Annotated in this window: 111 protein-coding genes, 3 tRNA genes and 3 pseudogenes (2 of these 117 cut by a window edge); 55 read left to right on the top strand and 62 right to left on the bottom strand. The window is 76.2% G+C overall.

Going from position 1 to position 111,110, the window contains the following annotated elements:
- The 3 genes from AC2TDM_RS02250 to AC2TDM_RS02260 all read left to right on the top strand — a co-directional run.
- A protein-coding gene (locus AC2TDM_RS02250; protein ID WP_484635701.1) for a dienelactone hydrolase family protein crosses the window boundary here: on the top strand, positions 1-362 show its 3' portion. It extends 778 nt beyond the left edge of the window; the window shows 362 of its 1,140 coding nt (coding positions 779-1,140); its start codon lies beyond the left edge, outside the window; its stop codon occupies positions 360-362.
- 251 nt (positions 363-613) lie between these two features.
- Complete coding sequence (locus AC2TDM_RS02255) at positions 614-1,600, top strand: acetylxylan esterase (RefSeq protein WP_090033073.1); 987 nt, start codon at positions 614-616, stop codon at positions 1,598-1,600.
- Between the two features lie 106 nt (positions 1,601-1,706).
- Positions 1,707-2,750: an NAD(P)-dependent alcohol dehydrogenase gene (locus AC2TDM_RS02260; protein WP_484635702.1), complete on the top strand. Its 1,044-nt coding sequence runs from the start codon at positions 1,707-1,709 to the stop codon at positions 2,748-2,750.
- A 39-nt stretch (positions 2,751-2,789) separates the two neighbouring features.
- On the opposite strand, the gene AC2TDM_RS02265 is transcribed toward AC2TDM_RS02260, so the two are convergent.
- The 6 genes from AC2TDM_RS02265 to AC2TDM_RS02290 all read right to left on the bottom strand — a co-directional run bounded on the left by AC2TDM_RS02265 (position 2,790) and on the right by AC2TDM_RS02290 (position 8,195).
- Positions 2,790-3,299, bottom strand: coding sequence for a DUF4190 domain-containing protein (locus tag AC2TDM_RS02265; protein ID WP_484635703.1), 510 nt, complete (start codon positions 3,297-3,299; stop codon positions 2,790-2,792).
- A 98-nt stretch (positions 3,300-3,397) separates the two neighbouring features.
- A complete protein-coding gene (locus AC2TDM_RS02270; RefSeq protein WP_484635704.1) occupies positions 3,398-4,417 on the bottom strand; it encodes a DUF4190 domain-containing protein in 1,020 nt (339 codons plus the stop codon).
- 238 nt (positions 4,418-4,655) lie between these two features.
- The gene (locus tag AC2TDM_RS02275; RefSeq protein WP_308439483.1) at positions 4,656-5,285 is read right to left on the bottom strand and encodes a fibronectin type III-like domain-contianing protein; all 630 of its coding nucleotides are present in this window, start codon (positions 5,283-5,285) and stop codon (positions 4,656-4,658) included.
- The gene (locus tag AC2TDM_RS02280; protein WP_484635705.1) at positions 5,258-6,193 is read right to left on the bottom strand and encodes a glycoside hydrolase family 3 protein; all 936 of its coding nucleotides are present in this window, start codon (positions 6,191-6,193) and stop codon (positions 5,258-5,260) included. Before AC2TDM_RS02280 ends, AC2TDM_RS02275 begins: the two co-directional genes overlap by 28 nt.
- On the bottom strand, positions 6,079-6,951 hold the full coding sequence (locus AC2TDM_RS02285; protein ID WP_484635706.1) for a glycoside hydrolase family 3 N-terminal domain-containing protein: 873 nt from the start codon (positions 6,949-6,951) through the stop codon (positions 6,079-6,081). Before AC2TDM_RS02285 ends, AC2TDM_RS02280 begins: the two co-directional genes overlap by 115 nt.
- Before the next feature lie 62 nt (positions 6,952-7,013).
- A complete protein-coding gene (locus AC2TDM_RS02290; protein WP_175499506.1) occupies positions 7,014-8,195 on the bottom strand; it encodes an MFS transporter in 1,182 nt (393 codons plus the stop codon).
- Between AC2TDM_RS02290 and AC2TDM_RS02295 the strand changes: the two genes are divergently transcribed.
- On the top strand, positions 8,194-8,880 hold the full coding sequence (locus tag AC2TDM_RS02295) for a TetR/AcrR family transcriptional regulator (protein ID WP_090033220.1): 687 nt from the start codon (positions 8,194-8,196) through the stop codon (positions 8,878-8,880). The two genes, AC2TDM_RS02290 and AC2TDM_RS02295, sit on opposite strands and share 2 nt — an antisense overlap.
- A gap of 4 nt (positions 8,881-8,884) precedes the next feature.
- Here the strand turns inward: AC2TDM_RS02295 and AC2TDM_RS02300 are convergent, their stop codons facing one another.
- Entirely contained in the window at positions 8,885-9,682 is a 798-nt protein-coding gene (locus AC2TDM_RS02300) for an exodeoxyribonuclease III (protein WP_090033222.1), read from the bottom strand.
- Positions 9,683-9,726: 44 nt separating this feature from the next.
- Between AC2TDM_RS02300 and AC2TDM_RS02305 the strand changes: the two genes are divergently transcribed.
- Positions 9,727-10,494, top strand: coding sequence for an SDR family NAD(P)-dependent oxidoreductase (locus tag AC2TDM_RS02305; RefSeq protein ID WP_090033223.1), 768 nt, complete (start codon positions 9,727-9,729; stop codon positions 10,492-10,494).
- Between the two features lie 9 nt (positions 10,495-10,503).
- The gene (pyrE, locus tag AC2TDM_RS02310) at positions 10,504-11,079 is read left to right on the top strand and encodes an orotate phosphoribosyltransferase (protein ID WP_090033081.1); all 576 of its coding nucleotides are present in this window, start codon (positions 10,504-10,506) and stop codon (positions 11,077-11,079) included.
- Between the two features lie 6 nt (positions 11,080-11,085).
- Here pyrE and AC2TDM_RS02315 read toward each other — a convergent pair whose 3' ends face one another.
- The gene (locus tag AC2TDM_RS02315) at positions 11,086-11,826 is read right to left on the bottom strand and encodes an HAD-IIA family hydrolase (RefSeq protein ID WP_484636373.1); all 741 of its coding nucleotides are present in this window, start codon (positions 11,824-11,826) and stop codon (positions 11,086-11,088) included.
- Positions 11,827-11,861: 35 nt separating this feature from the next.
- Positions 11,862-12,605: a VTT domain-containing protein gene (locus AC2TDM_RS02320; RefSeq protein WP_484635707.1), complete on the bottom strand. Its 744-nt coding sequence runs from the start codon at positions 12,603-12,605 to the stop codon at positions 11,862-11,864.
- Positions 12,606-12,688: 83 nt separating this feature from the next.
- On the opposite strand from AC2TDM_RS02320, the gene purT reads away from it, so the two are divergent.
- Both purT and AC2TDM_RS02330 read left to right on the top strand, forming a co-directional pair.
- On the top strand, positions 12,689-13,909 hold the full coding sequence (gene purT, locus AC2TDM_RS02325; protein WP_484635708.1) for a formate-dependent phosphoribosylglycinamide formyltransferase: 1,221 nt from the start codon (positions 12,689-12,691) through the stop codon (positions 13,907-13,909).
- A complete protein-coding gene (locus tag AC2TDM_RS02330; protein ID WP_484635709.1) occupies positions 13,906-14,580 on the top strand; it encodes a TrmH family RNA methyltransferase in 675 nt (224 codons plus the stop codon). The genes purT and AC2TDM_RS02330 overlap by 4 nt, the downstream gene beginning before the upstream one ends.
- A 25-nt stretch (positions 14,581-14,605) precedes the next feature.
- Here the strand turns inward: AC2TDM_RS02330 and AC2TDM_RS02335 are convergent, their stop codons facing one another.
- The gene (locus AC2TDM_RS02335; RefSeq protein ID WP_484635710.1) at positions 14,606-15,220 is read right to left on the bottom strand and encodes a PP2C family protein-serine/threonine phosphatase; all 615 of its coding nucleotides are present in this window, start codon (positions 15,218-15,220) and stop codon (positions 14,606-14,608) included.
- Positions 15,221-15,876: 656 nt separating this feature from the next.
- Positions 15,877-18,333: a glycosyl hydrolase family 95 catalytic domain-containing protein gene (locus tag AC2TDM_RS02340; RefSeq protein ID WP_484635711.1), complete on the bottom strand. Its 2,457-nt coding sequence runs from the start codon at positions 18,331-18,333 to the stop codon at positions 15,877-15,879.
- A gap of 143 nt (positions 18,334-18,476) precedes the next feature.
- On the opposite strand from AC2TDM_RS02340, the gene fbaA reads away from it, so the two are divergent.
- Positions 18,477-19,499, top strand: coding sequence for a class II fructose-bisphosphate aldolase (gene fbaA / locus AC2TDM_RS02345; protein WP_484635712.1), 1,023 nt, complete (start codon positions 18,477-18,479; stop codon positions 19,497-19,499).
- A gap of 73 nt (positions 19,500-19,572) precedes the next feature.
- Here fbaA and AC2TDM_RS02350 read toward each other — a convergent pair whose 3' ends face one another.
- Together AC2TDM_RS02350 and AC2TDM_RS02355 are read right to left on the bottom strand one after the other, a co-directional pair.
- Entirely contained in the window at positions 19,573-19,971 is a 399-nt protein-coding gene (locus tag AC2TDM_RS02350; protein WP_484635713.1) for an STAS domain-containing protein, read from the bottom strand.
- A gap of 125 nt (positions 19,972-20,096) precedes the next feature.
- Positions 20,097-20,519 carry an STAS domain-containing protein gene (locus tag AC2TDM_RS02355; RefSeq protein ID WP_090033231.1) on the bottom strand — a complete coding sequence of 141 codons (423 nt, stop codon included), beginning with the start codon at positions 20,517-20,519 and terminating at the stop codon, positions 20,097-20,099.
- Between the two features lie 185 nt (positions 20,520-20,704).
- Here AC2TDM_RS02355 and AC2TDM_RS02360 point away from each other — a divergent pair, with 185 nt between their 5' ends.
- From AC2TDM_RS02360 to AC2TDM_RS02400, 9 genes are all read left to right on the top strand, one after another.
- A complete protein-coding gene (locus AC2TDM_RS02360) occupies positions 20,705-21,130 on the top strand; it encodes a DUF3151 domain-containing protein (protein WP_484635714.1) in 426 nt (141 codons plus the stop codon).
- Between the two features lie 171 nt (positions 21,131-21,301).
- The gene (locus AC2TDM_RS02365; RefSeq protein ID WP_484635715.1) at positions 21,302-22,585 is read left to right on the top strand and encodes an adenylosuccinate synthase; all 1,284 of its coding nucleotides are present in this window, start codon (positions 21,302-21,304) and stop codon (positions 22,583-22,585) included.
- A 200-nt stretch (positions 22,586-22,785) separates the two neighbouring features.
- Positions 22,786-24,054 (top strand): phosphoribosylamine--glycine ligase, encoded by a 1,269-nt coding sequence (gene purD / locus AC2TDM_RS02370; RefSeq protein WP_484635716.1) that lies wholly within the window; start codon positions 22,786-22,788, stop codon positions 24,052-24,054.
- A 49-nt stretch (positions 24,055-24,103) separates the two neighbouring features.
- Complete coding sequence (locus AC2TDM_RS02375; protein ID WP_090033098.1) at positions 24,104-24,511, top strand: hypothetical protein; 408 nt, start codon at positions 24,104-24,106, stop codon at positions 24,509-24,511.
- A complete protein-coding gene (locus tag AC2TDM_RS02380) occupies positions 24,508-25,437 on the top strand; it encodes a phosphoribosylaminoimidazolesuccinocarboxamide synthase (RefSeq protein ID WP_203708732.1) in 930 nt (309 codons plus the stop codon). Before AC2TDM_RS02375 ends, AC2TDM_RS02380 begins: the two co-directional genes overlap by 4 nt.
- An 80-nt stretch (positions 25,438-25,517) precedes the next feature.
- On the top strand, positions 25,518-26,570 hold the full coding sequence (locus tag AC2TDM_RS02385) for an ABC transporter substrate-binding protein (protein WP_090033099.1): 1,053 nt from the start codon (positions 25,518-25,520) through the stop codon (positions 26,568-26,570).
- 19 nt (positions 26,571-26,589) lie between these two features.
- Entirely contained in the window at positions 26,590-27,660 is a 1,071-nt protein-coding gene (locus tag AC2TDM_RS02390; protein ID WP_484635717.1) for a FecCD family ABC transporter permease, read from the top strand.
- Positions 27,657-28,706 (top strand): FecCD family ABC transporter permease, encoded by a 1,050-nt coding sequence (locus AC2TDM_RS02395; RefSeq protein ID WP_484635718.1) that lies wholly within the window; start codon positions 27,657-27,659, stop codon positions 28,704-28,706. The genes AC2TDM_RS02390 and AC2TDM_RS02395 overlap by 4 nt, the downstream gene beginning before the upstream one ends.
- Positions 28,703-29,578 carry an ABC transporter ATP-binding protein gene (locus AC2TDM_RS02400; RefSeq protein ID WP_484635719.1) on the top strand — a complete coding sequence of 292 codons (876 nt, stop codon included), beginning with the start codon at positions 28,703-28,705 and terminating at the stop codon, positions 29,576-29,578. Before AC2TDM_RS02395 ends, AC2TDM_RS02400 begins: the two co-directional genes overlap by 4 nt.
- Before the next feature lie 94 nt (positions 29,579-29,672).
- Here AC2TDM_RS02400 and AC2TDM_RS02405 read toward each other — a convergent pair whose 3' ends face one another.
- From AC2TDM_RS02405 to AC2TDM_RS02425, 5 genes are all read right to left on the bottom strand, one after another.
- Complete coding sequence (locus AC2TDM_RS02405; RefSeq protein ID WP_484635720.1) at positions 29,673-30,707, bottom strand: asparaginase domain-containing protein; 1,035 nt, start codon at positions 30,705-30,707, stop codon at positions 29,673-29,675.
- Positions 30,704-31,507 carry a DNA/RNA non-specific endonuclease gene (locus AC2TDM_RS02410; RefSeq protein WP_484636374.1) on the bottom strand — a complete coding sequence of 268 codons (804 nt, stop codon included), beginning with the start codon at positions 31,505-31,507 and terminating at the stop codon, positions 30,704-30,706. Before AC2TDM_RS02410 ends, AC2TDM_RS02405 begins: the two co-directional genes overlap by 4 nt.
- 229 nt (positions 31,508-31,736) lie before the next feature.
- The gene (locus AC2TDM_RS02415; RefSeq protein ID WP_090033105.1) at positions 31,737-32,072 is read right to left on the bottom strand and encodes a YnfA family protein; all 336 of its coding nucleotides are present in this window, start codon (positions 32,070-32,072) and stop codon (positions 31,737-31,739) included.
- Positions 32,073-32,157: 85 nt separating this feature from the next.
- Positions 32,158-33,081, bottom strand: coding sequence for an NADP-dependent oxidoreductase (locus tag AC2TDM_RS02420; RefSeq protein WP_090033106.1), 924 nt, complete (start codon positions 33,079-33,081; stop codon positions 32,158-32,160).
- 82 nt (positions 33,082-33,163) lie between these two features.
- Positions 33,164-34,717, bottom strand: a complete 1,554-nt coding sequence (locus tag AC2TDM_RS02425) for a cryptochrome/photolyase family protein (RefSeq protein WP_484635721.1) — start codon at positions 34,715-34,717, stop codon at positions 33,164-33,166.
- Positions 34,718-34,783: 66 nt separating this feature from the next.
- Between AC2TDM_RS02425 and purS the strand changes: the two genes are divergently transcribed.
- From purS to AC2TDM_RS02445, 4 genes are all read left to right on the top strand, one after another.
- On the top strand, positions 34,784-35,071 hold the full coding sequence (gene purS, locus AC2TDM_RS02430; protein WP_090033108.1) for a phosphoribosylformylglycinamidine synthase subunit PurS: 288 nt from the start codon (positions 34,784-34,786) through the stop codon (positions 35,069-35,071).
- On the top strand, positions 35,071-35,769 hold the full coding sequence (gene purQ / locus AC2TDM_RS02435; protein WP_484635722.1) for a phosphoribosylformylglycinamidine synthase subunit PurQ: 699 nt from the start codon (positions 35,071-35,073) through the stop codon (positions 35,767-35,769). The genes purS and purQ overlap by 1 nt, the downstream gene beginning before the upstream one ends.
- A 1-nt stretch (position 35,770) precedes the next feature.
- Positions 35,771-36,304, top strand: coding sequence for a GNAT family N-acetyltransferase (locus AC2TDM_RS02440; protein WP_484635723.1), 534 nt, complete (start codon positions 35,771-35,773; stop codon positions 36,302-36,304).
- Between the two features lie 167 nt (positions 36,305-36,471).
- Entirely contained in the window at positions 36,472-36,897 is a 426-nt protein-coding gene (locus AC2TDM_RS02445) for a hypothetical protein (RefSeq protein ID WP_090033112.1), read from the top strand.
- A 26-nt stretch (positions 36,898-36,923) separates the two neighbouring features.
- Here the strand turns inward: AC2TDM_RS02445 and AC2TDM_RS02450 are convergent, their stop codons facing one another.
- A complete protein-coding gene (locus AC2TDM_RS02450) occupies positions 36,924-37,523 on the bottom strand; it encodes a pentapeptide repeat-containing protein (protein ID WP_090033114.1) in 600 nt (199 codons plus the stop codon).
- A 112-nt stretch (positions 37,524-37,635) separates the two neighbouring features.
- Here AC2TDM_RS02450 and AC2TDM_RS02455 point away from each other — a divergent pair, with 112 nt between their 5' ends.
- Positions 37,636-38,229, top strand: a complete 594-nt coding sequence (locus tag AC2TDM_RS02455; RefSeq protein WP_484635724.1) for a GNAT family N-acetyltransferase — start codon at positions 37,636-37,638, stop codon at positions 38,227-38,229.
- Here the strand turns inward: AC2TDM_RS02455 and AC2TDM_RS02460 are convergent.
- On the bottom strand, positions 38,214-40,544 hold the full coding sequence (locus AC2TDM_RS02460) for an ATP-binding cassette domain-containing protein (protein WP_484635725.1): 2,331 nt from the start codon (positions 40,542-40,544) through the stop codon (positions 38,214-38,216). The two genes, AC2TDM_RS02455 and AC2TDM_RS02460, sit on opposite strands and share 16 nt — an antisense overlap.
- A gap of 169 nt (positions 40,545-40,713) precedes the next feature.
- Positions 40,714-41,001, bottom strand: a complete 288-nt coding sequence (locus tag AC2TDM_RS02465; RefSeq protein WP_484635726.1) for a hypothetical protein — start codon at positions 40,999-41,001, stop codon at positions 40,714-40,716.
- 148 nt (positions 41,002-41,149) lie between these two features.
- On the opposite strand from AC2TDM_RS02465, the gene AC2TDM_RS02470 reads away from it, so the two are divergent.
- The 3 genes and pseudogenes from AC2TDM_RS02470 to AC2TDM_RS02480 all read left to right on the top strand — a co-directional run bounded on the left by AC2TDM_RS02470 (position 41,150) and on the right by AC2TDM_RS02480 (position 43,155).
- Positions 41,150-41,629, top strand: coding sequence for a pyridoxamine 5'-phosphate oxidase family protein (locus tag AC2TDM_RS02470; protein ID WP_090033120.1), 480 nt, complete (start codon positions 41,150-41,152; stop codon positions 41,627-41,629).
- A 2-nt stretch (positions 41,630-41,631) separates the two neighbouring features.
- Positions 41,632-42,294 carry a hypothetical protein gene (locus tag AC2TDM_RS02475; RefSeq protein ID WP_175499511.1) on the top strand — a complete coding sequence of 221 codons (663 nt, stop codon included), beginning with the start codon at positions 41,632-41,634 and terminating at the stop codon, positions 42,292-42,294.
- A gap of 46 nt (positions 42,295-42,340) precedes the next feature.
- Positions 42,341-43,155, top strand: a pseudogene (locus AC2TDM_RS02480) (formate/nitrite transporter family protein).
- A gap of 60 nt (positions 43,156-43,215) precedes the next feature.
- Here the strand turns inward: AC2TDM_RS02480 and AC2TDM_RS02485 are convergent.
- Genes AC2TDM_RS02485 through AC2TDM_RS02495 form a run of 3 tightly spaced genes read right to left on the bottom strand, consistent with a single transcriptional unit; the run spans position 43,216 to position 46,998 of the window.
- Positions 43,216-44,232: a MaoC/PaaZ C-terminal domain-containing protein gene (locus AC2TDM_RS02485; RefSeq protein WP_275407326.1), complete on the bottom strand. Its 1,017-nt coding sequence runs from the start codon at positions 44,230-44,232 to the stop codon at positions 43,216-43,218.
- Between the two features lie 14 nt (positions 44,233-44,246).
- On the bottom strand, positions 44,247-45,611 hold the full coding sequence (locus tag AC2TDM_RS02490; protein ID WP_484635727.1) for a 3-oxoacyl-ACP reductase: 1,365 nt from the start codon (positions 45,609-45,611) through the stop codon (positions 44,247-44,249).
- Between the two features lies 1 nt (position 45,612).
- The gene (locus AC2TDM_RS02495) at positions 45,613-46,998 is read right to left on the bottom strand and encodes an acetyl-CoA C-acetyltransferase (RefSeq protein ID WP_090033123.1); all 1,386 of its coding nucleotides are present in this window, start codon (positions 46,996-46,998) and stop codon (positions 45,613-45,615) included.
- A gap of 124 nt (positions 46,999-47,122) precedes the next feature.
- On the opposite strand from AC2TDM_RS02495, the gene AC2TDM_RS02500 reads away from it, so the two are divergent.
- The 4 genes from AC2TDM_RS02500 to AC2TDM_RS02515 all read left to right on the top strand — a co-directional run bounded on the left by AC2TDM_RS02500 (position 47,123) and on the right by AC2TDM_RS02515 (position 54,491).
- Positions 47,123-47,848, top strand: coding sequence for a TetR/AcrR family transcriptional regulator (locus tag AC2TDM_RS02500; RefSeq protein WP_239078672.1), 726 nt, complete (start codon positions 47,123-47,125; stop codon positions 47,846-47,848).
- 65 nt (positions 47,849-47,913) lie between these two features.
- Positions 47,914-50,085, top strand: coding sequence for an acyl-CoA dehydrogenase family protein (locus AC2TDM_RS02505; protein WP_373308394.1), 2,172 nt, complete (start codon positions 47,914-47,916; stop codon positions 50,083-50,085).
- A 536-nt stretch (positions 50,086-50,621) separates the two neighbouring features.
- The gene (locus AC2TDM_RS02510; RefSeq protein ID WP_484635728.1) at positions 50,622-52,112 is read left to right on the top strand and encodes a putative bifunctional diguanylate cyclase/phosphodiesterase; all 1,491 of its coding nucleotides are present in this window, start codon (positions 50,622-50,624) and stop codon (positions 52,110-52,112) included.
- 99 nt (positions 52,113-52,211) lie between these two features.
- Positions 52,212-54,491, top strand: a complete 2,280-nt coding sequence (locus AC2TDM_RS02515; protein WP_484635729.1) for a putative bifunctional diguanylate cyclase/phosphodiesterase — start codon at positions 52,212-52,214, stop codon at positions 54,489-54,491.
- Here the strand turns inward: AC2TDM_RS02515 and AC2TDM_RS02520 are convergent.
- The 5 genes from AC2TDM_RS02520 to AC2TDM_RS02540 form a co-directional block, all read right to left on the bottom strand.
- A complete protein-coding gene (locus tag AC2TDM_RS02520) occupies positions 54,401-54,982 on the bottom strand; it encodes a MarR family winged helix-turn-helix transcriptional regulator (RefSeq protein ID WP_090033128.1) in 582 nt (193 codons plus the stop codon). The two genes, AC2TDM_RS02515 and AC2TDM_RS02520, sit on opposite strands and share 91 nt — an antisense overlap.
- A gap of 9 nt (positions 54,983-54,991) precedes the next feature.
- The gene (locus AC2TDM_RS02525) at positions 54,992-55,519 is read right to left on the bottom strand and encodes a 2'-5' RNA ligase family protein (RefSeq protein WP_090033129.1); all 528 of its coding nucleotides are present in this window, start codon (positions 55,517-55,519) and stop codon (positions 54,992-54,994) included.
- Between the two features lies 1 nt (position 55,520).
- Positions 55,521-56,441: a DUF2599 domain-containing protein gene (locus tag AC2TDM_RS02530; protein ID WP_484635730.1), complete on the bottom strand. Its 921-nt coding sequence runs from the start codon at positions 56,439-56,441 to the stop codon at positions 55,521-55,523.
- Entirely contained in the window at positions 56,438-57,178 is a 741-nt protein-coding gene (locus AC2TDM_RS02535; RefSeq protein ID WP_090033133.1) for a rhomboid family intramembrane serine protease, read from the bottom strand. Before AC2TDM_RS02535 ends, AC2TDM_RS02530 begins: the two co-directional genes overlap by 4 nt.
- A gap of 91 nt (positions 57,179-57,269) precedes the next feature.
- Positions 57,270-57,989, bottom strand: a complete 720-nt coding sequence (locus AC2TDM_RS02540) for a FadR/GntR family transcriptional regulator (protein WP_090033134.1) — start codon at positions 57,987-57,989, stop codon at positions 57,270-57,272.
- 230 nt (positions 57,990-58,219) lie between these two features.
- Between AC2TDM_RS02540 and AC2TDM_RS02545 the strand changes: the two genes are divergently transcribed.
- The 7 genes from AC2TDM_RS02545 (at position 58,220) to AC2TDM_RS02575 (ending at position 64,817) form a co-directional block, all read left to right on the top strand.
- A complete protein-coding gene (locus tag AC2TDM_RS02545; RefSeq protein ID WP_090033135.1) occupies positions 58,220-59,608 on the top strand; it encodes a GntP family permease in 1,389 nt (462 codons plus the stop codon).
- Complete coding sequence (locus AC2TDM_RS02550; protein WP_373308395.1) at positions 59,608-60,396, top strand: SDR family oxidoreductase; 789 nt, start codon at positions 59,608-59,610, stop codon at positions 60,394-60,396. Before AC2TDM_RS02545 ends, AC2TDM_RS02550 begins: the two co-directional genes overlap by 1 nt.
- Positions 60,397-60,462: 66 nt before the next feature.
- Positions 60,463-61,521 carry an L-idonate 5-dehydrogenase gene (locus AC2TDM_RS02555; RefSeq protein ID WP_090033137.1) on the top strand — a complete coding sequence of 353 codons (1,059 nt, stop codon included), beginning with the start codon at positions 60,463-60,465 and terminating at the stop codon, positions 61,519-61,521.
- Positions 61,518-63,056 (top strand): gluconokinase, encoded by a 1,539-nt coding sequence (locus tag AC2TDM_RS02560; protein ID WP_090033244.1) that lies wholly within the window; start codon positions 61,518-61,520, stop codon positions 63,054-63,056. The genes AC2TDM_RS02555 and AC2TDM_RS02560 overlap by 4 nt, the downstream gene beginning before the upstream one ends.
- A gap of 66 nt (positions 63,057-63,122) precedes the next feature.
- Complete coding sequence (locus AC2TDM_RS02565; RefSeq protein ID WP_484635731.1) at positions 63,123-64,019, top strand: DMT family transporter; 897 nt, start codon at positions 63,123-63,125, stop codon at positions 64,017-64,019.
- Between the two features lie 10 nt (positions 64,020-64,029).
- Positions 64,030-64,353 (top strand): putative quinol monooxygenase, encoded by a 324-nt coding sequence (locus AC2TDM_RS02570; RefSeq protein ID WP_484635732.1) that lies wholly within the window; start codon positions 64,030-64,032, stop codon positions 64,351-64,353.
- On the top strand, positions 64,350-64,817 hold the full coding sequence (locus tag AC2TDM_RS02575) for a hypothetical protein (RefSeq protein WP_090033140.1): 468 nt from the start codon (positions 64,350-64,352) through the stop codon (positions 64,815-64,817). The genes AC2TDM_RS02570 and AC2TDM_RS02575 overlap by 4 nt, the downstream gene beginning before the upstream one ends.
- A gap of 15 nt (positions 64,818-64,832) precedes the next feature.
- Here AC2TDM_RS02575 and AC2TDM_RS02580 read toward each other — a convergent pair whose 3' ends face one another.
- The 4 genes from AC2TDM_RS02580 to AC2TDM_RS02595 all read right to left on the bottom strand — a co-directional run bounded on the left by AC2TDM_RS02580 (position 64,833) and on the right by AC2TDM_RS02595 (position 66,527).
- Entirely contained in the window at positions 64,833-65,147 is a 315-nt protein-coding gene (locus AC2TDM_RS02580; RefSeq protein WP_484635733.1) for a hypothetical protein, read from the bottom strand.
- Positions 65,144-65,722, bottom strand: coding sequence for a hypothetical protein (locus AC2TDM_RS02585; RefSeq protein WP_484635734.1), 579 nt, complete (start codon positions 65,720-65,722; stop codon positions 65,144-65,146). The genes AC2TDM_RS02580 and AC2TDM_RS02585 overlap by 4 nt, the downstream gene beginning before the upstream one ends.
- Entirely contained in the window at positions 65,719-66,066 is a 348-nt protein-coding gene (locus AC2TDM_RS02590; RefSeq protein ID WP_484635735.1) for a hypothetical protein, read from the bottom strand. The genes AC2TDM_RS02585 and AC2TDM_RS02590 overlap by 4 nt, the downstream gene beginning before the upstream one ends.
- Positions 66,067-66,341: 275 nt before the next feature.
- Complete coding sequence (locus AC2TDM_RS02595) at positions 66,342-66,527, bottom strand: hypothetical protein (protein WP_484635736.1); 186 nt, start codon at positions 66,525-66,527, stop codon at positions 66,342-66,344.
- A gap of 173 nt (positions 66,528-66,700) precedes the next feature.
- Here AC2TDM_RS02595 and AC2TDM_RS02600 point away from each other — a divergent pair.
- Both AC2TDM_RS02600 and AC2TDM_RS02605 read left to right on the top strand, forming a co-directional pair.
- Positions 66,701-67,015 (top strand): annotated as a pseudogene (locus AC2TDM_RS02600) (hypothetical protein); the annotation flags it as partial.
- Between the two features lie 50 nt (positions 67,016-67,065).
- On the top strand, positions 67,066-67,665 hold the full coding sequence (locus AC2TDM_RS02605) for a helix-turn-helix domain-containing protein (protein ID WP_484635737.1): 600 nt from the start codon (positions 67,066-67,068) through the stop codon (positions 67,663-67,665).
- Positions 67,666-67,724: 59 nt separating this feature from the next.
- On the opposite strand, the gene AC2TDM_RS02610 is transcribed toward AC2TDM_RS02605, so the two are convergent.
- From AC2TDM_RS02610 to AC2TDM_RS02640, 7 genes are all read right to left on the bottom strand, one after another.
- A complete protein-coding gene (locus tag AC2TDM_RS02610) occupies positions 67,725-68,198 on the bottom strand; it encodes a DUF4396 domain-containing protein (RefSeq protein ID WP_484635738.1) in 474 nt (157 codons plus the stop codon).
- Between the two features lie 3 nt (positions 68,199-68,201).
- On the bottom strand, positions 68,202-69,071 hold the full coding sequence (locus tag AC2TDM_RS02615) for an alpha/beta hydrolase (protein WP_484635739.1): 870 nt from the start codon (positions 69,069-69,071) through the stop codon (positions 68,202-68,204).
- A 157-nt stretch (positions 69,072-69,228) separates the two neighbouring features.
- Complete coding sequence (locus AC2TDM_RS02620; RefSeq protein WP_484635740.1) at positions 69,229-70,080, bottom strand: DUF4394 domain-containing protein; 852 nt, start codon at positions 70,078-70,080, stop codon at positions 69,229-69,231.
- Between the two features lie 137 nt (positions 70,081-70,217).
- Positions 70,218-70,559, bottom strand: coding sequence for a YciI family protein (locus AC2TDM_RS02625; protein WP_484635741.1), 342 nt, complete (start codon positions 70,557-70,559; stop codon positions 70,218-70,220).
- A gap of 68 nt (positions 70,560-70,627) precedes the next feature.
- Positions 70,628-71,158: a hypothetical protein gene (locus AC2TDM_RS02630; RefSeq protein WP_484635742.1), complete on the bottom strand. Its 531-nt coding sequence runs from the start codon at positions 71,156-71,158 to the stop codon at positions 70,628-70,630.
- Complete coding sequence (locus AC2TDM_RS02635; protein WP_484635743.1) at positions 71,155-72,300, bottom strand: geranylgeranyl reductase family protein; 1,146 nt, start codon at positions 72,298-72,300, stop codon at positions 71,155-71,157. The genes AC2TDM_RS02630 and AC2TDM_RS02635 overlap by 4 nt, the downstream gene beginning before the upstream one ends.
- 14 nt (positions 72,301-72,314) lie before the next feature.
- The gene (locus AC2TDM_RS02640; protein WP_090033247.1) at positions 72,315-73,238 is read right to left on the bottom strand and encodes an NHL repeat-containing protein; all 924 of its coding nucleotides are present in this window, start codon (positions 73,236-73,238) and stop codon (positions 72,315-72,317) included.
- Positions 73,239-73,378: 140 nt separating this feature from the next.
- Here AC2TDM_RS02640 and purL point away from each other — a divergent pair, with 140 nt between their 5' ends.
- From purL to AC2TDM_RS02655, 3 genes are all read left to right on the top strand, one after another.
- A complete protein-coding gene (purL, locus tag AC2TDM_RS02645) occupies positions 73,379-75,772 on the top strand; it encodes a phosphoribosylformylglycinamidine synthase subunit PurL (RefSeq protein ID WP_484635744.1) in 2,394 nt (797 codons plus the stop codon).
- 132 nt (positions 75,773-75,904) lie between these two features.
- Entirely contained in the window at positions 75,905-77,443 is a 1,539-nt protein-coding gene (locus AC2TDM_RS02650) for a ribonuclease catalytic domain-containing protein (protein ID WP_484635745.1), read from the top strand.
- Positions 77,444-77,498: 55 nt separating this feature from the next.
- A complete protein-coding gene (locus AC2TDM_RS02655; protein ID WP_484635746.1) occupies positions 77,499-78,602 on the top strand; it encodes a fatty acid desaturase family protein in 1,104 nt (367 codons plus the stop codon).
- On the opposite strand, the gene AC2TDM_RS02660 is transcribed toward AC2TDM_RS02655, so the two are convergent.
- The 6 genes and pseudogenes from AC2TDM_RS02660 to AC2TDM_RS02685 all read right to left on the bottom strand — a co-directional run bounded on the left by AC2TDM_RS02660 (position 78,574) and on the right by AC2TDM_RS02685 (position 84,078).
- On the bottom strand, positions 78,574-79,605 hold the full coding sequence (locus AC2TDM_RS02660) for a hypothetical protein (RefSeq protein WP_484635747.1): 1,032 nt from the start codon (positions 79,603-79,605) through the stop codon (positions 78,574-78,576). The genes AC2TDM_RS02655 and AC2TDM_RS02660 overlap by 29 nt on opposite strands.
- Positions 79,602-80,333, bottom strand: a pseudogene (locus AC2TDM_RS02665) (MerR family transcriptional regulator); the annotation flags it as partial. The pseudogene AC2TDM_RS02665 and the gene AC2TDM_RS02660, both read right to left, overlap by 4 nt.
- Before the next feature lie 28 nt (positions 80,334-80,361).
- On the bottom strand, positions 80,362-81,246 hold the full coding sequence (locus tag AC2TDM_RS02670; protein ID WP_484635748.1) for an ABC transporter permease: 885 nt from the start codon (positions 81,244-81,246) through the stop codon (positions 80,362-80,364).
- Positions 81,243-82,091: an ABC transporter permease gene (locus tag AC2TDM_RS02675; RefSeq protein ID WP_090033170.1), complete on the bottom strand. Its 849-nt coding sequence runs from the start codon at positions 82,089-82,091 to the stop codon at positions 81,243-81,245. The genes AC2TDM_RS02670 and AC2TDM_RS02675 overlap by 4 nt, the downstream gene beginning before the upstream one ends.
- Positions 82,088-82,852, bottom strand: a complete 765-nt coding sequence (locus AC2TDM_RS02680) for an ABC transporter ATP-binding protein (protein WP_484636375.1) — start codon at positions 82,850-82,852, stop codon at positions 82,088-82,090. The genes AC2TDM_RS02675 and AC2TDM_RS02680 overlap by 4 nt, the downstream gene beginning before the upstream one ends.
- A gap of 149 nt (positions 82,853-83,001) precedes the next feature.
- Entirely contained in the window at positions 83,002-84,078 is a 1,077-nt protein-coding gene (locus AC2TDM_RS02685; RefSeq protein ID WP_090033256.1) for an ABC transporter substrate-binding protein, read from the bottom strand.
- 225 nt (positions 84,079-84,303) lie between these two features.
- On the opposite strand from AC2TDM_RS02685, the gene AC2TDM_RS02690 reads away from it, so the two are divergent.
- Positions 84,304-85,728 (top strand): cytochrome P450, encoded by a 1,425-nt coding sequence (locus AC2TDM_RS02690; protein ID WP_484635749.1) that lies wholly within the window; start codon positions 84,304-84,306, stop codon positions 85,726-85,728.
- Here AC2TDM_RS02690 and AC2TDM_RS02695 read toward each other — a convergent pair.
- Both AC2TDM_RS02695 and AC2TDM_RS02700 read right to left on the bottom strand, forming a co-directional pair.
- Positions 85,718-87,964: an EAL domain-containing protein gene (locus AC2TDM_RS02695; protein WP_484635750.1), complete on the bottom strand. Its 2,247-nt coding sequence runs from the start codon at positions 87,962-87,964 to the stop codon at positions 85,718-85,720. The two genes, AC2TDM_RS02690 and AC2TDM_RS02695, sit on opposite strands and share 11 nt — an antisense overlap.
- Before the next feature lie 22 nt (positions 87,965-87,986).
- Complete coding sequence (locus AC2TDM_RS02700) at positions 87,987-88,832, bottom strand: alpha/beta fold hydrolase (protein WP_239078678.1); 846 nt, start codon at positions 88,830-88,832, stop codon at positions 87,987-87,989.
- Positions 88,833-88,995: 163 nt separating this feature from the next.
- Between AC2TDM_RS02700 and rsgA the strand changes: the two genes are divergently transcribed.
- From rsgA to purM, 5 genes are all read left to right on the top strand, one after another.
- Positions 88,996-90,162 carry a ribosome small subunit-dependent GTPase A gene (gene rsgA, locus AC2TDM_RS02705; RefSeq protein ID WP_484635751.1) on the top strand — a complete coding sequence of 389 codons (1,167 nt, stop codon included), beginning with the start codon at positions 88,996-88,998 and terminating at the stop codon, positions 90,160-90,162.
- A 71-nt stretch (positions 90,163-90,233) separates the two neighbouring features.
- Positions 90,234-90,617, top strand: a complete 384-nt coding sequence (locus AC2TDM_RS02710) for a sterol carrier family protein (RefSeq protein ID WP_090033259.1) — start codon at positions 90,234-90,236, stop codon at positions 90,615-90,617.
- 9 nt (positions 90,618-90,626) lie between these two features.
- Positions 90,627-91,115, top strand: a complete 489-nt coding sequence (locus AC2TDM_RS02715; RefSeq protein ID WP_239078679.1) for a histidine kinase — start codon at positions 90,627-90,629, stop codon at positions 91,113-91,115.
- A 111-nt stretch (positions 91,116-91,226) separates the two neighbouring features.
- Entirely contained in the window at positions 91,227-92,774 is a 1,548-nt protein-coding gene (gene purF / locus AC2TDM_RS02720; RefSeq protein WP_090033176.1) for an amidophosphoribosyltransferase, read from the top strand.
- The gene (purM, locus tag AC2TDM_RS02725) at positions 92,771-93,904 is read left to right on the top strand and encodes a phosphoribosylformylglycinamidine cyclo-ligase (RefSeq protein WP_484635752.1); all 1,134 of its coding nucleotides are present in this window, start codon (positions 92,771-92,773) and stop codon (positions 93,902-93,904) included. Before purF ends, purM begins: the two co-directional genes overlap by 4 nt.
- A gap of 142 nt (positions 93,905-94,046) precedes the next feature.
- Here purM and AC2TDM_RS02730 read toward each other — a convergent pair whose 3' ends face one another.
- Positions 94,047-94,256, bottom strand: coding sequence for a DUF3073 domain-containing protein (locus tag AC2TDM_RS02730; RefSeq protein ID WP_090033179.1), 210 nt, complete (start codon positions 94,254-94,256; stop codon positions 94,047-94,049).
- Between the two features lie 482 nt (positions 94,257-94,738).
- Between AC2TDM_RS02730 and AC2TDM_RS02735 the strand changes: the two genes are divergently transcribed.
- Complete coding sequence (locus AC2TDM_RS02735; RefSeq protein WP_090033180.1) at positions 94,739-94,945, top strand: BldC family transcriptional regulator; 207 nt, start codon at positions 94,739-94,741, stop codon at positions 94,943-94,945.
- A gap of 120 nt (positions 94,946-95,065) precedes the next feature.
- Here the strand turns inward: AC2TDM_RS02735 and AC2TDM_RS02740 are convergent, their stop codons facing one another.
- From AC2TDM_RS02740 to AC2TDM_RS02765, 6 genes are all read right to left on the bottom strand, one after another.
- Positions 95,066-95,350 (bottom strand): DUF3618 domain-containing protein, encoded by a 285-nt coding sequence (locus AC2TDM_RS02740; protein WP_090033181.1) that lies wholly within the window; start codon positions 95,348-95,350, stop codon positions 95,066-95,068.
- On the bottom strand, positions 95,350-95,781 hold the full coding sequence (locus tag AC2TDM_RS02745; RefSeq protein WP_090033183.1) for a phage holin family protein: 432 nt from the start codon (positions 95,779-95,781) through the stop codon (positions 95,350-95,352). Before AC2TDM_RS02745 ends, AC2TDM_RS02740 begins: the two co-directional genes overlap by 1 nt.
- Before the next feature lie 198 nt (positions 95,782-95,979).
- Positions 95,980-96,930 (bottom strand): aminotransferase class IV, encoded by a 951-nt coding sequence (locus tag AC2TDM_RS02750; protein WP_239078680.1) that lies wholly within the window; start codon positions 96,928-96,930, stop codon positions 95,980-95,982.
- Complete coding sequence (gene menC / locus AC2TDM_RS02755) at positions 96,927-98,093, bottom strand: o-succinylbenzoate synthase (RefSeq protein WP_090033185.1); 1,167 nt, start codon at positions 98,091-98,093, stop codon at positions 96,927-96,929. The genes AC2TDM_RS02750 and menC overlap by 4 nt, the downstream gene beginning before the upstream one ends.
- The gene (locus tag AC2TDM_RS02760) at positions 98,090-98,812 is read right to left on the bottom strand and encodes a MurR/RpiR family transcriptional regulator (RefSeq protein WP_090033186.1); all 723 of its coding nucleotides are present in this window, start codon (positions 98,810-98,812) and stop codon (positions 98,090-98,092) included. The genes menC and AC2TDM_RS02760 overlap by 4 nt, the downstream gene beginning before the upstream one ends.
- Positions 98,809-99,597 carry a GNAT family N-acetyltransferase gene (locus tag AC2TDM_RS02765; protein WP_484635753.1) on the bottom strand — a complete coding sequence of 263 codons (789 nt, stop codon included), beginning with the start codon at positions 99,595-99,597 and terminating at the stop codon, positions 98,809-98,811. The genes AC2TDM_RS02760 and AC2TDM_RS02765 overlap by 4 nt, the downstream gene beginning before the upstream one ends.
- Before the next feature lie 119 nt (positions 99,598-99,716).
- On the opposite strand from AC2TDM_RS02765, the gene AC2TDM_RS02770 reads away from it, so the two are divergent.
- Positions 99,717-101,021 carry a M20/M25/M40 family metallo-hydrolase gene (locus AC2TDM_RS02770; RefSeq protein ID WP_090033190.1) on the top strand — a complete coding sequence of 435 codons (1,305 nt, stop codon included), beginning with the start codon at positions 99,717-99,719 and terminating at the stop codon, positions 101,019-101,021.
- 40 nt (positions 101,022-101,061) lie between these two features.
- On the opposite strand, the gene AC2TDM_RS02775 is transcribed toward AC2TDM_RS02770, so the two are convergent.
- The 3 genes from AC2TDM_RS02775 to AC2TDM_RS02785 all read right to left on the bottom strand — a co-directional run bounded on the left by AC2TDM_RS02775 (position 101,062) and on the right by AC2TDM_RS02785 (position 101,371).
- Positions 101,062-101,134: transfer RNA gene (locus tag AC2TDM_RS02775), tRNA-Phe, on the bottom strand.
- 34 nt (positions 101,135-101,168) lie between these two features.
- A tRNA-Asp gene (locus AC2TDM_RS02780) sits at positions 101,169-101,242 on the bottom strand.
- Positions 101,243-101,298: 56 nt separating this feature from the next.
- A tRNA-Glu gene (locus AC2TDM_RS02785) sits at positions 101,299-101,371 on the bottom strand.
- A gap of 166 nt (positions 101,372-101,537) precedes the next feature.
- Here AC2TDM_RS02785 and AC2TDM_RS02790 point away from each other — a divergent pair.
- Both AC2TDM_RS02790 and AC2TDM_RS02795 read left to right on the top strand, forming a co-directional pair.
- Positions 101,538-101,888, top strand: a complete 351-nt coding sequence (locus tag AC2TDM_RS02790; RefSeq protein WP_175499515.1) for a metallopeptidase family protein — start codon at positions 101,538-101,540, stop codon at positions 101,886-101,888.
- 76 nt (positions 101,889-101,964) lie between these two features.
- Complete coding sequence (locus tag AC2TDM_RS02795) at positions 101,965-103,026, top strand: cation diffusion facilitator family transporter (protein WP_373308396.1); 1,062 nt, start codon at positions 101,965-101,967, stop codon at positions 103,024-103,026.
- 87 nt (positions 103,027-103,113) lie between these two features.
- Here the strand turns inward: AC2TDM_RS02795 and AC2TDM_RS02800 are convergent, their stop codons facing one another.
- Complete coding sequence (locus tag AC2TDM_RS02800; protein ID WP_484635754.1) at positions 103,114-104,628, bottom strand: AAA family ATPase; 1,515 nt, start codon at positions 104,626-104,628, stop codon at positions 103,114-103,116.
- 195 nt (positions 104,629-104,823) lie between these two features.
- Between AC2TDM_RS02800 and AC2TDM_RS02805 the strand changes: the two genes are divergently transcribed.
- Positions 104,824-106,416, top strand: a complete 1,593-nt coding sequence (locus AC2TDM_RS02805) for a phytoene desaturase family protein (protein WP_090033193.1) — start codon at positions 104,824-104,826, stop codon at positions 106,414-106,416.
- Positions 106,417-106,549: 133 nt separating this feature from the next.
- On the opposite strand, the gene AC2TDM_RS02810 is transcribed toward AC2TDM_RS02805, so the two are convergent.
- Positions 106,550-108,520: an FAD-dependent oxidoreductase gene (locus tag AC2TDM_RS02810; protein WP_484635755.1), complete on the bottom strand. Its 1,971-nt coding sequence runs from the start codon at positions 108,518-108,520 to the stop codon at positions 106,550-106,552.
- A gap of 48 nt (positions 108,521-108,568) precedes the next feature.
- On the opposite strand from AC2TDM_RS02810, the gene AC2TDM_RS02815 reads away from it, so the two are divergent.
- Positions 108,569-109,144, top strand: coding sequence for a helix-turn-helix domain-containing protein (locus AC2TDM_RS02815; RefSeq protein ID WP_484635756.1), 576 nt, complete (start codon positions 108,569-108,571; stop codon positions 109,142-109,144).
- Positions 109,145-109,188: 44 nt separating this feature from the next.
- Here the strand turns inward: AC2TDM_RS02815 and AC2TDM_RS02820 are convergent, their stop codons facing one another.
- Complete coding sequence (locus AC2TDM_RS02820; protein WP_090033196.1) at positions 109,189-109,659, bottom strand: SRPBCC family protein; 471 nt, start codon at positions 109,657-109,659, stop codon at positions 109,189-109,191.
- Between the two features lie 77 nt (positions 109,660-109,736).
- Here AC2TDM_RS02820 and AC2TDM_RS02825 point away from each other — a divergent pair, with 77 nt between their 5' ends.
- Positions 109,737-110,684 carry an LLM class flavin-dependent oxidoreductase gene (locus AC2TDM_RS02825; protein ID WP_090033197.1) on the top strand — a complete coding sequence of 316 codons (948 nt, stop codon included), beginning with the start codon at positions 109,737-109,739 and terminating at the stop codon, positions 110,682-110,684.
- Positions 110,685-110,736: 52 nt separating this feature from the next.
- Here AC2TDM_RS02825 and AC2TDM_RS02830 read toward each other — a convergent pair whose 3' ends face one another.
- On the bottom strand, positions 110,737-111,110 hold the 3' portion of the coding sequence (locus tag AC2TDM_RS02830) for a hypothetical protein (protein ID WP_090033199.1). It continues 154 nt past the right edge of the window; 374 of the gene's 528 nt are visible here — the last part of the coding sequence; the start codon falls outside the window, past its right edge; it ends in the stop codon at positions 110,737-110,739.

The raw sequence follows: 111,110 nt of genomic DNA on the forward strand, positions 1-111,110 counted from the left end.
ACGAGCGCGTCCGCGCGCACGTGGTCACCGGGATGATGGCGACCTTCGCGTCGCTGGTGCCGCGCTACCTCGACACCCACTCCTGGCTGCTCATGAGCCCGGGGCTGTGGGGCCTCTTCGAGTGGCCGGACCTGCTGCCGCCGCTCCCGGGCCGCTCCCTGCTGGTGCAGTACGGGCGGCAGGACGCGCTGTTCCCGCTCGATGGGCAGCGCGCCGCCGACGAGCGCCTCGCCGCCGCATGGGCCGGGACCGGCCGCTACACCGGCGCGTGGTGGGACCGCCCGCACGTCTTCGACGCACCGATGCAGGACGAGGCGTTCGCCTTCCTGGCCGGGGCGCTCGGCGCGGGGACGCCGGCATGAGCGGTGACGCCGGCGTGGGCGTGGACGCCCCTGCGGTGGAGGCCCTGGTCGTGGACGGCGTGCCCGTCGCGCGAGCGGCGGCTGTTCCGCGAGCTCGCCCTGCCGTCGGCGACCGCGGGCACGGACGACCAGCTCTCACCCCGGGGGGTGACACGCCGCCCGGGAGCCCCCGCGCGGGCGCCGGGCGGTGCAGGCTGTGCGCGGACCGGTCGACGCCCCGCGAGCGACGGCCCCGATAGGAGAGGACACGCGTGGCGCACTTCGACCTCCCGCTGGCGGAGCTCGAGCAGTACCGGCCCCGGATCGACGAGCCCGACGGGCTCGACGCCTTCTGGGAGCGGACCCTGGCCGAGACCCGGGAGTTCCCGCTCGACCTGCAGCTCACCGAGGTGGAGAACCACCTCGCGCTGGTGACGACGTACGACGTCACCTACAGCGGCTTCGGCGGCACCCGGGTCAAGGCCTGGTTGCACGTGCCGGCAGGCGCCGCGGGGCCGCTGCCGGCCGTCGTGGAGTTCCTCGGCTACAGCGGCGGGCGCGGGCTGCCGCACCAGCACATGAGCTACGCGCTGGCCGGCTACGCCCACCTCGTCATGGACACCCGCGGGCAGGGCTGGGGCTGGCGGGCCGGGGACACCCCCGACGACGTGCCGACGACGACCGCGGGCGCCGTCCCCGGGTCGATGACGCGCGGCATCGAGTCGCCGGAGACGTACTTCTACCGGCGCGTGTTCGCCGACGCCGTGCGGGCCGTGGACGCCGCGATGGCGGCACCGCTCGTCGACCCGGCACGCGTCGCCGTGGCCGGCGGGAGCCAGGGCGGCGGCATCGCCATCGCCGCCGCCGCGCTGCACCCGCAGGTCGCCGCCGCGCTCGTCGACGTGCCGTTCCTCTGCCACTTCCCGCGGGCCCTGACGCTCACCGACAACGACCCCTACCACGAGGTCGTGCGGTTCCTGGCCCGGTACCACGAGGCCGAGGAGGCCGTCATGCGGACGCTCGCGCACGTGGACGGCGCCGTCCTCGCCGCGCGCGCGACCGCACCGACGCTGTTCTCCGTGGCGCTGATGGACGCCACGTGCCCGCCGTCGACCGTCTTCGCCGCCTTCAACCGCTGGGGCGGGCAGGACAAGCGCATCGCCGTCTACCCCTTCAACCAGCACGAGGGCGGCGACGAGCACCACCAGGTGCGCAAGTACGCCTGGCTGGCCGAGCGGCTGCGGCCCACCGCCGTCTGAGGGGTCCCACCCGCCGCACCGCACGCCGCCCCGGCCCGGCTTACGGTGGGAGCGGGCGTCCGCCGTGCGGCCGCCCGCCCCCACCCGTCCTGCACCCAGGAGAGCTGTGCGTACCGTCAACGCCATCGCGGCCCCGTCCGCGACCGAGCCGCTCGCCCCGACGACCATCGAGCGTCGCGACGTCGGCCCGAAGGACGTCCTCATCGAGATCCGCTACGCGGGGATCTGCCACTCCGACATCCACACCGTGCGCGGCGAGTGGGGCCCGGTGCCCTACCCGCTGGTGGTCGGCCACGAGATCGTCGGCGTCGTCGCCGAGGTCGGGGCCGAGGTGACGCGTCACGCCGTCGGCGACCGGGTCGGCGTCGGCTGCATGGTGAACTCCTGCCGCGAGTGCGACAGCTGCCGCGCCGGCGAGGAGCAGTACTGCCTGAACGGCAACACGGGCACCTACGCCGCGACCGACCGCGACGGGACCGTCACCCAGGGCGGCTACTCCACGCACGTGGTCGTCGACGAGGACTTCGTCCTGCGCGTCCCCGAGGCGATCCCGTACGAGGGTGCCGCGCCCCTGCTCTGCGCGGGCATCACCACCTACTCGCCGCTCGCGCACTGGGGGGCCGGGCCCGGCAAGAAGGTCGCGGTGGTCGGGCTGGGCGGCCTGGGCCACATGGCCGTCAAGATCGCGCACGCCATGGGTGCCGAGGTGACCGTGCTGTCGCAGACGCTGTCGAAGAAGGACGACGGGCTCCGCCTCGGCGCCGACCACTACTTCGCGACCGGTGACCCGTCGACGTTCGAGGTGCTCGAGAACCGCTTCGACCTCATCGTCAACACGGCGAGCGCCGTCGTCGACCTCGACGCCTACCTGTCCCTGCTCACGCTGGACGGCACGATGGTGAACGTCGGCGCCCCGCCCGAGGCGCTGCCCGTGCACGTCTTCACGCTGTTCGGCAACCGGCGCTCGCTGGCCGGGTCGAGCATCGGTGGCATCCGGGAGACGCAGGAGATGCTCGACTTCTGCGCCGAGCACGGCCTGGCCGCCGACGTCGAGGTGATCGGGGCCGACGCCGTGAACGAGGCGTACGAGCGCGTCCTGCGGTCCGACGTGCGCTACCGGTTCGTCATCGACGTGCCGACGCTGGCCTGACCCGCCCGCGCGACAGCTCCCGACGAGGGCCGCGGCAGGTCAGCCCGTGAGCAGGCACAGGCCCGTGCGGTGGCCCAGCAGCCAGGCGGCCCTCGTCGGCGCCCAGGCCACCGCGGTGCGTCCCGCCGCGCGGTCGGCGTCGCCGAGCCGGCAGGACGCGGCCACGGCGCGGGCCGCCTCGGCCTGCCCCGGCCAGGCGGCCCCGGGGGCGAACGCGTAGGTCGAGACGGCCTCCGCCGCGTGCGGCTCGTCGCAGGGAACGAGCCGCACGCGGCGCACGGCCCCGTCGGGCGCGAGCCCGGCCAGGCAGTGCCCCGGGACGACCTGCGCGGGATGGGCGTCCCGCGGTCCGTCCAGGGCGGTCGGGAGGTCGCGCAGCCCGGCCAGCGTCACGGCCAGCACGACGACGGCGACCACGGCCAGCAGGGTCTCGACCGCCCCGACGACGAGGGCCGTCACCGCCAGCCGTCGGCCGCGGATGCCACGGTCCCGCACCCGTCGGAGCGCCAGCGCGCCCACCGCGACGGCGACGGGCCCGAGCAGCAGCACGGCGGCCACCGCCGCGGCGACGGCCAGGGGCTCGCGCCGCGGCCGCTCGGGCTCCCAGCCGGGTGCGCGGTAGGTCTCCGGCCAGGCGGGCGCGCCGCTCAGGTGGTGCTCCCGGGCAGGGTGCCGAGGTCGCCGGCCACGGCCGAGCCCTGCAGGTCCATGCCCTCGGCGAGCAGCAGGCAGTAGGCCTGCCGACCGCCGGACTCCCACTCGTCGGGGTGCGGGAAGTACACCTCCGCCCAGGCCCGGTGGCCCTGGACGCCGGGCGCTGCTCCGTCGATCTCGTCCTCGCAGGCGGTCAGCAGGTCCTCGTAGACCGGGTCGTAGTCCTCCAGCGAGAGTGCCACCGGGGCCTCCATGGGCATGAGGCTGACCACCTCCGCGTCGTGGGAGATGGCGCAGTCCACCGTGCGCACGTCGCCGAGGTCCCACTCGACGAAGTCGCCGTGGAGGCACGCGCCGGGCTGCAGGTCCGTCCGCAGGGTGTAGTCGGGCAGCGAGTCCTCGGCCGCCGCGCCGTCCCAGGGTGCGCCGGTGAAGCCGTCGTCCTGCGCCGGGCCGGAGGTCCGGGCGGCGAACACGACCGCGGCCACGATGCCGGCGGCGACGAGCAGCAGCACCACGAAGCCCGAGACGATGCCGGCGACCGCCAAGCCGCGCCCGCGGGTGCCGCGCCGCCGCGTCCGCCCGAGGGCGACGAACCCGAGCACGACGCCGACGACCGACGTGAGGCCGAACGTCACCAGCCCGACGAGGCTCGTGACGAGCGACCCGATGGCCAACCCGTCCACCGGTGGCGGGGATGCCCAGGGCTGCGCGGCGTAGGGCGGCGGGGCCCCGAAGGTCGATCCCCCGGAGGCGGGGGCGCCGTACGCGGGGGCGCCGTAGGTCGGGCCGCCGTGCGCCGGGCCGCCGGCGGCGGGAGCGCCGTACGCGGGACCGGACGGCTGGCCGGGGTACGGGGACCCGGCGGCGTAGCCGGGTCCGCCGCCGTACGTCGGGCCGCCGGCGTAGGTCGGGCCGCTGGCGTAGGTCGGGCCGCCGGCGTAGCTAGGGCCGCCCGCGTACCCGGGCCCGCCCCCGGGGGTGGCCTCGTAGCCGCTCGGCGGCGGCGGCACGGGCGCGCCTCCGGAGGCCGCACCGACCGGCTGCGGCCCACCGCCCGTGCCCGATCCCGTGCCCGCCCCGCCCTCGGGCGGCGGGGCGAAGGGATTGTCGCGTCCGACGCTTTCGTCCTGCTCCACACCGCGAACGTAGCGGGCGTCGTCGCACCGGCCCAGCGACCGGTGCGGACCTCACCCGCGGCCCGCGCCGACGTCACCCGGGTGGGCGCGTCGGCGCGGGCGGGGGGACCCGTCAGGACGCGACCGCGGCGGCCGCCTCCTCCAACCACTCCTCGGTCACCGGCGACCCGGGGAAGCGGGCCAGCCGACGCATCGGGATGGCGCGCATCATCTGCCCGGTCTCCGGGTGGTCCAGCATGGCGCCGTGACCCGTCCCGGCGAGGGCCGTCCGCAGACGGTCCCCGAGGACGGGGTGCGCCAGCCACTGCTCGGCGGTGGAGTCCGCCCCGACGGGCAGCACGACGGGCTCGGCGGCCAGCTCGACCGTGCCGCGCAGCCGGACGTCCCGCGACGACGCGCCCACGAGCACGGCGAACGTCCCCGGCTCGACGGTCCAGCGACGCAGCACGGGGTGCCAGAAGGCGAACGCGCGCGCGTCGAGCTCGAGCTCGACCCGGGCCGAGGCGCCCGGCTCGAGGGCCACCTTGGCGAACCCCTTGAGCTCCTGCTCCGGCCGGAACACGCTGGCCTGCTCGTCCGCGACGTACACCTGCACGACCTCCGCCCCGGCGCGCGCGCCGGTGTTGGTCACCGTGAGGGACACCCGGACCTGCGGCTGCGCGCCGTCGACCACGACCGTCGTCGTCAGGTCGGCGTACGCGAAGGTCGTGTAGCTCAGGCCGTGCCCGAAGGGGTAGGCCACCGGCAGCGCGTGCGCGTCGTACCAGCGGTAGCCGATGAGGAGGCCCTCGCCGTAGCGGACCGTCTCCCCGTCGCCGGGGAAGTTGCCGAGGGCGGGGTTGTCGACGAGGCCGACCGGCATGGTCTCGGCCAGCTTCCCCGACGGGTTGACCGCACCGTCAGCACGTCGGCGACGGCCCCGCCGCCGGCCTGGCCGAGCAGCCACGACTCGACGAGGGCGTGCGCGTGGTGCTGCCACGGCTCGACCTCGACGACGGACCCGTTGGTCAGGACGACGACCACGCGCTCGGCCACCGCGGCGACGGCCTCCAGCACGGCGACCTGCTGGGGCGGCAGGTGCATGTGGTCGCGGTCGTAGCCCTCCGACTCGTAGGCGTCGGGCAGGCCGAGGAAGACCACGGCGACCGCGGCGTCCCGGGCGGCGGCGACGGCCTCGTCGAGCAGGGCCCGCGCCTCGTCGGCGGGGGTCTCGTCGGAGAGCGTGAAGCCGGGCGCGAAGCGCACCTCCCGGCCCGTCACCTGCTCGCGCAGCGCGGAGAGGGCGTCGTCGAGCCGCGTGGGCGTCACCTGCGAGCTGCCGCCGCCGCCGAAGCGCGGGGAACGGGCGAACTCGCCGACGACGGCCACCGCGCCGCCCGCGGCCGGGTCGAGCGGCAGCGTGGCGTCGGTGTTCTTCAGCAGCACGACGGAGGCGGCCGCCGCCTCGCGGGCCAGGGTGTGGTGGGCGGCCTCGTCGTACGTCTGGCCGGGGGCCAGCGCGGCCTGCGAGCGCGAGACGAGCTCCAGCACGCGGGTCACCGCGCGGTCGACCTCGGCCTCCGTGAGGGTCCCGGCCTCCAGGGCCCGGTGCACCGCGGCGGCACCGACGCCGCCGGAGGACGGCATCTCGAGGTCGAGGCCCGCGGCCACGGCGCGGTCTCGGTCGTAGACGGCGCCCAGTCGGAGACGACGAGCCCCTCGAACCCCCACTCGTCGCGCAGCACCGTGGTCAGCAGCCAGGGGTCCTGCGAGGCGTAGACGCCGTTGATGCGGTTGTAGGAGCACATGACGGTCCACGGCTGCGAGCGTGTCACCACGGTCTCGAACGCCGGCAGGTAGATCTCGCGCAGGGTGCGCTCGTCGACCTCGGCGGAGACCGACATCCGGTCGGTCTCCTGGTTGTTGGCGGCGACGTGCTTGAGCGAGGTGCCCACGCCGTGCGCCTGCACGCCGTCGACGAGGGCGGCGGCGAGGTGCCCGGCGAGGAACGGGTCCTCCGAGAAGTACTCGAAGTTCCGCCCGCACAGCGGGGAGCGCTTCATGTTGACGCCCGGCCCGAGCACGACGGACACGCCGAGGGCGCGCGCCTCCTCCGCCAGCGCCCGCCCGACGCGGCCGAGCAGCGCCACGTCCCACGACGACGCGGTGGCGGCCGCCGGCGGGAAGGCGACGGCCGGCGCGGCCTCCAGCCCGCCGAGGTGGTCGCCCTTCTCGTGCTGGGCGCGCAGGCCGTGCGGGCCGTCCGCGACCATGACCGTCCCGATGCCCAGGCGCTCGACGGCCAGCGTGCGCCAGAAGTCGGAGCCGTCGAGCAGGGACACCTTCTCCTCGAGCGTCAGCCGGGCGAGCAGGTCGGGGACGTCGAGGGGGGCGCCCGTGGTCGTGGGGGGTGTGGTCGTGGTGGTCATGCGGGTCCTCCGGTGGTGCGTGCGGGTGCGAGGTGCGGGCTGGACGGACGGGGTCGCGGCGCTCAGCGGGCGCCGCGGATGAACATCGTGCTGAGGGCGCCGAGGGCCACGATGACGGCGCCGGCGACGAACAGCGCGGCGTAGTTGTCCGCCGCGCCGGCACCGATGCCCAGGAAGACGGGTGCGACGGCGGGCGCGATGGACTGCGGCAGGGCGTTGGCGATGTTGAACACGCCCATGTTCTTGGCGGCCTCCGTGTCCCGGTTCGGCAGGACGTCGGTGACGAGGGCCAGGTCGACGGCGAAGTACGCGCCGAGGCCGAGGCCGAACAGCGCGGCGCCGACGTAGAGCAGCTCCGGCGCCTGCGCCACGGCGAAGACGACGAGCCCGGCCGCGGCGAGGACGGTGGACACGACGACGAACACCTTGCGCCGGCCCGTGCGGTCCGAGGCGGCGCCGCCGGCGGCCGCGGCGACGAAGAGCAGGAGGGCCTGCACCACCATGAGGCGCAGCTGCCAGGACAGGGCCGTGGCGGTGTCGAAGCCGAAGCGCTCGAGCAGGTAGTAGACCTGGAAGGCGTTGTAGCTGGCGAACCCGAAGAGCAGCAGGAACCGGCCGGTGAACGCCCAGGCGAAGTCCGGGTGGCGCCGCGGGCTGATCCAGAAGCCCCGCAGGAACGCGCCGAGGCGGAAGGGCCCGACGGTCGACCGGTCGAGCACGCGGTCGCGCAGGGTCGCGGTCAGCCAGAGGACGCCCGCCAGCCCGATGACGGTGGGCAGCAGGAACATCCACGTGCTGGCCGCACCCGCGGACGTCAGCGCGAAGGCCAGCGCGATGCCGACGAGCGGCGCCACGTTCTGGGCGATGCCGAGCCACCCGGAGACGCGGGCGCGCTGGGCCTCGTCGACCTGGTCCGGCAGGAGCGCCTGGAGCGCGGCCTGCGTGCCGTTGAAGGCCGCCTGCGCGAGCGCCCACCCCACGACGACCACCGCGATGCTCGGCGCGAAGGCGATGACCGCGATGCCGACCGAGCCGAGCACGCCGCCCCACAGCAGCCAGGGGCGCCGCATGCCGAGGCGGGACGTGGTGCGGTCGGACAGCGCCCCGGCCAGCGGGTTGGCGACGAAGGCGAAGAAGGCGCCGACGCCGGTGACGAGCGCGAGGTCCGCGGCACGGGTCGCCTCGCCCGACAACCGGTAGCGGAGCCGCAGGTCACGACGGTGCCGCGCTAGGGTGACGCGCATGAGCCTGCCCGCCACGGACGACGGGGCCGCCGTGGCCGACGGGGCCGCCGGTCCCGCACCCGGCCCCGCACCCGGTCCCGCACCCCGCCGGCGTCGGACCGCCCCCGACGGCGCGAAGGGCCGCGCCCGTCGCCGGGACGTCATCGCGGCCGCCACCGAGCTCTACGGGGAGGTCGGCTACCGCAGCGCGTCGCTGCGCGAGGTGGCCGCCCGCGCGGGGCTGTCGCACCCGGGCCTGCTGCACCACTTCGGCACGAAGGAGGCGCTCCTCCTGGCCGTGCTGGAGCAGCGCGACGAGGACGACACGGTCGCCTTCGTCGAGGGGCGCCGGGGCGTGGCGGCCCTGGCCGGCATGGTCGACATCGTCGAGCGCAACACCCACCGGCCGGCGATCGTCGAGCTGTTCTGCGTCCTGTCCGCCGAGGCGACGGCGCCGGACCACCCGGCGCACGACTGGTTCCGCCGGCGGTACGAGACCGTGCTCGCCTTCGCCGCCGACGCCTACCGCGCGGCGGCCGAGGACGGCCACCTGCGGGCGGGCGTCGAGCCGGAGGACGCCGCGCGCCGCCTCGTCGCCCTCATGGACGGCCTGCAGGTGCAGTTCCTGTACGACCGCGCGGGCACCGACATGGTGGCGCGGCTGCGCGACGAGCTGCGTGCGGAGCTCACCGTCCCGCTGCCCTGACGGGTCACGCCGGGTCGGCCACCTCCAGCAGCACCGGCGCGTGGTCCGAGGCGCCCTTGCCCTTGCGCTCGTCGCGGTCGATCCGCACGCCGGTGACGCGTGCGGCCAGCGCGGGCGAGGCGTAGGCGAGGTCGATCCGCATGCCCTCGCGCCGCGCGAAGCGCAGGTGCTGGTAGTCCCAGTAGGTGAAGGTGTGCGGCTCCGGCAGGTGCACCCGCGTCTGCTCCTGCAGCCCCAGCGCGTCCAGCGCCGCGAGGGCCGCGCGCTCCGGCCCGGACACGTGCGTGCGCCCGACGAAGACCTCCGGGTCCCACACGTCGTCGTCGAGCGGCGCGATGTTCCAGTCCCCGACGAGGGCCAGCGGCAGGTCCGGGTCCGCCGCGAGCCAGCCCGCCGCCGCGTCCCGCAGCCGAGCCAGCCAGTCGAGCTTGTACGCGTAGTGCGGATCGGTCAGCTCGCGGCCGTTGGGGACGTACAGGCTCCAGACGCGCAGGCCGCCGCAGGTCGCGCCGAGCGCGCGCGCCTCCGCCGCGGGCGGCTCGCCCCACCCGGGCTGGCCGGGGAAGCCGTCGGCCACGTCGTCGAGCCCGACGCGGGACACCAGTGCGACGCCGTTCCACTGGCTCGTGCCCAGCGCGGCCACCCGGTAGCCGCGCTCCTCGAACGCCGCGGCCGGGAACTGCTCGGCCGTGCACTTCGTCTCCTGCAGGGCCAGCACGTCGAGGTCGTGCCGCTCGAGCAGCGCGAGCGCGCGGTCCAGCCGCGCGCGCACGGAGTTGATGTTCCACGTCGCCAGTCGCACGCCCGGCACCGTAGCCCTCAGCGCGGGTCCGTAGGGTGGGCGGCATGGGTACCGCACTCGTCACCGGCGCGAGCGCCGGCCTCGGGCTGGAGTTCGCCTGGCAGCTCGCCACGGCCCGGCACGACCTCGTCCTCGTCGCGCGCGACGCCGAGCGCCTGACCCGGCTCGCGCGGCAGCTCGAGGCGGCCGCCGGGGTGCACGCCGAGGTGCTCGTCGCGGACCTCGCGACGCGGGAGGGGGTCGACCGCGTCGCCGAGCGGCTGCGGTCCGACGAGCGACCGGTCGGCCTGCTGGTCAACAACGCCGGCCACGGGCTGGGCCAGCGGTTCGTCGGGGGCGACCTGGCGAAGGAGGAGCAGGCCCTGGACGTCATGGTGCGCGCCGTCCTCGTGCTGTCGCACGCGGCGGCGGGGGCCATGGTGGCGCGCGGGCGCGGCGCGGTCCTCAACGTCGCGTCCGTGGCGGCGCTGCTGGCCGGCGGCACGTACTCGGCGCACAAGGCCTGGGTCCGCACCTTCACGGAGGGGCTGGCGGTCGAGCTGGCGGGGACCGGCGTGACCGCCACCGCGCTGTGCCCGGGGCTGACGCACACCGAGTTCCACGCGCGGGAGGGGCTCGACGTCAGCTCCCTGCCCGAGGTGGCGTGGCTCGACGCGGAGGACGTGGTGGCGCGGGCGCTCGCGGACGTGCGACGCGGGCTCGTCGTGTCGACGCCGAGCCTGCGGTACCAGGCTCTGTCGGCGGCGCTGCGCGTGACGCCGCGCTGGGTGGTCCGGGCGGTCGGGCGGCGCCGGCTGGGGCTGCGCCGCTAGCCTGCGGGCGTGACGACCTCGACCGCCGCCTCCCCGCGCGAGCAGCTCCGCGCGCTCATCGCCGAGCTCGCCGTGGTGCGCGGCCGCGTGACGCTGTCCTCCGGCCGCGAGGCCGACTACTACGTGGACCTGCGGCGCGTGACGCTGCACCACCGCGCGGCGCCGCTCGTCGGGCACGTGCTGCTGGACCACCTCGAGGAGGTCGGGCTGGGCACCGCGGAGGTCGACGCCGTGGGCGGGCTGACGCTCGGCGCCGACCCCGTGGCCACGGCGCTGCTGCACGCCGCCGCCTCCCGCGGGCAGGACCTGGACGCGTTCGTCGTGCGCAAGGAGGCCAAGGCCCACGGGATGCAGCGCCGCATCGAGGGCCCGGACGTCGCCGGTCGGCGCGTCGTCGTCCTGGAGGACACCTCCACGACGGGCGCGTCCCCCATCGCCGCGGTCGAGGCGGCGCGGGAGGCGGGCGCCGAGGTGCTCGGCGTGGCGGTCGTGGTCGACCGGGCGACGGGTGCCAAGGAGAAGATCGAGGCGCTGGGCGTGCCCTACCACCACCTGTTCGACCTGGCGGACCTCGGCCTGGTGTAGTGCGCCTCAGACGTAGGCGGTGACCTCGGCGATCGACGGGAGGATCTCCGTCGGGCGGATGGGGTAGCGCTCGACGTCATCGCGCCGGGTGGAGCCGGTCAGGACGAGGAACGTCTGCAGCCCTGCCTCGAGGCCGGCCAGGACGTCGGTGTCCATGCGGTCGCCGACCATCGCGGCCGTCTCGGAGTGCGCGTCGATCCGGTTGAGCGCCGAGCGGATCATCATGGGGTTCGGCTTGCCCACGAAGTACGGCTTGCGGCCCGTGGCGGCGGTGATCATCGCGGCCACGGCGCCGGTCGCCGGCAGGTCGCCGTCGGCGGACGGGCCCGTCACGTCGGGGTTCGTCGCGATGAAGCGGGCGCCGTTCTGGATGAGCCGGATCGCCTGCGTGATGGCCTCGAAGGAGTACGTCCGCGTCTCGCCCAGGACGACGAACTCCGGACGCGCGGCCGTGAGCGTGTAGCCCGCGTCGTACATCGCGGTGGTCAGGCCGGCCTCGCCGACGACGTAGGCGCTGCCGCCGGGCACCTGGTCGGACAGGAACCGCGCGGTCGCCAGCGCCGAGGTCCACAGGGACTCCTCGGGCACGTCGAGGCCGGCCGCCGCGAGCCGCGCCGACAGGTCCCGCGGCGTGAAGATGGAGTTGTTCGTGAGGATGAGGAAGGGCCGTTCCTTCTCCCGCAGCGCCGCGATGAACTCCGCGGCGCCGGGCAGCGCGACGCCCTCGTGCATGAGGACGCCGTCCATGTCGGACAGCCAGGCCGCGACGGGTCGCACGGAGGTCACCGCAGCGTCCCGTCGACGGCCTCGGCGGCCGGGCCGAGCGGGGCCTCGGCCAGCGCGGCGGCCGCGGCGGCGGCCTCCCGGCGCCGGTCGCGGCGGGCGCGCAGGATCTCCACGGCCATCGGCACCAGCGAGGCGAGGACGACGAGGACCAGCAGCGCCTCGATGTTCTCCTTCACGAACGGGATGGTGCCCAGCGCGAAGCCCAGCAGCGTCACGCCCACGCCCCACAGGAGCGCGCCGAGCGCGTTCCACGTGACGAAGTGCCGGTAGGACATCCGCCCGACCCCGGCCGCGACCGGCGCGTAGGTCCGCACGAAGGGCACGAACCGCGCCACGACGATGGTCCGCCCGCCGTACTTCTCGAAGTAGGCGTACGTCTGGTCGATGTACGCGCGCTTGAAGAACCGCGAGTCCGGCCGGTCGAAGACCCTCGGGCCGAGCGTCCGCCCGATGAGGTAGGCGACCTGGTCCCCCGCGAAGGCGGCGACGAACAGCAGCACGCACAGCAGCCAGATGGGGAAGTCGAGCTGCTCCTGCGCCACCAGCGCGCCCGCGGTGAACAGCAGCGAGTCGCCCGGCAGGAACGGGAACAGCAGCCCGGTCTCGATGAAGACCACGGCGACGATGCCGATGATGGCGGCCGTCCCGAAGGAGGAGATGAGGTTGTCGGGGTCGAGGAAGCCGGGCCCGAGGGCGGGGACGGCGGCGCTCGTGAGGCCGGCCAGGGCGGTCGTCAGCATGGTCCCCGAGGGTACGGGCCGGACACGTGCGCGCGGTGTGGACGTGATGGGGATCGCGTGAGGACGTGGGCCACGATGGGCCCGTGACGACGATCGGGACGCCGGGGACGGCGGGGGCCACGCGGGTGCTGCTGCTGGGCGCGGGGGAGCTGGGCAAGGAGGTCGCCCTCGAGCTGCAGCGCCTCGGCGTGGAGGTCGTCGCCGTCGACCGCTACGCCGGGGCGCCGGCCATGCAGGTCGCGCACCGCGCCCGGGTGGTGGACATGCTGGACCCGGTCGCGCTGCGCGCCGTGCTCGACGAGGAGCGCCCCGACGTGGTCGTCCCCGAGATCGAGGCCATCGCCACGGCGGTGCTGGCCGAGGTCGAGGCCGCGGGCGTCCGCGTGGTGCCCACGGCCCGGGCGACGCGCCTGACGATGGACCGCGAGGGCATCCGGCGGCTGGCGGCCGAGACGCTGGGGCTGCCGACCTCGCCCTACCGGTTCGTGGACTCGCCGGAGGGGCTCGCCGACGCCGTGGCGGCCCTGGGGCTGCCGTGCGTGGTCAAGCCGGTCATGTCCTCGTCGGGCAAGGGGCAGTCCGTGGTCCGCACGCCCGACGACCTGGCCGGCGCGTGGGAGGCGGCGCAGTCCGGCGGTCGGGCCGGGGCGGGCGGCGGAGCGGCGGTGCGGGTGATCGTCGAGGGTTTCGTGGAGTTCGACTCCGAGATCACGCTGCTCACGGTGCGGCACGCCGGCGGCACGTCGTTCTGCGACCCCGTCGGGCACGTGCAGGTGGACGGGGACTACCGCGAGTCGTGGCAGCCGGCGGCCCTGCCCGCGGCGGCGCTGGCCGAGGCGCAGCGGGTGGCCGTCGCCGTGACCGACACGCTCGGGGGCTGGGGGCTCTTCGGCGTCGAGCTGTTCGTCGTGGGGGAGCGGGTGCTCTTCAGCGAGGTGTCACCGCGGCCGCACGACACGGGGCTGGTCACGCTCGTCTCGCAGGACCTGTCGGAGTTCGCGCTGCACGCGCGGGCGGTGCTGGGGCTGCCGGCGGGCGAGGTGCTGCGGCTGGGCGCCGGTGACGGCCAGGGGGCGGCGGCGTCGTGCGCGGTGCTGGCGGAGGGGCACGGGGTCCCGCGGTTCGAGGGGGTCGACGCGGCGCTCGCCGTGCCGACCGCGCAGGTGCGGCTGTTCGGCAAGCCGGTGGTGGCAGGGCACCGCCGCGTGGCGGTCACCCTCGCGCGCGGCGCGGACGTCGACGAGGCCCGGGCGCGGGCGCGCGAGGCGGCCGCGCGCCTCGTCGTGCACCTCGACCCGGCGTGAGCGGCACGGGCGGGGGGACGGACGAGCCTCGGGTCGGCGTCGAGGTCGGCGTCGGGCCCTGGCCCGGGGGCCCAGACGCCTGGCCCGACGACCCGCGCCTCGACCCGGTCCTGCTGGCCGAGGGGGACCGGCGCAACGTCGTCGACCGCTACCGGTACTGGACGGTGGAGGCGGTGGTGGCCGACCTCGACCGGAGCCGGCACCCCTTCCACGTCGCCGTGGAGAACTGGCAGCACGACCTCAACATCGGCTCGGTGGTCCGCACGGCCAACGAGTTCAACGCGGCCGGGGTGCACGTGGTGGGCCGGCGGCGGTGGAACCGCCGCGGCGCCATGGTGACCGACCGCTACCTGCACGTGCACCACCACGCGACGGTGGCCGACCTCCTGTCGTGGGCGCGCACGGGCGGGCCGGGGGGCGCGCCGCTGCCGGTGCTGGGCCTGGACAACGTGCCGGGGTCGGTGCCGCTGGAGGGCCGGGCGCTGCCGCGCGCGTGCGTCCTGCTGCTCGGGCAGGAGTCCGCGGGCCTGTCCGCGGAGGCCGTCGCGGGCGCGGACGCCGTGCTCCGGATCGCGCAGTACGGCTCCACGCGCTCGCTGAACGCGGGCGCGGCCGCCGCGATCGCGATGCACGCCTGGGTCGTGCAGCACGCGGGACCGCCGCCGGCCTAGGCGCCCGACCGCCGCGCATGCCGGCTCAGCGGGCGTGCATCTCCCGCTCCTCGCCCGACGACCACTGGGCGACGAGCAGCGTGGCGTCGTCCTGGAGCCGACCCTCCTGGTGGCGGAGCACGGCGTGCACCACCTGCCGGAGCGTCTCGGGGGCGGGCTCGCCGTTGGCCGCCGACCGCGCGAGCTGGTCGACGAGCCGGTCCACGCCGAAGAAGGTGCCGTCGGGTCCGCGCGCCTCGGTGATCCCGTCGGTGTGCAGGACCAGCCAGTCGTCCGGCTGCAGCCACTCCTCGGCCACCTCCAGCTCCCCGTGGCCCAGCCCGAGGACGATGCGGCGGCCGCCCTCCAGGCGCTTGACCACCTTGCGGTCGCGCATGAGCAGCGGGGCCGGGTGGCCGGCGTTGACGTACCGCAGGCGCCCGGTGGGCAGGTCGAGCTCGGCGAGGACGGCGGTCACGAACGTCTCGCCGTGCCACTGCTCCTGCAGGGCCTCCTCGATCCCCGTGACGGTCTCGTACAACGTCCGGCCCTCGCGGCGCGCGTTGCGCAGGGCGGCGACCGCGACCGAGACCGCCAGCGTCGCCTGCAGGTCGTGGCCGGCCGCGTCCAGCACCGCCAGGTAGGCCGTCCGGTCCTGCACGGCATAGTCGAGGCGTCCGCGGCGACCTCGTAGCAGGGCTCCAGCAGCCCGGACACGACGAGCCCTGGGCACCCGAAGGTCAGGGGTGGCAGGAGCCCCGACAGCAGCTCGGTGGCCACGGACCGGTGCCGGCGGCGCCCGACGACGTGCAGGGTGTCCCCGTAGGCGTCCTTCGCGGCGAGCAGGTGCCCGACGAGGTGCGCGAGCAGGGCGGCCCGGTCGCGGACGTCCGCGTCGTCGGGGGAGACGCCCGCCGCCAGCTCGTACTGGACCACCCCGAACCGGTGGACCCCGTCGAGCAGGGGGAGCCACAGCACGGGCGGCTCGCCGGGCACGGGTACGGGGGTGACCCGGCGGAAGGCCCGCCCGGCGAGCGTGCCGTCGATTCCCACCGGCTCCGCGGGCGGCAGCTCCGTGGTCGGCACGGGCACGAGCAGGCGCTGCTCGAAGTCGGTCACCCACAGCCGCGCCCGCCAGCCGAGCAGCCGCGCCGCGTCGTCGGCCACCCGCGCGACGTCGTCGGGGGTGGCGAGGTGGACCTCGTCGAGGAACGTGCGCAGCACCCGCAGGGTGAGGGTGTCGTCGCTCGTCATCCCGCCACCGTACGGAGGACGCGGTCGCGCCATCCGCCGGGGCGGCGGGACCTCCGGTGCGCGCTACCCGGCGGACGCGCCGCGCAGCGCGTCGACCTCGACCTCGACCCCGAGCGGCAGCACGACGACGGCGGCGCGGTGGCCGACGACGACCCGGTGCTCCCCCGCCGCCCGGGCGTGCTGCGCCCGCAGGGCGGCCCCCCGCACGCGCACCCGTCCCTCGTCGTCCCGGTCCCAGCTCACCCGGACCTCCACGCCCGGCCGGGCGACGAGGCCCCGCACCGTGCCGGCGCGCAGCGCGGCCGGCACCGCGGGCAGCAGCTCGACCTCCCCGCGGTGCGACTGCAGGAGCGCCTCGGCCAGGGCGGCGGTGACGCCGAGGTTGCCGTCGAGCTGGAACGGCGGGTGCGCCGCGAGCAGGTCCGGGTAGAGCCCGCCGCTCGTGCCGCCGCGGTCCGTCGTCATGTCGCGCAGCACGAGGCGCAGGAGACGGTCGACCGCCGCCGGCTGCCGCAGGCGGGCCCGCAGCGCCAGCTTCCACGCCAGCGACCAGCCCGTCGCCTCGTCGCCGCGCTCGTCGAGGAACCGCTCCGCCGCGGCCAGCCACGCCGGACCCGGGAGCTCCGTGGGGCTGCCGGGGAACAGGTCCACCAGCGGGGACAGGTGCCGGTGGTGCGGGTCGACCTGCTCGTGGTCGCCGGCCCACTCCGCGAGGGCCCCGGACCGGCCGGCGGCGGGCCGGCGCAGCGCGGGCAGGACCGCGCGCGCACGGCGCACGACGGGGTCGTCGTCGGACGTCCCGCGCCGGTCGGCCTCCCGCACGACGAGCTGCAGGTGGCCGCGCACGAGGTCGAGGTCGACCGCGGACGAGGCGGCGACGGAGGCGACCCGACCGTCGGCGGTGCGCAGGTCGTTCTCCGGCGAGGTGGACGGGTTGGTGCCCCACAGCCCGTCGGCGTCGCGCACCAGCAGGTCCAGGGCGAAGGCGGCGGCCCCGCGCAGCACGTCCGCCATGTCGTCGAGGAGGGCGTCGTCGGGAGCGAAGGAGGCGTGGTCCGCCACGTGCCGCACGAGCCACAACCCCGCCAGGGGCCACGCCGCCCACTTGGGGTCGTGGCGCCCGTGGCCGGTGGGCAGCGTGTACGCCCAGGCGTCGCTGTTGTGGTGGGCCGCCCAGCCGCCGGCGCCGTACAGGCGGCGGGCGGTGCGCGCTCCGGTGACCGCCATCGCCCGGACGAGGTCCAGCAGCGGCTCCTCCGTCTCGGCGAGGTTCGTCGGGCCCGCCGGCCAGTACGCCATCTGGACGTTGATGTTCGTCGTGTAGTTCGAGCTCCACGGCGGCTGCAGCTCCCGGTTCCAGATGCCCTGCAGGGTGGCGGGCAGCGTGCCGGGGCGCGAGGAGCAGATCAGCAGGTAGCGCCCGAGGTGGAAGAGGGTCGCGAGCAGCGTCGGGTCCTGCGCGGGGTCGGCCCCGTCGGGACCGTTCACGGCCAGCAGCCGCTCCGCGGTGTCGCCGCCGGTGACGGCGTCGTCGAGCGTGAGCTCGGCCCGGCCGTAGAGCGCGTCGTGGTCGTGGAGCTGGGAGCGGCGGACCGCGGGGACCCCGGCCGCCAGCGCGGCGTCGACCCGGTCGCGGGCTGTGGCCGCCGCGTCCCGGGCGTCGCCGCGCGGCGTCTGCAGGGGGCCGGCGGAGGTGGTGGCCGTGGCCAGGACGACGACGAGCCGCGTGGCGCCGGCGACGACGAGGCGGCCGTCGTCGTCGCGCCGCGCGGTGCCGTCGTGCTGCAGGCGGGCGACGAGGGCGCCGCGCAGGGAGGCGCCGGGGCGGTCGTCGTAGCGGACCGGGTCGGGCACGTCGTCGTGCGTCGGCGCCACGTCGGCGGGCAGCTGGAGGTGGAGCACGAGCCCGTCCGCGCCGTCCGTCGCCCCCAGCACGCGCAGCGGGCTGGACACGGACAGGCGCACGTCCTGCGGCGCGCGGGTGGCCACCTCGTGGACGAGCACGCGGTGGGGGGCGCTCACCCAGGTGCGGTGCGCGACGGCGGGGTCGTCGGCGGGTCCCTCGGCGGTCAGGTGCGTGGCGGTGCGCAGGTCGAGGGTCCGTCGCACGGCGGGACCCGGCGTCAGGCTCTCCGGCGCACCCAGCACCTCGACGACGAGGTCGGCGAACGGCAGGTAGGCCTGGCTGTGGCGGTGCTGCAGGGCGCGCAGCGCGTCCGTCGCGGCGACGAGGTCACCGGCGTCGACCAGCGCCCGCGTGCGCGCCAGGACCGCCGCGGCCTCGTCGGGCGTGGGCAGCCCGGGCTCGTCCTGGGACGCGGGGCTGCCGGACCACGCGGTGTCGTCGTTGAGCGCGAGCGTCAGGTGGCGCGCGTCGCCGAGCACCATGGCACCCAGGGACCCGTTGCCGAGGGGGAAGGCCTCCTCGAAGGCCCGCGCGGGGAAGGTGTGGACCAGCACGTGCGGCCCGGCCGGCAGCGGCGGCAGGTCCAGCGGGCTGACGTCGGCGTCGGCGGTCACGGGCAGCACGCTACGACGGCCCGACCGCTGGGCAGGACGTCCCGGTCATCTCCGCACGGGACGTGCCAGACTCGGGGGCAGACCGGTCGGCGGACCGCCGCGCCGGAGCCACCCCCACCACCGACACGCAGGAGATGCCCGCGATGCCCATCGCCACCCCCGAGGTCTACGCCGAGATGATCGACCGCGCCAAGGCCGGCTCGTTCGCCTACCCGGCGGTCAACATCACCTCGTCGCAGACCGTCACGGCCGCCATCCAGGGCTTCGCCGAGGCCGAGTCGGACGGCATCATCCAGGTCTCCGTGGGCGGTGCCGAGTACGCCTCCGGCTCGACGATCAAGAACCGCGTGTCCGGCTCCCTCGCGCTCGCGGCCTACGCGACCGAGGTGGCGAAGAACTACGGCGTCACGATCGCGCTGCACACCGACCACTGCGTGAAGAAGAACCTGGACTCGTGGGTGCGCCCGCTGCTGGCGCTCGAGGCCGAGCAGGTCAAGCGCGGCGAGAACCCGACGTTCCAGTCGCACATGTTCGACGGCTCGGACATCCCGCTGGACGAGAACCTCGTCATCGCCGCGGAGCTCCTCGAGCTGTCCCAGGCCGCCCGGACGATCCTCGAGATCGAGGTCGGCGTCGTCGGCGGCGAGGAGGACGGCCACGAGGCCGCGATCAACGACAAGCTGTACACGACGGCCGAGGACGGCCTGGCGACGGTCAAGGCCCTCGGCGCCGGTGAGAAGGGCCGCTACCTGACGGCGCTCACCTTCGGCAACGTGCACGGCGTGTACAAGCCGGGTGCGGTCAAGCTGCGCCCGTCGATCCTCGCGGACATCCAGAAGGCCGTCGGCGCCGAGATCGGCAAGGAGAACCCGTTCGACCTCGTCTTCCACGGCGGGTCCGGCTCCACTGCGGAGGAGATCGGCGAGGCCGTCGACAACGGCGTCATCAAGATGAACATCGACACCGACACGCAGTACGCGTTCACGCGTCCGGTCGTCACGCACATGTTCCAGAACTACGACGGCGTGCTGAAGATCGACGGCGAGGTCGGCAACAAGAAGGCCTACGACCCGCGCGCCTGGGGCAAGCTGGCCGAGGCCGGCATGGCGCAGCGCATCGTCGAGGCGTGCCAGCAGCTCCGCTCGGCGGGCCAGAAGATCGGCTGACCACCGCCGCTCGCTCGACGACGGAAGCCCGGTCCCCCGAGGGGGACCGGGCTTCCGGCGTGCGTGGCGTCGGTCAGCCGACGGGCGAGCTCTCCGCGCCGCTGGTCGGCTCGTCGACGACGTCGAGCAGCTCGCCGATCTTCGTGACGTCGAGGAGGAACCGCACCGTCGGCGGGACGCGCAGCAGGCGCACGCGGTGCTTGCTGCGCATGGAGAGGCGCGCGAGGAACGCGACGCCGGAGGAGTCCATGAAGGTGACGTGGTGGGCGTCCACCTCGACGGGGAGGCCGCGCTCCTCCGCCTCGGCCGTGGCCTCGCCCAGCTCGGGGCTGAGGTCCGCGTCGATCTCGCCCGACAGGACGATGACCGTCCGGTCCTGCTCGGTGATGACGTGCACCGACCCCGGCTCACCCACCGTGACGTCCGAGCCGTCCGGTGCGCCGTTCCCCGGCTGCGTGCTGCTGTCTGACATGACGTCCGTTCCGTGGGGCTCTGTGCGGGGCTCTGTGCGGGGCTCTGTGCCGGGCTCTGTGCCGGGCTCTGTGCCGGGCTCTGTGCGGGTGCGTGGCGGTGGTGCCTGCGTGGAAACCTACGGGATCACGGGTGGGGCCGGTCAACACCCGCGGGTGCGGCGTCGGCCTGCGGCGCGACGACGTCCTCCTCGACGGGCGTCCCCCCGGGCGGCGTCCCGTCGTCGGGCGTCTCGGGGCAGCGGTGCTGCGTGTCGAGCCGGAACATGTCGAGCACGCCGCAGATCTCGAGCACGAAGAGGTCCCGCGCCGCGGCGCCGCGCAGCACGGTGGCGGCCCCGCGCCGCCGGCCGCCGTCCGCCAGGGAGATGAGGAACGCGGCTCCGGTGGAGTCGAGGAACGTCACACCGCACATGTCGACGACGAGGAGCTGACGCCGCAGGGACCCGACGCGGGCCGTCACCTCGGGGAACTGGTCGCGCTGGCCGAGGTCGAGGTCTCCGGTGACCGTCAGCGTCGTCGTCGTCGGCGACGTCGAGATCTGGATCACGCGCACGTCCCGGGCTCGGCAGGGCCGGGACGTCAGGGAGGGCCCGGCGCCGGCGGTCGGGCCTCCGGCGCCCGTCAGCGTACGAGCGGCCCCCGGGGTCCGCACGTGCAGGGGCGCCGCCCGGGGCGGCGTCACCCCTGCGCGGTACGGGAGCGGCGTCTCCCGTCCGCAGTACCGTCGCACCCATGAGCCACGACAACCTCCTGGGCGGTCCCGCGCCCACGCTCCTGCCCGCCGAAGGACCTGACGCGACGGCCCGCGCGGCGCTGGCCGCGGGCGACGACGCCCGTGCCGCCGCCCGGACGGCGCCCTCGGCGAGCCTGCCGTGGGCGCTGCTGGCCGAGCAGGCCCTGGCCACGGACGCCGTGGCCGCCTACGCCTTCGCCCGCACCGGCTACCACCGCGGGCTGGACGCCCTGCGCCGCGCAGGCTGGCGCGGCCAGGGCCCCGTGCCCGCCGCCCACGAGCCCAACCAGGGTTTTCTGCGCGCCCTGCTGGCGCTCGCGCAGGCCGCCGAGGCCATCGGCGAGGACGACGAGGCGACCCGTTGCCGGACGTTCCTCGTCGACAGCGGCACGAGCGCGGACGAGGTGATGGCCCTGCGCGACTGACGGGCCGGGGCCCAGCCGGCGGAGGCCCAGGACGCCGACGGGCCGTTCGGTAGCATGGCTGGGCGCGGGGGCGAGCACGCCCCCGCTGCCCGGGACCAGCGGCGTGACGCCGCCCGCGAGGGCAGGACGCGCAGACGCGAGACCATCCGCAGACCCGGAAGTGGTGAGGACATGCCCGCCGTCGTGGTGCTCGGCGCCCAGTGGGGCGACGAGGGCAAGGGCAAGGCGACCGACCAGCTCGGCGATCGCACCGACTACGTCGTGAAGTTCAACGGCGGCAACAACGCCGGGCACACGGTCGTCATCGGCGGCGAGAAGTACGCCCTGCACCTGCTGCCGTCGGGGATCCTGTCGCCCGGGGTCGTGCCCGTCATCGGCAACGGCGTCGTCATCGACCTCGAGGTGCTGTTCTCCGAGGTCGACGCGCTGGAGGCCCGCGGGGTCGCCACCGACCGGCTCGTCGTGTCGTCGGCCGCGCACGTCATCGCGCCCTACCACCGCACGCTGGACAAGGTCACCGAGCGGTTCCTCGGCAAGCGCCGCATCGGCACGACGGGCCGCGGGATCGGCCCGGCCTACGCGGACAAGATCAACCGCGTCGGGGTGCGGATCCAGGACCTGTTCGACGAGAACATCCTGCGGCAGAAGGTCGAGGGCGCCCTCGACCAGAAGAACCACCTGCTGCTCAAGGTCTACAACCGCCGCGCCATCACCGTCGAGGAGACGGTCGAGGACCTGCTGCGGCACGCCGAGCGGCTGCGCCCGCACGTCGCCGACACCCCGCTCCTGCTCAACGGCGCGCTCGACGAGGGGAAGACGCTCGTCTTCGAGGCCGGGCAGGCGACGATGCTCGACATCGACCACGGGACCTACCCGTTCGTGACGTCCTCGTCGGCCACGGCCGGCGGTGCCTGCACGGGGTCGGGGATCGGCCCGACGCGGATCGACCGCGTCGTCGGCGTCGCCAAGGCGTACACCACGCGCGTCGGTGAGGGCCCGTACCCGACCGAGCTGTTCGACGACGACGGCGAGTGGCTGCGCAGCACCGGCGGCGAGTACGGCACGACGACCGGCCGCCCCCGGCGCACCGGCTGGTACGACGCGGTGGTCGCCCGGTACGCCAGCCGGATCAACGGCCTGACGGACCTCGTCGTCACGAAGCTCGACGTGCTCACGGGCCGCGACCGCATCCCCGTGGCGGTCGCGTACGACGTCGACGGCCGCCGCGTCGACGAGATGCCCGACGACCAGTCCGACTTCCACCACGCGAAGCCGGTCTACGAGCACCTCGACGGCTGGAGCGAGGACATCAGCGGCGCCCGCGAGTTCGACGACCTGCCGAAGGCGGCCCAGCGCTACCTCCTCGAGCTCGAGCAGATGTCCGGCACGCGCATCTCCTCGATCGGCGTCGGACCCGGGCGCGAGGCCACGATCGTCCGGCACGAGCTGCTCTAGCGATCAGCCGCGGGGGGCGCCCCGCTGCACGACGACCGCCGTCAGGTCGGTGTCCGCCCAGGTGGTGTGCTGCTCGCCGACGACCCACGTCCGGGACGTCGACACGCACCCTCTCGTCCTCGTCGCCCGCGGACGGAGCTCGTGGTCCTGCGCGGACGGCGGGACGGGGGTGTCGGGGGGCCCCGCTAGGCTCCGGCGGCGTGAGGATCCTCGTCGTCGGCACCGGCGCCCGCGAGCACGCGCTCGTCCGCGCGCTGCACCAGGACCCGGCCGTCAGGGCCCTGCACGCCGCCCCGGGCAACCCGGGGATCGGCGCGCTGGCCACGCTGCACGCGGTCGACCCGCTCGACGGGGAGGCCGTCGCGGCCCTGGCGGCGCGGCTCGGGGTGGACCTCGTCGTCGTGGGGCCCGAGGCGCCCCTGGTCGCCGGCGTCGCGGACGCGGTGCGCGCCGCCGGGATCGCCGCCTTCGGCCCCTCGGCCGCGGCCGCGCAGCTCGAGGGCTCCAAGGCGTTCGCCAAGGACGTCATGGCGGCCGCCGGCGTCCCCACGGCCGAGGCCCGCGTGGCGCTCGACGAGGCGGAGGTCGCCGCCGCGCTCGACGCGTTCGGCCCGCCCTACGTCGTCAAGGACGACGGGCTCGCGGCCGGCAAGGGCGTCGTCGTCACCGACGACCGCGACGGGGCCCTGGCGCATGCCGCCGCGTGCCTCGCCAAGCCCGGGGGCCGTGTCGTCGTCGAGGAGTACCTCGACGGCCCCGAGATCTCGCTGTTCGTCCTGTCCGACGGGACCGACGTCGTGCCCCTGGTCCCGGCGCAGGACTTCAAGCGCGCGCACGACCAGGACGCCGGCCCGAACACGGGCGGCATGGGCGCCTACTCGCCGCTGCCGTGGGCGCCGGCCACGCTCGTCGACGACGTCGTCCGCGAGGTCGCGCGCCCGACGGTCGCGGAGATGGCCCGCCGCGGCACCCCCTTCTCCGGGGTCCTGTACTGCGGCCTCGCCCTGACGTGGCGGGGGGTGCGCGTCATCGAGTTCAACGCCCGGTTCGGCGACCCCGAGACGCAGGTGGTGCTGGCCCGGCTCGCCACGCCGCTGGCCGGCGTCCTGCAGGCGTCCGCGACGGGCACGCTCGCCGCGCTCCCGCCCCTGGAGTGGCGCGACGAGGCGGCGGTCACCGTGGTCGTCGCCGCGCACGGGTACCCGGGCACGGTCCGGTCCGGGGACGCGATCACGGGGCTCGACGAGGCGGCGGCGGTGCCGGGCGTGCACGTCCTCCACGCCGGCACGGCACAGGCGGACGACGCGACCCTCGTCGCCGCGGGCGGGCGCGTCCTGTCCGTCGTCGGCGTCGGGGTGGACCTGGCCGGTGCGCGGGAGGCCGCCTACGCCGGGGTCGGGAGGGTCGGCCTGCCCGGGTCGCACCACCGGACGGACATCGCGCTGACGGCGGCGGCGTCGCAGGATTGACGGCGGTCGGGCCGCGACGGCGCCCGGCCACGGACGGAGGGGGAGGGTCGTGAGCGGCTCCGAGACGTTGACGTACGGCGGCGGCGAGTGGGGCGGGGACCCCGCGGACGAGCCGAGCCTGACCATCGAGGTGCACGAGAGCGACCTCGCGACCGTGACCTACCGGCCCGCGCCCGAGGGGCTGGGCCGCTTCTACCTCGGCTACCAGCCGCGCGACTACTACGACGACCCGGCGGAGAGCGAGCCGGTGGACCTCGCGGGCGAGGCCGAGGCCTTCGCCGCCTGGGCCGCCGAGGTCGGGCACGACGACGTGCAGCCAGGCGAGGTGCGCGCGCTCCTCGCCGAGGAGGGCGTCGAGGACCCGCAGGACGTCTTCGTCGAGGAGACCGTCGAGCGGCTGCTGCGCCTCGTCGGGCTGCCCGTGCCCGACGCGCTGCACGACGCGGACCTGGGGTGACGGGCGTCGGGGTGCCCGTCGTCGGCGCGCTGCCGGGCTGGCGGCACACCTACTCCGGCAAGGTCCGCGACCTGTACGAGCCGGACGAGGGGGAGGCGGGCCGCGCCCTCGTCGCCGCCCACGGCGACGTCGTGCTCGTCGTGGCCTCGGACCGGGTCTCCGCCTACGACCACGTGCTCAGCCCCGGCATCCCGGACAAGGGCGTCGTCCTGACCCAGCTCAGCCTGTGGTGGTTCGAGCAGCTCGCCGACCTCGTCCCGCACCACGTGCTCCCGGTCCCGGTGCCCGCGGCGGTGGCCGGGCGCGCGATGGTGTGCCGCCGCCTGGACATGGTGCCGGTGGAGTGCGTCGCGCGCGGCTACCTCACCGGGTCCGGGCTGGCGGAGTACCGCGCCTCCGGCTCCGTGACCGGCATCCCGCTGCCGCCGGGCCTGCTCGACGGCTCCCGGCTGCCCGAACCCGTGTTCACCCCGGCGACGAAGGCCGCCGTCGGCGAGCACGACGAGAACGTCCCGTTCGAGACCGTGGCCGCCACCGTCGGCGCGGACCTCGCGGCGCAGCTGCGGGACCTCACGCTCGCGGTCTACACCCGGGCCGAGGGCATCGCGCGGGAGCGCGGGCTCGTCCTGGCCGACACGAAGCTCGAGTTCGGCACGGACCCGGTCACCGGCGCCCTCACGCTGGGCGACGAGGTGCTCACCCCCGACTCCTCGCGGTTCTGGCCGGCAGCGACGTGGGAGCCGGGGCGGGCGCAGGAGAGCGTCGACAAGCAGGTGCTGCGGGACTGGCTGACCTCCCCGGCGTCGGGGTGGGACCGGGCGTCGGACGCGCCCCCGCCGCCCCTGCCGGACGACGTCGTCGCGCGGACCCGGGACAAGTACCTCGAGGCGTTCGAGCGGCTGACGGGTCGTGCGCTCGCGCTGTGACGGAGGCATGGTCGAAGGGGTGGTGGGAGAAGGTTAGGCTTCCCTCACTCTCCGCCCCCTTCGACCTCCCGGGAGCTCCCGTGCGCCACCTGCGCCGCAGCGCGTCCGCCGGCCTCGTCGCCGCCGTCGCCCTCGCCCTCGCCGCCTGCGGCGGCACCGACAACGCCGGCTCGAGCAGCGCCGGCTCCGCCGAGCCGGCCGCATCGTCGAGTGCCGGTGGCGACGCGGCGTTCCCCGTCACCATCGAGGGCGCGCTCGGCCCGACGACGATAGAGGCGAAGCCCGAGCGCGTCGTCACCCTGGGCTGGGGCGCCGACGACATCGCCCTCGGCCTCGGCACGGTGCCCGTCGGCATCGAGGAGGACACGTGGGGCGGCGACGAGGACGGCTACCACCCGTGGTTCCGCGACGCCGTCGAGGAGCAGGGCGCCGAGCTGCCCGAGACCATCGCCATGTACCCGGAGCTCGACGTCGACGCCGTGCTGGCCCTCGAGCCGGACCTCGTCCTGGCGCCGCAGTCGGGCCTCGAGCAGGACGTCTTCGACCAGCTCTCGCAGGTCGTCCCGGTCGTGGCGTACCCCGAGCAGCCGTGGCAGACCCCGATCGAGGAGCAGGTCGAGATCGCCGCGACCGCCCTCGGCGTCCCCGAGCGTGCCCAGGAGCTGCTCGACGAGCGCCAGGCCGCCATCGACGAGGCCGTCGCGGCGCACCCGGAGCTGCAGGGCGTGTCGTTCGCCTACGTCTACGCCGGCACCCAGCCCGGGGCCCTCACCGTGTACATGCCGGGCGACACGCGCGTGGAGTTCCTCACCCAGCTCGGCCTGACCGTCGCCCCGTCCGTGGCGGCGCTGCAGCCCGACGAGGGGACCTTCACCGCGTCGCTCGGCCTGGAGAACGCGGACCGGCTCGCCGACGCCCAGCTGCTCTTCACCTGGTTCAACGACGAGGCCGAGCAGCAGGCCACGGAGGGCCAGGAGCTCTTCGCGCAGATCCCGGCCGTGCAGTCCGGCGCGTACGTGCCCATGCTCGACCGCCAGCTCGGCATGGCCGTCTCCACCGCCACGCCGCTCGGCATCCCGTGGGCCGTCGACGCCTACGTGCCGATGATCACCGCCGCCGCCGAGAAGCTCTGACGCCCGGCACCGCGTGGTCGTGACGGCACCCTCCGCGGGGGCGGCCGGGGCACCCGCCCCGGCCGCCCCCGCGGTGCGCCGCCCGCGGGGGCGTACGGGCCTGCTCGCCGCCGGGCTGCTGGTGGCGGGGGCGGCCCTGGTCCTCGCTGCCGGGCTGAGCATCGCCGTCGGGGCGCGGGGCGTTCCGCTCGCCGCTGTCTGGACGGCGCTCGTCGCGCCCGACGGGTCCTTCCAGGCGACCGTGGTGGCCTCCCGGGTGCCGCGGACCCTGCTGGGTCTGCTCGTCGGCGCCGCGCTGGCCGTCTCCGGCGCGCTCATCCAGGGCCTGACCCGGAACCCGCTCGGCGACCCCGGGCTGCTCGGCGTCAACGCGGGGGCGGCGGCGTCGATCGTCGTCCTCACGGCGGTGGCGGGAGCGGGGGTCGGGCGCACGCCGTGGGCGGCGGTGCCCGGGGCCCTGCTCGCAGCGGTCGTCGTGCAGCTCGTCGGGTCCGGCGGGGCCCGGGCCGGCCGCAGCGGGGCGGGCCCGGTGCGGCTCGTGCTGGCCGGCGCCGCCGTCAGCGCCGTGCTGGGCGCCGTCATCCAGGCGGTCTCGCTCGCGGACCCCACCGTCTTCGACGCCTACCGCGCGTGGGTGCTCGGGTCCCTCGCCGGGCGGGATCCCGCGGTCGTCGGGCAGGTGCTGCCGTTCGTCGCCGCCGGGCTCGTGCTGGCCCTGGCCCTGGCGCGTCCGCTCGACGCCCTCGCGCTCGGCGACGAGGCCGCCACCGCGCTCGGCCTGCGACCCGGCGCCACACGCGTCCTCGGGCTGGTGGCCGCGACGCTGCTCGTCGCCGGCGCCGTCGCCGCGGCGGGTCCGATCGGGTTCGTCGGGCTCGCCGTGCCGCACGTCGTGCGGGGCTTCACCGGCCCCGACCACCGGTGGCTCCTGCCCTACTGCGCCCTGCTCGGGCCGGTGCTCGTCCTGGCCGCCGACGTCGTCGGCCGGGTGGTCGCGCGGCCGGGGGAGCTGGTCGTCGGGGCCGTGACGGCGTTCGTCGGCGCGCCGTTCCTCGTCGCCGCGGTGCGACGCGGTCGGGTGGCGGCATGAGCGCCCTCGCCACGCGCCCGGCCCCGGCCGACGGGCCCGTCCGCCGTCCCGGGCACGCGACGCGGCGCCGGTCCGTCGCGGTCGGGGTGGGTGCCCTGCTCGTCGCCGCCGCCGCGGGTCTCGCCGCGCTCACGCTGGGCCGCCTCGGCCTCGCGCTGCCGGAGGTCGCGCAGGTGCTCGGCGGCGGCGGGACGCGCATCCAGCGCTTCGTGGTGCTCTCCGACCGGCTGCCGCGCGTCGCGGTCGGGGCCCTGGCCGGGCTCGCCCTCGGCGTCGCCGGCGCCCTCCTGCAGTCCGTCACCCGCAACCCCCTCGGCAGCCCGGACGTCATCGGCCTCGGCTCGGGGGCGGCCGCCGGCGCCGCGGCGGCGGGACTCGTCTGGCCCGGTGCCGTGCCCGTGCCGGTCGGCGCGCTGATCGGGGCCGGCATCGCCATCACGGCGGTCTTCCTCGGGTCGGGTCGCGGGTTCGCCTCGCCCTTCCGGATGGTCGTCGTCGGGATCGCCGTCGGGGCGATGGCGCTGGCCTTCGTCGAGACCGCCCTGGCGCGCGCGACCCGCGAGGACGCGCTCGAGGTCGCAGCCTGGATCTACGGCTCGCTCGCGGCGCGCGGCTGGGACGACGTCCTGCTCGTCGGTGCGGCCGTGGTGCTGCTGCTGCCCGCCGCCCTGGCGCTCAGCCGCCCGCTCGGCCTGGTGGAGATGGGCGACGAGTCGGCCACCGCCCTCGGCGTCCCCCCGGCGCACGTCCGGACCGCCGGGGTCGTGCTCGCGGTGCTGCTCACCGCGGCGGCGGTGGCCGTCTGCGGGCCCGTGGCGTTCGTCGCGCTGACGGCGCCGCAGGTGGCGCGGCGGCTGACGCGGGCGGCGGGGCCCGGGCTGGCGGCGGCCGGGTGCACCGGCGCGGCGCTGCTCGTCGTCGCCGACCAGGTGGCGCAGCGGGCCGTGCCCGGCACGCCCTACCCGGTCGGCGTGGTGACCGGCGCCCTCGGCGGCGCGTACCTGGCGTACCTGCTGGTGCGGGAGTGGCGGAGGGCCTCGGCATGACGCGGTGGACGGGTGCGACGAACGGCACGACGAGAGGCACGACGACCGGCACGGCGACGGGTCCGGCGGGGCGAGCCGCACCCCTCGTCGCGGAGCGGCTGACGCTGGCCTACGACGACCGCGTCGTCGTCCACGACCTGACCCTCGAGGTGCCCGCCGGGTCCTTCACCGTCGTCATCGGCCCCAACGGCTGCGGCAAGTCCACGCTGCTCCGGGCGCTGGCGCGGACCCTGCGCCCGCGCGACGGGCACGTGCTGCTGCACGGCCGCCCGATCGCCGAGCAGCGGCCCAAGGAGGTCGCCCGCCGCCTCGCGCTGCTGCCGCAGAGCCCCGTGACCCCCGAGGCGATCACGGTGGCGGACCTCGTCGCGCGCGGGCGCTACCCGCACCAGCGGGTCCTGCGGCCGTGGTCGACGGCCGACGCCGCGGCCGTGGGTGCCGCCATGGCGGCCACGGAGGTGGCCGACCTGGCCGAGCGGCCCGTGGCCGAGCTGTCCGGCGGCCAGCGCCAGCGCGTCTGGCTGGCCATGGCCCTCGCGCAGGAGACCGACCTCCTGCTGCTCGACGAGCCGACCACCTACCTCGACATCGCCCACGCGGTCGAGGTCATGGAGCTGCTCGCCCGCCTGCACGAGGAGGGCCGCACGCTCGTCGCCGTGCTGCACGACCTCAACCAGGCCGCGCGGTACGCGACCCACCTCGTCGCCCTGCGCGACGGCCGCGTCGTCGCCCAGGGACCGCCGGCGGAGGTCGTGACGGAGGCGCTCGTCGAGGACGTGTTCGGGCTGCCCTGCCGGGTGGTGCCGGACCCGGAGACGGGCACGCCGCTGGTCGTTCCGCGTCGGCCGGGTCCCCGGCCGGCAGCGGTCTGAGGCGCGCGCTGCCCGCCGCGCCGACCGCTGCACCCTGGCGGGGTGGGCGGGGTGGGCGGGCTGGACGGAGGAGGCGGAGTGGCCGGGCGGGCGGTCAGGCTGCGGCCAGCGCCTCGAACGCCGTGCGCAGCGCGTCGCCCGACAGCCCGGCCCGCAGGCACAGGGCGAGCAGCAGCCGCGCCTTCGCGCCGGTGAGCAGGCCGCCCCACAGCGCGCCCGCGCCGAGCAGGTCGATCTCCCCGCCGGGGTAGCCGTAGGTCCGCCGGAGCGTGGGCCCGACGCCCGCGCGGCTGCAGACGGCGACCGGCCCGTGCGCCAGCGCGTCGCGCACGTGCTCCATGGCCACCGCGGCGACGTGGCCGCCACCCATCCCCTCGACCACGACCCCGGCGTAGCCCAGCGCGGCGAGGTGCGGCAGGAGCCGCAGGTCGTCGCCGAGGCCGGTGCCGACCAGCGCGACCGCGGGCCAGCCCCCGGGCGGCGCCGCCAGCAGCGCGTCGGCCGCCGCGAGCCGGGGCACGGGCTGGGCGACGAGCGGCAGGTGCGGGACCCGCTCGTGCACGTGCCCGACGGGACCCCACGGCGCCGACGTGAACGCCGAGGTGTGCGTCGACGACTCCTTGCGCACGTGCCGGCCGGCGTGCACGGCGTCGGCGAAGGCGACGAGGACCCCGTGCCCCCGTGCGGCCGGGGACGCGGCCACGTCGACCGCCGCCACGAGGTTGGCCGGTCCGTCCGTGCCCGGGGCCTCCCGGTCCCGCATGGCGCCCGTGACGACGACCGGCAGGTCCCGCGCCGCGCCCAGCACGTCGAGCACGAACGCCGTCTCCTCGAGCGTGTCCGTGCCCTGGGACACGACGACCCCGGCGAACCCGCCGTCGGTGGTGTCCGCCGTCGCCGCACGGACCGCCCGGGCGACGGCCAGGACGTCGTCGAGCAGCAGGGACGGCGAGGGGGCCAGCCGCAGCTCGTGCGGGACGAGCGTGACGCCCGCCAGCCAGGGCTCCAGCTCGCGCGCCAGCAGCGCGGCGCCGGAGGTCGGCACGACGCCCGCGTCGGGTGCGCCGCCCGCCGGCCGCGAGGAACCGATGGTGCCGCCCAGCGTGAGGAGCAGGACCCGAGCGCTCACGCGAGCAGCCGTTCGACGTCGGTGGCGGTGTGCAGGGGCAGCCAGTCCTCGCGCGTCGGCACGGTGGCGGGCACGACGGCGCCCGCCTGCACGTCGGCCGCCACGAGCGGACCGAGCCCCAGGCCCGTGCGCGCCGCGACGTCCGCGACGGGGACGGTGAACGTGCGGAAGGGCCCCAGCGGCGGGGGCTCGTCGGCGGCCTGGGCCCGTGCGCGTCCGGCCCGCAGCTCGTCCTCGTCGAGCGCGGGCTCCTGGTCGAGCACGAACGCGAGGGCGCGCACGCGGTCCCCCTCCGCCCACGCCGCGACCTTCCAGAACAGCAGGGGGATGCCGATGCCGCGGTAGACCGGGTCGTCGTCGGCGAGCACGGGGCCGGTGAGCACGACGAGCCGGCTCCGCTCCGCCCGCGCGTACGCCAGCACGTGGTCCTCGAGGCCGACCCACAGGTCCTCGCCCTGGTTGAAGCGGGACGCCTGCGGGGCGGCGTTGGGGTAGCGGAAGGTGTCGGCGTTGGCGCGCGCGGCCACGGCCGGCGGGCCCCACACCGGGTCCCGGCGACGCACGAGGTGCCCGCGGTCGAGGTCGTTGCGGGAGTACAGCTCCGGACCCGCCTGCTCGTCCGCCGGCACGCGCTCGTCGAGCCGCCAGTCGTCGCCGCGCGGCACGTCGACCAGGGACGCGCCGTCGACGTCCACGACCGTCGCCGCGGCCAGGCGCCGGACTGGGTCCAGCAGCACGGTGAAGTGCGTGGCCGGCAGCTCCCGCACGCGCTGGGCGGGCACGGGCAGGGGGACGGCCAGCGCGGGTGCGTCCCCGAGGAAGCCGGGGTCGTGGCCGAGGGGTTCGTCGGCGTGCGGGACCACGGGGCCGGACCCGGGCACGGGCCCGTCGACGGGCACGGTGACGTGAGCGGTGACGGGATCGGTGACGGGCGTCGGCGTCGCGCCGGGGGAGGAGGCCACGCGTCGCACGCTAGCGACCGGGACCGACACGGGCCCCACGGACCCTCAGGGACCCGCACCGACCCGGTCAGCCGCCGCGCGGCGCGTACATGATCACCGCGACGCCGACGAGGCACACGAGCGCCCCGACGACGTCGAACCGGTCCGGCCGGTACCCGTCGACGACCATCCCCCATACCAGCGACCCCGCGACGAACACCCCGCCGTAGGCGGCGAGGATCCGCCCGAACTGCGCCCCGGGCTGCAGCGTCGCCACGAATCCGTACAGGCCCAGCGCGACGACGCCCGCCCCGATCCACACCCAGCCCCGGTGCTCGCGCACCCCCTGCCACACCAGCCAGGCGCCGCCGATCTCGGCGAGCGCGGCGGCCACGAACAGGGCGACGGAGGCGAGGACGCTCATGCACGCACGGTAGGGGTGCCGCGGCCGGCACCGGCCGGCACCGGCCGGCGACGCCCGGCCGCGAGCACCGTGCCGACCGCGGGCGTCAGTCGACCGTGACGACGACCTTGCCCGCGGCGTGCCCCTCCTCGGAGAGGCGGTGGGCGTCCGCGGTCTGCTCGAGCCCGAACGTCGCGGCGACCGGGACCGTGAGCCGGCCCTCGTCGGCCAGCGCGCCGAGCGCGGCCAGGTCCGCCGCGTCCGGGCGCACCCACACGTAGGCGCCGCCGAGCTGCGTCACGGACCCGTCCGCCACCGACGCCAGCCGCACGCCGGCGGTCCCCACGTCGGACGTCGTCGTCGCGACGCCGCCACCGACGAGGTCGAGCACCGCGTCCACCCCGCCGGGCACCAGCGCGCGCACGGCCTCGACCATCCCGTCGCCGTAGGGCACCGGCTCGCCGCCGAACCCGCGGACGCGCTCGTGGTTGCGCTCGGAGGCCGTGCCGATGACCCGCGCGCCGAAGGCCCGGGCCACCTGGACGGCGAAGGACCCGACGCCACCGGCCGCGTTGTGCACGAGCACGGTGTCGCCCTCGCCGACGCCCAGCCGCCGCAGCGCCTGGTAGGCGGTCAGCCCGGCGAGCGGCAGGCCCCCGGCCTCCGCCCACGACAGGCTCTCCGGCTTGCGCGCCAGCGTGCGCACGGGCGCGGCGACGAGCTCGGCGGTCGTCCCGCCGTGCATGACGTCCTTGCGCACGTAGCCGACGACCTCGTCGCCCACCTGGAACTCGGGGGTGTCGAGGCCGACCTTCTCCACCACGCCCGCGACGTCCCAGCCGGGCACGACCGGGAACACGTGGTCCAGGAGCCCCTGCAGGTGGCCCTGGCGCACCTTCCAGTCGACGGGGTTGACGCCCGCGGCGCGCACGCGGACCAGCACGGAGTCCGGGCCGACGAGGGGGGTGGGCAGGTCGACGGTCTCGAGGACCTCGGGTCCGCCGAAGCGGTGGTAGGCGACAGCTCTCATGCCGGGCGCAACGGACGGCGGGGCCGGTCGTGTTCCCGGCGGGGCTCCACCGCGCGCGCCGGGCCCGTCGGCCGCGCGCCCGTCAGGACAGCCAGGTCGCCGCGCGTCGGGTGTGCCCCGCCTTCGTCGCCGGTGCCATCCGGTCGTAGGCCTGCGTGATGACGCGCGAGCGGGCGTTGCGGCCGAGCACGTCGGCGTGGTCGCGGACGAAGGTCCAGTAGAGCGCGTCCCACTCCGCCGTCCAGGGCCCCGCCGGGATGTCGGACATGCGCCGCAGGTACGCGCTGCCGGACACGTACGGCTTGGTCGTCACCGCTTCCCCGGCGGCGAACTGGCTCATCGCGTACACGTTCGGCACCATCACCCAGTCGTAGGCGTCGACGAACATCTCCATGAACCAGCGGTAGGCGTCGTCGGGGTCGGTGCGCAGCAGCGTCATCGCGTTGCCCAGCACCATGAGCCGCTCGATGTGGTGCGCCCAGCCGTTGTCCAGCACCCGCCGCACCACGAGGTCCACCGGCTCGAGGCCCGTCGTGGCGTCCCACCAGCCCGGCGCGAGCGGACGCGTGTGCCCGAGCCGGTTGCCCGTGCGCAGCCGCCGTCCCCACAGGTGGTAGGTCCCGCGCATGTACTCCCGCCACCCGATGACCTGGCGGACGAACCCCTCGACGGTCGGCAGCGGCACCCCGTCCCGCTCGGCGACCTCCAGCACGCGCTCGACGACGTGCGCCGGGGACACGAGGCCCGTGTTGAGCGACGGCGTCAGCCGCGAGTGGAAGAGCGTGTCGTGGTGCGCGGAGATGGCGTCCTCGTAGGGGCCGAAGAGGCCGAAGCGCTCGTCGAGGAAGACCTCGAACGACTCCGCCGCCTCCTCGTGGCTCGTCGGCCAGGCGAAGGCGTCCGGGTCGCCCGGGGCGTCGGGGAACTCGTCGCGCACCCAGGAGATCGCGGCCTCGACCTCGGAGTGCCGCCGTTCCGCGACCGGCGGCACGGCCGGCACGACGACGTGCGCGGGCAGCGAGCGGCGGTTCTCCTCGTCGAACGACCAGCGGCCGCCGGCGGGCTCGTCGCCGTCCACGAGGACGTCGAGGCGCCGCCGCTGCCAGGCGTAGAAGTGCTGCATGCGCGCGCGGCTGCGGCTGCCGCCGAGCGCGTCGGCCAGCTGCCTGCGCGTGGTGAGGAATCCGGGCGACTCCAGCACCTCGTCGGGCCGCAGGCGGTGCCCGGCCTCCTCCAGCGCGGCGGACAGGTCGCGGCCCAGCCAGTCGTCGACGACGTCGACGACGCTCACCCCGGTGGGGCGCAGGCGCCGCAGCAGGGCGACGAGGCCGTCGTGGCTGGACCGGTCCGCGCGGCTCTCGACGACCTCGACGTCGTGCCCGGCGGCGCGCAGCCGCTCGGCGAACCGCCGCATGCCGGCACGGTGCAGCACGAGCTTCTGGGCGTGGAACGCGTACTGGCGGAACAGCAGGTCGTGCTCGACGAGGACGAGGACGGTGCCGCGCGGCACGTCGAGGTGCTCCGCGAACAGCTGGTGGGGGAGCACGAGGCGCACCGGCCGGGCCATGCTGCGACGCTCCCACGGCCCGCCGCCACCCGCCTGCCCGTGGGCCGGACGCCCGTTCAGGGCTGCCACAGCGGCTCGGTACCCTGGGGCATCCCCATCGCCACCCCCACCCGCCGCGCAGCAGGGAGCTCACCCGTGGGACGAGTCGTCGTCGACGTCATGCCGAAGCCGGAGATCCTCGACCCGCAGGGCAAGGCCGTCGCCAACGCCCTGCCGCGCCTCGGCTTCGGGCAGTTCACCTCCGTGCGCCAGGGCAAGCGGTTCGAGCTCGAGGTCGAGGGCCCGGTGACCGCCGAGGTGCTCGACGCCGCCGCGCGCGCCGCCGAGCAGGTGCTGAGCAACCCCGTCATCGAGGACGTCGTGCGGGTCGCCGACATCGAGGCGGACGCCGCCGCGACCACCGCCTCCGCCGGGCTGGCCTGATGGCCACCCGCATCGGGGTCGTCACCTTCCCCGGCACGCTCGACGACCGCGACGCCGCGCGCGCGGTCCGCCTGGCCGGCGGCGAGCCGGTCGCGCTGTGGCACGCCGACGCCGACCTGCACGGGGTCGACGCGGTCGTGCTGCCGGGCGGGTTCTCCTACGGGGACTACCTGCGGGCCGGGGCGATCAGCCGGTTCGCGCCCGTCATGGGCGAGGTCGTCGACGCGGCCGGCAAGGGCCTGCCGGTGCTCGGCATCTGCAACGGCTTCCAGGTCCTCACCGAGGCGCACCTGCTGCCCGGGTCGATGGTGAAGAACGATCACCTGCACTTCGTGTGCCGCGAGCAGGAGCTCGTGGTGGAGAACGCGTCGACCGCCTGGACGCGGGACTTCGCCGACGGCCAGCACATCACCGTGCCGCTGAAGAACCAGGACGGCCAGTACGTCGCCGACGAGCGCACGCTCGACGAGCTCGAGGGCGAGGGCCGCGTCGTGTTCCGCTACGAGGGCGTCAACCCCAACGGCTCGCGCCGCGGCATCGCGGGGATCAGCAACGCCGCCGGCAACGTCGTCGGGCTCATGCCGCACCCCGAGCACGCGGTGGAGGCCGGCTTCGGGCCGGACGGGCCCCGCGGCCCGCGGACCGGCACCGACGGGCTCGGGTTCTTCACGTCCGTCCTGCACGCGCTCGTCGGCTGAGGTGACGACGAGCACGACGAGCACCGGTGCGGGTGCTGGCCGGAGGACGGGTGCAGCCGCCGACGTCCTCGTCGAGGAGGTCCCCTGGGACGACCCGGCGACGGCGCACCTGCGGGCCGAGCAGGAGGCCGAGCTGGCCGCCCGCTACGGCGGCGCGGACCCGGCCGTGGCCGGCGAGGCGGTGCTGCTGACGCTGCGCCTGCTCGTCGCCGGGGAGCCGGTGGGGTGCGTCGCCGTGCGCGACGTCTCCGCCGAGCACGGTCCGGGGACGGGCGAGCTGAAGCGCCTCTACGTCCGCCCGGACCACCGGCGGCGCGGGCTGTCCCGGCTGCTCCTGGCGGCGGCGGAGGCGGGGGCCGCCGCGCGCGGCCTGCACCGGCTGGTGCTGGAGACCGGCACGCGGCAGCCGGAGTCGCTGGCGCTGTACGCGGCGACCGGCTGGACCGCGATCACGCCCTACGGCGAGCACGCGGGTCACCCGATGTCGCGGTGCTTCGCCAAGCGGCTGACGGGCGGGACTGCTGCGACGGTGTGAGTCGGGACCTGGACCCGGGACCTGGGCCTGGTCGGCGCGGCGGCGCGTGGGTACGCTCGTCCCGTGCTGCTGACCCGGGTGTGTTGTCGCTGAGCTGACACCCCCGCGCGCCCGCGGCCACCGACGGCCCTCGCGCGCACCCCCCGGTCCAGCGAGGAACACCCCCGATGGCTGAGCTCCTGCTCGCGTCCCGTCCTGCCGCCCCGTCCCTCCCGGTCGCGTCCGTCGCCCGGACGTCCGCGCCCGCCGTCGTGCTCGAGCACGGCCCGGACGTGCCCGACGACGCCGCCCTCGCGCGTCGGGCCGAGGCGCTGCGCGGCACCGCGCCCCGACTCCTGCCCCGTCTCCTGCTCCGGCTGCCCGTCGTGCTCGTGCCCGACGGGCCGGCCGCCGACGAGCGCATCGCCCGTGCCCGCGCCCTGCACGGCACGACCGACGCCATGGTCGGCGTCGGCTGGGCGCGCTCGGCGGCCTGGCTGGTGACGACGCCGTCGCGCCTGCGCGACGAGGTCGCCGCCCGCGTGGCCGCGACCGGCGCGGACGACGTCGTGCTCGCCCTCACCCCGTCGGCGCGCCGGTTGCTGGCGGCCTGACCTCCGGGCCGCAGGGACCCCCGCGGTCAGGCGAGCCGGATGCCGAGGTGCTCGGCGAGCAGCGGGGCCAGGGTCAGCAGGCCGTCGTGCGCCAGGGTCGCACCGCGCAGCCCGGCGACGCCGTCGAGCCGCTCGAGCGCGGCCACGTCCAGCCCCGTGAGGTCGGCCCCGGCCAGTGACGCCCGGTTGAGGTCGAGGCGCCGCACGCGGCAGTCGACGAGGGTCAGCCGGGACGTCTGCGCCCCGGCGAGGTCGAGGTCGTCGACCTGGCACCCCTCGAGCCGCACCGCCTCCAGCCGGGCGTCCCGCAGGTTGACGAAGCCCAGTCGGCACCCGCGCAGCGTCACCCGGTCCCACCGGGACCCGTGCGCGGTCAGCGCCCCCAGCCGCGAGCCCTCCCAGACGGTGTCCCGCCACCCGCCGTCCCTCGCGTGCAGCGCCGTGGCGTGGGAGCGGGTGATGCGGCACGCGGCGAGGTCCGCGCTGTCGAGGACCAGCTCGTCGAGCGTGCAGCCGGTCAGCGTGACGTCGAGCCAGCGCGCCCCGGAGGCGTCCTCGCCGCTCAGGTCCTCGTCCACGAAGCTCTCGTCGTCGAGCAGGTCGTCGGGGACGAGGCGCGCGCTCACGCCGACCAGCCTGGCACGGTCCCGCCCGTCACAGGGGTGCCACGGGGGTGCCACGAGGGTGCCACGGGGGTGCCACGACGGTGACGGTGGCGGGCGCTGGCAGGATCGCGGTATGCGGCACGACCTCGTCCTCACCGGTCCCGGCCTGCGCCTCGTCCCGCTGGAGGAGGACCACGCCGGCCCGTTGGTGGCACTCGTCGACGACGCGCTGTGGGCGGGCATGAGCACGCCGGTGCCGCGGAGCGCCGACGACATGGCGGCCTGGGTGGCCGCCGCCCACCGCGCGCCCGGTCGTCTGGCCTTCGCCGTCGTCGGGGACCAGGGGGAGGTGCGCGGTTCCACGTCGTTCTACGACGTGGACGAGCACGCCCGCCGCCTCGAGATCGGGTCGACCTTCTACGGTCGCGCGTGGTGGGGCGGCCGCACGAACCCCGCGTGCAAGCTCCTGCTCCTGCGGCACGCCTTCGAGGTCATGGGCATGCAGCGGGTGGCCATGCGTGCCGACGCCCGCAACGCCCGCTCGATCGCGGCGATCCGGCGGCTCGGCGCCCGACCGGAGGGCGTGCTGCGCTCGCACCGCGTCGACCCGACCGGTGCCCGCGCCGACACGGCGTACTTCTCCCTCCTGCCCGACGAGTGGCCGGCGGCCCGGACCGCGCTGGAGCGGCGGCTCGGGCTGACGGGCGACGGTCACCCCAGGCCGTGACGGGCGGCGAGGTAGCGCCCGGTGAGGGAGCCCTCGACGCCCATCAGGTCCGCCGGCGGTCCCGCGTGCACGACCTGCCCGCCCGCGGTCCCGGCGCCCGGCCCCAGGTCGACCACGTGGTCGGCGCGTGAGACGACGTCGAGGTTGTGCTCGATGACGATGACGGTCGACCCCGCGTCGACGAAGCGGTCGAGCAGCGTGATGAGCCGGTCCACGTCGGACATGTGCAGGCCGGTGGTCGGCTCGTCGAGGACGTAGACCGACGCCGGTGAGCCGAGCTCGATCGCGAGCTTGAGCCGCTGCCGCTCGCCGCCGGACAGCGTCGACAGCGGCTGCCCGAGCGTCAGGTAGCCGATGCCCACGTCCTCCATCGCCGCGAGCTGCGTGGCCACCGGCTTCTCCGACCGCTCCGTGAAGAACGCCCGCGCCTCGACGACGGACATCTCCAGGACGTCCGCGATCGACCGGCCGCGCAGCGTGTAGCCGAGGACCTCCTCGGTGTACCGGCGGCCTCCGCAGACCTCGCACGGCGACGTCATCGGCTCGAGGTTGCCCAGGTCGGTGTAGATGACGCCCAGGCCGCCGCACTCGGGGCAGGCGCCCTCGGAGTTGGCGGAGAACAGCGCCGGCTTCACGCCGTTGGCCTTGCCGAACGCCTTCCGGATGTGCTCGAGCATCCCGGTGTAGGTCGCGGAGTTGGACCGGCGGGAGCCGCGGGTCGTCGCCTGGTCCACGACCACCACGTCCGGGTACCGGCGCGGCAGCTCGGCCCGGATGAGCGAGCTCTTGCCCGAGCCGGCCACACCCGTGACGACGGTGAGCACGCCGAGCGGGATCTCCACCGTCACGTCGCGCAGGTTGTGCGTCCGCGCGTGCTCGATGCGCAGGGTGCCCGTGGGGACGCGGACGTCGCGCTTGAGCGGCTGCAGGGAGGTCAGGTGCCGTCCCGTGAGCGTGCCCGAGGCCCGGAGCCCCTCGAGGTCCCCCTCGTAGACGACCGTGCCGCCGGCCGTTCCCGCGCCGGGCCCCACGTCGACCACGTGGTCGGCGATGGCCATGACCTCGGGCTTGTGCTCGACGACGAGGACCGTGTTGCCCTTGTCGCGCAGCGCCACGAGCAGCTCGTTCATGCGGTGGATGTCGTGCGGGTGCAGGCCCACGCTCGGCTCGTCGAACACGTAGGTGAGGTCGGTGAGGGCCGAGCCCAGGTGCCGGACCATCTTCACGCGCTGCGACTCCCCGCCCGACAGCGTCGCACTGGGCCGGCTGAGGCTGAGGTAGCCCAGCCCGATGCGGACGAGGTCGTCGAGGCGGTCCGCGAGGTCGTCGAGCAGCGGCCGGTGCTCGGGGGCGTCGACCCCGCGCACCCAGGCGGCGAGCTCGGACACCTCGGCGTCCGCGCACCAGCCGATCGAGCGCCCTGCGACGAGGCTGCCGCGTGCGGCCGCGTTGAGCCGGGTGCCCTCGCACTCCGTGCACACCCCGCGCGTGGAGATGCGCTCCACGGCGCTGCGGATGTGGGACTGGAGCTGCTCGGGGTTCTTGCTCAGCGCGCTGCGCCGGAGGCGGGGGATCAGCGCCTCGTAGGACAGGGACATGCCGCCGACGTCGATCTTCTCGGCCTTCACCTTGCTGCGGGCCCGGGAGCCGGGGGTCGTCGACTCCTCCGGTCCCCACAGCAGCAGCCGCCGCTGCTCGGGCGTCCAGTCGCGCACCTTGGCGTCGACGTCGAACCAGCCCGACTCCGCGAAGACCTTCCAGAGCCAGGAGTCCGGCGCGAACCCGGGGAAGTCGATGGCCCCCTCCCGCAGGCTCAGGTCGGGCCGCAGGAGGACGTCCTCGTCGATGGCGGCGACCGTGCCGATGCCCTCGCACACCGGGCACATGCCGCGCGGGTCGTTGAAGGAGAAGGCGATCGGCGTGCCGAGGTTTGGCGTGCCGAGCCGGGCGTAGATGCGGCGCAGCCACGCGTAGGTGTCGGTGGCCGTGCCGACGGTGGACCGCGACGAGCCGCCCATGGGCTGCTGGTCGACCACGATCGAGGCGGTCAGCCCCGTCAGGGAGTCCGCCTCCGGCTGGCGCGACTGCGGCAGGAAGTTCTGGATGAACGCGGTGTGCGTCTCGTTGAGGAGCCGCTGCGACTCGGCGGCGACCGTGTCGAACGCGAGCGAGGACTTGCCGGACCCGGAGACGCCGGTGAAGACCGTGATGCGGCGCTTGGGCAGGTCGAGGTCGACGGCGCGCAGGTTGTTCTCGCGGGCGCCGCGGATGCGGATGACGTCGGTGTCGTGCTGGGGGACGTGCGGCGTGGTCACGGCGGCCTCTCGTCGGGGGGTCGACGGGGACGCTAGACCACCCCACCGACACGGGGTCCGCGGACCCCGCCCACCGACTGACCGTCGCGACGAGGAGGACTCATCGGCCCCCGTCGGACCCGCCGTCGTCCGGCCGTCGGCGACCCGTCGGCGACCCGTCAGCGACCCGTCAGTGACCGTGGCCGACGAGGCGCCGCACGTGCGGCCGGCGCGGCAGGAGGCCCGCCGTGCAGGCGTCCCCGACGGTCGTCGCCGCGAGGTAGACCAGCAGGAACGCCGGCACGACGCCGTCGGCCGACCCGCCGCCGGACAGCGCCCACGCCGCGGCGACGAGGAGCAGCACCACCGCGAGGTCGGCCGCCGGCCGGGCCGCACCCGCCAGCCGCCGGCGCAGCGCGGCCGCCGCGGTCCCGCCCGCGGCACCGAGCAGCATCGCCAGCAGCAGCGTCGTCCCCATGGCAGGGACGCTACGTGCGGCGCCGGCGCAACCCCTGGGCCCTTCGTCCGCTGAGGACGCCACGTCCGTGGCGACGGGCTCGTCGAGCGGATGTCGGTGGCCCTCCCTAGCGTGGAGGCGACCGATTCCCGAGGAGAGGGGCAGCACCATGGGCGACAGCCCGCGCGAGAAGGTCGTCGAGCTCGTCAAGGACAGCAGGTTCGCGATGCTGACCACGGTCGGGGAGGGCGGCGCGCTCGTCAGCCGGCCCATGGCCGTGCAGGACGTGGAGTTCGACGGCGACCTGTACTTCTTCGCCGACGCCGACAGCCACAAGGTGCACGAGATCCAGGCCGGCAGCCCGGCCAACGCCTCGTTCTCGAACGCCACGTCGTGGCTGTCCATCTCCGGCTCCGCCGAGGTCGTGCGCGACACCGCGAAGGCCAAGGAGCTGTGGGGCCCGTCCGCCGAGGCGTGGTACCCCGACGGCCCCGAGACGCCGAACCTCGTCATCGTCGTGGTGCACGGGCAGACGGCGGAGTACTGGGACAGCCCCGGCGGCCGCATCGCCACCGCGCTCAGCCTCGCCAAGAGCAAGCTCACGGGTGAGCGCTACGACGGCGGCGAGAACGCGACGGTCGCGCTCTGACCGTGGGCGCTCCCGACGACGCGACGCCCGCCGCCCGGGTGGCGACGGGCGTCGCGACCGTCGTCGGCGCAGGGCTGGGCCTGCTCTCGGCCGCCGTCCGCGCACTCGGGCGCCGGCGGCCGCTGCACCCCGTCGGCAGGGCGCTGCACGGCACCCTGCGGTGGGGGCCGGGCGCGGCCGTGGCAGGGCTGGGCGTCCCGGGTCACGAGCTCGCGGTGGTCGCCCGGCGCTCGCGGTCCGTCGGGCTGCCGGCGCCGCTGCCCGACGTGGACGGCCTCGCCCTGCGGTGGGGACCGGCCGACGCACCGCACGACGTGCTCCTGGCCTCGACCGGCACGGGGCCGCTGTCCCGGTTCGTGCTGACGCTGCGCCGGCCGGGGGTCGAGGGCACCCTCGGGTCGCTCATGCCGTACCGGTCCCGGCTCGGGCCGCTCGTGCTGTTCGCCGCGCCGGAGGGCGCTCCCGGCCGCTGGACGCTGCGCGCCGCCGTCGGCACACAGCCCCTGCACGACGTGGGCGCGTTGACGCTGGACGAGGAGTCGCACGACACCCCCCGCCGCCTGGATCCGGTCCTGCACCCACCGGCCGGCGTCACGACGTACGGCTGGGCGGCCGCCGTCCGCCTGCGCCCCTACCGGGCCGCCCGCGGCGGTCGACCCCTCTGACGGCGCCCCCGTTCGCGGCAGCGGCCGGCGTGCCGTTCCCTGAGACATGACCGATGCCCGCGAGTCGCCCGCCGCCCCGCCCGCCGAGCCGGAGCCGGAGGTCGAGGACGCGTTCGACCGGCTCGTCGACGAGGGCGAGGACAGGTTGGCCCGGCCCTGGTGGCCGCTGGTCAGCACGGGGATCCTCGGCGGGATCGACATCGGGACCGGCGTGCTCGCGTACCTGGTGGTGCTCGCCGCGACCGACGACCACCTGCTGGCGGGGCTCGCGTTCTCCGTGGGGTTCGTCGCGCTCCTGCTGGCGCGCAGCGAGCTGTTCACCGAGAACTTCCTCGTGCCGGTGATCGCGGTCGTCGCGCGCAGGGGCAGCCCGCGGCAGCTGCTGCGCTGTGGGGCGTGACGCTGGTCCTCAACCTCGTCGGCGGGTGGGTCATGACGTGGCTGATCGTCCACGCCCTGCCGACGGTCCGGGCGACGGCCTTCGAGGCGGGTGAGCACATCGGGACCGCGCCGCTGGACCTGACGTCCTTCAGCTCGGCCGTGCTGGCGGGCGCCGTGATCACGCTCATGACGCGCATGCAGCACGCGACGGAGAGCATCGGCGTGAAGGTGGTGCCGGCGATCCTGTTCGGCGCGCTGCTGGCCGGCGCGCAGCTCTTCCACTCCGTCCTGGACTCCCTGCTCATGTTCGCCGCGCTGCAGGTCGGCGCCGACTTCGGCTACCTCGACTGGCTCGCCCGGCTCGGGTGGCTGGTGCTGGGCAACGTCCTGGGTGGCGTGGTGCTCGTGACGGCGATCCGTCTCCTGCGCGTGCAGCACCGGGTGGTCCAGGAGCGGCGCGACCCCGTGGAGGGAGCCTGACGGGTGCGGCTCGTCGGGCGGGACGGGTCCGGGCGGCCGCCGCTCGTCGGCCGCGCGGCGTCATGCCTGCGGGACGATGCGCACCGTCACGTGATGACGACCGCTCCTCGCGTCCCGTCCGTCGACCACCCACCCCTGGGCCCCGCCGTCGCCGTCGGCTGACCGCCGCACCGCCACGGCGACGGTGCTCGGCAGCCGCACGGGGCTGCCGAAGGCGGCGCCCCATGTGAAGGCCGCACCACGGGCGCGGCCGACGAGGGCCAGGGCGCGGGCGGCTGTGTCCATGCCGTGCGCGATGGCTCGCGGCTGGCCCAGGGCGCGGGCCGTCGCGCGTGAGAGGTGGATGGGGTTGGCGTCGCCGGAGACGGCGGCGTAGCGGCGGCCCTCGTCGGCGGGCAGGCGCCACAGGGCCGTGCGGGTGCCGGGGTCGCCCGTGCTGTCGGGGGAGGGGGCCTGGTCGTGAGGGACGCTCGCGGGGCCCGGGTCTCGACCGTGGCCGCCGGCCGAGGGGTCGATGCCCTGCCCGCCGCGGGCCAGGTACGTCGAGACGCCCGTCCAGGCGACCTCGCCGGCGACCGACACCTCGGCGACGAGGTCGACCGCCGTGCCCTTGGGGTGCGGCCGCAGGTCCCGGGCCCAGGCGCGCACGTCCAGGGCGTCCCCGACGTCCAGGGGGCGGCGCTGCTCGACGTGGTTGGCGAGGTGGACCAGGCCGAGCAGGGGGAGCGGGAAGTCCGGACGCGCCATGACGGCCATCGCCACGGGGAACGCCAGGACGTGCACGTATCCGGGGGGCAGCGTGTCCGACGCGGGTTCGCCGACGAGGTGCTGGTAGTCGGTGAGCCGACGGGCGTCCGCGCGCACGTCGGTCACGCGCAGGGCGATGGCAGGCAGGGCGGCCTCGGGCAGGGTGGGGGCGCTGCCCGTCGCGGCCCGGCCCCTCGTCGGCAGCCCACGCCCGAGTGCCCGCCGCGCTGCACCCGTGAGTGCCGCCCGGTACAGCGTGCCGAGCGCGGGGACCGACGGCAGGTGCTCCTCCCGCGCCGGTGCGACCAGGGCGGCCCGCGCTCCGACCACGGGCGCGCTCGTCGTCACCGGCCGACCAGGTTCTGCCCGCAGACGCGCAGCGTGCGCCCCTGGATCCCGCCCGCGGCGGGCGACGCGAGGAAGGCGACGGCCTCCGCCACGTCGACGGGCAGCCCGCCCTGCTGCAGCGTGCTCAGCCGCCGCGCGACCTGGCGGGTCACCGGGGGGATGCGGGCCGTCATCTCCGTCTCGATGAAGCCGGGCGCCACCGCGTTGGCCGTCCCGCCGAAGGGCGCCAGCAGGGGCGCCGTGGCCCGGACCATGCCGATGACGCCGGCCTTGGAGGCCGCGTAGTTGGTCTGGCCGCGGTTGCCCGCGATGCCGGAGGTGGAGGCGAGGGCGACGAGGCGGGGTGCGTCGACGAACTCTCCGGACTCGAGCAGGGCCTCGGTGATGCGCAGCTGCGCCTCGACGTTGACGGCCAGCACCGACGACCAGCGGTCCGGCGCCATGTTCGCGAGCAGCTTGTCCCGGGTGATCCCGGCGTTGTGCACCATGACGTCCAGGCGGCCGTGGCGGGCCAGGGCGTGCTCGAGGATGCGGGTGCCGGCGTCGGCGGCGGTCACGTCGAGCTGCAGCGCCGTGCCGCGGACGGCGTTGGCGACGCGGGCCAGCTTCTCCCCGGCCGCCGGGACGTCGACGGCCACGACGCGGGCGCCGTCACGGACCAGCGTCTCGACGATCGCGCGGCCGATGCCCTGCGCGGCGCCGGTGACGACGACGACCCGGCCCTCCAGCGGCCGTGCCTCGTCGGCGACGACCGGTCCCGCCGGCACGTCGGCGTCGACCTCGAGGAGCTGCCCGTCCACGTACGCCGACCGCGCCGAGAGGAAGAACCGCAGCGTCGCCAGCACGGACGCCGCCGTCACCGGCACGCCGGCCGCCACGACGACGCCGTTGCCCGTCGCGCCGCCGCGCAGCTCCTTGGCCAGCGACCGCAGGAACCCGTCCACGCCCTGCCGGGCCGCGGCGAGCGCGGGTCCGTCGTCGGGCAGGGCGGGCCGGGACAGCGTGACGACCCGTCCGCCGGGCAGCAGGCCCTTCAGCACCCCGCCCACCACGAGCGCGGGGTCGGCGAGGTCCGCCGGACGCGCCACCTCGGTCAGCACGGCGACGACCGCGGCGTACCGCACGCCCTCGTCCGCGTGCCGGTGCACCGCCAGGTCCCAGCCGCCCTCGGCGGGCGGCCCGGCCAGGTGCCGGGCGACGGCGTCGGCGTCCGGGCCGCGCCCCGCGACGAGCACCGGCCCGGCGACGAGCGGCGCCCCCGGCTCGTACCGCCGCAGGACCGGGGGCCGCGGCAGGCCCAGCTTCTTCGCGACGGTCCTCGTCGCCCCGTGGTTGACGAGGTGCAGGTAGGTGTCGGTCATGTCAGGCCGCCTCGAGGAGGGCCGCCAGGCCGAGGCCGCCGGCGGCGCAGACGGACACCAGCGCGCGCACGGGGCGGTCATCGCCGTCCGCGAGCAGCGCGCGCCGGCGCAGGTGCAGCTCCTTGGCCACGGTGGCGACGATCCGCCCGCCCGTGGCCGCGAAGGGGTGCCCGGCCGCCAGCGACGAGCCGTGCACGTTGAGCCGCTCGGGCTTGACCGACCCGAAGGCGCCGTCCAGCCCCAGCCGCTCGCGCCCGAAGGCGTCGGACTCCCACGCCGTCAGCGTGCACACGACCGTCGCCGCGAACGCCTCGTGGACCTCCACGAGGTCCAGGTCGTCCAGCGTGAGCCCGTTCCGGGCCAGCAGCCGCGGCACCGCGAACACCGGCGCCATGAGCAGCCCGTCCTCGCCGTGCACGAAGTCCACGGCGGCCACCTCGGCGTCGACCACCGCGGCCCACGGGGTCAGCCCGTGCTCCGCCGCCCACGCGGCGCTGCCGAGCAGCACGGTCGAGGCCCCATCGGTCAGCGGTGTGGAGTTGCCGGCCGTCATCGTGGCCTCGCCGGGCAGGTCCTTGCCGAACACCGGCTTCAGCGCCGCCAGCTTCTCGAGGGTCGTGTCGGCACGCAGGTTCCCGTCGCGCGTCAGCCCGCGGTACGGCGTGACGAGGTCGTCGAAGAAGCCGGCGTCCCACGCGGCGGCCAGGCGCTGGTGGCTGCGGACCGCGACCTCGTCCTGCGCGCTCCGGCTGATGCCCCACTGCGCGGTGGTCAGCGCCTGGTGCTCGCCCATCGAGAGACCCGTGCGCGGCTCGGAGGCGCTCGGGGCGTCGGGGACGAGGTGCGCGGGTCGGATCCGCGCGAGGGCCCTGAGCCGTGCCTGCGGCGTGCGGGCGCGCTGCAGCTCGACGAGGGTCCGCCGCAGCCGGTCGTCGACGGCGACGGGGGCGTCCGACGTCGTGTCGACGCCACCGGCGATCGCCGACTCGAGCTGGCCGAGCCGGATCTTGTTGGACAGGGCGACGACGGTCTCCAGGGACGTGGCGCACGCCTGCTGCACGTCGAACGCCGGTGTCGTCGGGTCCAGGGCCGAGCCGAGGACGGCCTCCCGCGTGAGGTTGAAGTCCCGGCTGTGCTTGAGCACGGCACCTGCCGCGACCTCGCCGATGCGCTCGCCCTGCAGCCCGTGCCGCGCGACGAGCCCGTCGAGCGCGGCGGTCAGCAGGTCCTGGTTGGAGGACCGCGCGTAGGCCGTGAAGGCCCGCGCGAACGGCACGCGGTTGCCGCCGAGCACGTAGGCCGGCCGCGCGCCGCCCGGCGTGCCGGCGCCGCCGCTGCTGTCGCCGACCCGGGTGCCGGGGGTGCCGATCGTGGCGGAGGGGGACATGGCGCCTCTTCCTGCATCGTCGTCGATGGTCATGGAACTGGTGCTGTGCGGGTGCTGCTGCACGGCGGCCCTCGTCGGACCGCCGGTCTGTCTACGACCGACAGTACCTGATACCGTCGGTCCCGTGAGCCGCGACGACGAGGTGGTGCTGCGGGCGGTCCCCGGGACGGGGCCGGACCTCGACGAGCCCGACGGCCGCACGACGCGCTGGGCCGAGCACCGCGAGGCCCGCCGGGCGGAGCTGGTCCGGGCAGCGCGTCGCGTCGTGCACAAGCGCGGGCCCGACGTCTCCATGGAGGAGATCGCCGCGGCCGCCGGCACCTCCAAGTCGATCGTGTACCGCTACTTCAACGACAAGACCGGCCTGCAGATCGCGGTCGGGGAGCTCGTCGTCGGGCAGATCGAGGGCGCGATCGAGGCCGTGCTGCGCCTGGCGCCCTCCCCGCGCGAGGGGCTGCGCTCGATGATCGCGGTCTACCTCGACACCATCGAGCAGTCCCCGAACGTGTACGCGTTCGTCACCCGGGGAGGGTCGGTCGAGCTCGGCGGGCCGCTCGGGCACTTCCAGCAGTCCGTCGCGGCGCTCGTCGCCGCCCGGTTCACGCGGCTGGCCCCGGCCGACGACGAGGGCCGCGCCGAGCCCGACGAGGCCGACCGCTGGGCCGCGCAGGCCTGGGCCGCGGGTGTCGTCGGCTACGTCCGCGGTGCGGGCGAGTGGTGGATGGCCCACCGCGCCGACCCCGGCTGCCCCGACCGCACGGCGCTCGCCGACCGCCTGGCCCGCTGGCTCTGGGCCGGCCCCGGCGCCCTGACCCCCGCCCGTCCCGCCGCCGTTCCCTCGACCACCTGACCCCTGCGGCCCTGACCGAGGCCACCACCCTGCCCGCTCCACGACGACGACGACGAGGAGTCCCCGTGACCACCACCGCCCCCCGCCCCACGGCCGGCGCGCCGGCCGCCCACGCCCCGGCCGCACCCGCACCCGGCACCGTGCCCAGCACCGTGCCCAGCACCGTGCCCAGCACCGTGCCCGACACCGGCGACCCCCGCCTCGACCGCGACAGCGCCGTCGACGTCCCGGCGCTGGCCGGGCTGCTGCTCGGCCACTACCCCGAGCTGCGCCGCCAGGCCCGTGCGCTCATGGCCCAGGACCGGTTCCACGGCGTGCCCGGCCTGCCCATGGCCGAGCACCGCACGCGCGTCCTGGAGCAGCTCCGCGCGCTCGCGGCGGAGGGGGACGTGCACCGCGCCTTCCCGACGAGGTTCGGCGGCGCCGACGACCACGGCGGCTCGCTGGCCCGCTTCGAGGAGCTCGTCGTCGGGGACCCGTCGCTGCAGATCAAGGCCGGGGTGCAGTGGGGGCTGTTCGCCTCGGCGATCCTGCACCTGGGGACCGACCGCCACCACGACGCCTGGCTGCCCGACGCCCTGTCGGTGGACGTGCCGGGCGTGTTCGCCATGACGGAGACCGGGCACGGGTCGGACGTCTCGGCGATCGGCACGACGATCACGTTCGACCCGGCCACGGACGAGCTCGTCGTGCACACGCCGTTCCCCGCGGCGCGCAAGGACTACCTCGGCAACGCGGCGGTGCACGGCACGGCGGCCGTCGTCTTCGGGCGGCTGGTCACGGCTCCGCGCGGGGGGCAGCCCGTCGACCACGGCGTGCACGCCGTCTACGTGCCCATCCGGGACCGGGGGACGAACGCGCTGCTGCCCGGCATCGGCTCGGAGGACGACGGGCTCAAGGGTGGGCTCAACGGCATCGACAACGGCCGGCTCTGGTTCGACCACGTCCGCGTCCCGCGGACGAACCTCCTGGACCGCTACGGCCAGGTCGCTCCCGACGGCACGTACTCCTCGCCGATCGCCAGCCCGGGCCGGCGCTTCTTCACCATGCTCGGCACGCTCGTGCAGGGCCGCGTCTCGCTCGACGGGGCCGCCGTCGCCGCCGCCCGCGCCGGCCTGGCCGTCGCGGTGACGTACGGCAACCAGCGCCGCCAGTTCGCCGGGCCCGGGGGCGACGAGGGCGTCCTGCTCGACTACGCCGAGCACCAGCGTCGGCTGCTGCCCCTGCTCGCCGAGACGTACGCGGCGGGCTTCGCCCACGAGGACCTGCTGGCCGCGTTCGACGACGTCTTCTCCGGACGCAACGACACCACCGAGTCCCGCGAGGACCTCGAGACCATGGCGGCCGCGCTGAAGGCCGCCTCGACGTGGTCGGCGCTGCGGACGCTGCAGACCTGCCGGGAGGCGTGCGGCGGTGCCGGCTTCCTGGCGACGAACCGCCTCGTCGGACTGCGCGCGGACCTCGACGTCTACGTGACCTTCGAGGGGGACAACACGGTCCTCCTGCAGCTCGTCGGGAAGCGGCTCCTGGCCGACCACGCGCAGGAGCTGCGGCACCTCGACGCGACGAAGGTCGCGCGCCTCGTCGCGGAGCGCGCCGCGGACGCCGCCCGGTACCGCACCCCGCTGCACCGCGCGCTGCAGACGGTCGCCGACGTCGGCGACCCGCGCCGCAGCGCCGGCCAGCTCCGCGACACGGCCACCCAGCGCGCGCTGCTCGTCGACCGCGTCGAGACGATGGTCGCGGAGGTCGCCACGGCGCTCCGGCCGGCGCGCAAGGCATCTCCGGAGGTCGCGGCGGCGCTGTTCAACGGCCAGCAGCACGCGCTGGTGGAGGCCGCGCGGGCGCACGCGGAGCTCATCCGCTGGGAGTCGTTCACGGCGGCCGTCGAGCGCACCACCGACCCGGGCACGCGGCAGGTGCTCGTCTGGCTGCGCGACCTGTACGGCCTCGGCCTCGTCGAGCAGCACCTGGCCTGGTACCTGCTCAACGGGAGGCTGTCCGCCGGGCGCGCCCGGACCGTCACCTCCTACGTCGACCGCCTGCTCGCGCGGCTGCGGCCGCACGCGCAGGACCTCGTCGACGCCTTCGGCTACGGGCCCGAGCACCTGCGCGCCGAGATCGCGACGGGGGCCGAGGGCCGCCGGCAGGACGAGGCCCGCCGGTGGGCCCGCGCCCGCCGGGCCGCGGCCGACGCCCCCGTCCCCGAGCGCCGGACGGCTCGCCCGGCAGGGTGAACCTCGTCCCCGGGGGACGGAAGACCTGCCCCGGCGCCGCGCGTGCCCCGAAGATGGGGGTCGCCGTCGTGCAGGCACGCGCGCGGCACGGCACGGCCGCCCCGCCCGGGCGGGTCGTTCTCGTCAGGGGGACGGATGGGGGACGGACTGCCCTCGCCGCGGGACGGCGCGCCCGTGGGCGCGTTGCTGCACGACGCGAGCGCGGAGTGGACGGGGGACCCCGCCGGGCTGACGGGGGTCATGCTCGAGGCGATGTCCGCCCGCGGGGAGTCCATCTCCGTCGTCCGCCCGGTGCGCGACGTCCGGGGGCGGGTCGTCGACTTCGTCATCGTGGCCGACACGGGGCTGACCGAGCGGCTGTCGGGCCGTCCCTGCATCGGCCGCACCATCCGCGAGCTGTACGAGGCCGGACCCGCCGAGGACTTCGTGCGCCGCAACCGGGAGGTGCTCGAGCGCGGGGAGGTCGAGCCGAGGACTTCCCGCTCGGCCTCGACGCGGCGGGCCTGCGGCTGCCGCCGGACCGGGACGAGCCCGGGGTGGAGGTGCGCCAGGGCGTCCTGCTGCGGATCCCCGTGCGCGACCGGGTCGTCGTCATGTGGCGCGACCTCACCGACGTCCGCGACGCCGAGGCCCGTCGGCAGCACGTCGAGGCCCTGCTGCAGCAGCAGGCGCTCGCGGACCACCTCACGGGCCTGCCGAACCGGCGCTGGTTCACCGCGGCCCTGCGCGACGCCGTCGCCCGCTGCGACGCCTCGGGCACGCCGCTGGCCCTGCTCGTGCTCGACGTCGACGACTTCAAGGAGGTCAACGACACCCACGGTCACGCCGCGGGGGACCTGCTCCTCGTCGACATGGCGGCCCGGCTGTCCGCGGCGCTGACAGGACCGGGTCTGGCGGTGGCGCGGCTCGGGGGCGACGAGCTGGTCGTCGTCGCCGAGGGGTACGGGCCGGACGACGTGGAGGCCCTGGCCGGGCAGGTCGTCGGGGCGGTCCAGGGCCTGTACCGGCTGGGTGCCCTGACGGTCGAGGTCGCGCTCTCCCTCGGTGTCGCGCTGCGCGAGCCGACGGGGGCGGTGCCCGGGACGGTGCCCGGGAAGGTGCCCGGGAAAGTGCCCGGGAAGGTGCCCGGGAAGGGCGACGGCGGTCCGGACGACGAGCTCGCGGCGAGCCGTGCCGAGGAGCTGCTCGGGCAGGCGGACCTCGCGCTGTACGAGGCCAAGCGCCGCGGCCGCGCGCGCTTCCACGTGTACAGCGCGGAGCTCGGCGAGCGGGTCCAGCGCCGGACGGAGACCGGCACCCAGCTGCGCCGGGCGGCGGACCGTGGCGAGCTGACGCTGCACTGGCAGCCCATCGTGCGGCTGGCCGACGGCGCCACCGTCGCGGCGGAGGCCCTGCTGCGGTGGCAGCACCCCGTGCGGGGGCTGGTCGCGGCCGGGGAGTTCCTGCCGGTGGCGGCCGAGCTCGGGCTGCTCCCGGAGCTGGCCGCGTGGGCGGTCGAAGCCGCTTTCGCGCAGGCCGCGGCCTGGCGGCGTCGCGGCCACGCGCCGCACGTGTACGTCAACCTCGCGGCCTCGCAGCTGGCCTCCGTCGACCTCGGCAGCGAGCTGTCGCGGCTCGCGGCGGCGCACGGCCTGGACCGGCGGGGCGTCTCCCTCGAGCTGTCCGAGGACGTGCTCGGCAGCGACGTGGTGGCGCTGGGGGAGCGGCTGGCGCACCAGCGGGCGAGCGGCTTCTCCATCGCGCTCGACGACTTCGGCGCCGGCAGCACGGCCCTCACCTGGCTGCGGCACCTGCCCGTCGACGTCCTCAAGCTCGACCGGTCGTTCGTCGCGACCGTCGGGGAGGCCCGCACGCGGGCGGTCGTGCGGGCGATCCTCGCGCTGGCGCGCGACCTGGGCGTGCGGACGGTGGCGGAGGGCGTGGAGACGGAGGCGCAGCGCGACTTCTTCGCCGAGGCCGGCTGCGACTACGCGCAGGGGTGGCTCCTGGGCCGGCCCGTGCCCGCCGAGGTGCTGCTGCCCGGGTGACGTCGGCGGGTGGCGCCGGTGAGGCCCTGTCCGCGACCGGCCATCCCGACACGTGGCCCGTCGCTGGCGCGCCGAGCCGCTGACCAGCAGAGTGGCGACGTGGACGCGCTCCCCGAAGACTCCGGGCCGCCGGCCTGGGACCCGGACGAGCCGGCGCTCCTGGCGGCGCTCGTCGCCGGGCTGGCCGCGCAGGGTAGTGACGGCGTCACGGTGCTGCGGCCCGTCGGGCCGCCGGACGCGCCCACGGACTTCCGCGTGGTGGCCGACACGGGCATGACCGCCCGGCTGGCCGGGGTCCCGAGCCTCGGCCGGACGCTGCGCGAGCTCTACCCGCCCGCGTTCGCCGACCGGCTGGTGGCCGTCAACCGCGAGGTGCTCACCACCGGGGGCACGGTGCGCGAGGACGTCGAGCTGGTGGCGGACGCCGACGGCCGCCTGCGCCCTCCCGCCGTGCCCGGGGCGCCCGACGAGGGGTCGTCGGCGACCCGGGTCGCCGAGACGGTCCGCGTCCCGGCCGGCGGCCTCGTCGTCGTCCTGTGGCGGGACGTGACGGACGTGCGCCGGGCGGAGGCCGCCCGGCGCAGCAGCGAGCAGCGGTTCCGCGCCCTCGTCGAGAACGCCGCCGACGCCGTCGTCGTCACGGACGCCGGGGGGACCGTGACGTGGAGCGGCCCGGCCGCCGTGCGGGTGAGCGGCCGCGGCGCCGACGCGCTCGACGGCGTCGCCCTGCCCGCCCTCGCGCTGCCGGAGGACCGCGGGCTGGTCGAGGCGCTGCTGCGCGACGTGGCCGCGGAGCCCACGGGCGGGACCGCCGAGGTGCACGCGCGCGTGCTGCGCGGCCCCGGGCCGGAGGGGGAGGTGCGCTGGCTGCACCTGCTGGCGGCCAACTGGCTCGACGAGCCGGCCGTCGCGGGCCTCGTCGTGCACCTGCGCGACGTCACCGCGCAGCGCGCCGCCGAGGACCAGCTCCACCAGATCGCCCTCGAGGACCCGCTCACCGGCCTGCCCAACCGCCGGTGGTTCCTCGGGGCGCTGCGCGACGCGGTGGCCCGCAGCGCGCGGGACGGCACGTCGTTCGCGCTCGCCGTGCTCGACGTCGACGACTTCAGGGTCGTCAACGACAGCCTCGGTCACGCCGCCGGGGACCTGCTGCTCGTGGAGCTCGCCGCCCGCCTGGCCACGCAGCTGCGGCCAGGTCTCGCGCTGGCGCGGCTCGGGGGCGACGAGTTCGTCGTCGTCGCCGAGGGGCTGCCCGTCACCGCCAGCACGCTCAGGGACGCGTGTGGGAACGCGCACGGGGAGGCGACCGGCGAGGACGACGCCGGCACCCGGCTCGCGGCCCGCGTCGCCGCGGCGGCCGAGGGGCGGTTCCGCGTCGGCTCGGTGGCCACGCGCGTGACGGTGTCGATCGGCGTGGTCACGCACCAGCCCGAGGACCCGGGCGGCGACGACGCGCCGGCGGGCCTCACGGGCGGCCGCCGCGCCGAGGAGCTGCTGGTCCAGGCCGACGCCGCGCTGCACGAGGCCAAGCGCCGCGGCCGGGCCCGCGCCGAGCCGTTCACCGCCGAGCTGGGCGCCCGCGTGCAGCACCGCCTCGACCTGGGCAGCCAGCTCCACCAGGCGCTGGAGCAGGAGGAGCTCGAGCTGTACTGGCAGCCGATCGTCCGGCTGGCCGACCGGCGGACGGTGGCGGCCGAGGCGCTCCTGCGGTGGAACCACCCGCGGCGCGGGGTGGTGGAGGCCGCGCAGTTCCTGCCGCTCGCGGGGGAGGTGGGGCTCATGCCGGCGCTGTCGTCGTGGGCCGTGGACGCCGCCCTCGGCCAGGCGGCACGGTGGCAGGCCGCGGGCGACGGGCCGGACGTGTTCATCAACCTCGCGGCCGTGCAGCTCGCCGTCGCGGAGCTGGACCGCGAGCTCGCCGGGCTGGCCGCCTGGCACGGCGTCGACCCGCACGGCGTGTTCTTCGAGCTGTCCGAGGAGGTGCTCGGCACCGACGTGCCGGGCCTCGGCGACCGGTTGCGGCGCAAGCGCGAGCGCGGGTTCGCCATCGCGCTCGACGACTTCGGCGCCGGCAACACGGCCCTCACGTGGCTGCGGCGGATGCCCGTGGACGTGCTCAAGCTCGACCGGTCCTTCGCGGTGTCCGTCGACGAGAGCCGGACCCGCACGGTCGTGCGGGCGATCCTCGGCCTGGCCCGCGACCTGGGCGTCCGGACGATCGCCGAGGGCGTCGAGACCGAGGAGCAGCTCGCGTTCTTCACCGAGGAGGGGTGCGACGACGCGCAGGGCTACCTGCTGGGCCGGCCCGGGCCGGTCGCGCTGCTGGGCGGGTTCGCGGGCGGGTTCGCGGGCGGCTCGGCGGGTGGCTCAGCGTCCTGACGCACGGACCCGCCGACGGTGCGGCGCGGCTGCCGGCCGTCCTCCTCCAGCCGGGCCAGGACGGCGCTCGCGATGCCCCGGAGCTGCTCGACCTGCTCCTCGTCGAGCACGTCGAAGACGCTGCGCCGCACCTGCGCGACGTGCCCGGGGGCGGCGGCGCGCACGACGTCCCCGCCGGCGTCGGTGAGGGTCACGACCGTGGCCCGGCGGTCGGTGGGGCTCGTCGAGCGCGTCACCGCCCCCCGCGCCTCGAGGCGGGCGACGACGTGCGAGAGCCGCGGCAGCGTCGCGTCGGTGCGGCGGGCCAGGTCCGTCATCTGCAGCGTCGCGCCGTCGGCCTCGGACAGCATCGCCAGGACCATGTACTCGAAGTGCGTGAGCCCGGCGTCGCGCCGCAGCTGGGCGTCGAGCACGGTCGGGAGCCGCTCGACCACCGCGATGAGCGGCAGCCAGGCCGCCAGCTGCGCCTCGCCCAGCCACCGCGTGCCCATGACGGGACCCTACGGCGTCGTCGGCGTCCCGTCAGCGCTGACCAGGGTGGTCACCGTCCCGGCTTCCGGGTCCCACCGGCGCAGCGCCACCAGCCGCAGGACGACGTCGGCGTGCCCCAGCACCGCCAGCGCCCGCCCGACGTCGGCGCGTGGCAGCCGCCGGGCCAGCGTGACGTGCGCCAGCCAGCCGGGGTGCGGCGTGGTGGGGGCCGCGGCCCGCAGCTCGAGCGCCGCCGCGGTGAGCGCGTCGGGCACGTCGACGAGCCGCGCGAGGGTCACCCGCTCCCCGCCCAGCACGACGAGGCCCGCCGCGCGCACCTCCAGCGGCAGGAGGGGCCCGACCAGCGCCGCGGCCCGCGCCAGCAGCGGCTCGTCGAGCGCGGGGGCGGGCAGCAGGGTGACGTGCGGGGCGTTCGTCGCGCCGGTGTGGTCGAGCTGGGACGGCAGGTCCGCGTCGCGCAGGGCCTGCCAGTCGGCGCGGACCGCGGCGTCGCCGGCCCCGTCGGGCAGGAGCTCCAGGGCGTGGAGGCGCGGCACGTCAGCCCTCGCCCTGCTCGACCGGGTTGCAGCCGGCGGCCAGCAGCTCGAGCGTGTCGACCTCGGGCCGCCACGGCTCGAGGTTCCAGGTCGCCTTCGTCGGCGCGCCGAGCTGGTGGCACCAGAGCTGGTCGTGCATCGACGTCGTCCCGGCCTCCGGCTCGCGGGCGACGAGCTGCGCCCACACGCCCTCCGCCGCGGCGGCCCCGCCCACGCGCGCCCAGGCCGAGGGGGTCACGGCCAGGGACCGCCCGCCCTCGCGGTCGCCCCACCGCGCGTCGAGGACGGTGGTCGCGGCGAGCCACAGCGGCAGCTCGGCCGGAGTCGTGCCGGCGGTCGAGGTGGGGCTCGCGGGGAGCATGACCGCGAGGGTGCCGTCGGGACCGGGGACGACGCCCGCCCCGCGGGGCCCGGGGACGGACGTCGTCCCGTCGGCGGCCGGGGCCGTCCCCGGCGCGGCGACGCCCGCGACGAACCCGCCCGCCGCATCGGTGACGACCACCGTCCCGTCGTCCTCCGCGACGAGCGAGCGGTCCGGCGGAGCGGCCAGCCAGGCGACGGGGGACCGGGCCGCCGTCGCCCCGGGGGTGAGCCGGGCCAGCGCCGAGCCGTCCGGGCCCGCCTCGACGACGAGCGTCGTGCCGGGCGCGGGCAGGACCGCCAGCGTCACGTCGCCCGCGGTGAGGGCGGTGCCCCGGGCGCGCACGTCGGCGGCGTCGGCCGGGGCCGCGTGCGCGCTCGGGCCACCGCTCGGGCCGCCGGTCGTGCCGTTCGTCGGGCCGGCGGAGGCCGCCGGGCCCGTGCCGGTGCTCGTCGTCCCGGTGCTCGTCGGGCCGTCCGTCCCCGCCGTGCACGCGGCGGCGCCCCCGACGAGGAGCAGCGCGGCCGCCACCAGCGCGACCGGCGCCCGCGAGGGCGTCACCACCGGGTTCCGCGCCGGCGCTCGAGCCGCCGCGCCTCGTAGGGGTCCACGAGCCGGACCCGGCGGTCGACGCCGCGCCGCACGCGCTCCGGACGGGCCAGCGCCCGCGCCAGCACCAGCCCCGCGACGAACCCGCCGACGTGGGCGAAGTAGGCGACGCCGCCCCCGGCGAGGCCGGTGAGCGACGTGAGCCCGGACCAGAACTGCAGGAGGAACCACACGCCGATGAGCAGCCACGCCGGCAGCACGGGCCACACGAACAGCGGCGGCACGATGACGACGATCGTGCGCACCATCCCGCGCGGGAACAGCACGACGTAGGCGGCCAGGACACCGGCGATGGCCCCGCTGGCACCGACGAGCGGCACCGTGCCCGAGGGGTCGACGAGCACCTGCGCGACGCTGCCGGCGACGCCGGCCAGCAGGTAGAAGCTCAGGTACCGGACGTGGCCCAGGGCGTCCTCGACGTTGTCGCCGAACACCCACAGGTACAGCATGTTGCCGCCGAGGTGCAGCCACGAGGCGTGCAGGAAGGTGCAGGTCAGCAGCGTCGGCCACGTCGTCGGGTCGCTCGTGACGAGGGCCGGCACGGCGGCGTACCGCGCGAACGTCAGGGCCTGCTCGAAGGGCGTCGACAGGGCCGTGGAGACGAAGACGGCGACGTTGGTGACGAGCAGGAGGTAGGTGACCCACGGCGTCGTGCGGCGGCGGGAGTTGTCGTCCGCGATGGGGATCACCCGTGAACGGTAGGCGACCGCGGCCCCGCCCGGGCGCCGGCGGTGGCGTCGGCCGTGGCGTCGGCAGTGGCGTCGGCAGTGGCGGATGGGCTCAGGGGCGCGGGGGGCGCTGCCCGCCGCCGGCCGCGACGACCGCGTCCCAGACCTCCTGCACCACCGCGCGGGCGTGCCGCTCGGCGGCGTCCTCGTCGCCGGCCAGGACGGCGGCCGCCGTGGCCTCGTGGTGGTCGAGCGCGTCCGCGACGGGCAGCGCGGGCATGAGGCCGAGCGTCGCGCGGCCCGCCAGCACCTCCGCGACCGGGCCGGTGAGCGCCGCGAGCATCTCGTTGCCGCCGGCCTGCAGGAGCAGGACGTGGAAGGCCACGTCGGCGGCGAGGTACGCCTCGCTGCGGCCCTCGCCCTCCTCGCCCATGAGGCGCAGCCCGGCCGCCAGCTCGGCCAGCCGGGCGCGGTCGGCGGTGCTCGCGTGCCGGGCGGCGAGGCGGGCGGCCGTCGGCTCCACGGCCATGCGCAGCTCCGTCAGGGCGACGAGCTGCCGGTGCCGGCCCGGTCCGGCCAGCCGCCACTGGATGACCTGCGGGTCCAGCGCGTTCCAGCGGTCCTCGGGCAGGACGCGGACGCCGACGCGCTGCCGCGCCTCGACCATCCCGACCGCCTCGAGGACGCGGACCACCTCCCGCACCACCGTGCGGGACACCCCGAGCTCGGCCTCGAGGCCGGCCAGGGTGAGGACCGTGCCGGCGGGCCGTCGGCCGCCCGCGATCTCCTGGCCGAAGCGGTCCAGGACGCCGAGGTGCAGGCCTCCGCGCATGCGTCCCCCTCGGTCTGGTGCGGCTGCCGCCGGTCGTGGGCGGCACCGGCCGGTGGCGGAGTCTAGGCGGGAGGGCCAGGGTCGGGACGGGGTCTCCAACGCAGGAGTCCACCAGCAGGGTTGCTAATAGTCGTACTTTTCTGCGACGGTGGCGCGCCGGGCGACGCCGCCCGGCACGCAGGCCGGATCCCCGGCGCAGGACACGACCCCCTCGATCGACGGAGATCCCCATGGACGACTGGACCCAGACACTGGGCGCGGGACCGCTGCTCGGCATCGCCGCCGCGGCGATCGCGCTGATCCTCGTGCTCGTCATCCGCTTCAAGCTGCACGCGTTCCTCACGCTCATCGTGGTCTCGCTGCTGACGGCGCTGGCCACCGGCATCCCGATCGGCGAGATCGTGAACACCCTCGTCGGGGGCTTCGGCTCCACGCTGGGGACGGTCGCGCTGCTCATCGGGCTGGGCGCGATGCTCGGCAAGCTCGTCGAGCACTCCGGCGGCGCCCGGGTGCTGGCCGAGGCGCTCGTGGCCCGGTTCGGGGAGAAGCGGGCGTCGTTCGCGCTCGGCCTCGCCTCGCTCATCATGGGCTTCCCGATCTTCTTCGACGCCGGGCTCGTCGTCATGCTGCCGATCATCTTCGCGGTGGCGCGGCGCCTGGGCGGCAACAACGTGCTCGCCTACGGCATCCCCGCCGCGGCCGCCTTCTCGGTCATGCACGTGTTCCTGCCGCCGCACCCCGGTCCCGTCGCAGCGACCGAGCTCTACGGCGCCAACCTGGGTGTCGTGCTCATCGTCGGGATCATCCTGGCGTTCCCCGTCTGGTACGTCTCCGGCTACATCTGGGGCAAGCGGGTCGGCACCAAGTACGTCCTGCCGGTCCCGGGCTTCTTCGGCGCCGTCGACGACGACCAGCCGACGAACCCGCCGCGGTTCGGCACGGTCATCGCCGTCATGGCCCTGCCGCTCGTCCTCATCTTCATGAACACCGGGCTCGACGCGGCCGCCGCGGCGGGCGCCGTCGACGAGGAGGCCGGCTGGGTCCGCGTCCTGACGCTGCTCGGCACGTCCTCCATCGCGCTGCTCATCTCCGTGCTCGTCGCGATGGTCGTCCTCGGCTCGCGGCGCGGCGTCGAGGGCACCGCGCTGGAGAAGGTCCTCGACTCCTCGCTCGGCCCGGTCTGCTCGGTCATCCTCATCACCGGCGCCGGCGGCATGTTCGGCGGCGTCCTGCGCACGTCGGGCATCGGCGACGCGCTGTCCGACTCGCTGGCCTCCATCGGCCTGCCCGTCATCGTCGCGGCCTACGTCATCTCCGTCATCCTGCGGCTCGCGCAGGGCTCGGCCACGGTCGCCCTGGTCACGGCGGCCGGCCTCATGGCCCCGGCCGTCACCGCCGGGGACTACAACGCGCTCCAGGTCGCCTGCATCACGCTCGCCACGGCGGCCGGCTCGGTCTTCGCCAGCCACGTCAACGACTCGGGCTTCTGGCTCGTGGGGCGCCTCATGGGCATGGACGTCAAGACCACCCTGAAGACGTGGACCGTGCAGCAGACCATCGAGTCCGTGCTGGCCTTCGCGATCATCTCGGTGATCTTCGTCGGGGCGAGCGCGGTCTGATGGCCGCGGGCAGCACGGCCGTGGGCGGCCTGTTCGACGTCACCGGGCGGCTCGCGCTCGTCACCGGGTCGTCGCGCGGCCTCGGCCGGACGATGGCCACCGGACTGGCGGAGGCCGGGGCGCGCGTGGTCCTGCACGGCCGCGACACCGCGGCGCTGGAGGCCGTCGCCGACGACCTCGAGGCGCGCACCGGCACCCGGCCGGCGTCGGTCACCTTCGACGTGACCCACGCCGCCGCGGTGGCCGACGCCGTGGGGGCCCTCGTCGAGCAGCACGGCGTGCCCGACGTGCTGGTCAACAACGCGGGCGTGCAGCGGCGGGCGCCGATCCAGGAGTTCGCCGTCGAGGACTGGGACACCGTCATCTCCTCGAACCTGTCGAGCGCGTTCTACGTCTCACGGCAGGTCGCGCCGGGGATGGTCGCGCGCGGCTCGGGCAAGATCGTCAACATCGCGTCGGTGCAGTCGCGGCTCGCGCGGCAGACCATCGCGCCCTACTCGGCCAGCAAGGGCGGGCTCGCCTCGCTGACGCAGGGCATGGCGGCCGACCTCGCGCGGTTCGGGATCCAGGTCAACGCGATCTCGCCCGGCTACTTCGCCACGGACATGAACGCGGCGCTGTGGCAGGACCCGACCTTCGACGGCTGGGTAAAGCAGCGCACGCCGGCGCAGCGGTGGGGGCGCGTCGAGGAGCTCGTCGGCGCGCTGCTGTTCCTGAGCTCCGACGCCTCGAGCTTCGTCTCGGGGCAGAACCTGTCGGTCGACGGCGGGATGTCCGCGGTCGTGTGACCCGCCGGGCCGGTGCCCCCGGCCCGGCCCCGCTCTCCCGGTACCGCTCGACGAGGAGGTGGCGCCGTGCGCGCCCTGGTGATCCACGGCAAGGACGACCTGCGGGTCGAGGAGGTGCCCACGCCCGAGGCGGGCGAGGGCCAGGTCCGGCTCCGGATGGCGTACGGCGGCATCTGCGGCTCGGACCTGCACTACTGGGCGCACGGCGCCAACGGCGAGTTCGTCGTGCGGGAGCCGCTGGTGCCCGGGCACGAGGTCGTCGGGGTGGTCGAGACCGACCCGGCGGGGGAGCTGGCCCCGGGCACGCCCGTGACGCTGCACCCGGCCACGTTCGGCACGTCGCAGCCGGGGGTCGAGGACGCGCCGCACCTGTGGCCGGGCGGTGCGTACCTCGGCAGCGCGTCGACGACCCCGCACACGCAGGGCGGCATGAGCGAGCTCCTCGTCGTGCGGCGGGACCAGGTGCGGGTGCTGCCGGCGGACCTGCCGCTGCGGCGCGCGGCGCTGGCCGAGCCCCTCGCGGTCGCGCTGCACGGCGTGGCGATGGCGGGCCTCGCGCTCGACGGGACACCGGTCGTCGAGGGGGCGCGGGTGCTCGTCTCCGGCTCCGGGCCGATCGGGCTGCTGGCCGTCGCGGCGGCGCTGGCGCGGGGCGCGGCGGAGGTCGTCGCCACCGACGTGCTGACCGGGCCCCTGGAGCGGGCACGGGCGGTGGGCGCGGCGTCGACGCTGCAGGTGGGCGTCGACGAGGTGCCGGCGGGCGCGTTCGACCTCGTGCTCGAGTGCTCCGGCGTGCCGGCGGCGGTCAGCACCGCGCTCGCGGCGGTGCGCCGGCGCGGGACCGTCGTGCAGGTCGGCATGGTGCCGAACGAGCCCCGGCCGGTGAACCTCGCGCCGTTCATCTCCAAGGAGGCGACGGTCCGCGGCTCCTTCCGCTTCCTCGACGAGGTCGACGAGGCCGTGCGCCTCCTGGCCGCCGAGCCCGGCATCGGGTCCGTCGTGACGCACGTGCTGCCCGCCGACGACGCCGTGGTCGCGTTCCGCACCGCCGCCGACTCCACGGTCAGCGGCAAGGTGCTCGTCGACCTGTGGGGCGGGGACCCGGCCGCGGGGGCGGCCGCGTGAGCGGTGGGGCGGGCGCCGCGGACCTCGTCCTCGGCGTCGACCTCGGCACGACGAGCACGAAGGTCGTCGCGTTCGACACCGCCGGCACCCTCGTCGCGAGCGCGTCCCACGGCTACCCGTTGGAGGAGCCGCACCCCGGCCACGCGGTGCAGGACCCCGACCTCATCCTCGCGGCCGTGCACGCGGCGCTGCGGGACGTGGTCATGGAGGTCGGTGCCGAGCGGGTGGCCGCGCTGTCCTTCAGCTCCGCGATGCACAGCGTGCTGGGGCTGTCCCCGACGCTCGAGCCCCTCACCGAGGTGGTCACCTGGGGCGACACCCGCGCCGCGGCCCAGGCCGAGCGGCTGCGGTCGGCGCCGGGCGGGCTCGCCCTGCACCGCCGGACGGGGACCCCTCTGCACCCGATGTCCCCGCTGCCGAAGATCGTCTGGTTCCACGAGCAGGAGCCGAAGCTGTGCGAGCGCGTCGGCTTCTGGGTGGGCATCAAGGAGTACGTGCTGCTGCGGCTGTGCGGGGCGCTCGTCGTCGACCACTCCATCGCCAGCGCGACCGGTCTCATGGAGATGGCGACGCTCGCATGGGACGCCGAGGCGCTGGCGCTCGCGGGGATCACCGCGGAGCAGCTCCCGGAGATCGTCCCGACGACGCACGTGCTGACGGGGCTGACGGAGGCGGGGGCGGCGGCGACGGGGCTGCCGGCGGACACGCGCGTCGTCGTCGGGGCGGCCGACGGGCCGCTGGCGAACCTCGGCGTCGGGGCCGTGCGTCCCGGGGTCGCGGCGTGCTCGCTGGGGACGAGCGGGGCGCTGCGGGTCGTCGTCGACCGCCCGGCCGTCGACCCGCTGGGCGGGGTGTTCTGCTACGCGCTCACGCCGACGCGCTGGGTCGTCGGCGGGGCGATCAACAACGGCGGCGTCGTCATGGGCTGGGCCCGGGACACCCTCGCGCCCGACGCCGACGACGAGACGGAGCTGCTCGCGCTGGCCGAGGGGGTCCCGGTCGGGGCCGGCGGTCTGCTCATGCTGCCGTACCTGCTGAGCGAGCGGGCGCCGCACTGGAGCTCGCTGCCCAAGGGTGTCTTCGTCGGGCTGACGCGGTCCCACGGGCGCGAGCACCTGGTCCGCGCGGCCGTCGAGGGCGTGTGCCTGCAGCTCGCGACCGTGCTGGACGCCATGCGGGCCGCCGGCTTCGAGGTGTCGGAGGTGCGCGCCACCGGCGGGGTCATGCGCAGCGGCCTGTGGCGGCAGACCCTGGCCGACGCGTTCGGCATGGACGTGCAGCTCGCCGAGGGGCAGGAGGGCTCCGGCTTCGGGGCCGCGCTGCTGGGCATGGAGGCGATCGGGCTCGTGGAGAGCATCGACGTCGTGGCGGACATGGTGGAGGTGACGACGACCGTGCGGCCGCGTCCGGCGGCCGCCGCCGTGTACCGGTCACTGCTGCCGGTGTTCACCGGGCTGTACGACGCGCTGGTGCCGACGTTCACGTCCCTGCGGCGGCTCGCGCCGTCGCTGCCGCTGGAGGCCGACGGGTCCTGAGCCGTGCCCGCGTCCGATCTGGACGCGTCACCCTCGTCGGGAACGGTCGGGGCAGGATCACGAGACGTGCGACGAGCGGTGGCGGTGGGGGCGACGGCGATGGTGTTCGTGGGCGGCAGCGCGGCGGTCTCCGGGGTGCTGACGGACGCGCCGCTCGCGACGGCGCAGGCGCTGCGCTACCTGGTGGCGTGCGCGCTGCTGGTCTTCGTCGCGCGGCTCGGCGGGCACGCGCCGCACCGGCCGCGCGGCGTGGAGTGGGCGTGGCTGGCGGGCGTCGCCGGGGCGGGGCTGCTGCTGTTCAACGTGGCGCTCGTGCGCGGGGCCGAGCACGCCGAGCCGGCGGTGTTCGGGGTCGCGGTGGCGGGGGTGCCGCTGGTCCTGGCGATCGCGGGGCCCGTGCAGGAGGGGCGCCGGCCGCGGCGGACCGTGGTGGTCGCCGCGCTGCTGGTCACCGCCGGCGCGGCGCTGGTGCAGGGGTTCGGGCGCAGCGACCTGACGGGTCTGCTGTGGGCGGTCGTCGTGCTGCTGTGCGAGGTCGGCTTCACGCTGCTGGCCGTCCCCGTGCTGCGGCGGCACGGGCCGTGGGGCGTGTCGGTGCACACGACGTGGATGGCGACCGCGGGCTTCGCGCTGGCCGCGGTCCTGGGACTCGGCGGCCGCAGGGAGGGGCCCGGCGCGGTGGCGCGGCTGGACGTCGACGACCTGCTCGCGGTGGCGTTCCTGGCGGTGGCCGTCACCGCCGTCGCCTTCGTGCTCTGGTACTCCTGCGTGCGCGCCCTCGGGTCGGCCCGGGCCGGCCTGCTGACGGGCGTCGCGCCGGTCGCGGCGGCCCTCACCGGCATCGCGCTGGGCGGCCCGGTCCCGGCGCCGCCGGTGTGGGCGGGCGTGCTCGTCGTCGCCGCGGGTGTCGCCCTCGGCATGCGCGCCGCGGACGCCGGTCGGCCGGCGCCCGCGGCCCCGTAGGGTGCGACGCATGTTCGCCATCGTCGTCCGTTTCGACCTGCCCGACGAGGCCGCCGCCGCGCGCTTCGACGCCCTCGTCGCCGAGATCGTCCCCGACATCCACGCGCAGGAGCCCGGCACGCTGGTCTACACGACCCACCGGGTCGACGACGCGCCCCTCTCGCGTCTGTTCTACGAGGTCTACCGCGACCGGGAGGCGCACGCCGCCCACGAGGCCCGCGCGGAGGTCGCCGCGTTCCTCGACGAGGTCCGCACGCTGGTGAGCGCGGTGCGCGTCGAGCACCTCGTGCCGGAGCACGGCGCCGAGGGCATCACCGCAGACGGCCCGGCGTGAGCACCCTCGACGAGGTCGGAGCGCGCGACGGCTGGCGCTGCTGGCTCTGCGACGAGCCGGTGGACCCCGACGCCTCCGTCAACGCCGACCTCGGCCCGAGCGTCGACAGCGGCGGGCTGCCGGCCGCCGGCGGGGGCAAGGCCAAGAAGGGGAAGAAGGCGGCCCCGGCCGTCGAGCGGCTGGCCCACCGCGCCTGCAACACCCGCAAGGGCGCGGTCCGCCCGGTCGTGCCGTGGGGCGCGGACCTGTTCGTCGTCGATCCGGCGCCCATCGTCGAGATCGTCGAGCGGCTGGGCCGCACGGGCGGCCGCGAGGTCGTCGCCCGCTGCCCGTCGCGCTCGGACGCCGACGAGGCCGCCGCCTGGCTGGTCGACCGCGTCTCACGCCTGGCCCCGGACCTGCCGGTCACCGCCGAGGTCACGCCCGGCGGCGGTCAGTTCCTCCTGGCTCTCCGCGCGGTCTGACGCCCCAACCGCGACTCATCGCGCCGCCACCGGCGCCCGGCGGACGTCGGTGGCCGGGAGCCAGGCCGCCCCCGTGTGCCGACGGGCGTCGGCCAGCCGGACGCGCACCCGGCTCGCCGTCCACTCCACCGCGACCGTCCGCACGGTCTCCTCCGGGTCCCGCTCCCACCGCAGCCGCGCCAGCACCGGCACGGGCTGCAGCACGTCGTGGTGCACGCCCGGCGGCACCGGCAGGGCGTTGAGCAGCCGCTGCGCCTTCTCCGCGATGTCGGCCGAACCGGGGTTCGGCACGCGGTCGGGCGGGAAGGGGGAGCGGGCGCGCGTCGTCATGGCCTCACCCTGGCACCGCCGTCCGACACGTCCTCCGCGAGCCCGAGCTGCGCGAGCAACCAGGCGACGTGCTCATCGTGGATGCCGAGCTCGACCGCCCCCGTAGGTGTGGTGAGCTCGAGCACCGCCAGATTCGGCCAGACCGTCCAGTCCCGCGGGCCGGTCCACCGGCCGGTCCTCCGGGCTGCGAGGACGGGCAGGTCGAGGGGCCCGCCGGCGAGCACCCCGAACCCGGCCTCCGTCAGCCCCAGCCGACCGGGTCCGGGTCGAGCGGTGAGCGTCTGCCACCGCGGATGCAGGCCCCGGTGCGCGCGGCCGCGGTCGCGGACCACGACCTCGGCGTGACCACGACGGACGCGGCGGCGCTGCAGCCGTCGCCGGGCGAGACCGCCGAGCGCCAGGCCGCCGAGGATGCCGAGCGCCCCGATCGCCGAGCTGAGGAAGGCGTCGAGCGGCGGCTCGCCGAACAGGGATCGCAGGCCCGTCCCCATGCCGCTCAGCACGACGGACACGACGAAGGTGATGACCTCGACCCGCCGACGCCCCGTCCTCGGGCGGAGGCGTGCGCCGATCACCGCGGCCAGCTGAGTCCCTGACGCCGGGCGCGCCGGCGCTCCAGCAGGACGAACGAGACCATGGACACCACCGCGGCCCCGATCAGGGCGAAGAGCCACCAGGGCGGGTCGTCGACGGCGCGCACCGCGAAGCCGGGCAGGGCGAGCACGACGGTGAGCACCAACGCCAGACGCGAGCTCGCCGGCATGTCCTTCCAGCGTGCGTGGTTCTGGTAGGAGGTGGGGTCCTTCGCCGCCGCGCGGCGGTCGTCCTGCTCCACCTCGGCGCGGAACCGCCACATGCCGACCGCCATCACCGCCAGCACCGCGCCGATGAGCACGGTCGCGGTCACCAGACCGGTCATCGCCGGTTCCTCCGGGCGTACAGCACGGCGGCGATCACCACGACGACCATCACACCGATGAGTCCCACCGTGGGGGACAGGCTGCCCCCGGCCGTACCGGACATCGTTCGTGCCCTTCCCTCGACGAGCCGGCACGACACCGTGCTGGTCGTCGTCTTCCTACCGTGACGGGCGTCGCAGCGCACTGCGTGAGCTACCCCTCGCCAGCGGCCGCCGACGTGCCGGACAGGCGAGCCAGACCGAGCCAAGAGGACCGCCGCCGCATCGGGCCGGCGTCAGGTGCCGATGTCGCGCCGGTCGAAGCCGAGGGCACCTAGGCCGTAGGCCACGAGGGCGAGGCCGTACAGCAGGAGCTGGGGCGACGTGCCCGTGAAGCCGTGCCGCAGCGGCTCCGAGCCGTAGGCCCAGTGGAAGGCGGACACGTCCCGGAGCCAGGGCAGCGCCGCGATGTCGCTGAGCACGACGGCTGCGTGCGGCTGCTGCCCGTCCGAGGAGTCTGCGGAGTCCCCGGGGGGCGGATGTGCTCGGTGTGCGAACCGGTGTGCTCGTCGTGCACGGGTCGACGTCGGCGCCCTCGTGGGAGTGCACCCACCGTCGGGACCATGAGGCGTTGGCTGCCCGTGGAGGTGTCGACATGACGGTCAACTGGAGCGCGTCGCACGTGGAGGCCGACGTGCGCGCGGAGGCGCTGCGCGAGACGGTCCGCCGGGCGGTCGTGCGCGTGGAGCTGGACCTCCCGCAGCGCCCCGAGCAGGTCCGCGCCGAGCTCTCGCTGACGGACCTGGGGCGGGTCCAGCTGTGCTCGGTCGCCGCGATGCCGACGACGGTGACACGGACGGCGCGCGCGGCACGCGAGGACGAGGAGCCCGCGCTCTTCCTGACGCTGCAGGGCGGGCGGGGCTCGCTGATGGTCCAGCACGGCCGCCACGCGGTCCTGGAGCCGGGGCAGTTCGCGGTGTACACGACGACCTCGCCCTACTCGCTGCTGTTCGACAGGGCGTGCAGGCGCACTTCTTCCGGTTCCCGCTGCGGGACCTCGCGCTCCCGGACGCGGTCGTCCGGGAGGTGTCGGCGCGCACGTTCGACGCCTCGGAGCCCCTGGCCGGGCTGGTCGCCTCGTACCTGCCACGGGTGGCGGTCAGCCCCGAGCTGCGCGACCTGGCGGTCGCGGACTCGCTGGCCCAGCCGACGGTCGAGCTGGTGCGCGCGGCCCTGCTGGCCGGCGCCGGGGAGGACCGGCGGACCAGGGACGCGCTGGAGCCGACCCTGGCGGCGCGGATCCTGGAGCACGTGCGGCGGCACCTGGGCGACCCGGACCTCGGCCCGGCCGGCATCGCGGCCGAACACCACATCTCGGTGCGGCACCTGTACGGGGTGCTGGCGGCCGCCGACGTCAGCCTCGGGGAGTGGATCCGGTCGGCCCGCCTCGAGGCGTGCCGGCGGGACCCCGCCGCGACGGCGGGAGCGGAGGGCCGGACGACCATCGCCGCGGTGGCCCGTCGGTGGGGGTTCGTCGACGCCTCCCACTTCAGCCGGGTCTTCCGCCAGGAGTACGGCATGTCGCCGCGGGAGTGGCGGGAGCTCCGAGCCCGGCGGTGAGGCGCCGAGCAGGGCCGCAGCGGCGCCGGCTGCGGCCCTGCTGCCCCGTCCCGTCGGGGTCAGGAGTGGTGCCCCCCGGCGTGCGGCACCAGCGCGTGGCCGCGACCCCGCGCGATGAGCAGGGCGTTGACGGGCAGGGTGACGACGAACGCGACGGCCAGGGCCACGGCCATGGCACCCCAGAACAGGGCCGTGGTCGGTCCCGCCGTGAGGCCGCCCGGGAGGACCGCGAGGGCCAGGTTGTCGACGAGCTCCATCACGCTGATCGAGACCACCTCCGCCGCCGCGGCCACGCGGACGGCTCGTCGCCAGGGCAGTCCCAGGCGTGCGATCCGCACCGTGGCCAGCGCGATGCCGGCCACGAACGCCAGCGCCACGGACAGGGCGATCGTCGCGACCGGCGACCAGCCGGCGCCCTGCCCGATCGCCATGCCGGTCACCTCGCCGATCGTGCAGCCGAGCAGGCAGTGCAGCGTCGCCGAGCGGGCGGCGGTCCAGTCGGGTGCAGGACCCCGGACGGCGGTGCCGGCCACGGCTCAGGCCTCCGCGGCGACGCCGGCGCCAGCGACCAGGTGGGTCCGGACGAACTGCAGGGCGGTGTCGGCGACCTCCCGCCAGCCGTGGTCGATCGTCAGCGAGTGCCCCCGCCCGGCGAGCTCGACGAACTCCGTCGGCGACGGGTTGCGACGCTGCCGGACGAACGCGGCGTGGGCGACCGCGTGCGGGATGGTGTGGTCCTTCTCCCCGGACACGATCAGCAGCGGGCTCCGGTCGGGCGCCGCGACGTCCAGCTTCGTCTCGCTGAAGGGGTTCAGGTTCGCCGCCACGGCCTGGAAGATCGGGACGCCGGCGGCGGCGACGTGGAACTCGTCGTAGAGCGCGCGGGCCTCGTCCTCCTCCAGGGCGTTGGCCCAGCCGTACCGGTACTGCTCGAAGGTGAGGGTGACCGCCCGGTGCAGGTTCGCCGGGTTGCCTACGACCGCGGCGCTGGAGCGCAGCGAGGAGACCGGCACCGGGAGCACCCCGCGGAACGGGGCCGGGCCTATCGCCACCGTGGCAGCGCTGACGCCCTGCGCCGCGAGCTTCTGCACGACGAGACCGCCGAAGGAGTGCCCGACCAGCGCGGGGCGTCCCGACACGGCCGCGACCGCCTCGACGTAGTGGTCGGTGACCTCGCCGACCATCTTGTCCGCGAAGACCTCGGGGTGGGCGCGCGCCTCCTCGACGGTGGCCGGGTCGTCGGGCCACCCGGGCGCGATGGTCGCGTACCCGGCGGCCTCGTAGACGGCGCGCCACCGGTCCCAGCTGCTCGAGAGCAGCCACAGCCCGCGCACCAGCACGATGCACGGCCGCCCGGAGGCGTTGGCGCGGTCGATGTCGTCATGTTCCTGCGCAGTGAGTCCCATGCCGGCGGACCCAGGAACGGCCGGCGGCGGGCGGTGGTCCCCCGGTGCGGAGCGGTGTACCGCTCCTGCACACCGCTCCTGGCAGTGCGTCGTCCTCGCCGACGCGGGGACGGGGGCCGGTCGTCGTCGGCTCCCCGTCCTCACGTGTCCTGCGGTGTCAGCGCGTCGTGGGCACCGCGATGTCGACGACGGCCGGGCGCGTCCCGATCGTGCCCGTGGAGCCCGGGACCACCGCGCCGGTCGTCAGGTCCACGACGGACAGGGTCGCGCGGCCGCGGTCGACGACGGAGACCAGCGCGGTGTTCGACGTGCCGCGCGTGGCGATGTCGAAGCCGACCTCCGCCCTCACGGGGAGCCCGAGCCCGTCGCCGACCGGCACGAGGCCGCCCGCGTTCGGCGGGTCCTGCAGCAGCAGGGCGTCGTCGGCGGCCGAGATGTCGTAGAGCCTGGTGCCGGTGGCCGCGTCGGTGTCGCTGTTCGTGTAGGCCGCCCCGACGACCTGGCGCCCGCCCGGGGTGAGGGCACCGTCGACGAACGTGGTCCCGGTGGCACCCGCGGCGCGGTCGGACAGCAGGATGCGCAGGTTCTGGTCGGCGTCGCTCACGACACGCAGCGCGTCAGCGGCCGGGTTGACGTCGACCCCGAAGGCCCCGCCGGCCAGCAGGACCGGCGTGCCGTCCACGCCGAGCAGCGGGGTGGACGAGGGGACCGCACCCGTGCTGTCGTCGATGACGACGAGGCGGCCGGCACCGTCGTCGCCGCGCACGACCCCGACGAGCCCGCCCGTGGCGGGGCGGTAGTCGATGCCGAGCAGCTCGCCCTTCAGGCCGGTCACCTTGACCGTGCTCGTGACGTGCTCGGGCGATCCGGCCAGGAACGTGACGAGCCGGCCGTTCTGTGTCAGGCCGGTCACCTCGATCCCCTCGTGCGCGGCCTGGGCGGGGCCGGCGGCCAGGACCCCGACGAGCAGGGCACCGGCGAGGGACAGGGCGGGGACGGTCGGGCGCATGGCGAACCTCCGGGTCGTGCCGGCCGTCGTCGGCCGGCGGGGGTGCGCAGCAGGTGCTGCCGGCCCTGGTTCGGAGCACCGACCGGGACGGATGGGACGAACGGCGCGCAGGTCGACGAGGTGCCGGGCGTCGCGAGCTAACTCTCCGGGTCGTGCTGGAAGGCGCGGACCTCCTGCGCGCAGCGGCAGGAGGCGGCGATCTTCGCGGCCCACTTCAGCGCCGCGTCGTAGGACGGCAGCTCGAGGACGGTGTAGCCGCCCTCGAGGCGCTGCGTCTGCGGGTAGGTCCCCGGCGTGACGGTGCCGTCGGCAGCGACCATCACGGGCGGGACGCTCTCGTCGATGCCACCGCCGAAGACCCAGACGCCGGCCTCCTTCGCCTGGCGGACCACCGCGTGCGAGGCGTCGACGACCGCTTGGAACTCGCCGTCGGGGATGTCCATCTCTCCGCTCGGGAACGAGATCAGGTACTTCGTCATCGGCGGTGCTCCTCGCGACGGTGTCCGGCGCCACCCATGGTGTCGTCGGGAGCGGCCTTGGTGCCAGGTCAGCGGCCGTCCTCGTCGTGCGGCATGTCGGCGAGCCCGTCCTGCAGCCACGGCACGTGCTCGGCCTCGAGGCCGACCGCCACGAGCCCGTCGTCGTCGGCGAGGAGCAGGGCCCGCGGCCGGGTCGTGACGAGACGGATCGACAGCGGCACGGGAGACGTGTCGGGTGTGATCGACCGGGCGCTCACGGTGAAGGGCAGCGCCGACGGCCCGCCCAGCGGGGAGATGCGGACCGAGCCCCGCTGCCGGCGGAGCTCCGCGCTCTGCCAGGTCGTCGTGAGGCGCGAGTGGCTGCCGTCGGGCGTCCTGACCCAGGCGGCGACGTACCCGTCGACGTCGCGGTGGTGGACCGCCTCCCGGCGCCCCAGCCGTCGCATCACCGTGGCGTAGACGACCATGACCAGGGCGACGGCCACCGCGCTGAGGAGGGCTGCCGTCAGCGGCTCCCCACGGATCAGGTCGAAGGCCGTCAGGAGCGCGACGACTCCGAGGAGCGGTCCGGCGACGCGCGGCCACCGCCGACGTCTCATCCCGCCGGTCCTGGCAGGACGGCGCGCACGACCGCCGTGAGGGTGCGTCGCGTCAGGCGGCCTTCTGCCAGGGCCAGCTCGACGAGGTCGTCGAAGACGTGCCGGTCGCGGGCGGCGGCGCGGACAGCGGCGCGCAGGAGCGGTGGGGCGGCGACGAGACGCGCGGCTGCGGCGGTGTCACGGGCGTGCGCGGCCAGGAGGCGACGGAGCTCGCGGCGGTACGGGCGCGCCGGGGCGTGCGGGGACGTCGCGGCGGCGCGGCCCGCGGCGGCGCCGCTCATCAGCGCGTAGGCGATGCCCTCACCGCTGACGGGGTTGACGAGGGCGGCGGCGTCGCCGGCCAGCAGCACGCGGCCCGACGACGGGTGGCGCAGCCGTGCCGGCATGAGGGGGAGGTGGGCGCCCCGCCAGTCGCAGGCGTCGTCGGTCCTGCCCGGGAGGAGGTCGGCGGCGCGGGCGACGAGCTGCGCGCGCCCCGGGGCCGGCACGGGGGCGCCGCGCCGGCCGGAGGCCAGCAGCTCGCCGTAGCCGACGTTGCTCAGGCCGTCGCCACGGTCGAAGGCCCAGGCGTAGGACAGCGAACGGCCCGGGACGAACCGGATGATTTGGCGGCCCTCCTGGCCCGGCGGCGTCGGGGCGTAGGCGCGGACGGCGAGCGCGCGCCGATGGTGCCCCGGCGGCGCCAGCGCTGACCGGATCGCCGAGTGCACCCCGTCCGCCCCGACGACGACCCGCGCGCGGACGGTCTCGTCGAGCACCACGCTCCCCGGGGTCGTGCGGACGGCGCGCACGCGGTGGCGGCGCAGGACCGCCCCGGCGTCGACGGCCGCGGCGACGAGACGGGTGTCGAGCACGCGCCGCGGCACCACCCACGCCGGGCGGGCCATCTCGCGGTCGACGACCGCGTCGCCCGCCTCCAGCCGCAGGTGTGTCACGGTGTGCCGGTCGTCGAGCAGGCCGGTGACCCCGAGGTCGGCGAGGACGTCCAGCGCGTGCGGGGCGATGCCGTCGCCGCACGCCTTGTCGCGCGGGAAGTCCGCACGGTCGAGCAGCAGCACGCGCGCGCCGGGGCGGGCACGCAGAGCGCCCAGCGCGGCGGCGGCCCCCGCCGGGCCCGCCCCGACGACGACGAGGTCCCACACGTCAGCCCCGCACGTCAGCGCAGCGCCACCTGGACGACGTCGTAGTCGACGTCCGGCCCGGGCGGCGTGCCGAAACGGGCGTTGACCGCCCACAGCCGTCCGGCGGCGAAGGCGATGGTCGTGGGCACGCGGAAGTCGGGGTCGGTGAGCACCGGACCGACTGTCCCGGTGCGCAGGTCGGCCGACAGCCGCACCGGCGCGACCTGGTCGAGCTGGTTCTGCACGACGTACAGCGTGCGCCCGCGCAGCTCCAGGCCGTCGCCGTTGACGACCGTCGCGCCGCCGAGGTCCACGGTCGTGGCGGCGCCGGTGGTCGGGTCGACCGAGAACAGCAGGCCCGTGGCGGACTGCACGACGACCAGCCGGCCCTCCGGCGTGGCCACGATGCCGTTGGCGTTGAAGCCGTCGACGTAGACGAGGTCCCCGGTCAGGGGCAGCGTCGTGGCGGCTCCCTCGTCGGGCAGGGCTCCGCCCGCGCCCAGCGGCACGACCGCGAGCTGCGGGACCACCGAGTCCGTGACGTAGACCGTGCCGTCGGTGATGGCGACGTCGTTGAGGAAGCCCGCTCCCGGGAAGGAGTAGAGGGCCAGGAGCTCGCCCGACGAGGCGTCGTACGCACGGACCTCGCCGCTGGCGCCGCCCGCCATCCACAGCCGGTCGCGGCCTGCCTCGTACAGCACGCCCACCGCGGGAGCCCCCGCGCCCTCGACGAGCACCGCGCCCTCACCCGTGCGCAGGTCGCCGCGGTAGAGCGACCCGTCCGCGAGGGAGCCGACGTAGAAGGTCGTGCCGGGGCCGGCGTCGATGCCCTCCGGCTGGAAGCCGAGCGGCAGGGCGACGCGCTGGGGGAACGTCTCCGGCGGCGCGGCGGCCGCGCCGGTCGGGACCGTGGCCACCAGGGCCAGGACGAGGGTGACGAGCAGGGGTCGCACGCGCATGACGGGCCTCTCCATCGACGACAGCTCCGGCGGGCACGAGTGTGGTGGAGGGGTCCGACACGTGCGCGGGCGACGTCGTCGTCGTCCACAGGGACGGACGCGCAGCGGGGCCGTCACCCGCCCGTCGGTAGGCTGCCCCCGTGCCCGGACCCGTCCCCGCCCGCCCCGTCCACCCCGCCGACACGGTCGAGGCGGCCGCCGCCACGCCGGACCTCGCGCAGCCGTACGCCGAGCTGGGCCTCAAGGACGACGAGTACGCGCGCATCCGCGACCTGCTGGGCCGCCGCCCGACGGCCGCCGAGCTGGCGATGTACTCCGTCATGTGGTCCGAGCACTGCTCCTACAAGTCCTCGAAGAACCACCTGCGCCAGTTCGGCGAGAAGACGACGGACGCCATGCGCGAGCACCTGCTCGTCGGCATCGGGGAGAACGCGGGCGTCGTCGACATCGGCGACGGCTGGGCGGTGACGTTCAAGGTCGAGAGCCACAACCACCCCTCGTACGTCGAGCCGTACCAGGGCGCCGCCACGGGCGTCGGCGGGATCGTCCGCGACATCATCTCCATGGGCGCGCGGCCCGTCGCCGTCATGGACCAGCTCCGGTTCGGGGCCGTCGACCACCCCGACACGGCCCGCGTCGTGCACGGCGTCGTCTCGGGAGTGGGCGGCTACGGCAACTCCCTCGGCCTGCCCAACATCGGCGGCGAGCTCGTCTTCGACCCCTGCTACCAGGGCAACCCGCTGGTCAACGCGCTGTGCCTGGGCGTGCTGCGGCACGAGGACATCCACCTGGCCAACGCCTCCGGCGCGGGCAACCAGGTCGTCCTCTTCGGCGCGCGCACGGGCGGCGACGGCATCGGCGGCGCCTCGATCCTCGCCTCCGAGACCTTCGACGACACCAAGCCCTCCAAGCGCCCGTCGGTGCAGGTCGGCGACCCCTTCATGGAGAAGGTCCTCATCGAGTGCTGCCTCGAGCTGTTCGCGGCCGGGGTCGTCGAGGGCATCCAGGACCTCGGTGCGGCCGGCATCTCCTGCGCGACGAGCGAGCTCGCGAGCAACGGCGACGGCGGCATGCACGTCGACCTCGAGAAGGTCCTGCTGCGCGACCCCACGCTGACGGCCGGCGAGATCCTCATGTCGGAGTCGCAGGAGCGCATGATGGCCGTGGTCCGGCCGGACCAGCTCGACGCGTTCCTGGCGATCACCGGGAAGTGGGACGTGGAGACGGCCGTCATCGGCGAGGTCACCGGCACGGGCCGCCTCACCATCGACCACCACGGCCAGCGGATCGTCGACGTCGACCCGCGCTCGGTCGCGCACGAGGGTCCTGTCTACGACCGCCCCTACGCACGACCCGCCTGGCAGGACGCCCTCGTCGCGGACACGGTCTCCGGCCCGGAGGGCGCCGCCCGCTACGCCCGTCCCTCGTCGCCCGACGAGCTGCGCGCCACGGTCCTGCGCCTGCTCGGGTCGCCCAACCTCGCCTCGCCGGCCTGGGTCACCGACCAGTACGACCGCTTCGTCCAGGGCAACACCGCGCTGGCGATGCCCGACGACGCCGGCGTGGTCCGCGTCGACGAGACGACGGGGCTCGGCGTCGCGCTGGCCACCGACGCCAACGGGCGCTACGCCAAGCTCGACCCGTACACGGGCGCCCAGCTCGCGCTCGCGGAGGCCTACCGCAACGTCGCCACCTCGGGTGCGCGACCCCTCGCGGTCACGGACTGCCTCAACTTCGGCAGTCCCGAGCACCCCGACACGATGTGGCAGCTCGTCGAGGCCATCCGCGGCCTGGCCGACGCCTGCGCCGAGCTCGAGGTGCCGGTCACGGGCGGCAACGTCTCCCTCTACAACGGGACCGGCGAGCCGGGTCGCATCGACTCCGCGATCCACCCGACGCCCGTCGTCGGCGTCCTCGGGGTGATCGACGACGTCGCCGAGGCCGTGCGCTCGGGCTGGACGGCCCCCGGGCAGGCCGTCTACCTGCTGGGCACCACGCGCGACGAGCTCGACGGCTCCGCGTGGGCCGACGTCGTGCACGGGCAGCTCGGTGGGGTGCCGCCGCGCGTGGACCTGCCCGCGGAGCGGCGGCTCGCGCAGGTGCTGGCCCACGCGGCGCGCGACGGCCTCGTGGACGCGGCGCACGACCTGTCGCAGGGCGGGCTCGCGCAGGCGCTCGTCGAGTCCTCGCTGCGGTACGGCGTGGGCGTGCAGGTCGACCTCGCGGGGCTGTGCGCGCGCGACGGGGTCGACCCGTTCGTCGCGCTGTTCTCCGAGTCGACGGCCCGGGTCCTCGTCGCCGTCCCGCGCACCGAGGAGGTGCGCTTCACCGACCTGTGCGGTTCGCGCGGCGTGCCGGCCCTGCGGCTCGGCGAGACGGCCGAGACGTGCTCGGCGGGTGCGGGCACGCCGGTGGGCGCGGGCGACGGGGACCACGAGCACGTGCCGGCGGTCGAGGTGCAGGGGCTGTTCACGGTGCCGCTGGCCGAGGCCCGTGCCGTGTGGGAGGCGCCGCTGCGGGCAGCCTTCGCCTGAGCCGTCGGGGCGGCGGAACCGGTCCTGGCCGGCCGTGGACGCAATCGGCCGGTCGTGGATGCGACTGGCCGGTCGTGGACATGAGCGTTCGTCGCCGGGCCGACGGGCGCGCCCACCCCTAGTCTCGGTCGGGTGCCGACGTCCCGCGTCCGGCTGGCCACGGCGGCCGGTCACGAGCTCCTGGCGGCGTTGGGCGCGCTCCGCGCCGAGGTGGGCCTGCCCGAGCCGACCGGCACCGCGGGATTCAGCGCCGAGGCGCTCGCGCAGGCCGAGGGCGCGGCACGGGACCGCCTGCGGCCGGTGCCCGGGCGGCGCGCGCGGCGGCGGGACCGCACGGACCTGCCCCTGGTGACGATCGACCCGGTCGGCTCCCGCGACCTGGACCAGGCCGTCCACGTGGAGCCGCGCGCGCACGGCTGGCGCGTCCACTACGCCATCGCGGACCTGCCGGCGTTCGTGCGCCCGGGCTCCGCGCTCGACGAGGAGACGCGCGCCCGTGGGCTGACCGCCTACGGCCCCGACGGCCGGGTCCCGCTGCACCCCCGGGTGCTGTCGGAGGGCGCCGCGAGCCTCCTGCCCGGCGAGGACCGGCCGGCCGTGCTCTGGAGCATCGACCTCGACGTCGACGGTGGGCTGACGGAGGCGCTCGTCGAGCCCGTGCTCGTGCGCAGCCGCGCGCGCCTCTCGTACGACGAGGCGCAGGCCGCCCTCGACGCGGGCACCGCGGACGACCTGCTGCTCGCGCTGCGCCGCGTGGGGATGCTGCGGCAGGAGCAGGAGCGCGCCCGCGGTGGCGTCTCCCTCGACGTGCCGGAGCAGGAGGTCGTCGTCGGCGACGACGGGGCCTGGCACCTCCGCTTCCGCGCCCCGCTCCCGGTCGAGGGCTGGAACGCCCAGATCTCCCTGCTGACCGGCACCGCGGCGGCCGACCTCATGCTCGACGCGGGCGTGGGCGTGCTGCGCACCCTGCCGCCGGCCGACGGCCGCGACGTCGCGCGGCTGCGCCGGACCGCGGCGGCGCTCGGCGTGCCGTGGCCGGCGCGCGCGCCCTACGGCGAGGCGCTGCGGGCGGTGGACGCGGCGCAGCCCGCGCACCTCGCGTTCCTGCACGCGGCGACGTCGCTGTTCCGCGGCGCGGCCTACGCGGCCTTCGGCGGCGACGACGGCGCGGCCGCGCCGACGGGGGACGACGCCCGGCACGCGGCCATCGCCGCGCCGTACGCCCACGTCACGGCGCCGCTGCGCCGGCTCGTCGATCGGTACGGCACCGAGGCCTGCCTCGCGGCGTGCGCGGGGGCGCGGCCGCCGGACTGGGTGCGCGCGGCGCTGCCGGGCCTGCCCGCGCTCATGACGACGGCCGGGCGGCGCGCGTCGGCGTACGACCGTGGCGTGCTGGACCTCGTCGAGGCGGCGGTGCTGGCGCCGCAGGTGGGAAGCGCCTTCCGCGGCGTGGTCGTGGACGTGGACGACGACGGCCGGCGCGGGCAGGCCGTCCTGCCCGGTCCGGCCGTCCGCGCACCGGTCGTCGCCGACGGTGACGGCAGCGCGCTGGACCTGGGGGCCACGCTCGACCTCGTCCTCGCCGAGGCCGACCTGAGGGCACGCCGCGTGCGCCTCGCGACCGCCGGGACGCCCGCGCAGGCCGGTCGGCTACGCTCCCCAGGCCCGTGACCACGACCGTGGCGACGGGTGACGACCGCGACGAGACCTGAGGGGACGCCCTGCCATGGACGCCACGATGGACGCCACGATGGACGCCACGAACACCCGGGTGAGGGACGCCGCCCGCCGCCAGGTGAGCGACTTCACCGAGCTGGCCGAGCGGGTGCAGTCCGCCGGGCTCATGCGCCGCCGGTACGGCTACTACTGGACGCGGTTCGTCGTGCTGACGGGGCTGCTGGCCGGCCTCGTCGCCGCCGTCGTGCTCATCGGGCACTCCTGGTGGCAGCTCGCGGTCGCCGCCGCGCTGGCCCTGGTGCTCGGTCAGGTCATGTTCCTCGGGCACGACGCCGCGCACCGGCAGATCTTCGCGTCGGGGCGGTGGAACGACTGGGCCAGCCTCGTCATCGCCAACCTCTACGCCGGGATGAGCTACGGCTGGTGGCAGCACAAGCACAGCCGCCACCACGCCAAGCCCAACCAGATCGGCGCCGACCCGGACGTGGAGATCAAGGCGATCCGCTTCCACCACGAGAGCGGCGGCGAGCCCCGCACCCGCCTGGGCGCCTGGCTGCGGGCCCGGCAGGGGTGGCTGTTCTTCCCGCTCCTGCTCCTCGAGGGCATCAGCCTGCACGCCTCGGGGATCAGGACGATCTTCGGCCGCGGGGCCGTCAAGCGCCGCGGGGTCGAGATCGCCTTCGTGACGGTCCGCCTCGGCGCGTACCTCGGCCTCGTCTTCGCGGTCATGCCGGTCGGACTGGCGCTGGCGTTCCTCGGCGTGCAGCTCGGGCTGTTCGGCGTCTACATGGGCGCCGTCTTCGCGCCCAACCACAAGGGCATGCCGCTGGTGCCGCGTGACGCCCGGATCGACTTCCTGCGCCGGCAGGTCCTCATGAGCCGGAACGTGCGCGGGGGTCGGGTCATGGACCTCGCGATGGGCGGCCTCAACTACCAGGTGGAGCACCACCTCTTCCCGTCGATGGCCCGTCCGCACCTGCGCCGCGTCCAGCCGATGGTGAAGGCGTTCTGCACCGAGCGGGGTGTCACCTACACCGAGACGACCCTCCTCCAGTCCTGGGGAATCGTCGTGCGGCACCTGAACAAGGTCGGCCTGGCCGCGCGCGACCCGTTCCAGTGCCCCCTCACGCTGGACCTGCGCTCGGCCCGCTGAGGTCGCCGACCGCGTCCGCAGCCGTGGCGCCGCGCGGCCGACGGGATCCGGCGAGGACCGTGCATGCCGCCGTGGCGACCGCCGCCACGAGCACGGCGACGCCTACGACCGCCACGGCCCCGGCGGGTCGCACGACGCTCTGACCCGACAGCGCCTGCCAGGTCAGCACGCCCGTCAGGGCTCCCCAGGTCAGCGCACCCACGACGACGAGCCGCGTCCGCACCCGGAGGTCGCGCAGCGCGGGGACCCGGCGGGCGAGCAGCTCGAGCGCCAGCAGGCCGAGCGGCAGGCCCTGCAGCGCGTGCATCCCGACGAAGTGCGGCACCCGCAGGTCTCCGGCGACGGTGCTCCAGCCCAGGAACGGCAGGCCCGGCCCGTCGTCGGGGGCGCCGACGGCGTGGGCCCCGACGACGCCCGTGAAGGAGGCCTGCTGCTCGGGCGTCGGCATCGTCATGAGCACCGCGACCGCCATGCCGACCAGCCCCAGCGCGACGGCCGACAGCAGGGCGACCCGGCGGGCGCGGTCGGTGCCCGGCGTCCGCAGCAGGGTGACGCCGATGACGGCCGTCATCAGCCAGACGACCGCGATCGACGCCCCCATGACCGACCACAGCGCCGCGGCCAGCGGGGTGGAGACGTTGAAGTGGCTCGTCGTCCCGGCGGCCGCGGCCCCGACGATGATCACCATCTCGACGACGAGGCCGAGGACCGCGGTCGTCGCCGCGCGGTCGGCCCACCGCCGGCCCCCCGACCCGGGCGGCAGCTGCCCGACGAGCCACGCGAGCGTGGCGGCGTAGAGCGCGATCGACAGCGCGAACTTCGTCGGCTTGGCCCATGCGGCGAGACCGGTGATCTCGCGGGGGTCGACGACGACGAGCACCGCCGTGACCGCGCCGAGGGCGGCCATGCCGACGGCGAGCGCCACGGACGGACGGTGCCAGGCCGCGGGACGCAGCCGCAGGTCCGGCGCCGGCAGCACGGCCGTGGCGGTCCCGCCGCTCATCGACCGGCTCCGGCGGTGCGCATCTCCACGCCGCGGTCGGACGGGCGGCCGACGCCCTCGTCGCCCGTCCTGTGGCCCGTCCTGTGGCCCGTCCTGTCGCCCGTCTTGTCGCCCGTCCTGTCGCCCGTCCTGTCGCCCGTCCTGTCGTCGGTGCTGCCGTCCGCGCCCCGGCCCTGCCCCCCGCCCGCGCTCCCCGTGACGATCCCCGACCCGGGCCGTGGAGCGCCGCCGTACCGGCGGACCGACGCGTCCTCCTGGGCCATCCGCCGCAGCCCCGCCAGCAGGGTGTCACCCAGCACGGTCCCGACCACGACGGTCTCGGCGGCACGGGAGCGGTCGCCGTCGGCCTGCACGACGGCCTCGACCGCGTCGAGGTCGGCCTCGGCCACGACCGCGGCCGCGGCCGCGTAGCGCTCGAGGCCGGCGGCGAGGTCGCCGCGGCCGACCCGCGCCCACCCGTCGAGGACCGCCGCGGCGGCCTCGAGCCCCGGGTTGTCGTCGTGCACCCGCCACCCGCGAGCGGTCGTCACCGCACGCACGCGGTCCCGGGCGGCGGCGGACGCGGGGGCCGCGGGCCGCGGCAGGGCGCCCTGCGCGACCCCGAGCACCTCGGCGAGCGGCAGCGCCGTGCCGTCGATGGCGTCGAGCACCCGACGGGCCGCGGCCAGGGAGAGCCCGCCGACGTCGACCAGCGAGCGGATCAGCACGAGCCGGGCGACGTGGTCCTCGCCGTACTCCGCCGGCGGCCGGGCGCCGTCAGGACCGGCCGGCTGCCGGGCCGAACCGCGACAGCACCCACTGCTCGACGAGCTGGGCGAGCGTGTAGAGGACGAGCGAGGCCAGCGTCACGACGACGACGAGCGCCCAGACCTTCGTGTTCTGCGCCCGCCCGACCGCGGACACGACGCCGTAGCCGATGCCGCCGCCCGTGGCGAGCCACTCGGCGATGAGGGCGCCGGTGATGGCACCCGGCACGGAGATGCGCACCGCGGCGAACACCGACGGCAGCGCGGCCGGCAGCTGCACCAGGCGCAGCACGGTCCGCGGCCCTCCGCCCAGCACGGTGACGACGTCCCGGACGCCCGCCGGCGACGAGCGCAGTCCCAGCACGATCGTCACCAGCGCGGGGAAGAGCACGACGATGCCGCCCATGACCGCCACGGACGCGACGCCCCGGCCCACGAGCAGGATGATCACCGGTGCCATCGCGATGAGCGGCACCGACCGGAAGAGCATCGCCACGGGCAGGATCGCGCCCTCCGCCCCGCGGGAGAGCACCATGGCCGCCGCGAGCAGCAGCGCCGCGCCCATCCCGACGACGAAGCCGATGGAGGCGTCGAGGAGCGTCCGCCCCAGCAGGTCGAGCACCTCGGTGCGGTTCGCCACCGCGTCGGCGTCCGTGGCGAGGTACTCCCACACCTGCGCCGGGCCCTTGCCGACGTACGGCGACACGTCGAACGCGGCCAGCAGCCCGGTCCAGGCCAGCAGCACCACCGCTGCCGTGACCAGCGCGTCCACGACCACGCGGGACGTCCGGCGCAGGGCGGGGTGCGCGAGGCGCCGGGGCGCCGGCTCGGCGGTAGACGGGGCGGTGGGCGCGGCGGTCGACGCGAGCGCCGGCGAGCTGGGCGACGCCGTCACGAGGCACCGCCCGGCGACGCGGCGGTCGTGGCGGCAGCGGCGACGGAGCCGCCCGACGTGCCCGAGGACCACGGCGTCGCGAACCGCGCCAGCACGGCGAACAGCGCGTACCCGGCGCCCGCGAGCAGCGCGCACGCCAGCGCGATGCCCCACGCCCGCTCCGCGTCCAGCGACTGCCCGGCGTTGACCAGCGCCGGCCCGGCCCCGCGGTCCACGCCGCCGATGTACTCGCCCAGGATGGCCCCGAGCAGGGCCGCCGGCGCCGCGATCTGCAGCGCCCCGAGGACGTGCGGCAGGGCGGCGACGAGCCGGACGCGGACGAGCTGCTGCCACCGGCCGCCCCCGAGGACGGTGACCACGTCGAGCGCGGCCGGGTCGGCGGAGCGAAGGCCGAGCACGGCGCCGACCACGGTGGTGAAGAAGACCGACAGCGCCGCGAGCACCACGGCCGTCCCGGACGGCTGGCCGCTGGGCGGGGGGCCGATGACGATGTAGAGGATGGGCGTGATGGCCACGAGCGGGAGGCAGTAGGACAGCACCGCGAGCTGCAGGACGAGCCGCTCGAGCGCGGGGACCAGCAGCACGAGGGAGGCGAGGGCCAGGGCGACCCCGTTCCCGACGAGGAAGCCGCGCACCGCCTCCTGCACGGTCACGGACAGGTTCGCGACGTAGAACCCGAGGCCGTCGTCGACGAACCCGGCGAGCACGCCCGCCGGCGTCGGCATCGTCGTGCCGGCCAGCACGGTCACGGCCGCGAGCCACCACACCGCGACGAGCCCCAGGACCCCGCCGGCGCCGGGTGCCCACCGCCGGGCGACGGCCGCCGCCCGCGCGCCCGCGGTCACGCGCCGCCGCCGAAGAGCAGCTCCGAGGCGTGGTCGTGCAGCGCGTGGAACTCCGGCGTCCGCATCATCCCCGGCGTGCGGGGACGGGGCAGGTCGACCTCGATGACCGCCTTGACCCGGCCGGGCCGCGGGCTCATGACCGCGACCTGGTCGGAGAGGAAGATCGCCTCGGAGATGCCGTGCGTGACCATCAACGTCGTCGCCGGCTTCTCGGTCCAGATGCGCAGGAGCTCGAGGTTCAGCCGCTGGCGGGTCATGTCGTCCAGCGCGCCGAACGGCTCGTCGAGCAGGAGCACCGACGGCTGCACGACGAGCGCCCGCGCGATCGACACGCGCTGCCGCATCCCGCCGGAGAGCTGCGCAGGCTTGGCCGCCTCGAAACCCTCCAGCCCGACGAGCCGCACGAGGTCGGCGACGAGGGCGTCGTCGGGACGGGTCCCCGCGACCTCGAAGGGCAGCCGGATGTTCGCCACCACGCTCCGCCACGGCAGCAGCGCGGCGTCCTGGAACGCGATGCCCAGCGCGTGCTCGCCCCGCAGCTCCAGCGGCGTGCGGCCCTCGACGAGCGCCGTGCCGGTGGTCGGGGTCTCGAGCCCGGCGAGGATGCGCAGGATCGTCGACTTGCCGCAGCCCGAGGGGCCGAGCAGCGACAGGAAGCTGCCCTTGTCGGTGAACAGCGTCGTGTCCGCCAGCGCCGTCACCTGTCGCCGGCCGGTGCCGAACGTCTTGCCCAGGCCGTCGAGCCGCACGCCGGTGCCCAGGGAGGCGCCGGCCCTCGCGCCGGCCCCGGCCGCCGGCCCGGAGCCGGCCCCGGCCTCGCCCTCGGAGGGCCGGGTCAGGCCCGGGCCCGCGACCGGCCCCGAGACCGGCCCCGAGACCGGCCCCGAGACCGGCCCCGAGACCGGCCCCGTCACTGCGCCAGCTCGGGCTGCTCCTCGAGCAGCTCGGTCAGCAGGCTCAGGTCGAACAGGTCGTCCGCCTCGACGTCGATCCCCGCGGCCGCGAGCGTCGCCAGGTTCTGCTCGATCAGGTCGTCGGAGATGGTGAACAGCCCGTTGGCGTCCGTCTCCTCCGTGACGATGAGCGTCTCGGCCTGGATCGTCGCCTGCTGGACCTCCTTGGCGAGGTCCAGGTCGAGGTCCGTGCCGTACTCCTCGACCGCCAGGCGCGCGCCCTCCTCCGGGTCGGCGACCGCGTCCTTCCAGCCACGGATCTCCGCCTCGAGGAACGCCTTCACCTTCTCGGGACTCTCCGCGATCATCTGGTCCGTCGTGACGACGGACTCCGCGACGAACGGCAGGCCGTTGTCGGCGAACAGCAGGTTCGTCACCGTGTGCCCCTCGGACTCCACGGTGATCGCCTCGTTGGTCACGTAGGCGAGGAACCCGTCGACCTCGCCGTTGACCAGCGGCGACGGGTCGTACTCGACCGGCACCTTCGTCACGTCCGCGGGGTCGATGTCGTTGACCGCCAGCAGCGCGTCGAACAGCGCCTCGTTGGGGCCGGCCTGCACGCCGATGCGCTTGCCGACGAGGTCCTCCGGCGTCGCGATGTCGCCCGCGTCGGCCAGCGACAGGATGGTGAAGGGGTTCTTCTGGAAGGTGGTGCCGACGATCTTGAGCGGCGCCTCCTCCTCGGCGACGACCTGCCCGACGGAGACCGCGTTGGACAGCCCGAAGTCCGCCCCGCCCGACAGGACGATCGACTCGGTCGCGCCCGGCCCGGCGTTGAGGGTCACCTCGCTGAACCCGGCGTCGGTGTAGTAGCCCTTGCTGTCCGCGAAGAACTCGCCGGCGAACTCGGCGTTCTTGATCCACGACAGCTGCACGGTCAGCGGCCCGAGGTCGGCCGGCCCCGACGACCCGTCGGCGGCCGGCGCCGCGCCGTCCCCCTCGTCGGACGACGAGCAGGCGGTGAGGGCGAGCGCGAGGACGGCGGCGGCAGCGGCGAGGCGGTGACGGCGGCGGGTCGGGCGGGGGAGGGGCATCGGCACTCCGTCTCGGACGTGCGCGCGCGTCGCGCACGGGGGCGGCGGCCACCCCGGCGGCGCACGGGGCGACGCGGGACGGGTGGCGGCAGGACGACGGCGACGGTAGGGGCCGCGCGTGTCGGGCCGGTCTCGGCGTTGTGTCCGGGGTGTCAACGCCGTCCCGGCGCGCGCGCGGCGGCGCCGGGCCGCAGGGTGGTGATGCCGCCCCGGCCGAGGAGGACCATGACCGACACCGCGCACCCGACCGACGCCCACGCGACCGTCGCGCACCCGACGGACGCGCACGGGACCGACGCACGCCCGCGCGTGCTGCCCCGCGCCACGCCGGGCGAGACCCTGCAGGTGCTGGGCGGGCTCGTGGTGCCGCTGCTGGCACGGGGCGTGATCGTCCGACGGCCGGCGGCCGAGGCGCTCGCGGAGCGGTTCGACGCCGACGCCCGCGCGGTGCGGCTGCTGCAGCGGCTGCGGCACCGGCACGGCGAGGGCCCGCTCCGGCTGCGGCTGCCCGGGCGGCGGATGGTCGTGCTCCTCGCGCCCCAGCACGTGCACCGCGTGCTCGACGGCACCCCGGTGCCGTTCACGGCGGCGACGAAGGAGAAGCGCGCGGCGCTCGGGCACCTCGAGCCGCACAACGTGCTGATCTCCTCCGCCGAGGAGCGCGCCCGGCGCCGGCCGTTCCACGACACCGTCCTCGACAGCGCCAGCCCCGTCCACCACGGCGCGGCCCCGCTGGTCCGCGCGGTCGTCGACGAGGCGGACGGGCTCCTGGCCGACGCCGCCGCGAGGGGGGAGCTCGACTGGGACGCCTACGTCGCGCACTGGTACCGCGCGGTGCGTCGGCTCGTGCTGGGTGAAGGTGCGGCCGACGACACCGACCTGACGGACGACCTGCGCCGCCTGCGCGCGGCCGGCAACTGGGCGTTCCTGCGGCCGCGCCGCCGGGCGCTGCAGCGCCGGTTCTGGTCGCGCCTGGGGGAGCACCTCGAGCGCGCGGAGCCCGGGAGCCTCGCGGCCCACGCGGCGCGCGTGCCGGTGGAGCCCGGCACGGACGTGGTGCAGCAGGTCGTCCAGTGGCTCTTCGCGTTCGACGCCGCGGCGTGGTCGGGGATCCGCGCGCTGGCGCTGGTCGCGACGCACCCCGCCCACGCCGCCCGCGTGCAGGGGGAGGTGGCCGGCCGCGACCTCGCCGTGCCCCAGGACCTGCCGCTGCTGCGCGCCACGCTGCTGGAGTCGCTGCGGCTGTGGCCGACGACGCCCGCGGTGCTGCGGGAGTCGGTCGAGCGGACGCGCTGGGAGGGCGGCCCCATGCCGGAGGCGACGAGCATCCTCACCTACGCGCCGTTCTTCCACCGCGACGCGGAGCACCTGCCGCAGGCCGACGCCTTCGACCCCCGCCTGTGGGACGAGCGCGCCGGCGGCGCGGTCGCCGGGGAGTGGCCCCTCGTCCCGTTCAGCGCCGGGCCCGCCGCGTGCCCCGGGCGCAACCTCGTGCTGGAGACGACGAGCACGTTCCTCGGGCGCCTCGTCCGGGGGCACGACGTCGAGCTGCTCGGGCGGCCGCGCCTGGCGCCGGACGGGCCGCTGCCGGGCTCGCTGGACCCGTTCACGCTGCGGTTCGCGGTGCGACCCCGGGACGTCAGCCGCTGACGGCCGGCCCGCCCGCCGGGTCGACGTCCGGGGCCGTGCGGAGCAGCTCGCGCAGCGCCGCGGCGGGCTGCGGCCGCGCGAGGCGGAAGCCCTGCCCGAGCACCCCGAGGTCCCGCAGCACGTCCTGCTGGCCGGCGGTCTCGATGCCCTCGGCCACGCAGCCGACGCCGAGCTCCCGGGACAGGGTGACCACGGCGCGCACGATCGCCGTCTCGGTGACGTTGTCCGGGATCCCGGCGACGAAGCTGCGGTCGATCTTGAGGGCCGTCACCGGGAACTGCTGCACGTAGCGCAGGGACGCGTACTGCGTGCCGAAGTCGTCGAGCGTGATCCCGACCCCGGCCTCGCGCAGCGCCCGGAGGTTGTCGAGGGTGGTCCCGGAGGCCTCGAGCAGCGCGGACTCGGTCAGCTCGAGGTGCAGGCGGGCGGGCGCCAGGCCCGTCGTCGCGAGCACCCGCAGGACGCGCTCGGCGAAGACGGGCCGGGTCGTCTGCTCGGCAGCGACGTTCACCGCCACCGTGAGGTGCCCGAACCCCAGCGCGTCCCAGCCCACCGCCTCCTCGCACGCGCGCTGCAGCATCTGCTGGCCCAGCGGCACCATGAGGCCGCGCTCGGCGGCCACGTCGAGGAACTGGCCCGGCAGCAGGACGGTGCCGTCGTCGTCGTGCAGGCGGCACAGGGCCTCCGTGCCGACCATCCGCCCGGTCGCGAGGTCGTAGACGGGCTGGAACCACGGCACGACGGCGCCCGTGACCAGCGCCCGGCGGAGCTGGCGCTCCCGGTGCTCGCGCGCGGCGAGCTCGGCCTGCAGGGCGGCGTCGTGCAGCCGGTGGCGGTTCCGGCCGGTGGCCTTCGCGCGGTAGAGCGCGACGTCGGCCGCGTGCTGCAGGGCGTCCGGTGCCGTGGTGGCGTCGGGCCGGCACACCGCCGCGCCGACCGTGCAGCTGGTCTGCACCGTGCCGCCCGTGAGGATCGCGGGCGCGCCGACGAGGTCGACGAGGCCCTGGGCCAGCCGGGACGCCAGGTCCTCGTCGGCGTCCGGGCACAGGACGGCGAACTCGTCGCCGCCGAGCCGGACGACCACGTCCTGCGGCCGGACGTGCGCCCGCAGCCGGCCCGCCACGAGGACGAGCAGCTCGTCGCCGGCGTGGTGGCCGAGCCGGTCGTTGACGGCCTTGAACTCGTCGAGGTCCAGCACGAGCAGCGCCAGGGGCCGGCCCGTGCGGCGGGCGTCGTCGAGCCCGGACGCCAGCCGCTCGTCGAAGAGCGCGCGGTTCCCGGCGCCGGTCAGCGGGTCGTGCAGGGCGGCGTGCCGCAGCCGCTCCCGGAGCTCGGCGCGGTGCAGCGCGATCGCGGCCTGGTCGACGAGACCGCGGTGGGTCTCCGCCTGCTGCTCGGGGAAGGACCGCATGCGCCGGTGCACCGCCTGGTAGACCCCGGCCACGCGCCCGTCGACGAGGACGGGGTGCGCGACCGCCGACGCGAGGCGCGCGTGCCGGAGGGCCGCCGCCATGGCGGGTCGGTCGGCGACGTCCTCGGGGGCGAGGAGGACGACGGGGCTCGCCGTGGCGAGCGCGAGGGCCGCGGGGACGTCGTCGTCGGGCGTGAGCACGGCGGGCGCCAGGACGTGGGGACCCTCGACCCTGCGCAGGTGCAGCCTCCCGGTGCCCTCGTCGTGCAGCCACACCGCCACCGCCGTGACGGGCGCGACGGCCCGCACGGCCGCGACCAGCGCGGCCGCGACGGCGTCGTGGTCCTCGGCCGCCGCGAAGGCGCTGACGGCCGCGTTGAGCACGCGCAGCTGCCGCCCGGAGGCCTCGGCGGCGGAGCGCGCCCGCACGAGGTCGCGCTCGTAGGAGCGGCGCTCGGAGGCGTCGAACATGGAGCTGCGGACGAGGACGGGCTCGCCCTCGCCGTCGGTGACCACCCGGGTGCTGACGAGGACGGGCAGCGCCTCCCCGTCCGCGCGGCGCAGGTCGAGGGCCATCGCCGGCGCCGCGCCGCCCACCTGCACCAGCGGCAGGAGGTGCGTGTCCGCCCACGCGCGCGAGCCCGGCGTCAGCAGGTCGACCAGCGGCTCCCCGACCACCTGCGCCCGGTCCAGCCCCGTCCACGCGAGGAACGTCGCGTTGACGCGCACGACGCGGCCCGCCAGGTCCGTCGAGACGTACGCGCAGGGCGCGTGCTCGTACAGGTCGTCGGGGTCCTCCTCGACCGGGACGTCACGGGCCGTCACGGGGCGCCCACGGCGCGTGCGCTCACAGCTCGGCCAGGAAGCCCCGCACGGCGGCGACGGTCTGCTCCGGCGCGCTGAGGTGAGGGCAGTGCCCCGTCGTCTCGACCATCGCCAGCCGGCTGCCGACGACGTGCTCGTGCACGTAGCGGCCCACCTCGACCGGGGCGATGGCGTCGCGCGTCGCCTGCACGACGAGGGTCGGCACGCGCACCGCCGCCAGGTCGTCGCGGTTGTCCGACAGGAAGGTCACCTCGGCGAACTGCCGGGCGATCGTCGGCTCCGTCCGGCAGAAGCTCTCGGTCAGCTCGCGGGCGAGCTGCGGGCGGTCGGGGTTGCCCATGACGAGCGGACCCATCGTCCCCGCCCAGCCGAGGTAGTTGCCGGACATCGTCTCGAGCAGGCCGTCGATGTCCGCGCGGCTGAAGCCGCCCGTGTAGCCGGTGGACGGGTCGTCGACGTACCGCGGGGACGGCCCGACGAGCACGAGGGCGCCGATCCGGGTGGTCCGCGCGGCGGCGATGACGGCGATCATCGACGACACGGAGTGCGCCACGACCACCGCGTCCTGCAGGTCGAGGGCCGTGCACAGCTCGACGAGGTCGTCGGCGTAGCCGTCGAGGCTGTCGTACCGCGCCTCGTCGTAGGCGGACAGGTCGGACCCGCCGGCGCCGACGTGGTCGAGCAGGACGACCCGGTGGTCGGCCTCGAAGGCCGGCGCCACGAACCGCCACATGCTCTGGTCGCAGCCGAACCCGTGCGCGAACACCATGGGGCGCGCGGTCACCGGTCCGTGCACGTGCACGTTGTGGCGCGCCAGGACCCGGGCCGCCTCGTCCGGCACCAGCTGCGCGCCCTGCGTCGGCGTCATCGCCCCGCCCTCCCCTCGCGACGGCCCGGTCGGTTGCGTTCCCGGCGGACGTCCGTGGGTCGCAGTGTGCCAGGAGCGGGCGCCGCCGTGGCGGGCGCGGGCCCGCCGGGGCGGGGGAAAATCCCGTGGCCCGGGACCGGCCGGCGCTCCTAGCGTCGCCGTCATGACCCCGCCCCTCCCCGCCGGCGCCGCGACGGCGGTCCCCGACACCGGCGCCTCCTCCGGCACGGGTGCCGCTCCCGGTGTCCACCGCGTCGTGCGGGCCGACCACGGCGCGCTCCTCGTCGTGCCCGACGAGAGGCTCGACGCGCCGCCCCTGCGCGCGGTGCTGGACCGGGACGGGCTGGCCGCGCTCGTCGGCGGCGGACCTGGCGACGGGGCCGACGACGGGGCCGACCACGGGCCCGAGCACGCGGCCGACGGGAGCGAGGCGCCCGCGCGGCTCGTGCCGGCGGTCGGGGACCGCGTGGTCCTCGTCGAGCGGGGCGGCGTCCTCGCGGTCGGCGGCCTGCTGCCGCGTCGGACCGCGCTCGTCCGCGACGGCGCCGACCGGTCCTCGCGGGAGCAGGTGCTCGCCGCCGGCGTGGACGTCGTCCTCGTCGTCGAGCACCTCGACCCCGACCCGGCACCCGGACGCGTGGAGCGGCTGCTGACGCTCGCCTGGCGGTCCGGGGCGAGGCCGGTCGTCGTGCTGACGAAGGCCGACCTCGTGCCCGACCCCGACGGCATGGCGGCGGACGTCGCGCGCGTCGCCGTCGGCGTCGACCTCCACGTGGTGAGCGCCGCGACCGGCACGGGGCTCGGGCCCGTGCGGGCGCTGCTGGGGCCGGGGACGACGGTCGTCCTCGTCGGGCCGTCGGGCGCGGGCAAGTCGACGCTGGTCAACGCGCTGGCGGGGGCCGAGGTGATGACGACGGGCGAGCGCCGGGCCGACGGGCGGGGCCGGCACACGACGACCCACCGCCGGCTCGTCCCGCTGCCGGGCGGCGCGGCCCTCGTGGACACGCCCGGCATCTGGGGCGTGGGCCTCGTCGCCGACGAGGCGTCGCTCGACCGGGCCTTCGCCGACGTGGCGGACCTCGCCGGCGCGTGCCGCTTCCGGGACTGCGCGCACGCGGGCGAGCCCGGGTGCGCGGTGGCGGCCGCCGTGGCGGACGGGGAGCTCGACCCCCGCCGGCTCGAGAGCTGGCGACGTCTGGCGCGGGAGGCGGCGCACCAGGCCCGTCGCGCGGACGCTGCCGCCGCCGCGGCGGAGAAGGCGCGGCTCAAGGCCAGGACCGTCGCGTACCACCGGGCGGTGCGCGGCGGCGGGGGCGTGCAGCGGCCCTGAGCGCGGCGAGCCGTCCGGTGCGCGGACCGCCCGGTGCGCGGACGGTCCGGGGCTCGGGCAGAGTGGGTGCCGTGCCCCCTCGTCGTCGGACCGCTCCCGTCGACGGCCGCGCGGCGCTCGACGTCTGGCGCACCGGCCCCGACGACGTGCCCGTCCCCGCCCGGCGCACCGCGGTCCGCTTCACGCTGGAGGAGCTGGCCGAGGTCGCTCCCGGGAACGCCGTCGAGGTGCGCGTGCCGCCGGACGGCGCCGTCCAGGCCGTCGAGGGCCCGCGGCACACCCGCGGGACGCCGCCCAACGTCGTCGAGACCGACCCGCGCACGTGGCTCGAGCTCGCGACGGGGATCACCTCGTGGGCCGAGGCCGTCGGTGCGGGCCGCGTCCGGGCGTCGGGGGAGCGGGCGGACCTGAGCGCCTGGCTGCCCCTGCAGGCCACGCGTCGACGCCCCTCCTAGGATCGCCGCGTGCCGACCGACCCCGACGACCGTCCCGCCGACCGCCCCGACGACGTCGACGTCACGGCTGCCGACGTCACGGCTGCCGACGCCACGGCTGCCGACGCCACGGCCGCCGACGCCACAGCCGCCGACGCCACGGTCGCCGACGCCGCGGCCGCCGATCCCGACGGCGTGCCGAGCGAGGAGGAGCTGCTGCGCACCGCGCGGCCGGCCCGGGTGCGACGCGCCCCGAAGCTGTCGGCGTTCCTCGTCGCCGGGACCCTGGCCGGCGCGGTGCTCGGGCTCGTCCTCTCCGCGTTCGGCGACGGCGGCGGCGCCGCGGCGGGCAGCGGCTTCATCCCGCTGCTGGAGGGCGACGACGCCGCCCGGACCTACCTCGTGCTCACGGGGGCGGGGCTGGGGCTCCTCGTCGGCATGCTCGTCGCGACGATCGCCGACCGCCGGGCGAGCCGGCCGTCACGTCCCGGGGCGCGGCGGGGCGGCCGTCGGCGCTGAGGCCTCAGCGGGACCGGACCCGGGCACGACCTGGTTCGACCAGGCCAGACCAGGCCCGACCAGGGCCGGACCGCGCGGCCAGGGTCGGAGGTCCTGTGCCACCATGGCGTCGTGGCCCTTCGCGCAGACGGACGTCTGAACCACGAGCTGCTCCCCGGTGAGAAGGGCCCCCAGGACGCGTGCGGCGTCTTCGGGGTCTGGGCGCCGGGGGAGGAGGTCGCCAAGCTCGCCTACTTCGGCATCTACGCGATCCAGCACCGCGGCCAGGAGTCGGCGGGCATCGCCACCTCCGACGGCGAGCACCTGCTGGTCTACAAGGACATGGGCCTGGTCTCGCAGGTCTTCGACGAGACGGCACTCAACGCGCTGCAGGGCCACATCGCGATCGGCCACGCGCGGTACTCGACGACCGGCGGCTCCACGTGGGAGAACGCGCAGCCCACGCTCGGCGCGACCGCCGGCGGCACGGTGGCCCTCGGTCACAACGGCAACCTCACGAACACGGCCGAGCTCGTCGACCTCGTCGCCGAGCGGTACGGCCAGCAGCGCCGCGGGGAGCTCGCGCGCGGCAACACCACCGACACCGCGCTCATCACCGCGCTGCTCGCCGGGGACCCCGACCACACGCTCGAGGCCACGGCGCTCGAGGTCCTGCCGCGGCTGCGCGGCGCGTTCAGCCTCGTGTTCATGGACGAGCACACGCTGTACGCGGCGCGGGACCCGCAGGGGGTGCGGCCGCTCGTGCTGGGCCGGCTCGAGCGCGGCTGGGTGGTCGCCTCCGAGACGCCGGCCCTCGACATCGTCGGCGCGTCCTTCGTCCGCGAGGTGGAGCCGGGCGAGTTCCTGGCGATCGACGGCGACGGGCTGCGGTCGACGCGGTTCGCCCCCGCGGCCCGTGCCGGGTGCGTCTTCGAGTACGTGTACCTGGCCCGCCCCGACACGGCGATCGCGGGCCGGTCCGTGCACGCCGCCCGCGTCGCCATGGGCCGGCGCCTGGCGCAGGAGCACCCCGTCGAGGCGGACCTCGTCATCCCCGTGCCGGAGTCGGGCACGCCGGCGGCCATCGGCTTCGCGACGGAGTCGGGCATCCCCTTCGGCCAGGGCCTGACGAAGAACTCCTACGTCGGCCGCACCTTCATCCAGCCGTCGCAGACCCTGCGTCAGCTCGGCATCCGCCTCAAGCTCAACCCGCTGCGCGACGTCATCCGCGGCAAGCGGCTCGTCGTGGTCGACGACTCCATCGTCCGCGGCAACACGCAGCGCGCGCTGGTCCGGATGCTGCGCGAGGCCGGGGCGGCGGAGGTGCACGTGCGCATCTCGTCGCCGCCCGTGAAGTGGCCGTGCTTCTACGGCATCGACTTCGCCTCCCGCGCCGAGCTCATCGCCAACGGGCTGGCCGTGGCCGAGATCGGTGCCTCGCTGGGCGCCGACTCCCTGGGGTACATCTCCGTCGACGGCATGGTGGCCGCGACGGAGCAGCCTGCGAGCCAGCTCTGCGCCGCGTGCTTCACCGGGGTCTACCCCATCGAGCTGCCGCCCACCGACCGGCTCAGCAAGCACCTGCTGGAGCAGGACGCGCTGCCGCTCGGTGCGCCCGAGGACGGGCTGCTGTCGATCCTGCCGGGCGCCGGTGGCGCGTCGGCGCTGGAGCACCCGTGAGCGCGGGCGCGGCGGCGACGGGCGGCGGGCTGACCTACGCGGCCGCCGGCGTCGACACCGAGGCGGGGGACACCGCCGTCGAGCTGATGAAGGCGGCGGTGCGCGCCACGCACGGGCCGCAGGTGCTGGGCGGCGTCGGCGGTTTCGCAGGGCTCTGGGACGCCTCCGCGCTCACCGCGTACCGCCGCCCGCTGCTGGCGACCTCCACCGACGGCGTCGGGACGAAGGTGGCCATCGCGCAGGCGCTCGACCGCCACGACACCATCGGCTTCGACCTCGTCGGCATGGTCGTCGACGACATCGTCGTCGTGGGCGCCGCGCCGCTGTTCATGACGGACTACATCGCCTGCGGACGGGTGGTCCCCGAGCGCATCGCCGACGTCGTGCGCGGCATCGCGGCCGCGTGCGCGGTGGCCGGCACGGCCCTCGTCGGCGGGGAGACCGCGGAGCACCCCAGCCTCATGGCGCCCGACGAGTACGACGTCGCGGGCGCCGCCACCGGGGTGGTGGAGGCCGACGCGCTGCTGGGCCCGGACCGGGTCCGCGCGGGGGACGTCCTCGTCGCCCTCGGGTCGTCCGGCCTGCACGCCAACGGGTACTCGCTCGTGCGCGCGGTCGTCGCGCGATCCGGCTGGGGCCTCGAGCGGCACGTCGACGAGCTGGGCCGGACGCTGGGCGAGGAGCTGCTGGAGCCGACGCGCGTGTACGCCGCCGACTGCCTCGCGCTCGTCGCCGAGGCAGGCCCGGGCGCCGTCCACGCCTTCAGCCACGTGACCGGCGGCGGCCTGGCGGCCAACGTCGCGCGCGTGCTGCCGACGGGGCTGGTCGCGGACGTCGACCGCGGCGGCTGGGCGGTGCCGGCGGTGTTCTCGCTGGTGCAGGAGCTCGGCGGCGTGCCGTGGAGGGACCTCGAGCGGACGCTCAACCTCGGCGTGGGCATGGTCGCCGTCGTCGCGCCCGAGGCCGCCGACGCCGTCACGGCGCACGCGCGGCGGCTCGGCCTGACGGCGTGGGAGCTCGGCACGGTCCGGGCGCTGACCGACGACGACGCGACCCGGCCCGGGCTCGTCGCCGGGACGAAGGGCGTCGACGGCGGGGCCGTGCTGCTGCACGGGTCCTACCGCTGCTGACGCCCCGGCGCCGGCGCCCTGTCCGTGCTGGTCCCCCGCGCGCAGCCCGTGCCGCGCTGGTCCCGGACGCGCACCGGCCGGCCACCCCTGCGGGCGGCCGGCCGGTGACGGTCAGCGGGTGCGCCGACGGCGGACGACGAGGTCAGCGATCGTCGTCGTCGTCCGACCAGCGGTCCCAGTCCGAGGGGCGATCCGTGGTGTCCACGGCCCCGCGGCTCCGCTCGGGAGCGGGGTCACGGTGGCCGACGGCCCCGAGCTCCTGCTCCAGCGCCCGGTAGTTCGTCTCCGGGCTGTAGTACTTGAGCTCGCGAGCGACCTTGGTCTGCTTCGCCTTCTGACGGCCGCGCCCCATGGCATCGACCCCCTCTTACGTGAGTGTGGGGCGGCTCCGTGTCGTGCACGGGCGGCCCCTGATGCCGGTTCGTTGTGTCGGAGCGACACGCTACATGGTGCGACGCCCTCTCGACCACCGCGGACGAGGAGTGGGACGCCCGCCGCGGTGTGGCCCGCGACACGTCCCCTGCCGCCGGCCCGACGGTGACGTCACGACCGCCGCCTGCGACGTCGTCGCTGGTCGAGGGCCGCGACCGCGCACGCCCCGGCGTCCGGCGCGGGCGGGTGACGGGCATGGCGAGGGGTGGTCGTCGCATGACCCGACGTTCACCTGGACCTGTGGTGCGCCTGATCCGGACCCGTCCAGCACGTGACCCCGGCGATCGCCGGACGTGGGGCATCGGCGTAGATTGTCCGCACTGGGACGATCTCCGTCATGGGGCGGAGGACGCCATCCGCAGGGGGAGGTCGTCGTCCCGCACGAGGGCCTGGAGGTGTGTCATGGCACTGCAGTCAGAGTCGGAGACGCTGCTGACACCGTCCGAGGTGGCCAGCATGTTCCGCGTCGACCCGAAGACGGTCACGCGCTGGGCCAAGGCGGGCAAGCTCTCCTCGATCCGCACGCTCGGCGGCCACCGCCGCTACCGCGAGTCGGAGGTCCGTCGACTGCTCGACGGCCTGCCCTCGCCGCGGGTCCAGACGAGCTGATCCGGCCCGCAGCGACCCGAGCGCAGGTAGAGGACGCCGCCGCAGCCCACGGGCCACGGCGGCGTCGTCGTGTCAGCGCATCCGTCAGCGCATCCGTCAGCGCATCCGTCAGCGCATCCGTCAGTGCCGGCGGCGGACCGCGATCGTCACCACGAGCGCGAGGGCGCCGACGACGCCCCCCAGCACCATGCGGGCGCGGTTGCGGTCCTGCGGCGGCGCGTCCGAGCCGACGGCGTCCTGGACGAGCTTGCGGCCGCTCTCGACCGCGCGCGTGGCGTTGGCCTTCGGGTCGAGGCGGTCCGTCAGCTCGTCGACGGTCTCGGCGAGCTGCCGACGCGTGGCGGCCAGCTCCGCCTCGAGCGCGACCGTGCGCGGCGTGGCGAAGGTCCCGTTCTTGTCGCTCATCAGCCGATGGCCTCCTTCACGGCGGTGACGTCCTCGTGGACGTTCTCGGTGGCACGGGTCGGCTTCGGCGGGGACCCCGCGTCCAGCCGCTTCTTGCCGAGCAGGGCGAGCACGGCGACGACGACGGTGAGCACGACGACGACGATCAGCGCGGCAAGCCACAGCGGCAGGAACAGGTCGAGCACGATGACCACGAGCGCCAGCACGGCGATGCCGAGGTAGGCGGCCACCACCGCGGCGCCGATGAGCAGCCCGGCGCCGAGGCCCAGGGACTTCGTCTTCTCGACGAGCTCGGCCTTGGCCAGGTCGATCTCGGCGCGCACGAGGCGCGCCCCCTGCTCGCTGAGGTCGCTGACCAGCTGGCCGAGCGACCGCCCGGTGGTGCCGGCGCTCGTGCCCGCGCTCGTGCCCGCACTCGTGCTCGTGCTCATGGAGGACCCTTCGTCGACGGCAGTGGCCGTGGGGCGCGGGGCCCCACGGGGTGCATCGGCACAGTCTGTCGGTCCGCCGGTCCCGACGCGAGACGAACCCGGACCGGACCCGCTGGTCCCGCGCACGTCACACCGGTGTCGTGGTGCCGGGGGACGCGCGAGGCTCCGGGACGGGGGACGCGACGCGGGCCGCGGTCGTCAGGAGCGCCGGCCCAGCAGGTGGGTCAGGAGGCCGGCGGTCGTCGTGTCGTCGACCGGCACGGACGTGCCGTCCAGCGAGCGGATCGGCACGGACTGCCGACCGCTCGACAGCAGCCAGAGGCCGTCCGCCTCCCGCAGCCGCTCGACGGTGAGCTGCACCTCCGCGGTGGTCAGCCCCTGCGCGGCGAACCACGCGAAGGCGGCCGCCTGCGTCGTCCCGGCGAGGATGCCCTGGTCGGTCGCCGGCGTGACGACCCGGTCGCCGTACCGGGCGACGAGCGTGGACGTCGGCCCCTCGAGGACGAACCCGTCGGATGACACGAGCACGACGTCCTGCGCGCCGCGCCGAGCCGCCTCGCGGTACACCGCCTTGTTGACCGCGTAGCTGAGCGTCTTCGCACCCTGCAGCAGCCACGGCGAGGTCTGCGCGACGTCGTGCCGGTACCCGCGGTCGAGCGTGACGACGTCGACGCCCTCCGTGCGCTCGCGCCGGAAGTCCGCCCCCGGGTCCGTGTAGACCCACGCCGTGACGGCCGGGCGGCCGTGCGCGTCCGTGGCGCCCTCGACCCCGCGGGTGACGACGAGCTTGCACAGCAGCTCCGGCAGGGGCTCGTGCAGCTCGACCGAGCGCAGGACGGCGGTGCGGAGCACGTCGAGGTCGAGCGCGGGCAGGTCGAGCAGCGTTGCGGACCGGGCGAGCCGGACCAGGTGCGGCTCGAGCGCCTGCACCGCGCCCTCGACGACGCCGAAGGACTCGAAGATGCCGTCGCCGCGGGTGACCCCGAGGTCCAGCACGGTCACGTGCGGCGCCGCGGGGTCGACCGCGCGGATGCGGGCGTCGTCGTCGGGCGCGGTCGTGGCAGTCGTGACGCCGGGAGCCGGGGTGCCGGCGGGCGCCCCGCCCAGCGGGGGCAGGGCGTCGACGAGGAGGAGGACGGGCACGGTCACGCTCCCTGGGTGCGGGTGCCGGAGGGGACCTCGACGACGTCGCCGCCGTCGAGCCGGAAGGTGGTGGAGGACTGGGCGTTGGCGATGACCCAGTCGCGGTCGACGTCGAAGCCGAGGCCGGGACCGGTGGGGACCGCCGTGACCCCGTCGCGGGAGACGACGGGCGGCACGACGACGTCCCGTGCGTAGTACTTGCCGGAGCCCGAGACGTCGGACGGCAGCGAGAACCCGGGCAGGCTCGACAGCGCGAGGTTCGCGGCACGTCCGACGCCGAACTCGTGCATGCCGCCGCACCACACGGGCACGTCGTGCTCGCGCGCCAGGTCGTGAGCGGCCAGCGCCGGCGTCAGCCCGCCCATCCGGGAGACCTTGATGTTGAGGATGCTCCCCGCCCGCAGCGCCAGCATGGTGCGCAGGTCGTCGAGCGCCACCACGGACTCGTCGAGGCAGACGGGCGTGTCCATCCGCTCGGCCAGGGCCGCGTGCGAGAGGAAGTCGCGCGGCCCGAAGGGCTGCTCGACCATCGTCAGCCCGTACCGGTCGAGGCCCGCGAGCACCGCGAACGCCTCGTCCGTCGCCGGGTAGGCGCCGTTCGCGTCGACGTGCAGGTCGTGGTCGGGAAAGGCCGCGCGCACGGCCGCCACCGGCTCCGCGTCCCAGCCCGGCGCGATCTTGAGCTTCACGCGGCCGTAGCCGGCGTCGACCTGGAGCTGCACCTGCTCCAGCAGCGCGTCGACCGTCGGCTCGATCCCCAGCGAGACCCCCACGGGCACCTCCGTGCGCGTGCCGCCGAGCGCCGTGGCGAGCGGGACGCCCTGCGCCTGCGCCCAGAGCGTCCAGCACGCGGCGTCGACGCCGGCCTTGGCGAACTCGTGCCCGCGGACCTTGCGCCACGCCTCCGTGGCCTCGCGCGGGTGCTCCCACTCCGCGCGCAGGAGCGCGGGCAGCAGGTGCTCGCGCGCGACGAGCAGCGTCGTGCCGACCGTCTCCGAGGAGTAGAACGGGCCCGACGGGGAGGCGATCTCGCCCCAGCCGACCGTGCCGTCCTCCGCGACGAGCTCGACGAGGACGTGCTGCAGCCAGCTCTTCGCGTGCGAGCTCGTCGTGAAGGCGTGCACCAGGGGCAGGCGCACCACCGTCGCCGTCGCCTCGACGACCCTCATCGCGTCCCCCTCCGGGTGGTGTCCGTCTCGTGCTGCGGGGTGCGCCCCGTGTGCTCGTCGGCCGCGACGTACACGCCCAGGGCACCGCTGATGCGGTCGCGGTCGGCCAGGCGACGGCGGGCACCCTTCGCGCTGGCGGTGGTGAGCGCCCCCAGCAGGTGGACGGTGGCCGCGACGGCGGTGGGGGAGTCGGCCCAGGAGGCGGAGTCGGTGCCGACGACCACCGTGACGGCGGCGTGCCGTGCCAGCGGCGCCCTCTCGTCGTCCGTCACGGCGACGAGCGTGCCACCGCCGGCGACGAACTGCTCCGCGATCCCGAGCGTCGTGCGCCGGTAGCGCCGGAACGAGAAGGCGACGAGCACGTCGGTGTCCCGCACCTCGGTGAGCACGTCGAGCGCGCCGACGATGGTGTCGTCGACGAGCGTCACCTGCGACAGCGCCGCCGACAGGTCCGCGGCCAGCAGCGTCGCGTACGCGAAGGACTTGCCGGCGCCCGTGACGAACCGTCGCCGGGCGCCGACGACGAGGGCCGCCGCGCGCAGCACCTCGCCCGACGCGGTGTGCCGCGCGAGGGTCGCCGCGAGCGTGCGCGACTCCTGCTCGACGAGACGGGCCTGGAGCACGGCCGCCGAGGCGCGGCCCTGCGCGCGCGCACCGAAGCGCGCGGACGGGCTGCTGAGCCGTCGGTGCTCGGCGTGCGCGTCCGCCGCGCCCGTCACCGGCCCGCCTCGCAGACGTACACGGCGGTCCCCGCGTCGAGCCGCACGCAGGAGACGGCGGCGAGGCCCTCGTCGAGCAGCCCGGCCAGCGCGTCCTCCACGCGGGCGCCCGTCGCGCGGGCGGCCGCCCGGTCGCCGGAGCCCACCTGGAGCGTCGCCGGGAACGGGACCGCCGCCACGCCCGGCAGCGTCGGGTGCCGCAGGACCCGGCCCCAGTCCGCCGGGCCGCTGGCCTCCCACGGGGCGGGGGGCGCGGGGCGGTCCGCGGGGTCCTGCTCCCGGTCCCGCGTCAGGTCCCACTCGACGACGAGGCGGTCGGAGTCGCCGTCGGCGTACAGGTCGCGGTGCAGCCAGCGGCCGACGGCGCCGAGCACGTCGAGGTTGAGGTGCGCGTTGCGGGCGTAGAGCGGGTCGAAGGACCACCGCATCGTCGTGAAGCCCCGCTCGAGCGCCGCCAGCCGCTGCGCGTGCTTCAGCCGGCGGCCCAGCCCGAGGCCCTGCGCGTCCGCGGCGACGACGACGGCCTGCGAGTAGAACCAGGCGCGGGAGCCGTCCCACCCGGGGAACCCGTACCCGAAGGCGACGAGGCGGCCGTCCGTCGTCCGGGCGCCGAGCGCCGCGCCCCCGTTGGCGGCGAGGGCCAGGAGCAGGCGGCGGTTGAGGCCGCTCTCGGACCCGTCGTAGCCGAACACCGCCCGGTACAGGTGCGAGGCCTCGTCGAGCTCCGCGGCGGTGCGCAGGTGGTCGACGACGACGTCGGGGGTGCCGACCGGGGACTGGGTCACGCCGCGATCATAGGGAACGTATCTTGCGGTGTCACCATCGTGGGCGGGGATCGGTGCTGCACGCGGACGCCCGTCTGGCGTCCCCGTTCCGAGCGGGACCTGCCGCGTATGCTCGCCGCATGACCGACGACGGCACCGCGTCCGACCGTCCGCTCGAGCGTCCGGGGGACCGTCCGGGCGAGGGCCCTGCCGGGGGTCCGGCCCACGGCGCGAGTGGTGGGTCGCCAGGAGGCCTGCCCGGCCCGCGACCGCCTGCCCGGGGCGCCGTCGCCGCCGTGGACGCCGGGGTCCTCGCGCGGGCGGACGAGGCCGTCGCGCTGCTGCGCGCGCTGGTCCACCTCGAGTCCCCCACGGGCGACGCCACCGCAGTCGGCGAGGTCGTCGCCCTGCTGACCGCGACCGCCGCCACGCTGCCCGGCGCCCGGTGCCGGACCGTGCCGTCCGCCGGCGGCCCGCACCTCGTCGTCGACGTCCCCGGCCACGGGGCCGCGGGTGCGCTGCCGCCCGTGCTGCTGGTCGGCCACGCCGACACCGTGTGGCCCGTCGGGACGCTGGACGGCGACGTCCCCTGGCGTGAGGAGGGGGACGTGCTCGCCGGGCCGGGTGCCTTCGACATGAAGAGCGGGCTCGTCGTGGCCCTCACCGCGCTCGCGGTGCTCGCCGAGGCGGGGCTCGACCGGCGGCCGGCACGGCTCGTCGTCGTCGCCGACGAGGAGGTGGGGTCGTCGACGGGCGCCGCCGTCGTCACGGAGGCGGCGGAGGGCTGCGCCGCGGTGCTGGGGTTCGAGGCGCCGCACGCCGACGGCGCCCTCAAGGACGCGCGCCTGGGCAGCACGCGGGTGCGCCTGGTGGTCACCGGGCGGGAGGCGCACGCGGCCGTCGACCCGGAGAAGGGCGTGAACGCGGTCGACGAGCTCGTCGACCAGCTCCTGGCCGTCCGGCAGCGGCTCGCGGCCGTCGCGACGGAGCATCCCGGGACCCTGCTGGTGAACGCCGGTGGCGTGTCCGGCGGGGGGCGCGCCAATGTGGTGCCCGCCCGGGCCGAGGCGCTGCTGGGGCTGCGGTTCGGGGACGCGGACGTCGAGCGGGAGGTGCTCGGGTACCTCGAGGCGCTCGTGCCGGTGCGCGAGGGGGCCACGGTCGCCGCCGAGGTGCTGTCCCATCGGCCGACGTGGGCGCCCGGGGCCGCGTCGGCGGGGCTGCTCGCGGCGGTGCGCGCGGCGGGCGCGGCGGTCGGGGTGGCGGTGGAGGCGCGGCCGGCGCCGGGAGCCGCGGACACGAACGGCACGGGCGCCCTCGGGCTGCCGACCCTGGACGGCCTCGGCCCGGCCGGCGGCGGCGCGCACGCGGTGACCGAGCACCTGCGGGTGACGTCGCTGCTGGACCGGGTCCGCCTCGTCGCGGTGCTGCTGCACACCCTGTGATGCAGGAGACCCCCCGGGCGTGGCCCGGGGGGTCTCGATGTGGCTCCGACCGGTGTCGATCCGGTGACCTCACGATTTTCAGTCGTGCGCTCTACCAACTGAGCTACAGAGCCGTGGTCACCTGGTCCAGGGGACCGGGTGGTGGAGCGACCCCGACGGGACTTGAACCCGCGACCTCCGCCGTGACAGGGCGGCGCGCTAACCAACTGCGCTACGGGGCCTCGTGGTGAGACCTGGTACTGGTGGTGCTGACCTGCGGAACTGCTGGTGCTGCTCGTACCCCCAACGGGATTCGAACCCGTGCTACCGCCGTGAAAGGGCGGGGTCCTAGGCCGCTAGACGATGAGGGCGGGATCACCGCCCCGCACGACGAGGCGTCGGAACCGGGGATGAGCATACGCACGCCCGGGCCGGATCCCCAAACCGGCCTCCGGCAGCAGGGTGACGGGGGCCGACCACGGCCCGACGACCGGCGTGCGGATGGCGACGACGGGGGAGGATGGGTCGGTGGTGGAGATGTCCGACGAGGAGTTCGACGACGCCGTCCGCGACGGGCTCGACCAGGTGCCGGCGGAGCTCGCGCGGCTGATGGACAACGTCGTGGTGCTCGTGGAGGACGAGCCGCCGGCGGACGCCGAGGACCCGGACCTGCTCGGGCTCTACGAGGGCACGCCCCTCACCGAGCGCGACGGCTGGTGGGCCGCCGGGTCGCTGCCGGACCGCATCACCGTCTTCCGCGGCCCGACCCTGCGGATGTGCGAGGACCGCGACGAGGTCGTCGAGGAGGTGGCGATCACCGTGGTGCACGAGATCGCCCACCACTTCGGCATCGACGACGAGCGGCTGCACGCCCTGGGCTGGGGCTGACGGGTCCCGCGCCGGTCCTGAGGGCAGCCGTGCGGGACGCAGCGGGCGTGCGGGTGCCCGTCGCTACCCTGGTCGCGTGACGACCGTCGCGCCGCCGCCCGGGTGCGGGGACCCCGGACCGCACCCGGTGCCCGACGAGGCGCACGGGCCGGGGACGCACGCGCACACCCAGGGGCGCGGCCACTCCCACGGGCGCGGTCACTGCCACGCGCACGGACCCGGCCACGGATCCGGCCACGCGCACGGCGCGACCGCGGCGCAGGCACACCGCGGGCGGCTCGTCGGCGTGCTCGTCCTCACGCTCGTCGTCATGGTGGCGGAGGTCGTCGGCGGCGTGCTGTCGGGGTCCTTCGCGCTGCTCGCGGACGCGGGGCACATGCTCACGGACTCGGCCGGCGTCGCCCTGGCCCTCTTCGCGACGGCGCTGGCCGCCCGGCCGGCCAGCGCCGCGCGCACGTTCGGCTGGCAGCGGGCGGAGATCCTCGCGGCGCTGGCCAACGGTCTCGTCGTCGCGGTCGTGGGGGTGCTCGTGCTGGTCGGCGGCGTGCGGCGCCTCGTCGAGCCGCAGCCGCTGGACGCGCGGCTCATGCTGGCCTTCGCGGTGGTCGGCCTCGTCGCCAACGCGATCGGGCTGGCCGTGCTGCACCGGGGGCAGCGCGAGTCGCTCAACCTCCGTGGGGCCTACCTGGAGGTGCTGGGCGACCTCGTCGGCTCGGCGGCCGTGGTCGCCGCCGCGCTCGTCGTCGCCGTCACGGGGTTCGTGCGCGCCGACGGCGTCGCGTCGGTCCTCGTCGGGCTGCTGGTGCTGCCGCGGGCCGTCGTGCTGCTGCGGGAGGTCGGCGCGGTGCTGCTGGAGAGCACGCCTCAGGGCGTCGACCTGGAGCAGGTGCGACGCCACATGGCCGGCGTGCCGGGGGTGACGGGCGTGCACGACCTGCACGCGTGGACCATCACGTCGGGCGTACCCGTGCTGTCGGCGCACGTGGAGGTGTCCGACGAGACGTTCCGCTCCGGCCGGGCCGCGCAGGTCCTCGCCGACCTGCGCGGGTGCCTCGTCGGCCACTTCGACGTCGACCACTGCACCTTCCAGCTCGAGCCGCCGGCGACGACGGGCACGGAGCGGCACGCGCACGTGTGACACGCGCACATGTGGCACGCGCACGTGTGGCACGCGCACATCTGAGCGGCCGACGCGGCGGGCCGGCATCGCCCGCCCGTGCAGGCGTCAGTGGTCTGCGCCGGGCGACGGCCCCTCGTCGGGCGTACCGGGGCCGCCGCTGCCCAGGAGCGAGCGCGTGAGCTGCTCGGCGTCCGACAGCAGCTCGTCGAGTGCCTCCGCCAGGTCCGCGTCCTGCACCGGGCGTCCGTCCGTCGCAGCGACGAGCACCGCGCGGCGCAGCAGCTCCTTCGTGAAGGAGGCCGTCACCCCCGCGCTGCGGGCGGCGGCGTCGTCGAGCGCGGCGTCCGAGAGCGGGAGGTCGCGGGCGTACAGGCGCAGGAGCTGCCGCCGCGCCTCGAGGTCCGGCAGCGGCACCTCGACGGCGAGGTCGACGCGGCCCGGCCGCTCGGCCAGCGCCCGCTCGAGCAGGTCGGCGCGGTTCGTCGTGAGCAGGAAGGTGACGTCGGCGTCGCCGTCGAGCCCGTCCATCGCGTCGAGCAGCTGGAAGAGCAGCGGGCGCTCACCCGGCGACATCCCGCGGTCCTCGGCGACGAGGTCGCAGTCCTCGAGCACGACGACCGCGGGCTGCGTCGCCCGCGCGAGCTGGGCGGCGGTCGTGACGTAGGCGAGGGACGCGCCCGACAGCAGGACGACGGTGGTGCCGGGCGCGCTGGCGACGAGGTGCCGGACCGTGTGCGTCTTGCCCGTGCCCGGCGGCCCGTAGAGCAGCACGCCGCGCTTGAGGTGCTGCCCGGCGGCGACGAGCTGCTCGCGCTGCCGGCCGATGCCGATGACGTGCCGACGGATCCGCTCCAGCGCCCCGGGCGGCAGGACGACGTCCGCCTCGCCCACGTCGGGGCGGGCGACGAAGGTGATGCCGCCGTTGCTGTGCGGCTCGAACGGCGAGCCGGAGAACGACACGACCTGCCCGCGCAGGACGCTGCGCTCGAGCATGAGCCGCCGGACCTCGTCGATGAACGCCGGGGCGAGGTCCTCGTCGAGGCACGCGACCTCGAGGGCTGAATCCCTCCCGTACTGCGGCCGGGCTGCGCGCTGCAGGACCGCCAGCGGCTGCCCGCGGAACGTCAGGAGCCGCACGCCGAACGCGATGACCCGGCGGGTGGTGTCCGGACCCGTCGGGAGGTTCACGCGGTCCACCGGACCGGTGCCGTAGAAGCCGTAGCCGCGGGTGAGCAGGTCGCCGAACGACTGGTGGTGCGCCTGGTCCCCGCCGCCGACGCCCACCACGCGCTCGCCGCCGCCGCGCTCAGCCAGCACCTCGAGCGCGATGTCGAGGTCGACGAGGGCGTGCCCGGGGATCTCCTCGCGCACGACGAGCGGCGTCACCGTGGCCGCCGAGCCGAGGTGCTCGCGCACGACCTCGCCGATCTGGGGCCCGTGGTCCTCCGCGGTCGTGCGTTCCTTGGCGACGACCTCGTCGAGGAAGGCGCGGAACGCCCGGACGAAGCCCTTCGTGCCGTCCGCGTCGGCATTCACCTGCTCGTCGGACGCCGGGAGGGACCGGGCGGCGGCAGGGGCGCCCGGGACGGGGGACCAGTCGTCGGGCGGGGAGGCGTCCATGCCCGGAGAGTAGGGGCGCGGGCGGTCCGGCGGGGCCGGTCGGGAGGGCACCGGTGGACGACGAGCCGTCCCCAGCCCCGGCAGCCGCCCCGGCGTCCCCGGCGGCGCGCCCGACGAGGGGCGGCGCGGGGCGCGGCGTGCGAGCGTGGGGGCCGTGCGCGCGGGAGCCGAGCCGGGCGCGGTGAGGGGTGTGCGGTGCAGACGGTCGACGCCGTGGTCATCGGGGCGGGGCCGAACGGCCTCGTCGCCGCGAACGCGCTCGTGGACGCGGGGTGGGACGTCCTCGTGCTCGAGGCGCAGCCCGAGGTGGGCGGTGCCGTGCGGACGGCCGAGGTGCTGGCGCCGGGCTACCGGACGGACCTGTTCAGCGCCTTCTACCCGCTGGCGGCGGCCTCGCCGATCGTGCGGGGGCTGCACCTGGAGGACCACGGGCTGCGCTGGGTGCACGCGCCGGACGTGCTGGCGCACGCGCTGGACGACGGCCGCACGGCCGTGCTGCACCAGGAGGCGAGCGACACGGCGGCCGGCCTCGAGGGCTGGGGGGACGGCGACGGGCAGGCGTGGCTGGACCTCGTCGAGCAGTGGGACCGGGTGCGGGACCCGCTGCTCGACGCGCTGTTCACGCCGATCCCGCCGGTGAAGGCGGTCGCGCGCATCCTCGGCCGCACCGGCGTGGGCGGGGCGCTCGACCTGGCGCGCCTGGCGCTGCTGCCGGTCCGGCGGCTGGCGGACGAGAGCTTCCGGGGTCAGGGCGGCGGGCTGCTGCTGACCGGCAACGCGATGCACGCGGACATCCCGCCGGACGCCGCGGGGTCGGGCCTGTTCGGGTGGCTGCTGGCGATGCTCGGCCAGGACGTCGGCTTCCCCGTGCCCGAGCACGGCGCCGGCAGCCTCGCCGACGCGCTGGCGCGTCGGGTACGCGCGGGCAGCGGCTCGGTGCGGACCGGCGAGCGCGTGGTGCGGGTGCACGTGCGCGGCGGCCGGGCGATCGGCGTCGAGACGGCCGGGGGCGAGCGCATCGCCGCGCGGCGGGCGGTGCTCGCCGACGTGACGGCGCCGTCGCTGTACGGCCGGCTCGTCGAGGACCGGCACCTGCCCGAGCGGCTGAAGCGCGACGTCGCCCGCTTCCAGTGGGACCACCCGACGTTCAAGGTGAACTGGGCGCTCGACCGGCCGATCCCGTGGCGGTCGCCGCAGGCCGCGGGTGCGGGGACGGTGCACCTCGGCGTCGACATGGACGGGTTCGTCGACTACGCGGCCGACCTGTCGACGGGTCGGCCGCCGGAGCGGCCGTTCCTGCTCGTCGGGCAGATGACCACCGCCGACCCGACGCGGTCGCCCGCCGGGACCGAGTCCGTGTGGGCGTACACGCACCTGCCGCACGGGGGCACCTGGGACGCCGCGGCCACCGCGGCTGAGGTGGAGCGCGTGGAGGCGGCGCTCGAGCGGACGGCGCCGGGGTTCGGGGACGCCGTCGTGGCGCGGCACGTGCAGAGCCCCGACGCGCTCGAGGAGCACGACGCGAATCTCGAGAACGGGTCGCTCAACGGCGGCACGGCGTCGCTGCACCAGCAGCTCGTCTTCCGTCCGACGACGGGGCTCGGACGGCCCGAGACGCCGGTGCGTGGGCTGTTCCTGGCCAGCGCGTCGGCGCACCCCGGGGGTGGCGTGCACGGGGCGTGCGGCTGGAACGCCGCGCGAGCCGCGCTGAACCAGCAGGGGCTGCTCGGCGGGGCGCGCGCGGCGCTCGTGCGCACGGCCTGGGAGCGGGTGCTGGACCGGCCCTGAGGCGGGCGGATCACGGGCCGGCCGGGCGTGTGCCGCCGGTCCCCCCGTGACCGGTGGCGGACGGGCCCGTCGGCGGACGGTGGCGGACGGGCCCGTCGGCGGACGGTGGCGGACGGGCCCGTCGGCCGTGCCGTCAGGCGGTGGTCGTGACCGCGTGCGCCACGGCGGGCGCGTGCGACCCGCGCCCGCGCCACGCCTGCACCGCACGGGCGGCGTCCTCCTCGACGAGGTCGGCGTTGAGGCCCGCGCCGGCGGTCTGCCCGGCGGCCGCGGCGACGGCCACCGTGGCGGCGAGGTCGGCGACGTTGCCCGCGGCGACGACACCCGGCACGTCGGTCCGGCCCTGAGGCCCGGTGGGCACGTGCTGCGCGCCCATCGGGTGGTCGACGAGCGTGCCGCCCAGGGACAGGTAGAGGTCGGCCCGGGGCACGAAGCGCGGGGCGACGACCACGGCGTCGGCGGGCAGGGTCCGGTCGTCCGCGAGGACAACGGTGAGGGCGGCGGTCGCTCCCGCGGCGACTACGGGGTCCAGCCGGAGGACCGGGCCGTCGACGACCTCGACGCCCAGGGCGGCGAGCGTCGCGGCGCGCTCGTCGTCGAGGGGCGGCATCGCGTGCCGCACCACGGTGACGTGCGGCGTGAGCTGCCGGAACAGGAGCGCCTGGTGGTACGAGCCGTCCCCCGTGCCGAGCACGACGAGCCGGCGGTCGCGCACCTCCCAGCCGTGGCAGTAGGGGCAGTGCAGGACGCGCGTGCCCCAGTGCTCGCGCAGGCCCGGCACGTCGGGGAGCTCGTCGACGAGGCCGGTGGCCAGGACGATGCGTCGGGCGCGGACGGTCGAGGTCGCGCCGGCAGCGCCGGTCGGGCCGGTCGTGCCGGTCGCGCCGCTCGGGCGGACGACGAGGTCGACGTCGAACCCGTCGCTCAGGTCCTCGCCGCGTCGCCGAGCGCCGCGGACCTCGCCGTCGACGACGGCGACACCGAGGGCGCGCGCCTCGGTGCGACCGGCGGCGACGAGGTCGTGCGGCGCGACGCCCTCCCGGCCGAGCAGGTTGTGCACGCCGTGCGCCGGGGCGTTGCGCTGCTCACCGCCGTCGACGACGAGCACCGAGCGGCGCGAGCGCCCGAGCACCACGGCTGCGGCCAGGCCGGCCGCGCCGCCCCCGACGACGAGCACGTCGACGTCCGCCGGTGCCCCGGCCGGCTCGTCGGGGGCCGTCGCCGCCCAGGCGGTCCGGCTGCCGCGGACGTCGAGGTCGGCGGCGGTGAGGGCGCGCGCGTCCTCGTCGTCGAGCAGGGCGTCGAGGAGGGCCCGTCCGTCGTCGTCGAGGCCGTCGCCCAGCCCCTGGCGCAGCCGGGTCAGCTGGAGGTGCGCCCACGCGAGGAGCTCGTCCGGCGACGCGTCCGTGCGCACCCGGAACCCCGCGGTGACGACCGGGCCGAGCCCGGCTGCGGCGATGTCCGCCGTCCAGTCCGGGTGAGCGTTGTGGTGCTGGGCGTCGGCGGCGGCGTGCAGGTCGCGCTCGAGGACCGCGTGCTGGCCGTGCGACGGGAGGAACCAGGGCCGGTCGTCCATCTCGACGACGACGAGCGTGCCTCCCGGGCGAAGTGCCCCCGCCACCTCCCGCAGCAGCCGGGCCGGGTCGGCGACGTGGTGCAGCGACGACGCCGCCCACACGAGGTCGGCGCCCGCGACCTCCGCGGGCAGGCCGGCGTCGAGGTCGGCGCGGACCGTCCGCACGCGGTCGCCGACCCCCGCCGCGCGCGCCGCGGACTCCAGCCGGTCGAGCATGACCGGCGAGACGTCCACCGCGACGACCTGCGCCTCCGGCAGGGCGCGCGCCAGGGCGAGGGTGCCGGAGCCCGTGCCGGCGCCGAGGTCGACGACCGTGCGGACGGGCCGCCCGCCGGCGGTCGCCCGCGCGACGGACCACGCGACGACCTCGTCGAGCGTGGGGCGCAGCACGCATGCGTCGAGGTCGAGCAGGTCCGCGAGGGTGGCGTCGTCGTGCGCCGTGTGCGGCGTCGGACCCTGGTGGCGGCGCTCGTCGTGCTGGTGCCGGTGCTCGTCGTTCCGGTGCTCGTCGTCCCTGTGCTGGTGCATGGGAGTCACGGTAGGTCGGTCATGCTCTAGCGGCATAGGGTCTTGCTCATGAAGCAAGACGAGCTGGGCACCGAGGACCTCATCCGGCAGCGCCTGCGGAGCCTGCGGGTCTCGCGCGGGCTGTCCCTCGACGCCCTCGGCGCCCGGTGCCACCTCAGCCCGTCGACGATCAGCCGCATCGAGACCGGGCACCGGCGGCTCGCGTTCGACCAGCTCGTGCCGCTTGCCCGGGCCCTCGGCACGAGCATCGACGCGCTCGTCGAGCCGGCGGGTGACGACGACGTCGTCATCCGCCCGGAGCCGCAGCACGCCGCCGGGCTCACCACCTGGCTCCTGTCACCGGAACGGGCGCTGCCCGGCATCACCGTCGCGAAGATGCGCATCGGCACCGACCGTCCGCGCGAGCCCGCCGAGCGGCGGGTCCACCCGGGGCGGGAGTGGTTCCTCGTGCTGTCGGGGACCGTGCGTCTCGAGCTCGGGGACCGGGTGCTGCTCGTCCGCGCGGGGGAGGCGGCGTCGTTCTCGACGATGGTGCCGCACGCGGTCCTGGCGCACGAGGGAACGGTCGAGGTGCTGTCGATCTTCGACGTCGACGGCGAGCGGACCCACCTGCACGAGGGGTGACGGGCGAGCGCGAGCCGGACCGGCGGCCCGGCGGCCGGGCGACGTCAGCGCTCGGGGTGCGGGTGCCGACCGACCTCGGGGCTCGGCCGCTCGGCCAGCAGCGCGAGCCGCTTGACCGTCTCGATGTTGCGCCACCGCAGCACGAGGTGCCGCAGCGGCGGCGGCACGAGCCGACCGGGACCGGACGAGGCGTCCTCGGCGAACTCGACACGGCACCGGTCGTCGCCCAGCGGCTCCACGTGCACGACGATGAGCGCCTCGCCGAGCGGCCAGCCCCGCGCCCGGAGCCGGATGCCGTGCTCGGGGTCCCAGCCGCGGCTGACGGTGATGTCGTCGATGACGGCCGGCCACGGACCCACCGAGTGGGCGATGCGGGACCCCTGCTCCGGCCACGACGGGTCGACACCCTCGATGCGCGACGCCCCGACCACCCACGAGGCGTAGCTCCAGCCGTCCGCGAGCACCGCCAGCACGGCCGAGGCGGGTGCGTGCACGACACGGCTGACAGTCTCCATGCCTGCACGCTAGTCGCGCCGGCGGTGCCGTGCCGCCGGTCCGTGCCGTGTCGGTGGGCCGCCGTAGGGTCGGCGCCATGGTCGCCGTCGGGATGGTGCTGCTGCCGCAGGAACGCTGGTCACGCGCGCGGAGGCGCTGGACGGAGCTGGAGGAGCGGGGGTACGACCACGCCTGGACGTACGACCACCTGGCGTGGCGGTCCCTCGTCGACGAGCCCTGGTTCGCGACGGTCCCGCTGCTCGCGGCGGCTGCGGCGGTGACGGAGCGCATCGCGCTCGGCACCTTCGTGGCATCGCCGAACTTCCGGCACCCCGTCCCGTTCGCCAAGGACGTCATGGGCCTCGACGACGTGTCCGGTGGCCGGTTCCTCCTCGGGATCGGCTCGGGCGGCGAGGGGTTCGACGCCGGCGTGCTCGGACCGGCGCCGACGCGGGGACAGCGCACGCGCCGGTTCGAGGAGTTCGTGGCCGTGCTGGACCGGTTGCTCACGCAGGCCGTGACCGACCACGTCGGCGAGGCGTACGAGGCGCACGGCGCGCGCATGCACCCGGGGACGCTCGCGCGGCCGCGGCCGCCGTTCCTCGTGGCCGCGAACGGGCCGCGGACCATGGCGCTGGCGGCCCGGCTGGGCGAGGGCTGGGTGACCTACGGCCCGGCGCTCGGCCCGGAAGACCTGGACGACGAGCCCGCCGCCGCCCAGGAGCGCTGGTGGGAGGCGCTGGCCGCGCTGTCCGACGACGTCGACCGTGCTGAGGCCACCGCGGGCCGTGCCGCCGCCGGCCGCCCGCCGCTGCGCCGGGTGCTCAGCCTCGACGGCGCCCCGCGGTTCGCCCTGTCGTCGGTCGACCTGGCGGTCGAGGGCGTGGAGCGGGCCGCGGCCCTGGGCTTCACGGACGTGGTCCTGCACTGGCCGCGGGCGGAGGGCGTCTACGCCGGCGACGAGCGCGTCGCGGAGGCGTTCAGCGAGCGCCTGCCGGCGCTGCAGGCGCTCCCGGTCGCCCCACGGCCGGCGGCGCGCGGCTGAGGGCGGTCCAGCTCGGCGCTCCCGGGTGACCTCCGCCGGTTGCCGCCCGCGGTCACGCGCGCAGTGCGCGTGACGGCGGCGACGCGGCATGGCGTCCAGGGGGAGCGGGACGAGCCCGGCCGACGAGCGCCGCGACCGTCCCCAGCGCGAGTGCGCACAGGACGGCGGCCACGGCCACCGGGTACGTGCCCTCGCCGCTGGCCGCGGTGTCCTGCCCGGCGACGCGGACCAGCCAGGGCTGGCGGTCGGCGTACTCCACCTCGACGTGCGCGCCCGTCGAGGTGGTCCCGAGGTCGTCGACGTCGACGTGCCCTGTCTGCACGGTGCCGTCGGCGAGCTCGTAGGAGAGGCGGCACTGCCGCGGCCCGGCGCGGCCTGCGCCGTGGCACGCCTCCACGGTGGCGGTCGTCGTGGTCGCGCCGGCCG

It is taken from the genome of Cellulomonas sp. plas2 (assembly GCF_057221735.1).

Bases quoted from the DNA above. Each gene is read 5' to 3' on its own strand.
- AC2TDM_RS02445 (WP_090033112.1), top strand. From the start codon at position 36,472: ATGGCTGAGCTCCTGCTCGCGTCCCGTCCTGCCGCCCCGTCCCTCCCG.
- AC2TDM_RS02545 (WP_090033135.1), top strand. From the start codon at position 58,220: ATGGACGACTGGACCCAGACACTGGGCGCGGGACCGCTGCTCGGCATC.
- AC2TDM_RS02770 (WP_090033190.1), top strand. From the start codon at position 99,717: ATGACCGACGACGGCACCGCGTCCGACCGTCCGCTCGAGCGTCCGGGG.
- AC2TDM_RS02620 (WP_484635740.1), bottom strand. From the start codon at position 70,080: ATGCGCCCGACCGTCCCCGCCCTGTCCCTCGCCGGTGCCCTGCTCGTC.
- AC2TDM_RS02490 (WP_484635727.1), bottom strand. From the start codon at position 45,611: ATGACCGACACCTACCTGCACCTCGTCAACCACGGGGCGACGAGGACC.
- AC2TDM_RS02800 (WP_484635754.1), bottom strand. From the start codon at position 104,628: ATGGACGCCTCCCCGCCCGACGACTGGTCCCCCGTCCCGGGCGCCCCT.
- fbaA (WP_484635712.1), top strand. From the start codon at position 18,477: ATGCCCATCGCCACCCCCGAGGTCTACGCCGAGATGATCGACCGCGCC.
- AC2TDM_RS02685 (WP_090033256.1), bottom strand. From the start codon at position 84,078: ATGCCCCTCCCCCGCCCGACCCGCCGCCGTCACCGCCTCGCCGCTGCC.
- AC2TDM_RS02745 (WP_090033183.1), bottom strand. From the start codon at position 95,781: ATGAGCACGAGCACGAGTGCGGGCACGAGCGCGGGCACGAGCGCCGGC.
- AC2TDM_RS02455 (WP_484635724.1), top strand. From the start codon at position 37,636: ATGCGGCACGACCTCGTCCTCACCGGTCCCGGCCTGCGCCTCGTCCCG.
- AC2TDM_RS02590 (WP_484635735.1), bottom strand. From the start codon at position 66,066: ATGACCGGTCTGGTGACCGCGACCGTGCTCATCGGCGCGGTGCTGGCG.
- AC2TDM_RS02550 (WP_373308395.1), top strand. From the start codon at position 59,608: ATGGCCGCGGGCAGCACGGCCGTGGGCGGCCTGTTCGACGTCACCGGG.
- AC2TDM_RS02735 (WP_090033180.1), top strand. From the start codon at position 94,739: ATGGCACTGCAGTCAGAGTCGGAGACGCTGCTGACACCGTCCGAGGTG.
- AC2TDM_RS02540 (WP_090033134.1), bottom strand. From the start codon at position 57,989: ATGCGCGGAGGCCTGCACCTCGGCGTCCTGGACCGCTTCGGCCAGGAG.
- AC2TDM_RS02655 (WP_484635746.1), top strand. From the start codon at position 77,499: ATGGACGCCACGATGGACGCCACGATGGACGCCACGAACACCCGGGTG.
- AC2TDM_RS02740 (WP_090033181.1), bottom strand. From the start codon at position 95,350: ATGAGCGACAAGAACGGGACCTTCGCCACGCCGCGCACGGTCGCGCTC.
- AC2TDM_RS02305 (WP_090033223.1), top strand. From the start codon at position 9,727: ATGGGTACCGCACTCGTCACCGGCGCGAGCGCCGGCCTCGGGCTGGAG.
- AC2TDM_RS02570 (WP_484635732.1), top strand. From the start codon at position 64,030: ATGTTCGCCATCGTCGTCCGTTTCGACCTGCCCGACGAGGCCGCCGCC.
- AC2TDM_RS02825 (WP_090033197.1), top strand. From the start codon at position 109,737: ATGGTCGCCGTCGGGATGGTGCTGCTGCCGCAGGAACGCTGGTCACGC.
- AC2TDM_RS02630 (WP_484635742.1), bottom strand. From the start codon at position 71,158: ATGAGACGTCGGCGGTGGCCGCGCGTCGCCGGACCGCTCCTCGGAGTC.
- AC2TDM_RS02815 (WP_484635756.1), top strand. From the start codon at position 108,569: ATGAAGCAAGACGAGCTGGGCACCGAGGACCTCATCCGGCAGCGCCTG.
- AC2TDM_RS02730 (WP_090033179.1), bottom strand. From the start codon at position 94,256: ATGGGGCGCGGCCGTCAGAAGGCGAAGCAGACCAAGGTCGCTCGCGAG.
- AC2TDM_RS02365 (WP_484635715.1), top strand. From the start codon at position 21,302: ATGCCCGCCGTCGTGGTGCTCGGCGCCCAGTGGGGCGACGAGGGCAAG.
- AC2TDM_RS02640 (WP_090033247.1), bottom strand. From the start codon at position 73,238: ATGCGCGTGCGACCCCTGCTCGTCACCCTCGTCCTGGCCCTGGTGGCC.
- AC2TDM_RS02790 (WP_175499515.1), top strand. From the start codon at position 101,538: ATGTCCGACGAGGAGTTCGACGACGCCGTCCGCGACGGGCTCGACCAG.
- AC2TDM_RS02400 (WP_484635719.1), top strand. From the start codon at position 28,703: ATGACGCGGTGGACGGGTGCGACGAACGGCACGACGAGAGGCACGACG.
- AC2TDM_RS02320 (WP_484635707.1), bottom strand. From the start codon at position 12,605: ATGCTGACGACCGCCCTGGCCGGCCTCACGAGCGCCGCCGTCCCCGCC.
- AC2TDM_RS02350 (WP_484635713.1), bottom strand. From the start codon at position 19,971: ATGTCAGACAGCAGCACGCAGCCGGGGAACGGCGCACCGGACGGCTCG.
- AC2TDM_RS02470 (WP_090033120.1), top strand. From the start codon at position 41,150: ATGGGCGACAGCCCGCGCGAGAAGGTCGTCGAGCTCGTCAAGGACAGC.
- AC2TDM_RS02690 (WP_484635749.1), top strand. From the start codon at position 84,304: ATGACCGACACCGCGCACCCGACCGACGCCCACGCGACCGTCGCGCAC.
- AC2TDM_RS02315 (WP_484636373.1), bottom strand. From the start codon at position 11,826: ATGGACGGCGTCCTCATGCACGAGGGCGTCGCGCTGCCCGGCGCCGCG.
- AC2TDM_RS02660 (WP_484635747.1), bottom strand. From the start codon at position 79,605: ATGAGCGGCGGGACCGCCACGGCCGTGCTGCCGGCGCCGGACCTGCGG.
- AC2TDM_RS02420 (WP_090033106.1), bottom strand. From the start codon at position 33,081: ATGAGAGCTGTCGCCTACCACCGCTTCGGCGGACCCGAGGTCCTCGAG.
- AC2TDM_RS02580 (WP_484635733.1), bottom strand. From the start codon at position 65,147: ATGACGACGCGCGCCCGCTCCCCCTTCCCGCCCGACCGCGTGCCGAAC.
- rsgA (WP_484635751.1), top strand. From the start codon at position 88,996: ATGACCCCGCCCCTCCCCGCCGGCGCCGCGACGGCGGTCCCCGACACC.
- AC2TDM_RS02700 (WP_239078678.1), bottom strand. From the start codon at position 88,832: ATGACGCCGACGCAGGGCGCGCAGCTGGTGCCGGACGAGGCGGCCCGG.
- AC2TDM_RS02295 (WP_090033220.1), top strand. From the start codon at position 8,194: ATGAGCCTGCCCGCCACGGACGACGGGGCCGCCGTGGCCGACGGGGCC.
- purQ (WP_484635722.1), top strand. From the start codon at position 35,071: ATGGCCACCCGCATCGGGGTCGTCACCTTCCCCGGCACGCTCGACGAC.
- AC2TDM_RS02395 (WP_484635718.1), top strand. From the start codon at position 27,657: ATGAGCGCCCTCGCCACGCGCCCGGCCCCGGCCGACGGGCCCGTCCGC.
- AC2TDM_RS02285 (WP_484635706.1), bottom strand. From the start codon at position 6,951: ATGACCACCACGACCACACCCCCCACGACCACGGGCGCCCCCCTCGAC.
- AC2TDM_RS02615 (WP_484635739.1), bottom strand. From the start codon at position 69,071: ATGGGACTCACTGCGCAGGAACATGACGACATCGACCGCGCCAACGCC.
- AC2TDM_RS02360 (WP_484635714.1), top strand. From the start codon at position 20,705: ATGAGCCACGACAACCTCCTGGGCGGTCCCGCGCCCACGCTCCTGCCC.
- AC2TDM_RS02495 (WP_090033123.1), bottom strand. From the start codon at position 46,998: ATGTCCCCCTCCGCCACGATCGGCACCCCCGGCACCCGGGTCGGCGAC.
- menC (WP_090033185.1), bottom strand. From the start codon at position 98,093: ATGAGGGTCGTCGAGGCGACGGCGACGGTGGTGCGCCTGCCCCTGGTG.
- AC2TDM_RS02625 (WP_484635741.1), bottom strand. From the start codon at position 70,559: ATGACGAAGTACCTGATCTCGTTCCCGAGCGGAGAGATGGACATCCCC.
- AC2TDM_RS02810 (WP_484635755.1), bottom strand. From the start codon at position 108,520: ATGCACCAGCACAGGGACGACGAGCACCGGAACGACGAGCACCGGCAC.
- AC2TDM_RS02290 (WP_175499506.1), bottom strand. From the start codon at position 8,195: ATGCGCGTCACCCTAGCGCGGCACCGTCGTGACCTGCGGCTCCGCTAC.
- AC2TDM_RS02520 (WP_090033128.1), bottom strand. From the start codon at position 54,982: ATGGGCACGCGGTGGCTGGGCGAGGCGCAGCTGGCGGCCTGGCTGCCG.
- AC2TDM_RS02820 (WP_090033196.1), bottom strand. From the start codon at position 109,659: ATGGAGACTGTCAGCCGTGTCGTGCACGCACCCGCCTCGGCCGTGCTG.
- AC2TDM_RS02465 (WP_484635726.1), bottom strand. From the start codon at position 41,001: ATGGGGACGACGCTGCTGCTGGCGATGCTGCTCGGTGCCGCGGGCGGG.
- AC2TDM_RS02415 (WP_090033105.1), bottom strand. From the start codon at position 32,072: ATGAGCGTCCTCGCCTCCGTCGCCCTGTTCGTGGCCGCCGCGCTCGCC.